The following is a 115343-nucleotide window of genomic DNA, read 5'->3' as shown; positions in this document are numbered from 1 at the left end:
CCGCCAGTGTATCCGTAACTACCGTCTCCCGAGCCTTAAATGGTTATGACGATGTTAACGAAGGTACCCGGCTCAAGATTAGAACTATTGCAGACCAATTAGGCTATAGCCCTAACATGGCTGCCAGATCGCTTATATCCAAAAAAACAAAAACGCTGGGTCTCCTACTCTCCAACGTTACAAGAGATAGCTCCAAAGACAATATAGCCTTTGAAGTATTATGCGGGATCAATGATCGTTCAGGAGAACTGGATTATGACCTTGTACTCTTCAGCACAACCCCGCAAAAGCAAAGAGTGAAATCCTATAAGACATTATGCCAAGAAAGAGGTGTAGATGGTGTCATTATTATGGGGATTCGACTGGATGATCCCTATCTCAAGGAAATCGTATCCTCTGATATTCCTTGCGTGCTCATTGATATTACACTTGAAGGGCCAAATGTCGGTTATGTCACCTCTGATAATACAAAAGGGGCGCTTCACGCAGTAACTCATCTGCTAGAGTCAGGACATCGCCATATTGCTATGATTAACGGACATACCCAAGCAGATGTAGCACTTCTTCGATTAGAAGGTTACCGTCTCGCCCTTGAGAATTACGGTATTCCCTTTGACGAATCCCTCGTTTTTAACGGATTATTTTCCGAACAAGGAGGAAAAGAAGCTGCTCAGCAGATGATGTCCAGCCATCCTGAGGTCACTGCTATTTTTTGTGCAAGTGATTTGATGGCACTTGGAGCTATGCAGGGTGTGAAGGAAGCCGGAAAATCGGTACCCGAGGATATTTCAATTATAGGTTACGATAATATTGATCTGACAGCGTATTGCACACCAGCTTTGACTACAGTGAATCAACATAAATACGAGTTAGGAACAAACGCTGCTCAGATCCTCATAGATCTACTAGAGAAACAACAAGCTATTCATCATGTTATGCTTCCTAGCGAGCTAATAAAAAGAGATAGCGTTCGAACCCTTTAACATTATGAGGAACTCATTAACAACAAAAAGGATGCCCTTGCATTAGGGACATCCTTTTTTTATTTTAAAACATGAATCTAAGCTAATTTATCACAGCGTCATAGCACGCCCATATCTAGCTAAATACTCTTCCTTCTCCTTATAATCGGGCATGAGGCTTCCAACCTTTCGCCAAAAAGAGCGGTCATGATTCATATGAAGTAAATGACACAGTTCATGGATGATTACATAATCGATAACTTCCACTGGAGCCATCGCCAGGCGATAGTTAAAGGTTAGCTTTTTATCCGAGCTACAGCTTCCCCACTTGGTTCTAGACTCAACAATGTCAATCGTCTTTGGCTTTACTCTAAGCTGTGTCTGATATTTATTGATCCGTTCAGCTACAACCTTCTTACAGCTAGCGAAATAGAATTTCTTCAGCTTAAGTTTAAGCTCTTCCTCATTTAAATCCCCTGTCTCTATTAACTCTTGCAGCGAATAATATTTGCCTAGATACAGGAACTTACCCTCGTCTTCATACTCTTTGAGCTTTGGCGTTTCTCGGTTCGCTTCAATACTTTGCAGCTTCTCCACTATTAATTTTCCATTACGCTCTACCACGCTTTTGATCGTCTCTTCACTTGTTTTCTTGGGAGCTTTGAGCGTTATACGCCCTGAAGAATCTATGTGAATGGAGATTTTCTTGCCGTTTCCATATTGAACATTAAACTCGATCACCTGATTGTCGTACTCAATCTTCATACCCACCATCGTTTCTATAAGGTTATTCGCAACAAGTATAAACGCCTTCGGCGTCCTTATAAGGACGGTAAGCGTTTAAGCGAGAAATATAAGACATAAAGTATAGGTCCAAACCTTATACTTTCTTATATTTAAAAAAGGAGAACGCGTTTAAGCGTTCCCCCTATTTTAACATGATTCATCAACTCACTGGATACTCCCTTACAATGCAACCATTTCCCAATCCGCTAACTTTTCTTTTTGCGAAATCGTAAATGCCTTGGTTAACAGATTCGCTTCCAATTTCGCTTCGTTCAGCAGATTTTTCCAAGTTATCACCACATTATTCTCATCCAACTGTTCAATCTGAATGTCTCCATCAAAGGCTGGATTACTATTTCTGAATTTCAAAATGTTAAAGAGCTTTTGCACAACCGGGCGCTTCACCTCAGCATCAACCTCATCTTGGGTATAATAATGCCGATTAATATTCCGTCCTTCTTTGGTCTTCTCCAGAAGCTCTATATCATTCACTCCAGCTAATAGTCCCACATAATAAATCTGCGGTATGCCTGGGGCAAAACATTGGATGGCTCTCGCCAGCAAGTAAGCCTGATCATCATTCCCAAGTGCTGAATAATAGGTACAGTTGATTTGGTAAATATCAAGGTTGTTATATGCTTCGGTGCTATATATTTTTTTGACATTAGCGCCTTGGCTATAGAGACTTTCTCTTGTCATTTCTGCTTCTTCATCGCTCAAAAGATCCTTTACATCCACCACGCCAATACCATCATGCGTGTCTAGTGTTGTAAACTGTTTTCTCGGGCAAATCTCCAGCCAATGAACCAACCGGTTTACTTTCCCACTAAACAAAGCATGCAGCACCAACATTGGTAACGCAAAATCATATACATAGTAATCCTGATCTGCGATTTTTAACTGGATGCTATAATGTTCATGAATTTCCGGCAATACGGTCACGCCATAAGGGGCAACGGTCTGCTCAGATTGATTCAGCATCTCCCAAATATCTGGCTCAACAAAGAAACAATTCGTACCGATTTTTTTGTTGGCATATGCGAAAGCATCTAGTCGAATAATTGAAGCCCCTTTTTCTGCCAAAAAGGTAAGATTGTCCGTTATGAATTTCTGCGTCGTTGCTGTGGTCACATCCAGATCAATCTGTTGTTCATCAAAGGTACACCATACTTTCTCCAAGCTGCCATCCTTAAAGGCAACCTCTACGTATGGGGCGCGCGGCTTACGCTTATAGATTAAATCCACATCTTGCGGAGTAGGCTCACCGTTTGGCCAAAAATCCTTGTAACGGATAAACAAGTCGGCATATTCTGATGCATCCTTTTTCTCAAGAAAGTCCTGAAAATAAGGAGATTGTCTGGAGATATGATTAATCATGAAATCAAACATCATATAATAATCTTTACTCATCACTTCGACGTCCAACCAATCTCCGAATGCAGGATCCACCTTGGTATAATCCATTGGTGCAAATCCTCTGTCACCCGAAGAAGGATAAAACGGTAGTAAATGAACACCTCCAACGATGCCTCGCAGATGCTTATCTAATACTTCATTTAATTCTTTTAAATTATGCCCGAGGCTATCTGCATAGGTAATCAACATAGCTTCATTCTTAATTTGCATTATAAATCCCCCTCGTTAGATTTCGGCTATATCTGCGCTCTTTTCCCCTTTGCATATCAAAGCCTCATAAGGCCTCAACAAACCATTACCATGTTTATTAATGTTAGACAGTACAACATGGCCTGCAAGAGGATCAGTTAACGGAATAGTTTGATCCGTAAAATTACAGATTACCGTCCAACACTCATTCCCGTAAGTTCGAACATATCCACCTAGCTCATTCGAGTCCACATAAATCTCATGATAATCACCATAAATTAACGCCTTATTGTCCCGTCTCAGCTTGATTAATTCCCGATAAAAATGAAGGATAGAATTATCGTCTTGGAGCTCTTCCTCCACATTAATCGATGAGTAATTCGGATTCACATTAATCCATGGCTCCCCATTCGTAAATCCGGCCATTGGTTCTGAACTCCATTGCATCGGTGTGCGGCCCTGATCCCTGCTTCTGATCGCTAAATAGTTCAGGATATCTGTCTCAGACCTACCCAGTGCAGTTTCATTACGGTGATAATTTAAGCTCTCAATATCTCTATACTCTTCAATTGAAGCCATGAAATAATTGCTCATTCCAATCTCTTGCCCTTGATAAATAAACGGTGTTCCTCGCATTAAGAAATAATAGGCAGCCAGCATTTTAGCTGAGTCTTTATGGTATATCCCGTCGTTACCGAATTTTGAAACCGAACGCACATGATCATGATTCTCCATAAAAAGTGCCATCCAGCCCTTATTGGCTGTCTCAATCTGCCATTTAGATAACGCGTGCTTAAATTCAGTCAGCTTCCAAGGATGATAGATTCCTTTAGCCATTGGCTTGGCATCCAGATCTACATGATCAAATTGAAATATCATATTAAAGACGCCGTTCTGCTCATCTACATATTCATGAATTTGCTCTATCGGAACTCCAGGGGCTTCCGCTACCGTCATCACATTGCGAGGTTCAAGAACCTCCTGTTTCATCTCGTGAAGAAAATCCAAAATTCCGGGTTGATTCAAACAAGCTTCTGCCAGAGGAACATAGCGGCGGTCGTCTTCAGACTTAAGGTGCGGAAATTGCTGGTTCTTTTTAATAAATGTGATCGCATCAATGCGAAATCCGGCTATTCCTCTGTCAATCCACCAATCCATCATGGAAAAGATGCTTTGGCGAACTTCGGGATTCTCCCAATTAAGATCCGGTTGTTTCTTAGAGAAACAATGTAAATAATATTCCTGTGAGGTCTCGTCATATTCCCAAGCTGAACCCCCAAAATTCGATTCCCAGTTGGTAGGCTCCTGGCCATCGTTCCCAGGCTTCCATATATACCAGTCACGCTTTGGATTGTCCTTAGAACTTCTGGACTCCATAAACCAAGCATGTTCATCCGAGGTGTGATTCGCTACCAGATCCATGATCATACGAATTCCGTACGCTTCCGCTTGTGTGATCAATTCGAGCATATCTTCCATACTTCCAAATTCATCCTGAATTTTATAGAAATTCCGAATGTCATACCCATTGTCATCATTAGGTGAATCGTAGACCGGACACAACCAAATAACATTGATGCCCAAATCCCTTAAATACCCGAGTCGGTTGATGATTCCACGCAAATCCCCTACTCCATCTCCATTTGAATCCTGAAAACTCCGGGGATAAATCTGATAAACCACACTTTCTTTCCACCAGTTGCTGTTTCTAATCTCCATAACTCCACACTTCCTCCAGCACCCGAGTTTAGGGCTTTCTTTATCTTATTTAATAGCGCCTTGGCTGACGCCTCTTATGATGTAACGTTGACCAAACAAATAAGCAATAAGAATCGGCAGGATCGTTAACAAAAGTGCTGGTATCAACAGTTCCCAGTTATTCATGTACGTTCCGTTAAAAACCTTCATCTTAATAGGCATAGTAAAATGGTTATCCTTAGTCAGTACCAGTGAAGGTAGCAGATAATCATTCCAAATCCATAACACATTCAGAATCGCAATTGTCACTGATGTTGGAGCCAACATAGGCAGTACAATCTTAAAGAATGTCTGTCTACGATTACATCCATCGAGCAGTGACGCTTCTTCCAATTCATAAGGAATTGACTTCACAAAACCATGGTACATAAATACCGATAACGCACTTCCGAAGCCAATGTAGAGAATAATCAATAATGGAATAGGCGCTGCGTCGATCCAGTGAAACTTTGCCCCGTAGATATAAATCAGGGGAATCATAATGGACTGAAACGGAATAATCATGGAAGCCACCATTAGAGCAAAGAAACCATTATTAAATTTAGTCGAATGTCTCACCATGTAATAGGCGGTCATTGCTGCAAAAACACCAATGAATAGGACACTGAAAAAGGTGACTACGACTGTATTTCTAAATGAGACAAAGAAATTCATTTTATCAATGACTTCAGCAAAATGCCCGAAGTTTAAGCTAGTTGGCAGTGAAAAAGGGCTTTCGAGAATTTGACCATTACTCTTGAAGGAATTGACGATCATAAGAAAGAATGGAAAAACAAAAATAATGAAAAACACAATTAAAAATAAATACGTCAGAATCACGGAAGTTTTTCGTCTAGCACTCATCATGCAGCAACCTCCAATTTCTTACTGAAATAAACCTGCAGGCCGGTAACAACTGCAACGATAGCAAACAATACAAAGGCTTCCGCTTGGCCAACGCCATAATTATTTTCGACAAAGGCCTTTTTCACCACATGCATCGATACCATGGTTGTACTATCATAGGGTCCGCCTGCCGTTAGAGAATAGTTAACGTCGTAAACCATAAAGGCATTCTTGAGAGTTAAAAAGATGGTCACTACAAAGGAAGGAACCATCAGCGGCAAAGTAACCTTTCTCAACCGTTGCCATCCATTGGCACCATCAATCGTAGCTGCTTCCATTACATCTTTTGGCACATTGACTAAGCCAGCGACAAAAATGATCATCATATAGCCCGCTGATTGCCAGATCGACACAATAACAATGGCCCAGAAAGCTAAATGTTCATCCCCTAGCCACCCTAAACGCAGCCATTCTATCCCAAACTTCTCACCAATAGAAGGCATGGTTTGTACGAATATAAACTGCCAGATGTAACCTAGAATCAAGCCACCAATCAAATTCGGTGTGAACAAGGAGGTTCGAAAGAAATTTTGCATCTTCACTCCGGAAGTCACTAAATAAGCCAATATAAAACCGAGAATATTGATGATAATAACGGTTGTCACGACAAACTTAACGGTCAATAAAAGAGAATCCCAAAACTTGGAGTCCGTAAATGCTGTCTTATAGTTAGCTAAACCTGAGAACTCTATTGGATTTAATGGAGAGGTCATATTGGTAAAGGTCAGATATAATCCATATGCAAAAGGAATCAGCACGGCAATCGTAAAGAAAATGATCGTGGGACCGGTGAAAAATAACTGGTTGCCCATTCGTTTGATCAGACGTTTTTCTGATATCATACGTTTAGCACACCCCTAATTGCTCTAAGGAGGAAACAGGCGAGAATCACCCCAACCCGCTTCCCCAATTCAGCAAATGATTAATTACTTTTGGCTTTTGTAATAGGTTTCAATAGCTTTGGCAAGATCAGCACGGGATTCTTTTTGGGCGATATATTTCTGAATATCCGGTGCAAGAATGTTACCCCAATCTTCGACCTTCACATAGTTTGAACTGAACGGCATCGTATTTCCGGCTACCACAGCATCCGCGATCGCTGATCCGAGCGGATTATTCACTTTCAAAGTGTTGTTCTTAAAGGCCGAGACGACTTGTGACTGGTTCACCAGAAAATCTTGACCTTTTTCATCATAAACGAGCCAGTTCAGGAACTTCTTAGCTGCTTCTTGCTCAGCCGGGGTTGCCGCTTTATTAATCACCAGAATATTAGTTGGACCTGCAGCAATCTTATTGTTCAGCGGATTGTCAGGATTGTTATCCACTGGGACAGGTATAAATCCGAAGGATTCTCCACTAACCGCCTGCAATGAATCATAAGCCCAGTTCCCGTTAAACAGGATAGCTGACTCCCCTTTACCCACACTTACATGCGCATCGTCATAGTATTTGCCCAGTGGACGTTCCCCGTATTTGTTGTATTCTTTGGATACCAGCAGATCCATCGTATCGTAGTAACCATTCCAAACATCATTACTTGCTAAATCAAATGTTCCGGCTTTTAGTTGTTCTACTATCGTGTTCGGATCTTCTGACTGATTCACAAACTGTGTACTGTAATGGTTCGCTACGGACCAGTTTTCGGTTTGATAGGCAACCGGATATTTCACTCCGGAAGCTTTAATTTGATCTAATAATTCTTTTAGTTTGTCACGAGTATTAATAGTGTGTGGATCGAAAGTACCGCCAACGGCTTTATCAAGTACACTCTTGTTGTACACGAGACCGAAGCCCTCTATTGAAAATGGAAAACCGGCAATTTTCCCCTCTGCGTCTTTAACGCCGTAAACCGTATCTTCATTCCACTTCTCACCTGAAAGATCTATACCAAAATCCTTATATTTGTTCACAATGGAATCGGGGGACATCATCGCCATAGTTACCGTTTTACCGGATGCCGTAAGTTTATCCAGCAAATTAACGGTTTCACCAACAGCTCCAGAGACAGCTTCAACCTTAATATTCGGATTCACTGCCATGAAATCTTTAGCCGCTTGTTCCCATTGGGAAGCGATTTCACCTTTACCGTTCGTAATAATTATGCTGACTTGCTCATCCTTCGAGTTCGCTTCCGGACTGGATCCCGCTCCGTTGGAACCACCACAAGCTGTCAATGAAACAGCAAGTAAAAGAACAAATAATAAAACTGATATCTTTTTCAAACAAAACCCCTCCATCTTGTGCTTTTTTATATGCTAGACCCCTATAAAAGTCTGAACATCAGATTGATACCGTTTTCATTAGTTAAAGAAATCCTTCAAAATTTCAACTAGCTTATATACTAGAAAGCTTTCTTGCCTGTATTGTAACATCGCTTGGTATCGGTTTCAATACAATTTAAAGCTAAGTTTATAAATTATTCGGAATAATCACTGAAAAATAAGGTTATTTCAGTTAATTATTTATACCTTATACATGGTATCGATACCAATCAAGATAAATAAATAAGCGAGTTTGCATTGCAAATTCGCTTATCAGTGTTACGTAGATTCTCGAACTACCAGTTCAACCGGAAGCTCATAAGTAACTGGCTCTACATTGGAATCATCCAGCATCTCCATAAGAACTTCCCCTGCCTTACGCCCCATCTGCTCTATAGGCTGCCGTATAGTCGTTAATGCGGGATCCAACATCTCAGCGAGGGGCTGGTCATCGAAACCAATGATCGCCAGATCTCGTGGGATACTTAACCCTTCCTTTTTCGCAGCCATCATCAAGCCACCAGCAATTTCATCACTGCCTGTAAACACAGCGGTTGGGCGATCCTTCATTTCAAGCAAGAGTTTCATTACTTTTTTCCCATCTTCAATGGTATGCTGGTTAACCAAAATCCAGTTAGGATTCACTTGAATCCCGGCCTCTTCCAATGCTTTTTGATAACCTAGGTTACGGTCTTTATCTTTCCCGGCCTCGGTAAACAGACCTCCCGTACAGTAAGCAATTTTACGGTGACCTTTTTCAATTAGGTGCTTGATTCCTAAGTATGTACCTTTAAATTGATCCAGCCGAATCATCGGAATTTTTGCATCACTCACATATTCATTACATAACACAATAGGTCCAAATTCAGTATACGGTTCAATGACTTTCCAATCATTCTCAATGGATGCCATGATGATGCCGTCCGCTTGTTTGGTCTTCAACAAATTTAAATAGGTTAATTCTCTCTCCTTATCCTCATTAGTCTGACAGATCAAGGTTTGGTAGCCGTTTTTGTAACCAACCTTCTCTATAGAATCAACTAAATAGGAGAAAAAAGGATTCACAATTCTAGGAACTACGACAGCTATCGTTGTTGTCACTTGTCCTCTTAATCTTCTTGCCGAGAGATTCGGGGTATATTCAAGTTCTTCCATTGCTTTTAATACCAGTTCTCTTTTATCTGCTGAAATATGAGGATAGTTATTTATTACTCGGGATACGGTCGTCTTAGACACTCCTGCTAAACGCGCCACATCTAAAATATTTGCCATTTCTACACTCACTCCAGATAGGGACAGTTTTTGAAACCAGTTTCAATCATTTTAGCTTAAAATATAAAAAAATGAAAGGGTCCTCAATACACTGGATATCCTGCCACAAACATCGCTAAATACAAAAGACTCCCCGCAACAAAAACTACAGTAAGGATAGCATCCTTTGATTTCTCTTCAGTGAGCGCGACAGCAGCAAAAGCTAGTGGAAATGCAACAAGCAAATACCGCGGGGCTGACAGCAGCCAGGTAGCTCCCACTACGAACGCAAAGTACACGATGAAATAGGCGGTATATGAAGGTCGGATCTTTTTTGCACCAATGAACATGATAATTAGTGCTGAGAATATAGCGATTAAATTGGGTAGCCATAAGCCGAGAAAAGAACGGCTATCTCCACTCTTAAAGGTGCCCACAGCGTATTCCATCTGATATCTTACCGTATCAAAAAAGAGATAAAACCGCTGAGACCAATGCTCTCTCTGGTAAATACTGAACTGAAACGCATTTCCCGTCACGTGATAATTAATAAACAGATAGGCCAGCAAGCCCGTTGATATGATAGCGAGAAAACATACAGCGCTGATGATTCTATGTATAAAGACTTTTTTACTTAATCGCTTATAGTTGCCCATCAGATCCCGTCCAAATTCAATCGCAACCGGTACAATCAGAAGTACTCCGGGAGAACGTGTATAAGCTGCAAGTGCACCGCATAAGCACCCGATCAGCCATTCCTTTTTTCTCACAAAATATAAACACATCAAAGATAATGCCAGAAATAGAGCCTCGGTCATCGGAATGAAGAAAAAGAACGCCGCAGGGAATATGAAAATGTATTTCACGACCCGCATGGCATTCTTTCGATGCATGTCTAATGCTGCCAGTTCATAAGCAACCAATGCAGCGACAATCGATGAGATATTGGAAACGATGAATCCAGCGACAAGATAATTGCCTACGAATACTTGAACTACTTTAATTAGATTTGGGAGAAAGGGAAAAAATACAATATGGAACTTTGGATCTCCCTCCGTTACGTACCAGTTCTCGGCAATCCCCAGATAACTAGAAGCATCGATTCCAGAGATATGCCAAGTCTCTGCCATTTTGCTAAGCAGACCACCTGAATAGCCATTCTGTATGATCAAAAATGAATACCCGATGAGCATAAGCAGGATACGACTCGCCAATATCCATCCAATAATATAAAGCCAAGCCTGTCTTCTATCCTGCTCCTTACTCTTCCAAGTCACTTCAGATGCTGGATTCGTCAAAACAAAATCCGTCAATACAGGTATAGTGCGGAGCCCCAATAGCACAAAAAGCCCGAAACAGACCACAGAAGCGAGGGTGCCCAACATGGTCCAGCTCTGAGTCGAAATGGTCCAGTAAATAGCCGTCACCATCATAACAAGTATGAAGATGAAGGAAATGATTTTGTCGTGCTTTTTCATTTGATCCTCCAGTTGTTTAGTCCGAACAATTGTTTAGGAAAAAAAGGATATAATTACCTATAGAAGTATAATAGTCTTTGTGTATTTTTTTGTAAATCAATAGCTGAAATAAAAGCTCAAAGGCAATTCATCATCACTTTGAAAACTGTTCGACATCCTGTAGGTTATATACAATGTATCCTCGCCCTTGCCGTATGACCATGATTCTTCGATAGAGCCTGTTAATGGTTTTAGCGGAAGAGTCATCCTGTCAATCGTTAGGACGGATTCTTCGACTTTGTCAGCCGCCTCCTCATCCGCAGGTTTGTATTGGTTCATAAAAGCACGTACCAGTTCTCTCGCATCTTGATAACCGCTTTCCGATCTGGGAAAGACCGTTCCTACCCGGTAACCAATGATTTTATTGCTCTTAACATCTACCACAATCTGCTGTATAAACTCCTTTTGATTCACGGATAAGATATCATCCTGCATAATTGTACCCAAGGTTGTATCGTATTCACCCACTGCATCCGCAATTTGCAAAGCAGCAAGCCCTTCTTCACGCGGCTGCATGAACACAGCCCGATGCTCTTCCACATGTGTGAAAAGCTCAGCATACTTGGGTCTTTCCTTACTGCATGCAGTGAATACCAGCAAAAGAATGACTATTCCACAAATGAGATTCAAATATGATTTTTTCAAACGAATACACCTCCTGGCCTGACGAAACCGGTTTGGTTGATCCCCCCTAAACCTTACCATATATTTAAAAAAAGACACGGATATTCAAATCTTATATTAGAAAATGAAGCCTGCCTACGGTAGTGGGCCCCAAAGAAAAAGCCCGAGCGTTTATGCTCGGACTTAATATCATTCAAATGGATAGATCCAGAAATGCTCTGATCCAAAACGATCTTGGATTTCTTTATCCTCTAGCGTTTTGCTGCCTAACAGTTCAGCGGCTTGGAATTGGGATTTATGCGCCTGAATGGATGCCATCTTTTGCTTCAGGAAATCTTTCACTTCAATGATTACCTGAGGCTCTCCAATCTCTTCAATATTATTGGCGAAAGCTATACAGTGAACAGGAGGTCTCTCTGCCTTGGGTATTCTTCCAACCGTTCGAACCACTGCAGCTCCGGTAGCATCATGATCGGGATGAACGCTGTACCCCGGATAAAATGTAATGATCAGTGAGGGGTTAAGCTCCTTCAGAAGCGCATCAATATGGCCCTCAAGCAGAGCTTGATCTTCAAATTCAATCGTCTTATCGTGGAAACCAAGCATTCTCAAATCCTGTATTCCAATCGCTCGGCAGGATTCTTCCAGCTCCTTTTTACGGATCTCTGGGAGGGTTACCCGATTTGCAAATGGCGGCACGCCCATATTCCGGCCCATCTCTCCAAGTGTCAGACAAGCGTAGGTGACTTGGGTACCGTTTTGCACATGTTTAGCTAGTGTTCCAGATATACCGAAGGCCTCGTCATCCGGATGCGGTAATATGACTAGAATATGTCTTTCCACTGAACTCCTCATCTCCTCTACCATTAGAACGGCTCCCGGCTTAATTGTAAAGATACGACCAGTTTGCCTTGACTGTCATGCCCGGCCAGAATCAATCTTTCGGTCTCACTCTCTTCATAGTGAGTTAATCCTTCCGAGTACACCCAGCCCTGTGACATTTTTAAGCCGACCCGATAAGGTCCATTGCCGGAAATCGAACCATGGGAATATCGGATCACAGCATTAGTAATGAAAGTAGCCGCCGGATGTTTAGAACTATCGAAATGGGCAGCGTATGCTCCCGTTGTCATCTCAAGATGGATATACAGATCCTGATCTTTAAGCAGGTCGATCCTATCTTGTATTTCGGATTGATTGATTAGCTGCAATGTCGCGCCTCCATATCTGAATGAATATATTCATACGAAAAATAAGATCCATACCTTATAAAGGACGGATCTGTTAAATGATAAGCGGGTCCGTATTTCTCATCAAAGTATAACTTCCAAAGCTTTGTAATTCAATGGTTACTCCTGATAAGGGGCCCTACGTCTTCACTAATAGAGCAGTATAGGAACTTGATCAAGCATCGAGATCTCAATATATGGTAAAATTAATGTGGATAAAAACTGTATAGAATTTGAATTACAGGAGAAAGGATGGAGCGACTTGGGATTTCATCAAACATCTTTTTCAATCAAATATCCAAACGTAATGAAAACATTAATTGCAATGTGTTTTTTCGAAGTTTCCTTGATAATTACTATGTATAATAGTACTAGCCGCACATCAGACTTTCTATTCTTCTTTCCAAGAATATGGTTCATCTTTATCTTCATTATTATCATATTTGTACTCTATCGATGGATTAGTTCTAAGAGTATTACAATCGGCGACAATTATATTATTTCTTTAAATAAGAAAAGATACGATGCGGATGAAATAAGCTCAGTATTTATCGATGGTGAACGAATTGGATTTAAGACTGTTGATAAAAAGTTAGTTCCAATACAGCTGTACTTTACTTTTAAGAAAGAGAATACGGTTAATGGCATGAACGAAATTAGGGAGTGGGCACAAAGAAACAACAAGCCCATAAGATATAAGTTCTTCTTTGGATGGATTTAAGCAAAGGGGTGTCCTATATCCATTTTATATGGGTTTTAGACAGCCCCTTATATATTTATGCATGCTGCTGTTCAGATTAAATTATTCTTTCAGCCTTTTATCCAGAATTGGGCGTATGAACCAGATGTAATAAACCAGACAGAGTAGCAATACTACAGATGTCAGAAAAAAGGGGGTTTCATAATCCTGTCCAATCAAAATCCATCCGGTAAGCAGAGCGGCGCCGGATGATCCGAGGCTCCGAAATACGGATCTCATCCCTGCGTAGAGATTCCTCTCCCGCTCCTTAAAGGCAGACATCAACTGACTGTCCAGCAAATTAGACAGCATCGTAAGCCCTCCCCCACGAACCAGAAACACAATTGTGAACATCCAGACCGGCATAGCCCAGGATAAAGAGGCGAACACGAGTATGTTAACCAAAAAGACAGATACGATGGCCACATTGTGGCCAAAACGCTCTAATACATAAGGCGTCATTAAAGAAGCTGCAAACAAAACAGCTCCACTTACCGCCAGCAGAATGGACACTTTATCATCCATCCAGTTCAGTCTATACTTCACAATTACATTAAGAAATGACCCAGTGATGGCTATCGCTGCTCCGAGCAGGGCCATGAATACCGAGAACAGCCAGAGTGTGCCGGAAGGCAGCTTTTTCCTCAAGCTAGAGACTTCACGGTTCACTTCCAGAACTTCAGAGGTTCTAACCGTTTCGCTTTCCCTCCCCTCAGAGGGAAGCCAGAGTCCTCTAATCATACTGTGAACAACGAAAACCAGTGCAGCAAGCAGCAGCGTAAGCCCATATCCATCCCCGCTATCAGCCGAATTCGGCAAGTATCCGGCAGCCAGGGTTCCTGCCCCTGTAAATGCCGTAAACACAGCAAACATCAGAGAGAAGGCACTGGCTTCTTCCTTGCGCGAGGCACAATAGTGAAATAGCAACTGCACCTCAGTCGTCTCCACAAGAGTAAGGCCAATTGAGACCAAAGTTTGAGCCAAATAGAATATGCCGGAATGATTGCCAATCGCATAAAGTGCACTTCCTGCCGCTATAAACATGATGCCGGATACTAGCAGCTTTTTACGACCTATACGGTTTGCCGATATGGATACAGGAATAGCCAATGCACCCATGATCAGTATACCTATGGACATGAGCAGCCCGATTTCATCCTCCTTCATTCCTTTGGACAGCAAATGCAAATTAAGAACTAGCGAATACATACCGATGCCGATGCCATACATGGCTTCGGTCATAAGAAACCGGCGGACGCCGACAGACAGGCGCAGCAAGTTCCTCATATACCCAGACATACCCATAACCCCTTTCTTTGGTGATACAGTCAAATAGGAAGGGCTCCAAACGGAGCCCCTCTACTTTCAAATGTATATTTTAATTGTAGGGGCCAAGCCCTATTCCGGCTGTGTCTTCTTTAGATAAGCCCGCCATGTAATACACCATTTTGCAGGATCATCAAGAGAAGATTCCACATTCCGGTGAACGGTGCTGTTGTGCGGAGCTAATTTGACGATATGCGGCTCCGTGTAAGCTTCATTCGAAATATGGGTCAGTGCCTCGATATATTCATCAAGATCTTCCTTCGAATAAGATTCAGTCGGCTCCAGGGTGAACGGCTGTGGAACGATGTAAGGATGATGGGATGTCCAATAATGCAGGCCGAAATCACACATCCGGCGGGTGATGTCTTCTGTCGTTACCCCAGTCTCATCCGTAAGCTGCTTCCAGCTGTACCTTACCTGTTCAAGACGTCGACCTTTGATGTAAGGAGCGCTGGCTCCGCGGATTTGCAGAATTTTGTGATACAGGTAGTTATTATTCAGTACAGCGATTTGGGCTACATTCTTAAGACCGTCTGGCCCCAGGCTCATAATCCAAGCGTAGGAACGAAGTACAGTCTGGGCCACGCCGTGGAAGCTGCGGACTTTGCCGATGCTATCACCGCTTTGCTCTACAAGGACATAACGACTACCGTCCCAGTCAACAAGCGGACCGGGCAGGAAACGCTTAAGGGAATCGGTTACCCCAAGAGCGCCTGTAGCCGGCCCTCCGCACATGTGAGGTGCAGCAAAGGTCTTATGCAGGTTGAAGAAACACATGTCAAACCCGGCTTCCTTAGCCCGGGTGATACCCAGCAGCCCATTCGCGTTCGCCTGATCGTAGAAGCAGATTCCTCCTGCTTCATGAACCACGTCCGTGAACTCGCGGATACGATGATTGTATATCCCTGTGTCTTCCGGATTAGCCACGACGAAACCCGCCGTGCGTTCAGAAGTGGCATTCTTCAGCTTCTCCAGATCCGGGAATCCGTCTTCGTCAGGATGCAGTGTAATAATCTTATATCCTTTAACAGCTGCGGTCGCCGCTTGGGAAGGATGTGAAAAGATCGTCGTAATGATCTCATCCCGCTGGTCTCCCTCGCCACGTGAATCATGATATGCGCGTACAATGGAAGCCATGGCCAGCAAGGCCTGGGTGCCGCTGCTTGGCTGGAACGAGAAAGCATTCATCCCTGATATTTCACGCATCGCCTGATCCAGCCTATAGTAGATTTCCAGAATTCCTTGAACGGATCCAGCATCCTGCAGAGGATGCAGTTCCATCAGATTTGGGGTACGTATAAGCATTTCATTGATACGGGGAATATATTTCATCGTACATGTCCCCTGTCCGATCTCTACATTAAGGTCGGAACCCAAAGTCTCTTGAGAGAGTCTTAAATAATGCCTAAGAACTTTGGCCTGACCGATCTCGGGCAGCGCCGGTGCTTCTTTTCGCCGCATCGTTGATGGAATTCGGGCGGAGCCTTGACCGACAACCTCGGCAATCCCAGCCTCGGTGCCCGGCGGAATCACTCCGCGCTCACCCGATCGGTGAAGCTCGAAGATCACCGGTTCATCCCATTTGGCCTGGTGAAAGCGGCGCACCTTATGATCTCTACGAATCCGTTTCATGGCTTTCCTCCTACTCTTCTGTACTATTAATTCTTGCAGACAATGTTCTCGATAGCTGAGGCAAGCCGGTCCAGATCTGCCTGCATATGAATTTCAGTTACGCAGTATAGAGCACATTGTCCCCACTGGGGATATGCGGAGGATAGATCTTTTCCTCCGAAAATCCCTACTTCCAAAAGACGCTTGTTAATCTCAGCAACAGATATTCCAGTCTCGTTGAAATCTAAGACAAATTCTTTGAAAAAGGCTGTATCTTTAAAGCGCAAAGAGATCCCGGGAATGGCACACAGCTTATTCGCCGCATATTGAGATTTCTGTATAATGGTCTCCCCAACTTCCTGCATCCCCACTGGTCCAAGCAGGGATAGATAGACTCCGGCGGTAATTCCCCACAGGGCTGTCTGTGTTCCCACCGACTCCTTCCCCTTCTCCCGTTGGGCAAAGGATGTACGCTCATAGGCTACATCACCGAAGCCATATTCACCTTCCACTTCAGTAGGAACAATACCGAACAGGCGGGACGGATATTCCATCACATAAGTATCTTCATCCCGGGTAGCGATGAATCCGGCTTGACCCCCACCATAGTTCATATGCATGCCCAGCGGCTGCAAATCCCCACAGACAATATCAGCGCCATAACGGCTTGGAGGTTCCAGTACGCCAAGGGAGATCGGATCAACGCCCACAATAGAGATAGCATTTACCGCGTGCACAAGCTCAGATATTTCAGCACCCTGATCCTCAATAATTCCGAGATAACCTGGATTCTCGAAGTAGAACGCCGCCGTTCCTTCCTCAAGCTTGCCCTGCAGATCATCCAAATCTATTTTTCCTGTCACCGGATCAATCTCCACATACCTAATCTCCATTACAGGTGTACAGTAATTGGTAATGATCTTGGCTTTATCCGGATCGACGGATCTGGAGAGCAGCGCAATCCTGCGGCCTGTAATCCGGCCCGCCATTCGGATGGCCGTGGAGGCTGCCTGTGCCCAGTCGAAGGTAGGGACATTAACTACGTCCATATCGACGAGTTCGGCCATCAGGCTCTGATACTCGAACAAGGACTGAAATCGGCCGTGGTCTTCGTAAGGCTCTCCTGCATAAGCCGTCACGAACTCCGAGCGCTGATTAATTTCGTCGCATACAGCCGGAACGAAATGCTGCCAGCAGCCAGCCCCGAGAAAGTTGATATAATCGGCGCCATGCTTGTTCTTCACAAGCAGAGCCTCGATATGTCGACGAAGCTCATATTCATTCATAGCTGGAGGAAGATTCATCTCCCGCTTAAGCTTCAGACTGTCTGGAATTGCATCATGCAGCTGGTCGGCGGAGCTCAGGCCGATTTCCTTCAGCATTGCCTCACGGACTTCCGGTGCTGTATTCGGGATATAGGGATGGGCATAAGTTCTGTGTTCAGACAAGGTTAACGCCTCCGTCCTTAAAAGGTTGATTTAAAGTATTTATTTCCTTAACCGTTAGGCAATGCCGCCGCCATCTACAACAAGTACGCTTCCGGTGACCCAGGAAGACAGATCGCTAGCTAGGAACAATACCGCATTTGCGATATCACGTGGTGTACCCAATCGCTCCAATGGACGTCCCCCAGCAGAGGCTACGAGGAAGGCAGCTTCGTCCTGTTGAAGCTGCTTGGCTTCATCGCGTAAAAGCGGCGTATCCGTGTCGCCTGGGGACACGCAGTTCACGCGAATGTTCGCGGGACCGTGGTCAATGGCCATGGCTCGGGTGAGATTGACCACTCCAGCCTTGGCTGCACAGTAGGAAGCGGCACGGTCCCCGCCTTTAAGGCCCCAGCCGGAGCCGGTATTAATGATGCTGCCACCGCCTCCGCGCTCCATCACCGGGATTATATATTTGGAGAGTAGATAAACTCCCTTAAGTGATACATCCATTACCAGATCCCAGTCGGCTTCCTCAAGCTCGACAACGGTCTTACGGCGGATAATCCCCGCATTGTTGAACAGAATATCGACTTTGCCGTACGCGTTCTCAATCTCTGAGGCAGCACGCTTGCAGTCCTCCGAAGAGGAGACATCGCAGCGGTGGAAGCTTGCTTCCCTTCCCCGCCCTTTCATCTCATGAACAGCCTGCTCCCCTTGCCTTACATTGATGTCCAGCACAGCCACATGTGCTCCGAAATCCGCAAGCAGTCCGGCCGTAGCAAGGCCAATACCTGAAGCACCTCCGGTAATAACAGCTATCTTTCCGCTTAAATTGAGTACATCCTGTGTGTGGAGCATGCTGTCCCCTCCTCTCATTGATGCGATTGTGGTAACCCGTACAGCATTTGTCTAGCAAGCCACTCTGGCGTGGTATCTTCTGATAAAAACGGAATGAGCAGAATACGGAATGTAAAAGCTTCCGATGTTACCTTATGATTCGGCATCTGGGCAGGTCCACAACTGTTGCTGCCCAGCCCATTCTGCCGGTAATCCAGATTCAGTGTGACAAAGTCACGCGGAACAAGCTCGCTTGCATGTTGTGCCTCTTCAAGATCCTTGTCCGTATAACGGCGCGCGCTGAATTCAAGCGTCGGAATACCCGCAGCAAGTAGACCAAGTCCGGATGCGTCTGTGACGGATATCCATCTGACATCCATCCGATTCCCATTCTCCTGCGGATATATATATGGAGTGAATAGTCCGTCAATTGAAGCTGTGAACACTCCAACACGGCCTGCCTCTTTGCTGTCCGAATAATTCTCACCAGGTCCCCGGCCATACCATTTCACTCGATCCATGTCGCCCGGAATCTCCATCTGGAGTCCAATCTTAGGCAGCATTTCTGGCGGTTTCCCCTCCGGTGTGCCCTGCACATCCATAGTGATTTGCCCTATACTGTTTACGGTATAGGTGAATACACACCGGAAACCCCAATCAAAAACTGGCGGAGCAATCCTTGAACTCACAGTGATGCGGATGTTCCCTTCATCAAGCCAGGCCCAGCTAACCTCATCAACACGTTCTGTTAGCCGGTCTAGGTGTGCTTTGCGCCAGTCCGGTAGCACATACATGTCATTGTCGATCGGTGCACGCCAGAAATTCAGCCGCGGTCCGGCTTTCATTAGTTCCTTGCCATTCAGACGAAGCGAATCGATCCGCCCTCTCCGCGTGTCAAAGATCATCCGGAAGTCCTCATTTGCGAGAATGATCTGTCCAGCAGCTTCTGTGCAGTGAAGATTCCGCCTGATCTGCTGACTTCTCATCCCAATAGCAGCATTGGAGTGGTCATCTGAATGCCCTGTATGATTATCGCCAACACGATTTTCCAACTCATCCTGCATTAGAAACTGAGCCCAAGCCACTTCATGCCCCTGCTCTGCCCAAAGACAGTCAGCGGCGATCGAGAAGCTGATGTTCAGCCACTGTTCCGCATCCTCACTGCGAAGGAGAGCATCAAGACTGTGGTCATAAGGAATCTCCACTTCTGCCTGTCCGCCCGCTTCAATCTCTGGCAGTGCAAGAACCCCGCTTTGAACGGTACGTCCATCCATGGTAATGCTCCAATCAGCATATAGGTGATCCAGTGTCAGGAAATCATAGCGGTTAATCACATTAACCTTGTTCCTGCTTATATACTCGACGCGAACCGGCTCGATAATTTTCTTATATTCAAGCAGGCCCGGTGATGGCGTTCGGTCCGGCCGGACTAGACCATCTATGACGAAGTTGCTGTTATTGGGCACATCCCCGAAGTCCCCGCCATAAGCATAATCAGCCTTCCCATCCGCCGTCTTCCAGCTCAGCCCGTGGTCAATCCATTCCCACACAAAGCCGCCCTGCAGTCTATCGTACTTGTCAAAAGTATCAAAATAAGGTCTTAATCCACCGGGTCCGTTGCCCATGGCATGCGCGAATTCACACAGAATATGCGGCTTCGGATGATCAGTCAACTGACCGAAGCCTTCCATCTTCTCAACGGAGGAGTACATCGTGCTTACCACATCACAGACCTCAGCTTCGCGATCTTCTTCGTAATGAATAAGCCGTGTTGGGTCAGCTTCTCTGCACCACTGCGCCATCGCCCGGAAATTGCAGCCGAAGCCGGACTCATTCCCAAGCGACCAGAAGATCACGGAAGGATGATTCTTGTCGCGCTCAACCATTCGCTGAATGCGCTCCACGTAGGCTTCCTGCCAGGCAGGATCATCGCTGAGTCTGGAAATGTTGCCTAGCAGTTCGAATCCGTGTGTCTCCAGATCGGTCTCTTCCATAACATATAAGCCGTACTCATCACACAGATCATAGAACCGGGGATCATTCGGGTAGTGCGCGGTTCTTACAGCGTTAATATTGTGCTGCTTCATCATCTTGATGTCCTGTAGCATGGTGGAGACGGTGACTGTGCGACCTGTATCCGGGTGATGATCGTGACGGTTGACTCCTTTGAGTTGAATCGCCTTTCCATTCACCAGGAATTGTCCGCCGCGCACCTCAACTGTGCGGAATCCAACCCGCTGAGCCGTCATCTCTACCGTATCTCCACTTTCATCCAACAAAGTGATCTTCAGATGGTACAAATTGGGGGATTCCGCACTCCACAGTTCCGGCTGTCCTACCGGCATTATAAGCTGCACATTCTTTCCTGCTGTAACCCGATCCTCAGCCCATGCAACAGATTCACCACTTCGTTTAAGCAGTTCAAGCCGCAGACTACCCTGTTCAGCAGCTTCCCCTTGTATGTTCACATGAACAGACAAGCTCCCATCATGGCTTGATTCATCCAGTTCCGTTATAATCCGATAATCGGCAATGCGGAGCGAAGACGGCTCGGAGAGCAGATACACATCTCTAAAAATTCCGCTCATCCACCACATATCCTGATCTTCCAGATAACTGCCGTCCGACCATTGGTACACTCTAACGGCTAAAGTATTGTGGCCCGGTTTCACATAAGGAGTGAGATCGAATTCTGAGGTTAGGCGGCTGCCCTGACTGTATCCGACCAGTTTGCCGTTTACCCAAATATGAAACGCACTATCCACCCCGTCGAACTTAATGGCGACATTCCGTCCGTTCCAGGATTCAGGCAGCATGAACTCTCTAACATAACTGCCTGTCGGATTCTCGTCAGGCACATGCGGGGGGTCTGCCGGAAACGGATAATATAGGTCCGTATAATGTGGAGTTCCGTATCCCTGTAGCTGCCAGTGCCCCGGAACCTGAATCTCATCCCAGCCGGAAGTATCATACGCCTCCTCGTAGAAATAATCGGGAGCCCACTTTGGTCCTTTTGCATAATTGAACTTCCATATGCCATTCAAGGATTTGAACCAGGGGGAGCTTCCCCTATTGTAAGTTAGTGCCCCTGACCAGTCAGAATAGGGGATGAAGTAGGCCCGGCTTTTGGCCCGCCCTCGCTGAAGGATGCCAAGATCATCCCAATCTCTCCTGATAGTTTGCTGTGACATGGTTCATTTCTCCTCTCTTTTCTCTACTCTACTCTGCGCTGTGTGCTGTTATTAGATTTCCGAACCCGCTGTGGCGAATCAACCTTTGATGCCCGTAGTCGCAATGCCGCCAACGATGTAGCGTTGAGCGAAAAAGAAGATTGCCAGTGGCGGAATCGAGATCAGAACTGTAATCGCCATAATGGACTGCATATCCACACCGTACATCCCTTTGAACTGTGAGAGCCCTAGGGTCAATGTGTATTTCGTCTGGTCGTTAAGGAAAATGAGCGGCCCGAGATAATCATTCCAACATCCCATTACCTGGAACACAGCGACCAGGATCAGCGAAGGCCCCATCAGCGGGACAATAATCCGTGTTAATACGGTCAGCTTATTGGCTCCGTCGATTGTAGCTGCTTCGTCTAGCTCACGCGGGATGGTGAGAATGAACTGCCGCAGCAGGAAAATGAAATAGGCGGACCCGAAGAAAGACGGTACAATAAGGGCTTTGAGCGTATTAATCCATCCCAGAACGTTGAACAGCATATACTGCGGGATCATAGTGACTTCCCAGGGAATCATCATTGTTGCTAACACAACCAGGAACAGAAAGTCCCTGCCCTTAAACTGAAATCTGGCGAATCCATAGGCTACAAGCGTGCATGAAATCAGTTGACCGAACGTCGACAGGATGGTAATAATCAGTGTATTTTTCAGAAACATATTGAAAGGTTGAATGTTCCACGCCTCTGCAAAATTACTGAACTTCCATACAGAAGGAATCCATTTAGGTGGAAAAAGATACAGCTCGGACTGTGACTTGAGCGCAGTCGTAACCGCCCAGAACAGCGGGGCCATGAACAACAGTGAAAAAAAGAGAAGCAGGACGTATACGAGTATTTTCTTCACAAAGAACGTCTCCTTCCTTGAGCCTTCAGCTTCTCCTGAGGATTCTTCTTCATTTCACCTTCGTAAAACACCCAGGCTTCCGAGGATTTGAACACCAGGAAGGTCAAGCCGAGCACGATCAGGAACATGAACCAGGCGTTAGCTGCCGAATATCCCATTTTGAAATACTTAAACGCATTCTCATACATGTACATGGCATAGAAATAGGTTGCTTTCATTGGACCGCCTCCGGTCAGCAATAAAGCCAGAGTCAGCTGCTGGAAGGCTGCAATGATGGAAGTAATTAAGTTGAATAAAATCGTCGGAGTGATCATCGGAATCGTCACACTGAAGAATTGTCTGATCTTACCAGCACCATCAATGGAAGCGGATTCATAAAGATCTCTCGGAATCCCTTTGAGGCCAGCCAGAAAGATCAGCATCATCGAGCCTTGTCCCCAGAGACTTGCGACCACCATCGCTACTAATGACCATTGCTTATCGTTGAGCCAATCAGGGCCCTGAATACCGATCAGGGACAGGAAGTAATTCAGAATCCCGTAATCACCGCTGTACACCCAAGACCAGATCATAGCCAGAGCGACACCAGATATAACGGAGGGAATATAAAAGGCGGTTCGAAATATGGCACTGCCCCTTGTCTTCTGATTCAAGAGAATCGCAAGCCCAAGCGCCACAATGATGTTCAATGGAACGAACAGAGCCGCAAATTTGAGGGTGACCCCGAGTGAGGTCCAGAACAACGGATCATCCGTAAACATTTCCGCATAATTGCCAAACCCGATAAAGTGCACTTCGCCGACAATCGGCCAATCAAAAAAAGAGATGATAAGGGAAAATAACAATGGCCCCAAGGTAAACACGAGGAATCCGAAGATCCAAGGAAAAATGAAGAGGTAGGGAACAGCCCTACCCCAACTACGTTTTCGTGTAGGCTTGAGCTGGGCCATAGGCTCCCCTGCTTGATGCAGAAAGGTCTGAGCCATCTCTTAACCTTCTTTCTGTAAATGTGTTATTTTAAATAACGTTCACTATCTTTAACAGCCTGATTCAGCACTTCCTGGGCGTTGCTGCCGTGCATAACCGCTTCCACCGCAGCAGAGAGCTGGCGGTTGACTTCATTCCATTTTGGATTGAGCAGGAACGCCGGTGTATTGCTGGAACGCTCCAGCATCGTGTAATACGGTTTATAGAGCGGGTCCTGATCTTTCTTCAGCTCGTTTACGACACTGACCCTTACAGGCAGATCCGCCACACGCATCTTGATCGAATCATTAGACACATAGAATTTCACGAATTCCCAGGCCAGATCTTTCTGCTTCGAATCCTTGGCGATGGACAAAGCGGACTCCGCAAGCACCCCTTTGACCGGTTTGCCCGGGAATGCCGGGATTTCGACCGTACCTACATTTATGCCTGCCGTCTTGAACGATTCCAGCGGCCAGATACCGCTCTCCCACATAGCGATTTTACCTGCTTTAAAAATGTCATCTCCGCTCTGCTGGCCTTTGCCTCCGGTCAGCACAGCCGAGCCGTTCTTAACCATGTCGCCGAGCATCTGGATGGACTCAGCTGTCTCTTTGCTGTTCATAAATCCTTCAATCGTTTTGCCGTCATCAGAGATGAATGAGCTTCCGTTGCTCCATACGAAGCTCTGAAGGTCATACGTATCGTTCTCAGCGCGAACCCCGAACCCGTACTGCTTCTTCGACTTATCGCTGAGCTTAGCCGCGATGTCCTGGAACTCCTTCCATGTCCATCCATCTTTCGGATAAGGGATCTTGGCATCGTCGAACAACTTCTTGTTGTAATAGACCACGCGTGTGGTGAACCCTGCCGGAATGCCATATAGCTTGCCGTCAATTTTGCCATAGTTGAACAATCCCGGATAGAAATCTTCGATGTTCAATTCTTTATCTTTGCTCGAATAGCTGTCCAGTGGTTCCAGAGATTGATGATAGGTTGGGAAATCCCACATATACATCACATCTGGCGGATTGGTTGCCCCGAATCCGGCGGCAAGCTTCTGGTCAAAACCGTCTGCATAAGCCTCTACCTGAACCTTCGTGCCCGGATGGGCTGCTTCGAATTTCTTGGCGATGTCTTGCTCAATCTTGAGCGCGTCTCCGGTATCCCATGTCGCAAAACGGAGCGTCTTCGTCTCCCCTGAGCCTGCAGCATCTGTGGATGTTGAAGGCTCACTGTTCCCCCCGCAAGCTGTGACCATAGTTGCCATTAACGTAGTGGCAAGTACAATAAGAGAAATTTTCTTTTTCACTGTGGCAGCCTCCCCTTTGAATGAGGTAATAATAATTGAACCGCTTTCATCTTAACTTTTATGAAAGCGGTTCAAAACTGATATCTATTCGAATGTTTGCGTACTTTTGTTCGATTTACAGGCCGGGGTGTCCATCTGTTCGAATCACGGCGTCTTTTTGTTGTATACGGTAATAACTAGGTGTCTGACCCGTGCAGCGCTTGAACCATTTGCTGAAATATTTGCTGTCGCCCAGCCCTGTCCGCTCCGCAATATCCTGCATCGTCAACTGCGTATCCCGCAGCAAGGCCTTGGCAAGCTTAAGCTTCCTTTTATATTGAAAAGCCACAAAGCTGTCGCCCACCGTCTTCTTAAACAGGATCGAGAAATGGCTTCGGCTAAGTCCCACCTGGCTCGCCAAATCGCTAACCGACCAATCCGCCACAGGGTTCTCATGCAGAAGCTTCACGGCCTTCCAGATCGGTTCAGGCCAGTCCTGAGACGTAATACCATGCAGCTTCTCCACTTCCGCTTCCTTGTGAAGGGCCATGAAGGCCTTGCTTAAATCTTCAGCGTTGCCCAGCGGTCCTCTCTTCACCCAGGTCAGCTTCTCGGTTTGGCTTTTCATCTGAACAAGCAGACTGTCCGCAGTCCCCAGCTCGTCACCAGGTACAATCCAGTAGCAAAGGTCCTCACCGTAAGGGATGATGACAGATGCGCTGTGGGGCATCCGGCTATTCTCATCCTCATTAAGCTTGACGAGATCCAGGTAAGTACAATCGCATCCACAGGTCTTGATCAGATAAATGTACAAGGGTTCCCTATTCAGCGGCAGCTTCTCCCTAATGAGCTTATCTATTTCGTCAACAAATTTGCTGCTGTGTCCACTCTGCCAGGCAAACAAGAGAGAGCCCAGCCGTTCTCCATAGATTTCGCTTGTTTCAGCATCCGCTACGGGAGCAGACGATGTAAGCTCCCTCTGGAACTTCTCCAGCATTCCTTCCAGCTCTTCATCTTCAAAGGCTGTCTTAAGCAGATATCCTGAAGCCCCAAGCTTAATTCCCTGCTGAGCAAATTCGAAGTCACGGTGACAGCTCAGCAGAATAATCCGGGTGTCTTTATCAACTTCTTTAACTTTGCGTAACAGTTCAATCCCATTCATCTCCGGCATGACGATGTCGGTAATCACTATTTGAGGCAGGTGAATCTGATAGAACTCCCAGGCTTTAAGGCCGTTCGGCGCATCCGCCACCACTTCCATCCCATACTTATGCCAAGGAATTGTAGAGCGAAGCCCTTTTCGCACGATACTCTCATCATCTGCAATTAACACTTTAATGGTCTTAGTTGTCTCCATGCGGACTCTCCTCCTTCTTGGGCCACCGAATTACGATAGTAGTGCCGTCACCTTTCGTGGATTGAACCGTCAAGCCATACTGCTGTCCGAAATGAAGCTTGAACTTCTGATTAGCATTCTGGACGCCGAGTCCTCCGCGTCCCTGCGGTTTGCTTTCCGGCTTAGCAAGCATAAGCGCCCTCAGCTTCTCTTCATTGATTCCTGCACCGTCATCAGACAATGTTAACAACAGATGCTCGCCTTCCTCCCGTACACTTAACGAAATGTTCCCCTTCCCGTCTTCAAATCCATGAAAAAAGATGTTCTCGAAAAGCGGCTGAAGAGTCATACGGGGAATCAGATACAGCTTAAGCTCTTCGTCACAGGTCTGTTCATAATTGAATGCGGACCCATAACGGATCTCTTGTATTTTCAGAAAATGCTCAATCATGCGGAGTTCACGGCCTAGCGTGATCAACTCCTGAGAGATATCCAGATTACCTTCGAGCACCATCGTCAGATGATAGAGCATCTGGCGGATATCCTCTGCCCCTTGAAGCCTTGCCTTCCACTGGATAGAATTCAGCGTATTGAAGAGCAGGTGTGGATTAATTTGGTAGTGGAATGCCTTAAGCTCGGCCTCCTTCTTCAGCCGCTCACTCTGCTCCACTTCCTGCACAAGGGATTGAATCCCCCCCACCATACGGTTGAAGCTGGTATCCAAGCTTCCGAGTTCATCCTTGCCTTCCACCAGGGTCCTCGTGTGTAGCTTGCCAAAGCTGACCTTCTGCATCGAGTCTTTCAGCCTGCGAATTCGAGCTGTGAATTTCGATGAGAATAGATAAGCTAACCCAAAGGCAAGCAGACAAGAAACAATGGCTACAAGTACTGTGTTGGAGCGGATCAGGCTTGAGGAAAAATAGAATGCTTTGGCCGACAACCTTGCTTCAATCTTCCATCCGTTGGCTGCCAGTGTCCTATTCCACACCACGTCACTACCGTCTGGAGTGAATGGAGAATCTGACTGGTAAATGGGTTGCCCTTCAGAATCAGTTATCGTCAAATGCGCTTTGGTATCTTCCTCAAACATATGGAACATATCTAGAAGAACCTGCGCATTCTCTTCAATTAAGATCGTGCTTCCATGCTGGGTTCCAGCCGGATTATTAATCCGTACAGCAAGCCCCAGTATAGGATCCCCCGTATCCGAAGCTTCCATGCCATGATTCATAGGATAGAAGCCCAGCCAATAGGGCCCTTTGGATGAATAAGTAAGGGCCCGCCAGGCGGGGATATCATTAAGCTTACTGACATCCAGATTATTCTCCCCATAGTAATAACCAGAGCGGGTAATCAGATAAATACCTCTTGTCAGATCCGTCTTAAGTGATTTAAGCAGCGCCTCGAAGTCATCTTTATCCATAATCTCCTGATACGTAGTTGGAACGTGATCACCTAGTCCCCCCCGCGCAGGATCAAGAAGATAAGAATAGATTGTTCCTGTCGTCTGATTCATCCGGTTCAAAGCGGAACTGATCTGCTGATCAAGTTGTGCCACGGTGTTCTCTCCGTATTTCCCGAATTGAGAGTTAATGACTATAGCGGATTGATAATAGTTCAAGGCTCCCAGTGACAGTAGTGGAATAATCGCGACAATAAGAAAGCAAAAGAGCAGCTTAGTCCGGATGCTGAAATAAGAGCGAATAGAGAAGCGATGATATAACTTCTTAAAGAAATGACTCCACATGACTTCTCATCCCCGCCTTATATATTTCATTTTTATAGTTGAAGTGTAGCACGGACTGGCACACTCGGGAATATCTCGGAAAATGGGAAAGCACTTCCCCTTACGCCGGTCTTGACCAGGAGGAAGTGCCCGTATGTTGTTAAGTTGTATACTCGTGCCCTAGGATTAAGAATACACTTGAGGTCCAAGTAAACGCCCTGTCGCGAAGCCCTTCACCCGTCAGGGCATCGAAGTTCTCGGCCATGCCACTCTTGTTCAGCATATTGCAGAATCGGCGGGCTACCTCGCTTGCCAGTTCAACATCCCCCGCCGCGGCCACACCTTCCACTAGCAACATGGTTGATGGCGCCCAAATCGGGCCCCGCCAATAGCCATCCGGCGTGTAGTAAGGGCTCTTCACACTCTCTGTAGCCCAGCCGTTCGGCGTCAAGAAGCGGCTCTCATCCCGCAGGCCATCCAGCAGTGCGCGCAGGATTGGCTCCGGCAGCCGCTTGCCAAGCAGAATGGGCACGAAGAGCAGCAGGCTGTCGCCGTCGGATGCTTCGTGAGTTCCAGAACGGCAAGCGGTGAACCTTCCATCCTTCCAGAAATGACGTAGCATTTTCTCCAGGGTCTCCTCGCCTAATCGTCTCCATGCGGTGCTTTCGCTGGTAAGCCCCAGAAGCCCAGCAATTTCGGCAAGCAGTTCAATCTGCAAGATTAAAAATGCTGCCAGATCCGGACTCTCCACCGGAATCCCGTTATTAAAGGCAGTACTGTTGTCCCAACCCGAATCGTTTCCATGATTGTACTGTGGTATACCGTCCTTGTCGTTATCCCGGTAATGGAACCACCAGTTCGTCCACTTGCTCAAGGGCCCATACACTTCACGAAGATGGGATTCCTTAATATAATCCGTCCGCTGCATCATCCAGGCCAGCGTCCAGCCATGAATAGGCGGTTTGTTGCAGTTCCAAAGCTCGTACTTGTCGTTGATAAAGTCCGGAATCAGGCCACTCTCATCCTGGCGGTCGAAGAAAATCATAAACTGGTCCCAGGCCAGCTCCGGGTGATGTCTGACCAGAGCCATCGCATTGAAGCAGTGATCCCAGCTCCAAATATTCGTCATCCAGTTCTTCGACATATACATTGCTGGCCGGGTCAAACATCCTTCCGCGGGAACCAGACAGGACCAGGTAATATAAGCCGCCAGTTCACGGCCGTCTTGCCAGCGTTCGGGAACGGTCAAGCTGGCACCCAGCCACTGGTCATATTCCTGTTGCACCGCTAGTACCGCTTCCTCCCATGGTGTCCAGGCATCACGCCGTTCCCATACCGTGCGGAATTCTTCCACCGCGAACTCGGCAATTTCCTTACCCGCTTCGGGGGTGAACTCCGCCACAATGCGGGAACTTTTAATTTTGTCCCAAGGTACCTCCATCCGGAGAGCCCCGGTTAACCGGGTGAGCATGAACCGGCATTCATGGGTGAAGCTGTTTACTTCAAAGCTGCCTGCGCTGTGCTCATAAGCATAATCGTAGGCCGAGGTACGGAAGGTGAGGCGAATGCCACATCCTCTGCTCTTGAAACGGACCGTACGACCATCTGTAATACAGATCTCCGCATAGATATTGTCGATATCCGTATTCAAACGAAGTAGTGCAGGCTCTGCCTTAGCCTCGTACGGAATATACTGATTACTCTCGTCCAGCAGTTCAATTTGAAAAGCTTCACCAAATTTATCATCCCCACCACGCACGGTCCGTAAGTAAAGTCCCTCCGCCCTGACATCCGATTCAGGTAGTTCAGAAATAGCCAGAAAGGTGCCTCTTCGGCTGAAGGGTACCGTGTTAAGATTAAAGTTCATATCGTTGGACTCCTTTCCAAAGGAAGTATGCGCTTTCAGTTTATCCAAGGCGTCAGAAATACGAAACAGACAGGTGTTAGCGATGGGGAGTCATATTGTTGGAGTGAGAAGTCTGAGGCGTACACGGGTGTCTTTTTGTTAGATGATCAGGGGTACAAATGTTAGCACGTCTTTGTAAACGAGCATATCGATAGGGAAACGGCATATGAGTTTGGTAGAAAAAAAGGTTATCCGTAATACCTTATGTAGGCATTAACGGGATAACCTTTTGCTGGTAATTTAATTTAATTTAATGGGATCGAATAAAATAGTCTGGATCCTTTGTTGTTGGTATACCATACAATTTTGTCGCCGCTAACAATAGGGCTGCTTTCTGATAGTACAAAGTTCTTAATCGTTTGGATACCCCCAGTGGTTGCACCCTCTCCATCTATAAGAACATATTTCACGTCACCCGGATGATTCTCTTTATCAAACTCCTGCCACAGCACCATCATTTTGTCGTCCGTGATTTTTACTAGTATAGGGATGGACGCGATTTGGTTCGTACCAACATATTTAGCCAAAGTGATGTGGTTCACTGCTGTGCTAGACAGGTTGGCTTTTGGCAGAACACTAAGAACGATATCTCTCTGATCCTTCTCTAGTCCCACCATCTCATAAGACGTATATTCTTTGACAAGCGAATGGTCAATCGTATTCATAGCGACAATATAGTTCGCCGAAGACATCTCAAACCCGCCTATAGAAACGCCTGTGGTGTTCGCTCCGATTTTGCCGGGAATATTAAACAGGTCTACCTCGTTATAACTGGTTCCATTTCCTTTATTCAGCACAATCGAACGAGGATAGGCATCACCATGATCCACTAGAACATGCGTAGCACCATCAAACAATACATATTGATCAAAAGAGTGGCTGACATGATTCTTCTGGAATCTTCCCAGATCATTCGTCACGGTCATAGTTTGGGTATTCACGATAATGGTCAGCTGGGATTGATGATTTAGTTTATCTTCTGTCGTGTATCTTGTACGTGAAGTGTGGAATACAAGCGTATCCCCAGCCTCGGCCATACTACCCGAGCCAGAATCAAAAGGGCTAACCGTATAACTCTCGCCACCCTTAATGGAGACACTATCTACTCTATTGAAGCTTTTATCATAACGGACAATACGAATCACTTCTTTGCTATCATTCTCTTCGCGATTCTCTTGTCCAAAAGCAATATAGTTATACTTCTCCCCACTATAGAAACCACCAAATATCGGAAGCTCAAAAGGGATACTCTTATTTCCAGTTAGTTCAAACTTCTCATTATATGATTCAATCGTAACTTCCTTATTCGCCTCAAGGACACTTACTGTCCCATCATTATTATTCACAAGATAGGAAGTGACCGTACTTTTCCATCTGGGAAAATAAGAAGATACAGCGTTACTCTCGGTCCCCACCGCCGTCTTCACCCGGTAAGCGTGATCTGGAACTTTTGAGAACAAGGATATGCGATCAGACTGAACGTCATATTCGATATCGAATGGAATTTTCCCCGCCAAATCCCGCAACTGAACATAGTTATTCTCGTCAATATTGTACGCCGTAATCGACTGCAGCTGTCCGTTCACTAGCACTTTAGAGGTCGACAGCGTAGCTGAATAATTTCTATTGCGACTATAATAGTTGCTGCTAGCTTTCTTTTCGGGAGTATAGGCTTGCCCGGTTATGATCTCTATCGCATTGTTTGCTTTATTCCAAGTGATATCAAATTGACTGGCTGTTCCCGAGAAATACTCCGCTACATCGCGCAGCCGGAAATAATTGTTGTTCGAGATATTGAATCCGTTCAGATCCCTTTGTTCTCCGTCAAAATATGTACTGCTCTCGGTTACCTTAGCCTTCACCGTGCTGCTCGCAAAGGTTGTAGCGCCGAGCGCAGGTATAACCAGTAATACAATTAGCAAAACACTAAAAATCCTCTTCATCCAACTTTTCCCCCATTTATATATAAATAAAAACACTATAATTTTTATCGGTATTTTATTCCTATTCCTCCACTACATAACTTACAAACGCCAAGCGCTTACTATCCGGAGACCACGAATTCACGTTAATCGTACCTTGTCCTCCAAACAATTGTACTAGTGTGCGATAATCTCCTCCCGTGCTTGCCATCAATCGAATCTCAACATCCTTATTCGCGGGGTGATCGCCAGGATCTACATCTCCTTTGCGGTAACTCAGGTAGGCAATCTTCTGACCATCTGGCGATACATGCGGGAACCAGTTATTACTCTCATCAAAAGTCATCTGTGTTTGCTCAGTGCCATCGGCATTCATTCGCCATATCTGCATCAGCCCTGTACGCACCGAGTTGAACCATATATATCCCCCATCTGGTGAATATTCAGGCCCATCATCCAGCCCAGGCGAATCTGTCAGTTGTACCTCTACTCCCCCGTCTACTGGAATGGTATAAATATCATACTGACCATTGCGCTCAGCACAGTAAGCTAACTCAGCACCGTTTGGAGACCAACCATGCAAATAACTTGGAGCATTCGGTGTAACTAGAACCGGTTCACCACCCTCCATGGGAAGAATATATATACGAGATTTACCATCTTCTTTCGTATGGTGACTAATTGCGATCTTAGTGTTGTCAAAAGACAGAACATGATCGTTATTACATTCCGCAGCAAACCCCGAGTCAATTTGAACAAGCTCACAGGATGTGATGTCGAACGAATAGAGACAACCTCGACTATTATAAATAAGACGCTTACCATCGCTGGTCCAATTGGGTGCCTCGATTAAATAATCAAATGAGCGGAGCGCAGTACGCTCCCCAGTCTGTACATCTACGATTTCTAATGTGCTAATCACTTTCATTGTCCTCTCTCCCATCGTTAAAATATGTACATAACCCACTTCGACAGCTATTCTAAATCCCCTTTCTAAAAAAAATCTGCCTCGAAGAGTTCACTCCTCAAGGCAGATCCATAATCATCTTATAAACGTCCAGCCGCTTTTACTTTTACCAGCAAGGCATTGCCCGGCAAGTATGCAATCGGAATATCCTCAGACAATACGATCTGAACGGTATCACGATCTGCACCGGCTAGAACAGCTTGCTCTATTGCATGGCTGCGGGCATCTTCCTTAGCTTCATCATAAGACATTTCGTCCAGGGAATAAATCCGCTCTGTCTCCCCGCTCACCTCACCTAACGCAGCGCCAATCGCATTCGCAGCATCATAGTGATCCGGTCTTACAATCCGTGATACACCTTCAAGCTTGTCTGCCACAAGAATACTTCCGCCACCGACCAAAATGACGTCAACAGGATCTGAGCTTGTCTTCATCCGATCAATCGCTTCCTCGATATCCCGCGTAATGATCTCATCTGCTCTTTTGCAGATCGATTCATCAAGTGCCTCAGTCTGCGCCTCTTTCCACTCGTATCGATTAAGCTTCACCGCCACATCGGTTGCTGTGAGCGTATCACCACCAAAGATGAGGCCGCGCTTCAATAGCTCGTACCCCACGCTATCCGGACCCACTGTTACCTGATCCAACGTTTCGTCTAAGCGAACGATTGTACCGCCGCCGATCCCGATCGATAAGATATCCGGCATGCGGAAGTTCGTGCGAATCCCGCCAATCTCAACCGCAGCGGAGGATTGACGCGGGAAGCCTTGCATCAGGACGCCGATATCTGTCGTGGTGCCACCGATATCAACAACAAGTGCATCATTCAGACCTGACAAGTGTGCCGCGCCACGAATGGAATTCGTCGGACCGCAAGCAATCGTCAGAATCGGGTAACGAAGCGCATATTCACTGTACATCAGTGTTCCATCGTTCTGACAGATGTATAGGCTCGCGTCAATTCCATAAGTGTGAAGCGCCTCTTCGAAGCCCTTTACGACTCCAGCAATGACGTTAAGTAATGCGCCGTTCAGCAACGACGCGTTCTCACGCTCGAGCAATCCGATACTTCCAATCTCATGAGACAACGTCACAGGCATATCTGCGCCAAGTACTTGCTTCGCTAGTTCTTCGACACGTTTCTCCTGCGAGGTATTCACTGGGGAGAACACACCACAGATCGCAACCGCTTCGACTTCACCCTTCATTTTCAAAAAGCAGTCTAGAATCTCTTCTTCATCCATTTCAACAATCGTGCGGCCATCATACTCATATCCACCATGAACAACATAAGCATGTGGGCAAACCGTTGCCTTAAGTGTATCGTCCCAATCCGCAAGTGGAGGAACCGCAGTTGTTGCCGGTGCCCCGATTCGAATCAAGCCGACTTTCCCCAAGTGCTTGCGCTCTACAATAGCATTCGTACAGTGCGTAGTTCCGAGCATTGCATAACGAATCTGCGCTGGATTCACACTACTCTCTGCTAACAAACGACGGATGGATTCAGTAATGCCTTCATTCACATCACGTGTGGTATGCACCTTTATCGTATGAATGGTGTTTAGCTTGGAGTCGAGCAAGGCTGCATCTGTATTTGTCCCGCCGACATCAATCCCAATGCGGTATATTTCTTCCATGTTGTCTACATTCGTATGAGACATTACTCTGCTCCCCCTTTCTCTGCTGCCAATTGTTCAATTGGAACATAAGGTGCATCATAGCCAAAATATTGTGGACCTACCGTCTCGAGGCCCTTTGGTGAACGCCATTTCGGATCACAAGGGAAACCAACCACACTCACCCGGGCACCGTATTTCAAATTCTCAGTCGTGATTGGCATACCGGTATCCTGGTCAAGCACGGAGATCAGGTCAGGAGTAATAGCAATTGAATGTCCATCTTCTGTGGCAAGAAGGAACTCATTCTGGAAGAACAAAGTCATCGTACGTCCCTTTTTAGCATCTGTGCCTTCAAATACCGCTTCACCGCGTGTAAATCCGCCTTCTGTACGACGGCGAATATCTACTGCCTTACCCTGGAACAACGCATATCCATTCAACTGCTTCAGCAGCATTTCGATTGGATTCTGTTTCAATTCCTTGGACTCGAACAATGTTTTTCCGATTTCATACGCAAGCGTCAAGGTATGCGGAATTGCACTTTGCTTTACCTGTGCTCCACTCACCGGATAATCACAAATCGAAGCCGATCCGCCCATTTGAATTGTAACTGCACGCGCCATCCGCTCTTCCCAAACACCGTCGATCGCATGCATCAGCACACCGTTGCCGCGTTCATCTGCCATCGTAATCGGACTGCAGTCAATACCGTCCAAGTAGAACGTCACCATCTGCGATTCTGGAAAAGCCCGTCCCATGGCATCCGCATCTACGATAGGAATATTGCGTTCCGCAGCCGTAATTACGGGAACCAGAGAGTTACCGCCACCAACCTCAATCGGCATAATGGCGCTCACCTTGCGTCCAAGCTCTTTCTCAATCATATCCAAAGGCTTGATCATTTGCTGAATCGAAGGAATCTTCTCATTCATAACTGTAGGTGCGCCAATCATGGATATAGGAACAACCAATGCATCGTCCTCCAGATCCTCAGGACTTACTAAACGAACAGGACCATATTTGCGAATGGCTTCCATCGCCATCAATTTACCAATATGCGGGTCACCGCCCCCGCCTGTTCCAAGAACGGCTGCACCAACAGCAATGTATTGCACCGCTTGTTCATTTAATTCTGTTAGTTTGTGATTTCTCATGTTGTTATCCCTTCTTTGTCATGATTTTGCCGACAATCCACTGCACGATAAAGGCGAACATAAACGCATCTAATGCCGGTACGCTCGTGATTTGGAACCATCCAAATCCATCTGGCGCTGCGGTTGTCATAAAAGCGAACAACGTAGCTGCAACCCATACCGCTAAGGAGCGAATCACCCAGTTTTTGTTGCGATCCAGACCTTCAAAAGTGAATTTCTTTCGATCCACAAGTAAAAATTCGGACGTGTAGATTCCCCCGATTGGAGAGACAAACACCGTAATAATATTTAGGAAAGATAAAAACTTATCATAGATGCCAAGTACGGCAAGCAACGTAGCAAAGATACCTGCCACAATAGTAATTAGCTTTTTCGGAACCTTTTGGAACACGACAGAGAACCCTAGCGAAGCAGAATATAAATTGTTCGTGTTTGTCGTCCATTGGGCAAGGGTTAAGACGATAATGGCTGGAAGCCCAAGTCCTAGCGCAATGAAAATATTCGTCAGATCATCTGTGTCCATAATTCGAGATAGGAAAATAGCTACAATCGTCATGAAGCTGTTACCCACAAAGAAGCCGATAAAGGCCGCGGTTATCGCATGCTTAGGTGTGCGCGCCCAACGAGCGATATCCGGTGAAAGCACCGTGCCGACAATAAAGATACCAATAACAAGCGAGATCGCTGTCCCCATCGGGATCGCTGCTCCGCTAATCGGTTCCCACACGGCTGAAGCTCCTTTGGTGTGGAACGCGGAATAAATAGCCACTCCAATAAACAAAATAAGCAATGGTACGGACCAGGTGCTTAATCGTTCAATAGATTGATATCCCCAAATAGCCGTCGACATCATCAAAAGCCCACCTATGAATGAAAGCACCCCTAAGGACAGATGAATATCCCATAATTGACTAAAAGCAGTCTGCATATTCGAAGCGAAGAACCCGACCTGCACCCCAAACCAACCGAGTGAGAAAATACCGAGGATAACTGCTACGACACGTGCACCCACATTTCCGAATAGAAACCGAGAGATCATCGATGTCGATAACCCTGTTTTCGCCCCTACATACGCACATAATGCTCCGATCACCCCTAGGATTAACGAACCGATTATTGTTGCTGTGAGTGAATCTGTCAGATTCATTCCATTGCCAAGCTGAGCACCCAAGAACATCGCTGATAGGTCAATCCCGATGGCGATCCAGACGAGCGACATAGATAGCCATTTTTTACGCAAATGCACTGGAACCGGCTCTCTCTCAAAATCCCCCGAGCTAAGCTCGTTCCCCTTTACTTCACTTACTTCTGCCATTCTCCCCATCCCCTTGTTGTTATCTTCTTCTGTAGCGCTATGAGGACGCACCCTTCCAATACATTTCAAACGCATGGTTCAGCTTACGCTCATAAATTCCCTTAGAAGTGTAATAGAAATACTGCATGCTTAATCCATCCATCAAGTTGAGAAAAGCATCTGCGAGAAGCTGAACGGATTGATCGCGAATTACTCCCTCTTCCATCCCTTTCGAGATGAATTGTTCAATGATCTTCGTCAACATCGCGTCGGACTCTAGAAATGCTTCCTCAATCGTTTCCTTTAAGAATGCCGGTGGGAAGACCACATACCTCAGTACAATTTTGCTTGCTTCAGGACTCTTCTGATAAAACTCATACTGTCTAGACAATATGCCTCGTAGACTTTCCTGCGCACTCAGTACTTTCTGCTCTTCCGATAGCTCTTGAATATAAGTGTTATAGGACTGCATAGCCTCACGAAAGACCGTCATAAACAAATCCTCTTTATTCTCAAAAAAGGCATAAATCGCCGGAGTCTTCACACCAACTTCCTTCGCAATTTCAGAGAGAGCCGTACCCTCGTAACCCTTCTCTCCGAATAGTCGCATCGCTACTTCTTTCAACTTGTTTTTGGTCAAGACATTCCACATCCCTTACTTAATTAACGTTAATTAAAAAACACTATACATCTTTATGCATAATAATTCAACAATTTTCATTAAAAAATAGCCATCAATACATACAAAAAAGCCGACCAACATCAGGATAATCCCTGAATTATGATCAGCTGAACGGTGAACTGGGTTTACTTTAGAAGCAAAGTTGTTAATGTAATCTTTCATCAAACATGAGTTGAATTTGAATACCAAAGGGATCTTCAATGATACCGTAGGCTTTACTAAACACATTACTAGATAAAGGAGCAATAATTTTCACGCGCTCATCCGTGATTAAGCTTTTATAGAAACCTTCAATTCCCTCTAGGTCAGCACTTTGAATACATAATGAAGTGTTATTACCCACTGTATATTTCTCATTCGTATTCATTGTATCTTCTGCTATCATTATTTTTGTTTTTCCGATTAAAAGGACAGAGTGAGTAATATAATCCTTATTTTCATCTGTAAGCTGTATGGAGCTGTCACGTTCTGCTAGTTGTTGATAGGTAACACGTAACAATTCCTCTGCATTAAAATGCTTTTTGTAAAATTCTATAGCTCCCTTGGCTCTTCCCTTCATTGATAAGAAAATAGCTACTTCTAGTGTTGTACTCATAGTGTAAATCTCCTTCGTATATTTGATATGTGATCTTAAACTTATTATCATATATAAAGGTATCAAAACATGACACCTTAATAAGGAGCTTTTTATATGAAGAAATCAGAACGCTTAAATGACATGATGAGATACTTAAACGGGCGAGAGTTTTTCAATCTAAGTGACCTTATGGAGAAATACAATATTTCGAAAAGCTCAGCGCTACGTGATGTTACTTCATTAGAACAATTAGGTATGCCTATTTTCGCGGAACATGGAAGACACGGACGTTATGGTATTTTGAAAAATAGATTGTTATCCCCTATTATTTTCACGATAGATGAAGTGTATGCACTGTACTTTGCCATGCTGACGTTAGAATCTTATCAATCCACTCCATTTCATTTAAGTGTTAACAAGCTAAACGAAAAGTTCGGGCACTGTCTATCGAGTACACAAATCAACCAGATTCATAAAATGAAAAAGGTTCTACAATTCGAAATGTATCAGCATAAGCATGTCAGTCGCTTTTTAGATAAAATTCTAGCAAGTATTCTAAGTGAATGTGCCTGTAACATTGAATACACAAAAAATAACCAGACAAAAAGCTACCCTGTACAATTCTTCAGAATTTCCGCGAAGTTTGGTCAATGGTATGCTACTGGAATAGAGTTAAATACGAATACATATAGAGTGTTTAGATGTGATCGAATAACCTACATTGAAGAAGAGGAAAGCTCAGCCCGCTATTCTATAGAAGAACTTCTTAGTCGTTCCTTAGAATTTTATCAATCCGAGAACAGTATTCACTTTGAAGTTGAGATTGCGGAGCAAGCCAAAGATATTTTTTATAAAGAGCATTATCCCTCTATGGAAATAGAAGCTGGACCGATAACCGTCATTAAGGGATTCTATAATCCAGGCGAAGAAGAATTTCTAGCTAATTATTTCATGCGTTATGGTCAGTATGTTAGAGCGGTGAAGCCTGAAGCCTTGAAACAAATGATTCAGGATAAAGTTGAGAATCTCTTAAATCACTATCAGAAACTATAAATTGGAAAAAGAAAAGAGGGGTCTACGCCCCTCTTTTTTGTATGGATTAAGATTTTATTTTTCCAATGGATAGACTCACTCGATAATTGCCATGCTTCAAAAGTTGTGCCAGAAATACCTCAAGCTCCTCATTCGTAGCAAAATGTCCAGTTAACACATAACATCCTTCTCCGCTAATTCGATGCACTTCGGAAATTGCTTCCTCCTCCATCACGAACTTCTGGAATAAAGGATGATTGGTTGATTCCACAAAAAATGTAATAAAGGCCGTGATAGAAAGACCTAGCTTTGCTTTATTAGTAACGATCGTATATTGTTCGATAACCCCTAAATCTTCTAAACGCCTTATGCGGTTTCCGACCGCTTGGCCAGTCATATGAATCTTTTGGCCAATGTCCTTCCACTGAATTCTGGAGTTTTCTTTTAGTAATGCTAGTATCGCAAAATCGATATGATCAAAAATAAAAATCAATCCTTTCGTCATGAAAGCAAATGGACATATAGCGTTTCGCCAACTTATTCAGCATTTAAGCATGAATATCTATACTTAGTTATATCCTGATTCACTAGTTAGTAGCCATTGAAACAGTGATAACTAAAACACTTTAAAGGAGGCCCAAGAATGCTATTACAAGAAATTTTGGAGTATAACGATCAGTTCGTAGAAGACAAGGAGTATCTACCTTATGAGGGAACGAAATTCCCTAAAAAAGGCATGGTTGTCGTAACGTGCATGGATGCGCGACTGATTGAACTGCTGCCTAAAGCCCTAAATATACACAATGGGGATGCCAAAGTCATCAAAACAGCAGGTGGAACGATTACCCATGCATTTGGAAGTATTATGCGCAGTATCGTAACGGCTGTCTACGAATTGAATGCGGAAGAAATTTATATCATCGGTCACCACAATTGTGGCATGAGTCAAAGCAACCCTGAAGGAACACTTCAAAAAATAATGGATCGCGGAGTCGCGACACCAGAAATTCTTGCTTCTCTTGAATATGCAGGAATCGATCTTCATAAATGGTTGTTCGGCTTTACGAATGTCGTGGATTCGATTAAAGGAAACATTGATCTAGTACGTAATCATCCGCTCATTCCGAAAGAGGTAGCAGTTCATGGTCTGGTGATTGCACCAGACACTGGTAAACTCGATCTGATTGTAAATGGATATGAACAAATAACAGGCCACGACAAGCACTAAGCGATACTCATTATACTAAACTAAAGGGAGCAATTAAAATGAATAGAAAAGAAGCGACACAACAGATATTGGACGCTAAATTTGCAAAAGGATTAACTTGGGGCGAAATCGCAAAGGAAAGCGAGCATTCAGAAAGCTGGGTTGTAACTGCATTGTTGGGCCAAGCGACAATGACGCGTAATGAAGCAGATAAAATGGGGAAATTGCTTGAACTCGACGAACAAGTGGTTCAAGCACTCACACAAATCCCACACCGTGGCGATGTCATCGATATGCCGCCTACAGATCCAGGACTGTATCGCCTATACGAAATGCTGCTTGTATACGGTCCAACGATTAGAGAACTTGTTTTGGAGAAGCTTGGCGAAGGTATCATGAGCGCGATCGATTTCCAATTCGACGTACAAAAGCAAGAAGATCCGAATGGTGACCGCATCATTCTGACGATGAACGGAAAGTTTTTGCCATATCGCAAATGGTAATAGATTAAGAAGCGAGCCAGCCACCTTTTAACGATTTCACATCGAAAGGTGGCTTTCATTTTCCGTATAGATTGTATAGTTAACAATAGTAAAGGTGAGTTGATATGGAGAACAAACGTGTTACCGATAGTCTCAGCACTGTACAATGGTTTATTTTTTTGCTAGCCAATGCAGTGGCTCTGCCCATTGTCATTGGAGGTATTTTTCAATTGTCGTTTGAACAAATTTCAACCTTAATGCAGCGGACATTTTTCGTTGTAGGAATCAGTTCATTTATTCAGGGATGGTTAGGACATAAATACCCTATTGCAGATGGTCCTGCGGGATCATGGGTAAGTATCTTTGTCATATTAGGCAACTTAGCCTTCATTCAAGGGCAAGATCAAATGTATACATTACAAATTCTAGAAGGAGGATTAATCGTAGCCGGGCTTGTTCTTTTTGTATTAGGAACTACAGGGCTAGTTTATAGGCTTCAATTTTTATTTACACCCTTAGTTTCGGGTTCATTTTTATTCATTCTCGCCTTGCAATTAAGCGGTGTATTAGTCAAGGGCATGCTTGGGTTACAGGGAACAAGCGCCGAACCAGATGTTATGGCAGCACTCATATCCTTTTTTATTTTTGGACTTGTTATTTTTCTCTCTATTAAAGGGAGAGGATGGATTAGTAGTTACGCCGTACTGATTGGAATCGGCTTGGGTTCGGCATTATTTGCAGCATGCGGGAAAGTGGGGCCAACATTTACAGATTCAACTTCCGTCTTGAAGTTCCCTCATATTTTTGCTTGGGGAGTACCTCAATTCGATCTAGGGATCGTGATTACCTCACTGTTGTTTACGTTTTTGTTAGTATCCAATACAATTTCTTCGATTTCCGCTGTAAAACAAGTAGTTCCGGTTTTACCGAAAGATGAAAAAACAGCATTAAGTCGAGGGATTTGGACGGGAGGGATCTCTCATATACTAGCCGCCCTATTCTCAACGATAGGAGTTGTTCCATTGCCAGCCTCGGCGGGCTTTATGAAATTAACAGGGCAAAAGCGAATCCGGCCATTTCTTATGGCCTGTATGTTACTAACGGTTATCGCGCTTATTCCGTCCGTTGTCAATGTGCTGGCGTTACTTCCAGCTCCTGTAGCCAGTGCAGCACTTCTAGCTACTTTTGTACAAATCGTAGGGATTGCATTCCAATCCTTGCTACAGGAACAGCTTGATCATCGCCGATTAACGATACTAGGAATAACGTTGTTGGTAAGCATTGGACTTATGTTTTTGCCTCCAGCGGTATTTCAGAGTCTTCCTTCCACACTTCGATATATTTGCAGTAATGGTCTGCTTGTCGGCACTATAGTGGCCATGCTTTTAGAGCAAATTTGGAAAGGTGAGAAGAAAATAAGCCACTATCAGAAATTATAAAGCTACTCAAAAGAGGTGAAAAACACGTCTTGGAGAATGGCTTTAGCTTTCTTAAGGTTGCGTGTATCCAGTTGGTTTAGCATGTTTACAATTTGACCTATTTCATCTTTTTCCATAGCGTCAATAGATTCTCCAGCATTTAATTCTTCTTCAGCAGCCGATTCCGAATGAACCCAGGATGCTTCTAAAGTATCCTCGAACGCTTGGTTCAGAAATAACAATTCATCTGTGTTATATCTCTGTAGAAACCGATTTATCCCTTTACTCATCTCCTTATGTAGTGCTTGATGCAAATCGAATATTTCTTTTCCAAGAGGTGTTGTAAGAAACAGCACTTCTTTTTTATTATCGGGGAGAAACTCCGTGCGAATAATTTGCTGCAGAACTAATTTTCTAGTAATTTTGGACACGCTACCTTTTGGAATTCCGAAATGCTTCGAAATGGTAGTGCCATTCACCGGCTCAAGCTCTCCAATCGCATCGATTACATGCAGCATCATGACTGTGGACTCTTGGAGGAAATCAATGATAAGGGGGTTACTACAGTTCTGAATCAGCCACGCCTTCTCTTCATCATCCTCCGATTGAAATCGCTTTTGTAATTGGGAATCATATCTATCAATTTTTTTATCATAATATCCTTATTAGGTAAGTTCTCGAAAGAATGCGTCACTGTTAATTCTCCTCGTAAATTCATCTTATGCTCATTTTAACAAGACACCGCTCAAAAATAAAGTTTCCCAGAAATAATATTGACAACAGGGAAACTTAAAACGTATTATTGTTTCCATAGTTAATATTTTATTTCTAGGAAACAATAAAACGAAGAGAAGGTATTTATATGAATGTCTTAATTATTTTTGATCATCCCTACGGCGCATTAGCGTCCGAGAATATCCCACATCAGCGAAGCTATTCCGCAGCCTTATTAGCCTCCGTAATGCGAGGTCTTAACACCAAAGGTCATACGATTGATCTTATCGATCTACATGCCGATGGATTTGATCCAGTCATGTCGCGCGAAGAACTTGCTGCTTGGCGACAAAAGAAAACCACCGACCCCCTAGTCGCCAATTATCAGCAGCGGCTTATGGCAGCAGATCATATCGTCTTCCTATTCCCCATTTGGTGGGAGGCCATGCCTGCTCTCACCAAAGGCTTTCTTGATAAGGTATTCGCAAAAGGTATTGTCTACGAGGAAATTAAACCTGGACGGCCCTTCAAATGCTTGCTCACGAATCTTCAAGGAGTGTCACTGCTGACCGTAATGAACACGCCCGACTTCTTTTATCGCTGGATTTTTGGCAACCCCATCACCAAAATTCTGTTTAGAGGGACCTTCCGCAAAATGGGAATACGGAAGAACCTCCATTGGTATAATTATGCCGGGATGTCAGATCGCAGCTTAGAAGAGCGGGTGAAGCATCTTAATAAAACAGAACAACGTTTTGCACGACTAGAGTAGATTAGATTACTGAAGCTGGGACTGATTTCGAGAGCTGAACCTCGGGTTTGTTCGCCTCCCTGAGCACCAGCGACCCGATGAATAAGGATACGACACCAATAATGATCAGCAGTGCTCCCAGCTCCTGACTGTAGGCTGTTAACGCCACATCCCGAAAAGCCATCCCGCGTATAAGGCGATTAAGCCAGTTCATGGGCAATGCCCAAGCGGAAATTTGAAAAAACTCCGGAAACGCTAATGGGCTCAATTGGATTCCAGTGGCAAGAAACGACGGATACAATACGAAATTAGTTCGTAAATTAACTTTGGATACGTCTTTGGCAGTATAACCAATCAACAGGCCCATCAGTGACAGAGCAAAGGCATACACAGACAGCGGAATAATAAAAAGATAAGGCTCTGCTTCAAAGCGCATTCCCCCTACCTGCTTTAATAAGCCATAACACAGAAGCAGCGAGATCGTTGATAAAACAGCGTAAGGTACACTACGAACCCAAATCTGCCAAGGAGACTTCCCGTTTGCAAAAAGTTTCCCCTCCTGCCGCAAGCGAGGGGCAATTGAACCTGCTGCGCTTGTTGTAATCATCAGCACCACAATATTCACAAATCCAATGACCATAAAGCTCACATAACTTGTGGTCGGATTAAACAACATCCGCTGCTGCAGGGACAACGGAGAAGCAAGTCCTTTAGAGGTTTCGGCATCCATCCCCTTTTGGAGGAGACGGGTCATAGAAAGAGTCATATTTTCCGTCTGGATGACTTCCTGAATCGCAGTTCGGATGCCGGTTAGACCTGATGGCATGGTGTTATCCATTAAGATGCCGAGATTCGTTGATATCCCCTGCTGCTGATGCAGCCCTAACGCTTTGGGAAGGGTGATGACCGCGACAGCCTGCTCATTTGCCAATAATGTTTTTGGATCTAAGGGGCTTGCATACACATTAGTTACTTTCATATATGGAGAAGCATTTATTTTAGAGATCAGCTGTCGTGAATACGAGCTGTGATCCTCATCAATGACTACAACATGCGATTCTCTGATTTGATTCTTCGAGAACATCAAGCCAAAAAATATAGCCGCGATAAGCGGACCAATAAAAATCAGGCGTAAATACTTACTGCCCGCCACGTACTTCCACTCGTCAATCAGTGATTTCATCGAGCTTCACCTCCGCTGTCATCCCCGGAAGCAAATCAGCATTCGCATCCATAGCTATACGGACAAGAAACATGCTTAAATCGGCTTGCCCTTTTTCACGTGACATGCGTAAGCTCGCAAATTGAGGGGCGGCTGCGATGGAAGTAACCACACCCGTCACCTCTGTTGGGTGCTCCAAATATGGAAAATGAACGCCAATACTTTGATCCACCTCTAGCTTTTGGATTTCACTTTCCTGTATGTAGAGGTCTGTATAAAAGTTGTTTTTTTGCAAAACCGCCATTGGCATTCCTAGCTGTATTGGATCTCCCGGCTTTACAACAATCCTGTTGACCGACCCGTCCTCCGGCGCGAGTACATCTGTTTCTCCTTCTTCAGCGGATTTAACCTTAAACAATACCTCTCCCTGTTTTATAGAATCACCTACAGCCACACTGACCTCTACAACTGACCCTGGACTGTTCTGATAAAATATAGTCTTTTGCTCTGCATCAAGAATCCCTTGTTTCCTGCTCTCAGCTTGACTGACAGCATCCTTTCCTTTTATAGCAAGTAGCGAACCTCCAACGATTAACGCAATCGCAATTCCTATATATAAACCTGCTTTTATCTTCATTTCCCACTCTCTCCCCTTACCATTTTTATAGCCGCATTTTCGGCAGCCTCCATAATCACTTCTCCCAATGTGGGATGAGGGTGAATGGTCATCGCCAAATCCTCTACAGTTGCTCCCATCTCAATGGCAAGGGCAAGCTCCGACACCAGTGTAGATGCTTCTACTCCAACAATTTGGGCACCCATAACGATTCCAGAGGTCGGTTCCGCTACAATTTTGACAAAACCTTCCGTTTCCCTCAAGGCCAATGCTCTCCCGTTAATCCCAAAAGAAGATTTGCCAATAACCAGCGGGATGCCTTTTGTCTTTGCTTCTGTTTCACTTAAGCCAACACTGGCCAGCTCTGGATCAGAAAAAACAACAAGCGGAATGGCTCTATAATCAACCTCGGAGGAAAGACCGGCAATGGCTTCTGCCGCAATTTTAGCTTCATAAGACGCTTTGTGAGCAAGGGCTGGACCCGACGTAATATCCCCAATTGCAAAAATATTCGGAATAGCCGTTCTGCACTGTTCATCTGTCTCAAGGAACCCCCTGCTCGTCACTGGCAAACCTATACGGTCCAGCCCTAAATCGCCGTCTGTATTTGGTTTTCTGCCGACAGTGACTAACACATATTCCGCTGTCACATGCAGCTGCTCCTGATTTTTCAAATAATGCAATGTGATGGCGTCTGCACTCTGCACTACGTTCACAGCTGTCGCTCCGGTGATCATCTTAATCCCATCAGCTTTCAGCTGCCTTCCAACAGGGCCCACAAGCTCCGCCTCAAATCCAGGCAGCACTTGATCTCCTCCCTCCAGAATCGTTACCGTTGTTCCAAATTTGGCATACATTTGCCCCAGTTCAACGCCTATATATCCACCGCCTATAACTACTAGGCTAGTTGGAACTTCACGGAGCGACAGAGCTTCTGTCGAAGATAAAACACGTCCGCCAACCGGAAAGGCTTGCAGCTCAATCGGACGTGATCCTGTGGCTAAGATGGCATTTTTAAAGGAAATGCTTTGCTCTTGTCCAGACTGACTGATAATAGCGGTATGCTCATCGACCAATCTGGCCTCCCCTTCCAAAATGCTCACACCTGCAGTCTTTAATAAATAGCCAACTCCACCTGCCTGCTTATTCACAATTCCTTGCTTGAAATCCTGAGCATTCTTAAATGACACTGCCGCATCCGCAGAGCTGAACGGTCTAAGCAACTCGTAACGATGGGATTCAGCAATTAATGCTTTGGAGGGAATACACCCCACATTAGTGCAGACCCCACCTAGCTGATTGCGTTCAACAATCGCCGTACTCATTCCAAGTTGTGAAGATCGCAGCGCCGCCACATACCCTCCCGGACCTGATCCAATGACCAACGTTTCTGCGAATTCAAGATTCCCCATCTCCTGATACCTCCTGTACCTGCTATTTTAAAATATGATGACCGTAATATATTATTACCATCATATTTTAAAACCGTCAACAACCGTGTTTATCCTTTCATAAGCAGACAGTGCTCTGATTCGTTAAATTGACAGGCTTTATTATGATGCATATAATATTTTAAAAGTAGAATCATGAAGCTATGGAGTGATTACGATGCCCTATCCCAAAGGCCATAAAATAAAAGTACGGAATACGATTGTTGAAAGTGCTGCCCAGGCTTTTCGCACCCATGGCATTCATGATGTAAGTGTTCCCTTCATTATGAAGGGAGCCGGATTGACTCACGGCGGATTTTATTCACATTTTGACAACAAAGAACAACTCGTCGCCGAAGCCTGCCGGTATGCCATTAGCGATACCATCGCACTTTTGCAGAAGGTCGCAGACCAGGAAGAGCAGAACCCCAAAATCAATGCGGTCATTGACTATTATTTAAGTCCGTATCACCGCGACAAAACGGAGATGGGCTGTATTATCCCTGCCCTTTCTGCCGAAATATCTCATTCTTCCGAAGAAGTTCGGCAAGTATTCACGCAGGAACTGGAGCGGATGATTACTTTTATCTCCGATTTGGCGGGAATTGAACCCTCCAAAGGTAGCGCACTGTTCAGCACCATGGTTGGCTCTCTAGTTCTTGCACGAACTGTAAATGACCCTGAACTGAGCGACAGCCTTCTTTCGTCAGGCAAACGGTATGCTAAAGAGCTGGTTACGATCTAAAAACAATAAACACCCCAAACAAATGAATCCAACTCAGAAATTTTTCGTAATATTATGAATTATAGATAACTGAGGGGTGTATCCAATGAACGAGCAGTATGCAGCAAGGGTTGAATTGTTCGCAGAGAACGCACAGCGGATCAAAAAGGCTTTTCCTTGGCATAATGCAATGGTTAGCCGTTTGGCGGGGTTACTGTACACAGCAGAGAATAAAAGTGCAGATGAGGATGCGATTCGTGCGAGCCACGAGCTTATTAAAGAAAATACCGGAATGTTTTCTTCGTTTAGGGGGAACTCGGCAATCAGTATTGCTACTATGCTCTCTCTTTCTGCTGACAAGGAACAACAGCTTGCAAACACACTGACCGTGTATGACTTATTGAAGGACGTCAAATTTAGAGCCTCTGATTATCTCGTCGTTGCCGCTTATCAAATTGCTGCTAATACGACAACAGATCAGTATCAGCGTACGGTAGAACGCGCAAAGATGTTTTACGATAGTATGAAAGCAAAGCACCGTTTCCTTACCGGACATGATGATTATATTTTCTCCGCCATGCTCGGCCTTTCCGATATCGACGTGGACAGCGGCATCGACCGGATGGAGGAGCTTTACACTACACTAAAGCCCGAATTTATGTCGGGGAATAGTGTGCAAGCTCTGACACAAGTACTCGTTCTTGGAAAAGAAGCTTCAGAAGCAGCGGATCGTGTACTGGCATTACGAGATGCATTTCGTGCACATGGCATCCGGTTAGATAAGGAATATACCCTTTCTTCGCTGGGCGTGCTAACTTTGCTCTCTTCCAACAATAAGGACATGGTTACGGAAGTCTCAGAGACCTTCGAATTACTGCGTACCAAAAAAGGCTTTGGCAGCTGGTCCATTGTAAAGCAGGAATTGCTACTGCTGTCAGCTGCACTGGTAGCCTTCAAATATGTAGAGGATGTGCAAAGCGGCATTGTAACCTCGATGCTTTCCACCAGCATCACTAATATTGTGATCGCACAGCAGGCTGCTCTTGCTGGGGCTGCGGCTGCTTCGGCTGCGGCTGCAGCTTCATCTTCTTCAAATTAAATGGAAATGCGAGGGAAGACATGGACTCGATACAACCAATCACCGCTAGAAATGAAGAATGTTTATACCGTCTACTGAATATTTGGGAATTATCTGTGCGGCATACCCATCTATTCCTGTCTGAACAGGACATTGATGCGTTGCGGCCACTGGTTATACAAGGGATGGAGCATATAAGTCATCTGTTTGCTTTTATAGATGACCATAACCAATCGCTTGGATTCATAGGGGTTCAGGATAACAAGATTGAAATGCTATTCGTAGAACCTGCTGCAATGGGAAAAGGCATCGGTAAATCGCTCGTAGCTTATGCTATAGAGTCACTGAATGTACACTACGTTGATGTAAATGAACAAAATCCGCAGGCCTTAGGTTTCTATGAGCATCTGGGCTTTCAAGTTTTTGAGCGTTCTGCACTGGATGAACAGGGGAATCCGTTTCCTATCTTGCATATGAAGTTACTGGTCGACTCACGTTAAACGTCGCCTCTCAAAGCCAAAGAGACCGCTTCGAGTAGCCATAACAATGGCTGTTCGAAGCGGTCCTTTGTGTTTAAGTAGGATCAATTTTTGTTTTTGGTGTGGAAGCTCCGCTTATTCTACCGATTTCAACGCTTCAATCATATGAATCCGTTTGAGCTTAATGTGCATGAAAGCCATGACTATGCCTGAGAACAGCAGTGTTAAGAGTGCAGCATACACATAGCTTGGCCACTTAATAATCGGAGCGAACATCGTCGCATCCAGCTCAGCTGTATTCAAGACGAAGCTGTGCAATATAATGCCAAGACCCGATCCGACTACAATGCCAAGTAGGCTTAGCAGCATATTCTCGCGGTAAATATACAACGTTACTTCCTTATCATAAAATCCCAATACCTTGATGGTTGATAGTTCCCTGATCCGCTCAGAGACATTAATATTGGTCAAATTGTAGAGGACGACAAAAGCCAAAGCGGCCGCTGACACAATGAGTACTAAGGTTACTACATCCATACTCTTCATGGTGTCATCAAAGGCAGTACCTACATTGCTGGAAAAGCTGACCGCAGCCACTCCCTCATTTTCCGTTAGCTTCTCGCCGAACTTGTCTTCCCACGCTTTATCGTGTGTGGTATAGTTCAGCAGTTCTGTATTGAACATCGGTTCATGTCCAAATACGGAAGAATAATACGCAGGTGTCATATACACATAGTGCATTACATAGTTCTCTGTAACCCCTATGACCTTAACCTTGAATGTCTCGTTATCCTTGTCCACCACATTCAACTGGTCGCCGGGCTCAAGCCCGTATAATTTAGCCAGCTTCTCCGAGATTATAGCGCCCTCGTCCGATAGCGTGCGTTTTTCTCCACTCACTCGATCCCGCAGCTCCACATAATCGGATATCGCATCAACAGATGCAGGGATGAACATATGTACATCCTGATCATTTACACCACTGCTGTGCGCTTTCATCGTTTCCTGTGCCACACTTAGTGATCCAGTTATAGTGGACTCGCCAGTGATCAATTGCTTGTAGGCATCCCGCGCATCAGCAGACGCATCTTCATGCAGCGCGACAAGTGCATCATATTTCATAATCGTGCCGAACTGCTGGGGGGCAATGCTGCCGATCGAGTCTTTAAGACCAAACCCGGTCAGAATCAGCGCCGTACAGCCGGCCACGCCGAACACAGTCATGAACATCCGCTGCTTGTAGCGGAATAAATTCCGTGCGGTAACCTTTTGAACAAAGCTCAGCCGTTTCCAGACAAACGTAACTCTCTCCAGTAGAATCCGCTGCCCGCTCTTTGGCGCCTTCGGACGCATTAACACAGAAGCATTGCTACGTAGCTCTACACGTGCGGCAATCCAAGCCGTCAATGTAGTGCAGATTAGCGCCACTATAATGGAAATGATGGAATATGACGGATAGAAGCTTTTGATAAGATCCGGCAGATTATAAAGCGAACTGTACGCATTATAGATAATGGTTGGAAACATGGTAAAACCGAGCGCAAGTCCCGCAACTGAAGCCGTCAAGCTGGCAAGTGTACCATAAACCAAGAATTTGGCCATAATGTCACGGTTACCGTACCCAAGCGCTTTAAGTGTCCCGATCTGCAAACGATGCTCCTCGACCATTCGAGTCATAGTCGTCAAGCTGACCAGCGCAGCAATCAGGAAAAAGAATACCGGGAAAGCACTTGCAATTGCCGACAATCGATCAGCGTTGTCTTTATATTCGGCATATCCCGGATTGGCACTACGGTCAGTGACATAGACCTTCGGAAGCCCTAGTTCTGCAAGCTTTTGCTCCCCTGCAGCTAGTTCCTCCTTGGCAGAGACCAGCCCATCAGCAATGGCTTTCATGTTTGCAGCTTGTCCCTGCTGCACCACTTCTGGCTGGCGCTTTAAATCGGCGAGCTGCTTCTCGGCGGCGGCCACTTTGCCTCGTCCACTGGACAGCTCTTTCTCACCTTCCGCGCGCATCTCCGCAAGCCGAGCTTCCGGCACACTGGACATCGCCTGCTCTACTGACTTGGTATGCTGTTCGATCAATCCCTCATACTCTGGTAAATAAGCCTTCACTCCGGTTGTATCCTTGAAGGATAGATAGGCTTCCGTATAGACCGGGAGCTGGAAATCTGACTCCGGGATCGCTGCGAATGCGTCCGCCGTCCCTTTACCAATTCCGCTGGTACCCCGGGTACTCTTCTCTATAAATTGAGGACTTCGCACAAAGCCCACTACGGTATAATTGAGTGTCTCGAAGTTCTTCGACAATTCCTCATCCGTTCCGGCTCCGCTAAACGTTATTTTGTCGCCCAGCGCATACTTTCCAGCCAGCTTGTCATCCAATACAATTTCTCCGGAATCCTCTGGAAGACGTCCTTCAATCATACTGTACTGGTTAAGCGGTTTATCTGAATGGTAAGAATGGACTTTGAGTATCAAAGCATTATCGCCGCTGAACACATCTGCGCTGTAACCCGGCTGGACTTCATCGATCCCAGGTACATCGCTCAGCAGTTCGATATTATCTTCGGTCAGACCATAGTTGGTCTGCACCTTCAGATCCATTAGTCTCGTCTCTTGGTAAAAGGTTCCGGCTGTATCCAGCATATCTGGACCGGCTGACTTGATGCCAGAAAAGAAACTAACGCCCAGCATAATGATTGCAAAAATCGAAATAAACCGGGCCTTAGTGTGCCTAATTTCACGAAAAATATCTTTCCATAACGCGCGCTTTTTCATAGATGCCTTCTCCTTACCATTCGATATCTTCAACGGATACTGGCGAAGGATTGGTTACCATCTTCCGTACCTTAGCATTGTTAATCTCAATAACCCGGTCTGCCATTGGCGCAATCGCCAAATTATGCGTGATTACAATGACCGTAGTGCCTGTGTTACGGCAGGTATCCTGAAGCAGCTTAAGTACTTGCTTACCAGTATTGTAGTCTAGCGCACCTGTTGGCTCATCGCAGAGGAGCAGCTTCGGCTGTTTAGCTAGCGCTCTGGCGATAGCGACACGTTGCTGCTCACCACCAGACAGCTGAGCCGGAAAGTTATCCAGCCGCGCTCCCAGTCCCACATCCTCCAGCACCTTACGCGCATCTAGTGCACGCGGGGAAATCTGAGAAGCAAGCTCAACATTCTCCAGTGTGGTAAGATTCGGCACTAAGTTATAGAACTGGAACACAAAACCCACGTCATTGCGGCGGTAGCCCGTCAACTCCTTGGCACTGAACTTGGCAATGTCCGTACCGTCCACAATGACCTGGCCTTCGTCCGCAGAATCCATCCCGCCAAGAATATTAAGCACCGTCGATTTGCCCGCACCGCTGGGGCCGACAATCACTGCAAACTCACCTTTATTTATCTCAAAATCAATTCCGTCGTTGGCAACGATCACACTTTCACCCATTTTGTAACGCTTGTACTCATTTTTGACAGCAACAAAGCTCATTTTCCATCCTCCTGTCTCTATCCAAACCAAGCCTAATCCCTTTACATTGTTTCAGTTTATCATAATTAGAACGCCCAAGCCCGAATGGCAAACCCTCATTACTCAAGGATAAATTCACATCATTAATAAGTTCATTTTTTTGTAACAATAATGTAACAAGGAAATTTTACCGTAAACGATACTTAGTCAATTGATAATGTTATAATCACTTTGTTTTATTCACTCTTTTCAGGCAAGAGTGAAAGAACAAGAACAATCAGAAACAGGTGATCAGATGTTCGAACTGAAATGGCTATGGCAGAACTTAGAGGGCAACCGGACACGGTACATTCTAGCGCTCTGCCTCTCAGTAGTGGGTTCAAGTCTTACGATTGTAAACCCTTACATCAGTCAGCGCATTGTCGATACGTTTATAGCAGGTGACAATGCGCTGCAGAATCTTACACAAGAACGGCAATTATTGATTATGCTCTGCCTCGGCATGATTGGATTTTCTCTACTGCGCACAGGACTTGCTTATTTTACAACGATGCAGTACGAACAGTCCTCGCAAAACATGATGTACAACATCCGGATTTTTTTGTACAACAAGATTCAGGGACAGGACAGAGAATATTACGACCGTAACCGAACCGGCGATCTCATGACCAAGATGACCGGGGATCTGGACATGGTTCGGCACTCAATGGCATGGATTTTCAAAACGATCATAGAATCGCTAACGATCTTCATTGCTGCTGTTATCTATTTTTTCACCATAGATGCTCAGCTAACGCTGTGGATGCTAATCCTGTCACCGCCCATTTTTATCGTGGCTTACATATTCGCTAAACGCGTCCGTCCTATGTATATTGACCTGCGTGAGCGGTTGTCCCAGCTTAACACGACTACTCAGGAGAATATTTCAGGCAACCGTGTGGTTAAGGCTTTTGCCCGCGAAGAGTTCGAAGTTCAAAAATTTACCGAGAAGAATGTCAATTATTCTACAGCGAACAAAAAGGCCGCCCTTGTATGGCTTGATTACTTTCCTTTTCTGGAGTCCTTCGCTCAGGGCTTCAACGTCATTCTAATGCTGGCAGGTGGTTTGTTCCTGATGAACGGCCGGATCACCTTCGGTGAATTTACAGCTTTCTCTTCACTGATCTGGGCTATATCCAACCCTATGCGCAACATTGGTATTATTATCAACGACATTCAGCGCTTTTTTGCGAGCTTGTCCAAGATCATTGATATCTATTACGCAAAGCCTAATATCGTAAACGAGCATAAGTCTACTGACAAACGCCGTTACGAAGGTCGTATTGCGTTCGATCATGTCCGCTTCAAATATGACAGCGCTATCGTACTTGACGATGTTAGCTTTACCGTTGAACCTGGTGAAACCATAGCAATCATGGGCTCGACGGGATCAGGCAAAACAACAATCATCAACCTGATTCCTCGCTTCTATGACGTAGCCGAAGGACGTGTACTTGTCGACGGCGTTGATGTCCGAAAGCTGGAGCTCGATGAACTGCGCGATAATATCGGCATGGCGACCCAAGATGTGCTCTTGTTCTCTGATACTATCGATGGAAACATCGCCTATGGTGATCCTGATCTTCCGGAAGAAGATGCGATAAGCTTTGCCGAGCTCGCAGCCGCACACGACTTCATTACCAAAATGCCTGAAGGTTATGATACCGTTGTCGGAGAACGAGGAGTCGGTTTATCTGGAGGTCAAAAACAGCGTATCGCTTTAGCACGTGCTTTGGCAGTTCGCCGTCCGATCCTCATTCTGGATGATACGACCTCTGCTGTCGATCTTGAGACGGAGGAGCATATTCAGAAAAGTCTACGCGAGCTAGATTATCCTTGCACGAAGATTATTATCGCGCAGCGTGTATCTACGACCGCGCAGGCTGACCGTATTCTCATTCTGGATAACGGGAAGCTGGTTGAGGAAGGCACCCACGCCGAACTGCTAGCGAAACGGGGCTACTACTACGATGTGTTTAAACTGCAGAACGAGGGTATTGGAAGGCAGGTGACCGCAAGTGGCAAGGAATAAATTCGACGTCGATGAGAATCTGGAATCGCCGTTTAATATAAAACACTTCCGGCGTGCGATGGTATACATCAAACGAAAGAAAACGCCAATGATTGTTGCATTTATACTCAGTGCACTTTCAGCGGCCATTTCACTATCAGCTCCACTGATCATGCAGCATGTGATCGACGTGACCATTCCGGCAAAAGCGAAGCTTGCGCTACTGGGCTGGGCTGGACTGATGCTTCTGACCATTGTAGTCAGCGTTTATCTGGCTACCATTCGTTCACGTATCATGACGAGTGTTGGGCAGGATATTATTTTTGATATCCGTACAGATTTGTTTAAGCATCTGCAAGAGCTGCCCTTCAAGTATTATGACGACCGTCCGCAGGGCAAGATTCTCATCCGGGTCGTAAACTACGTTAACGCCGTTTCAGATGTGTTATCTAACGGTATTATCAACTTTATTCTAGAAATCGTGAATTTGCTCTTTATCGCAGCCTTCATGTTCGCTGTTGACGTACGTCTATCATTTGTCATCCTTGCAGGGCTGCCCGTATTCTTTGTCATCATGATGCTGATCAAAACTCGGCAACGCCGGGCTTGGCAAGCAGTATCCAATAAAAGCTCCAACCTGAACGCCTATTTGCAAGAAAGTATCAGCGGTATTGGTGTGACGCAAATGTTCTCCCGGGAACAACGCAACGAAGGAATCTTCACACGTCTCGCGGGTAGTTTCCGTACAGAATGGATGAAGGCTCAACGTTACAACTTACTTATTCCGTTCTCCGTAGACAACTTGTCGACGATCGTTACTTCATTGATTTTCCTTGTAGGCCTACTAACACTGAGCCCACAAGACATGACCCTCGGTGTCATTCTGGCAATGAGCAGCTACGCTGCCCGCTTCTGGCAGCCGATTCTGAATCTTTCGAACCTCTACAATAACTTCATCAACGCCGTTGCCTATCTTGAGCGTATCTTCGAGACGTTGGATGAACCCGTTACCGTCAGTGATATTCCAGATGCGAAGACACTAAGACCTGTAGAGGGTCATGTCACTTTCGACGATGTGACCTTTGCCTATGACCCGGGACTCAATATTCTGGAGAATATCTCCTTTAAGATCAAAGCGGGAGAAAGCATCGCTCTAGTGGGACCAACAGGTGCAGGCAAAACTACGGTCGTCAATCTGATCTCGCGCTTCTATAATATTTCAAGCGGTAAGATTCTTATCGACGATCAGGATATCTCGCAGGTTACGCTGAAGTCCCTGCGCAGCCAGATGGGAATTATGCTGCAGGACAGCTTCATCTTCTCCGGTACGATCTTGGACAATATTCGTTACGGCAAACTCGATGCCACCGAGGAAGAAGTGATCGCTGCGGCGAAAGCCGTGTGCGCCGACGAATTCATCCGTGAATTCGATCAAGGCTACCTGACAGAGGTCAATGAGCGTGGCTCCAAGCTGTCTCAGGGACAGCGGCAGCTCATCTCGTTCGCAAGAACGCTTTTGGCTGATCCGAGAATTCTCATATTAGATGAAGCCACTTCATCGATCGATGCGAAGACTGAGCGTTTGCTGCAAAAAGGTCTGAATGAGCTCCTTAAAGGACGTACCTCATTCATTATCGCGCACCGCCTGTCCACCGTAAAAAACTGCGACCGCATTATGTATGTGTCTAACAATGGCATCGCAGAAAGCGGCTCACATGATGAGCTTATTGCACAAAAGGGTCTTTACCACCGCCTTTATACAGCACAGAAGATGGAAGCTTAATTGAATAAACACAAAAAAGCTCAGGCCGAATTGTAGCCTGAGCTTTTTTGCATAGGTACAATGTACTTTGATTTCAACGTTTAGAAAGTTACCCATTCCGGGATTTTAAGCCAAAAATCCGACGCCTGACCTCAGAGGTCTGCAAAATCTCACTTGTAATCTTAACCTAGTCCCCTCAATCTTGTTAAGGACAATATTAGCAAATTCATGGTAATATTAGGGTCTTAAGATGAATACTTTGGATAAGCGTTAATATTGCTTTTGGAAGCTATGTATAGTTCTTAAATCCAGATTATATATTCTATCTGCTTACCTTTCAGGTTCACTCCCAGATTACAATAGGTTATAATTATATAAAGCAAGAATAATTACAAGGGTGTGATAAAGATGCAATGGCAAGAGGTTCGGTCAATTTATCCCGATCAATATGTGCTGCTCGAAATTTTAGATTCTCATACCCAAGATAACATACAGTTCATAAATGATGTTGCTCTAGTGCGTGCCATTCAAGACCCCGATGAGGCTACCCGCCTATTATTAAACTGCAAGAATAACAATATTGTTTATCATACCGGACAAGAGAATATCACCGTCGAACTGAGAAATCATCCTCTGTATAGGAGTAGATAAGATGAAAATTGAGTTCATGCACGACTTAATTCAGACATCGATGACGATTGACTACAAAGGAAGTTCCTTAAGAATAGACAATTTAGTCATTGATACAGGTGCTGCTCACTCTCTACTGTCGTCAGACATTGTCTCTGAACTAGGCATCAGATTCGAAAATGGCGATAAACTTGTCCGTAGCTTTGGAATTGGCGGCGATGAATATACGTTTCAAAAAACTGTTGATCAAATCCAAATCGGTGAATTGATCATGAAGGATATCCCCATCGATTTTGGTGTTTTCCATGAAGGTATCAATTACATCAACGGTCTTATCGGACTGGATATTCTAAAAAGCGGAAAAATGGTTATTGATCTAAATCAGATGGAAATGTACCCTGCAGAATCCAGTCACAGATAGAATCGAGAAGGATCAAAAATACATTTGATCCATATCATTCTCCAAAATATCCTCAAAGCACTCTATCTTCTTACAAACAAGATTATTTAACCACCTTCAAGATTACCCGTAGTACTACTTACTCTAGTCATTCTTTTTTTGTATAAACACATACGTACTCTCATCCGATAGCTCATCAGCAAAGCTGAAATCAAACCCGTCGAAGCCTTTGATATCCTCCACACAGGTGATTTGCCGCTCAGCCATGAAGCGTACCATTTCACCTCTGGCCATCTTGACCAGGGTCGCTCTCTCAACGATCTTTCCGCCGATTTCCTGCCCGAATATACAGCTAATCATTCGAACGTTTCCGCCAACATACGGGGAGATGCACTTGCTGTATTCCTTAGAGGCCAGATTCAGAATGATATCAGTCTCCGAAAATAGCTGATCTGCAAGCTTCCTGTTCCAGAACTCATAGATAGACTTGAAACCTGGTCCGCTAAGCTTAGCCTGCATCTCCAGCCTGTAAGGAACAACACCGTCAAACGGCCGGACGATTCCATAGAACCCAGACAATATCCGTAAATGCTGCTGAAGATATTCCAACTCCTCCATTTGAAGTACCCCAGGTGCCATGTACTGGTACTGGATACCCTCATAAGAAAAGATAGCCGGTGTAAGATTCCGTGTTACATCCATATCCCGAATCCGCTCCACATTCAGCGTGGCGATGGCATCATTGCATTTCCATAGTGATTTGGCTTCTTCATAATTCAACTTTTGTAATAAGGCCAGAAGAGTCTGTGACTCGCTTATGAATTGCGGCATCTGGCGGCAATCCAAGAAATCCGTGTCCATCTTCATCTTCTTGGCAGGCGATATAATGATTCTCATGTTGCTCCCTTTTCTCTTTTCTTACCCCCGCGGGGAATTTAAATGTAATCTTATCCTATCACACTTAATCTTCGTAGGCTTGGGGCAAGTTCATGAAATTTGTTCACTGTCGCCCACTTTGCCCGCTAACTCCTCCATCTGTACCTTGGCTGCCGTTTCTTCTTGTCCCACCATTTATGCCGGGAGAGCTACCTCCATCTTTACCCCGACCACCGTTAAAGCCCTGTCCCCCGTTCGCCCTTGAACCAGAATCTGTACTTGATATCTTCTGAGCGGTGATGGCGTCACAGGAGATAAGCACCATGGAACAACTAAGCACTACTATGAGCAAAGTGAGATATCGCTTGATCCGCATCTTTGAACCCCCTCTTTCCGAGCAAACATGGTCAACGTGGAAAATATCTTTTTAACATATAATCATATACATCTTTAAAACCCATGTAGGATAACACGATCAGTAGCGGATATACCGGGTAAATATATCGAGACTTAATCTCCCATAGTAGATAAAATCCGATAAAGCCCAGCACCACAAGAATCAAAGAGGTCTCTTCAAATCTTTTGGCTCTTATTCCACTGATTAAGCGAACGAGTATAAAAACATACATCAGAAAATTCAGGACATACAGCAACCACAGTAGCCCGCTTCGGTAGCTCGAATCCCCCTTAAATAGATCCGTAGCAGCATTAGTGTAGCTATAACGGTCCATGACAAAGCCCATTCTTCCACCGTTACTGGATGATCCATCATTCCCAAGTCCATATCGTTCCATCTGGTATGTTCCTTCTGTCCAGGTCCAAACGATTTTTTTATAATACATTTTCACTACATCGCTTAGGCTCGCCTCGGAGAGTTTATGGCTGATTTCCTCTTTAAATAGCTGCGTACTTTCTGTCTTATTATAATTGGCATCCTGCTGATAGATCGTATAGCTCTGCCAGTTATCCCAGAATCCAAACGTCTCCAGATTGATCCCCATATTGAGCCACATATAGACCGGTGCGGAATTTTCGTTAATTGGTTCATCTACGACATTCGTCGCCTGCAGCACAGCATTTTGGGTCCAACCTGGAACATTAAACAATAAAGCCGTAATAAACAACGCGCTTAGAGCCTTTTTCACCCCGATCGCACGCAAGTTGAACAAAAGACTGACTACCACAGCAATCAAAAAAATAACACCGATACTTCGGAAATAGTTCCCGACTGCCAGGAAGATGGCTGCGAAGACAATATCCTTTAAGGACTTTCTTTTGATAAATTTCACGGCAAAATATAAAGCACTTGTCAGAAAGGCAGTCGCGATCACATCGTTATAAATTAAATTACTCATAAACAAAGAAGGGATATAGGTAGAGGCAAACACGAGAATGCCATAATCATGATCCTCAGACTTACCCTTGAGCTCTTTATACAGCAGGTAAATCATTAACGAGGTTAAGAGTGTAAATAGAATATTGAATACTTTGATTACTAAGTAATTATCCAGAAATAGCTGTAGCAATGTCTTTAAGTACACAACAATTGAGAAATTAAACGGGAACATATGCAGATAACCTGTCTTGTCAAAAGATGAATAATCATTCCTGTACAGCATATCAAGTGCCAATGAAAGCACCGTTTGCGAATCATCCGTCGGTAAGCGAGGAAACAGAAAAATGATCACGAGCTGAATGGCAAAAGAACATAGCAATATGGCTGGAATGACGATTTTCCAACTGCACTGATTAAGCTTCAGGCATATTTTATACAAAATAACGCTTAACGCCAGCACCACCACAATCCCTAGAATAAAAAGGCCGAGCTGTTGCTTCTCCAAAACTGGCGTGTCCCCATATACGAAATAATTATATTTCGCGCGGATAAAAAAGGAGGAAGCGATAAACAGTCCTATGAAGCATGCCAGTATGAGATACAATATTTTTTGAATTACCCTTACCATGGAAAACCTCCTTTTCACAGTCGAAGTCTATACAAGCACATCCCCCGATTCATAAAAAGCATTATAAACACCCAAACTGAATATTGAATGAAAGTAGCGAACAAACGTAAATAGACCGCCCTCCATGCAAAGGGTTGCGGTCTGTAATGTAATTCTTTTTAAGATGGAGTTCATTTAAACCCTTGGAAATCCAAATTTTTCAGGAATTGATTACTTCCTAGTATGCTCTTCACCCTCTTCGTTACATTAGGCCCTTTAGGTGTACTGCCTCGTCTATTCAGTAAGATCCATCTAAGACAAGCCCATGCTTCGAACACCTCAAGCTCTTCCTGCTCCATAAAATTCTCCAATAGATAAGCAGAACGGAACATATCAGCGTAACGGTCGGAGATGTGGATTTTCAGCAGAATAAGTGACCATGCAAAATCATATCTAGGGTCTCCCAACTGGCCGTTCGTCCAATCGATGACGGTAAATCGCTGTTGTTCCTCTACTATATTTCCTAAATGAAAATCTCCATGAATGATACGATCTTGTTTCATAGGAGTTTGTTCCACTAATGAAATAAGTGCATGATTAAGGTCTGCGTACTCTCTTGCTTCTGGAAAAAAGTAGTCGATGAAATCGTACTTAGGTAGTTGTATATGTTCCAGCTCAGCGATATCTATTTGATGAATTCTGGCTAAAATGCTCGCGAGCTCCTTCATTGTCTTATTATTCACTTTATGAATTGGCGTTCCGTCAAAGCTTGTTAACAACACCTTATTCCCGTCCGGATTGATTCCCCAACCCACTGGTTTAGAGACGGCTACCCCTCGTTCGGACAGGACATCCAATAAACGATATTGAAACTGAATATCTGGTTTGGAGCTCTTACTCCATGTTTTCAAGACATAGCTTTCCCGATCTAGATTGATCTTTAGAACCTCAGCTTCAAAGCCATCATCCATCGGATGCGTGGTTAAGCTGGCTTCATGATAGAGTAGCTCATCCATGATTTCATGGTGTTCAAGCCAGTTTACATTAGTTATAGGGGTTCTCAAAATTGTCCCTCCTTCCGCTCGGTTGTTTGTCAGATCCTATTCTTCCGGAATGCCCGCTACGATCTCAAGCAAATTGCCTTCGGGGTCAGCTACAACAGCTTCACGCAACCCATAGAGCTGCGAGATAGGTTCTTTTATAGGAGTTGCACCTGCCTTTATCAGACGCTCAAATTCCTTGTCTACCTCTTCAGGTGAGGGAACACCAAATGAGACTTCCATGGTCCCATTCAACCCATTAGGATAACCTAGCCCTGAAATACTCAGCGCATCCCGCTGACACAAATTAAAAAACACACCACTCTTTAGCTGGACCCCGGTAAATACGCCGCCATCCCATTCTATAGCTATATTCATGACGTCCCGATAGAATGTAACCATCTTTTCCATGTCTTTTACAATCAAAGTGATAGCACCGATTTCCATGAAATCCACCCACTCTTCTAAATTATTCCTTTTATGATCGTAGATATAGTAGCATAGGCGGTAAAATAATGAAATGAACTATACAATAATAAAAAGCTCTGTAGAAACTCTACAGAGCACTCTCAGCTTAATCTTAAATGTTCCACCTATGTCACTGAATAAAATGCTAATCCGATACTAGAAAAGATAAGCAAAAGTATGGTAATAAATACTGCAGATCCTATATACTTATTCTTTCTAGACTTACCCGTAATTGATATTCCTCTTTTTCCAATAAGAGAATATAAAATGAATCCCAATATGGGAGTCGTCGCAATCATTAAGAATACCCAAATCCAAGGATTTATTCCTCGATACAAACAATCGTTGTAGAGCCATAGACATGATAGCGTTATAGTCAATAAAGCAAATACAACCACTAATACAACTAATGGAATCATAACGTTCTCCCTCCTTTCCTATTTGATTTAGAATAACAATGATTTTCCAGATTCATATATGTCTATATCTAGCTCTATGTTTTGATACAAACCTTCACTATCCATAATAATCTTCTCTAACTTGGAACTATGTAATTGCTCGTCGTCACAAATACAGATTCTAATCATTCCTCTAAACTCCCTTTTTAAATAAACATATTATTTTGAAAATAATACCTTATTAGTAATAATTCAATAAAGAAGATCAGTAGACCTTGTAAATAAAAAAGACGACCGAAGTCGTCTAGTAAATGCTTATTAAACTATTTCATAGCCAACGGTAAATCTTGAACTGTACAATTCATAACCGATCTGAGTATATAGCCTAATAGCTTTCTTATTATCTCCATGCGTACCCAAAGTGGCCATTGTTTTTCCCTGCTGCTTTAGATAGTCCAGTGCAGTGCAGATGATTTTACGAGCAACACCCTTTTTCTGCCATTCAGGAATGACGAATACATTCTCCGTTGCACTCCTCTCGTCGGTGATTCTCCAGGTTGAGGTGTTGCCAATCAATTGATCGCCATGAAACGCGCAGAAATTAACGATTTCGGGCGATTCCTGCATCCATCCCAAATGGTTCAGACTCCACGCCACACCGTCAAAGGAAGCGAGTTCAGCTTGACGATATTGTCCCTGAGCTTCACTATTGTTCAGTGCAGTTGGCTTCACCAGAACCCCTTCTGGTAAAGGATACTCAGGAATCTCTCTACTTAGGTCAAATTTAAACACGACAATCGTATCGTAAATCGTAAATCCACGCGCTAGACAGAAGCTCAACTCTTCGAGATCATCTGTGTCGAGATAATGAGCCATGATAATGCGCTTCTCTTGATACCCAGCTTTAATTTCTCTGGCCCGTCCGATTAATGCTTCAATCAGTGCTGCTTTGATACCTTCATCCTCGGCGTTCTCTGCAAATATAATTTCGTAATTAAGATATCGTTTGAAGTTTGGGTCTTCATCATGTCCAACCGCATGAAAAGTATCATGCTCCATCAGATGAGCAACGGCCAGAACCTCTCCGTCGACACTCACTGCACAGAACATATTTCGCTTATCCAGATCTCTATGGTACAGATATAGCATTTTCAGAACAAAGTCCATGCTTTCAATTTGCTCCGCATCTTCATTCTTCGGATTTCGGATTACAAAGTCCCTCATGAATAAACATCGTCTCCAATCTTTTATGGCGCTGCAAATCATTTCTTAGTTAAATAATGGATGAGGCAGGCCATGCTCAGCAAGGGAGAGTTTAGTTATAGTCATTGTTGTGCTAATCCCCAATCGTTCTAATCATCGTGTCATACGGATCTAATTCAAAGGTTTGTTCTCCATAATCCGTATCAATCGTAGTTTTTTGAACCTGATCGCTATTGTTAATGACCACGAGGGTTTTACTTTCTGGATAATAAGCGCACTCTGTATATAAGTTGTTCGTAATGTACTTTGTCTCAGTGAACTCATTACCTGCAAAACGAATCAAATTCATCAGCAATCTTGTATTCTCAAAGCTGAAGGTGAAAGAAGGCAGGTAGATCCCCTTTCCTTTACCGAAAGCATGGGTGGACAGTGTTATTAGACCATCCGTTTCACTCACAACCGTCGCTGATCCATCGGTAAGATAAAGGTTATTTTTTGGTGTTATGCTAGCCCCAATAGGCATTAAACCAAGCTCATCCTTCACTTCATATATCCATTTTCTATGCGCTACTCTGGAGCCTGTATCCTCATCTACACCAAGCACATGTGCCATTCTGAAAAAGCTGTCATACCCTTCAAGCGCCGAAGGCTGATTCACACCTATAAAAGTACCGCCCCCATAAACCCACTCTGTCAGTAGATCCACACACTTGCTGTCACTCCAGTGTTCTCCACCACTCCATGCTGAACCAGCCGATCCGGCATTGATCACTACATCACAATCTTTTAAAATCCCCTGACGGATATCCTCAAAATCAATGAACTGTACTTCGATCGGTAATCCCGATAAAGCCTCGTTAATATGAATCAAATCATGCATATACGTTTCATGGAAGTGCCCTGACAAGGTCCAAGATCTCAATTTACCCCAAGCGTGTAGAATGGCTACCTTCGTCTTCATATGATACGGTTTGCCTTTATGATGCAGCTCTTTAATTACTCTGAACTCATCCGCAATCTTTTCGATATAATCACAAAAATCCGGATAAGGCTCTACAAGATGCAAATATCCACCCAATCCAATTCGATCTATAGGCTCTCTGAGTAGAGCACGCCGAATATTGATCCAATATTTTTTGGCATCTAGTGTAGGGTTCCCTCCCTCCATAAAGGTAGGCAGACCACCTAAACCAACCGGAAACAAGTAGGGATGCAGCCGAATCTCATGGGTATCTACTTTTACACCTGAACACATTCTTGCCTCGAACCCTGAGAACACACATTTAATCATCCCGTCAAAGCCAAACGCCTCGAAACGATCATTGTAAGGCTCCATGCCAACCCAACTGTCATCATAGAAGACATATGCCAGCTTGTCGTGCCCATGCACAATATCAATTAGTTTCTTACTAAATTCGATGACAAAATCATTGATAAATGCCATCCAGTCCAGCTTGCGCTGCTGCGGCGGGATATGACTGACACGATATTTTCCACCATTCACAAAATCCTCGGCCGTGAGCGAATACCCATATTTCCGAGCAAACAGATCAAGCGCTCTTGAGCTTACCGTAAAATCATAAGAACCCCAGTCCGAGAACAAATGGCGATTGCGCTCATTGCTGCCCCAGATCCAGGAAAAATTATAGAATAGGGACGTAAACCGAACCACCGTTGTTTCCTTATGCTTAAGACACCAGTCTTCCATCCAATGGAGCAAATATTTTTGCGTTTCTACATAGATGGGGTCAATCTGCATCAGATGCTCTTTTTCCCAGTGATTCGTGGTGTGATTGTACATGGAGATCTCTTCCCAAATCCGGTAGACCATGAAGCTGACCGTATATTTATGCCAAGGTGCAATACCAGTAATGACCACATTTCCTGATTCCCGTTCATAATTCCACTGTTCTCTTGGAACCTCTTCACCAGTAGTTCGGTCAAAAACCTGCCAGTACTTAAACGCCTCTTTGGAATCATTTACTCGGAATTGCTCAGCGAAAAAATCTTCCATCAAATAGATGGATAAATAATCTTCGACCGTTACCTTCGGATTAGTTATTAAAAAACTCTGCTGCAGTTTATCTGAATTCTGGGACGCCCATTCGTTATGATCTCTGATGATGCAGATTGTAGAATAAATGCCGTATCCTGCGTTGATAATCTCATCGGACAACTGTGTGCCGTCACTGTCACGGATGACATCGGCACCCCAACGTTCAGCTAATTCTAAGGTCAGTGCCTCATAACCGGATTCGCCCGGTAGTGTAAAGGCCCCCGTTGTTTGCTTAGACAACTTGGATCCCTCCTATTTAAGCATATCGGATAGAAAAGAGAGTGCTAAGCCTTGACCCCAGCCTTGAATCCAGTCTTTTGGAATATTGCGATAGCCTTCCCGGTCCTTCATGACCGCTGTTCCGCCCGATACTCCCAGTACTCGTCCATCCTCGCTGATATTGCTTAGGACACCATTCAGGGCCTTTTGCACATATTTGGTATGCAGCGGATTGCCGTTATTGATCATTGCAGCCGCTATCCCGCAAGAGGCAGATACTTCTTCATAAGACTCTTCGTCATCAAGCACTGTCCGCCACAGGCCGTTCTCCGTTTGTACAAGCTTGAGTGCTGCCAGTTGATCGCGCAGCGAACACTCCACGTCCATACACGCCGGATATAAATACCATTCTTTCAAAAGCTTTTTGACTTGCGACATGGTATATGCGCCCCAAGCATTTGCTCTGCCCCAATATAGTCCGGACATATGATCCTGCTTCACATTATTGTAGCCATGGTACCAGAGGCCGCTGCTAGGGTCTTGCAGGTATTTGATATGCCAGTAATATTGACTCAGGGCATCCTGGATCATTTCCTGATCGTTTAATTTACTTCCCACTCTGAGTAGAAAAAATGCCGCCATAAACAATGTATCCGCCCACGCTTGTTCTGGAAAATCATTAGAGACGGATACGGTATGCTGCAGCACCTGATCTCCGAATCTGAGCGCATGGTTCTGCAGATAATCCACCTTGCTCATTACAATATCCCAATATTTCTGGTTCCCTGTTTCTTCATACAAGGTAATCAGCATATGGCCCATGGCACAGGTGTTTACCGTCCAGTCTGGCAGGCCCAACTCGATATATTCATCTGCCCACTCGACAAGCATATCCAAATACTCTTTATTACCAGTCGTTTTATAGGCTCTGGCTACCCCATAATAAGCCACACCACAGGGCCAGTCCCATGTTAAATCCATCGTCATTGTTTTTCTAACCACTTTGTCGATAACGCTTAGAATCTCTTCTCTGTCATAAGTTAATTGAAGCATCTTGATTCTCCTCTCTTTCGCACACGCCCCTATTGGCGCTGAGAGCTGTCGTTCCTATGTAAACGCTTTACTAATTCTATTGTAAGGAGTAAAATGGTCTGATTCTAAGCATATTCATAACTAAACTGTGCAATTTCAACCATTAAGAGTACAGGGTCAGTCGCAATTCCGGGGAATGTTGGACTTCCGGCCGCTGTTGTCGTAAGAATTTCTTGATTTGTACCGCTATTAGCGGTTGAAATCCGGAGACTGTTTATGCTTCCGAAGTGAGCTTTCCTATGGAAAGCTTTCAGGCGGACGCTGACGCTCCTACAGTTCCAAAATTCCCCTCCACCGCTTCTTTCCCTTTCCTCAAGTTGTAAAGTACATCTATATTGTTGAACTTGAAATCACTTTCACCTATAATCTACTCAACCTACGTAACAAGAACGGGAGTATTGAGATTATGCCCAGAAAAAAGAAACCCGTCATCGAATACCGCCACTACAGCTTGCCGATAAACTTTCCTATTTTACTGTTAAGCGGTGAACGTTGGAAGATTTCCGATATTAAAAGCGAGCATCTCCATTTTCATAACCATTTAGAGATTGGTATCTGTCATTCGGATAGCGGCATCATGGAGATCAAGGGTGAATCTGTGCCTTTTAAAGCCGGAGATGTGACCTTCATCCCTAGATATCTTCCTCATACCACGTATAGTTCGCCAAATGAAGCTAGTCTTTGGTCATATATCTTTTTTTCGCCAGAGGAGCTCTTTCAGCATTCATTCAAAAGCGCTTATAGTGACTTCGAGCCAAATTTGTGGGCGATCGAGGGAATGAATTGTATTTTGAACAAGGAGGAACATCCCAAGGTTTATACACTTGCGACATCGATTGTAGAGGAATTGAAGCACAAAAATCCTTACTATCAGGAAAGCGCCTACGGCTTATTATTATCCCTTTATATAGAGCTGCTTAGAATTCATTCCCGGAATGCACCCTTAACAGAGCAAGAAATAGAGCATAATCTGAAAGGCGATTTTGTCATCTCTCCGGTTCTGGAGTACATCACCAAACACTATATGATGCCGATTACCATCAATGACCTGGCTGATCTGTGCCACCTAAGTACCACTCATTTTCGCAGAAAATTCCATGAGATCATGGGGACCGCACCTCTCGATTTCCTAAACAGCACCCGCATTGAAGAGGCCTGCAAGCAGTTAAAAAGCACGGATGCTTCCATCCTCTCCATCTCTGAACAAGTTGGCTTTCAGTCCATTTCCAGCTTCAACCGATGTTTCTCCAAGCTTATGGGTGAGTCTCCCAAACAATGGCGTAAAGACGCACATTCCGAAGCCCAATCTGCAAAAGCATCTATACTTACGTTTACGGGGTGGGTATAGGGACAGGAGAACATAAAGACGCTCCAAGAAACGATTCCTAGGCGTCTTCTTACGTTGCCGATTTACTTCACTTCACAAAATCTACTTAACACATGAATGATTTGTTCCTTGCTCATAGGGGCGTCGTGTCCTGGGATATACGTAGTGAATGAAAGAGTTGTTAAAAACTCAACATATTCCTTCATTTTTATGGGGTCAATCTTACCTTCTCCATGATAATAATCTCCACTATGTGCATCACCTGCAAGTAAAACTCCTGCTTCCTTTACATATACAACGCAAGAATCTGCTTCATGCGGGCCTCCTACCTTTAGAATTTGACAAGTGATGCCCCCTAAATCCAACGTTAAACAATCCTCGAAAATAATCGATCCTGTGCTGACCGAAATCTTATCGAACGTATCATATTCTTTTTTCATACAGTTATAGGCGAATTCTATTTCTTCTTTTGTCTCTAAGCGTTTTACAACCGATGCTTCATCCCAATCCCACGCCTTCAATCGCTTTAGTACCTCATTCGTTGCTGAAGATACTATGGCTTCCCCTTCAAAAGCATGCATACCAAAGGTATGATCCCAATGCCAATGCGTAATCAAAGCATATTTAGGACGTGGTAGATCGTTATCATCCAAGCACTTTATAAAGGTATCAAAATGCGATTTTGAATTGCCGCAATCAATCATAATTGAAAAGTTGTCACCTACAACATATCCCAAAACAGGTCTGTCTGTTTCTCTAACATTTTCTGAGTAATAAATAGATTCATTTATTTTTTTCAGTTCCATAAGTGTTTTCTCTCCTTTAGAACAATGGGTCATTTGGTAACTTAATAATGGATCCGGATAGCTTATTGAGCAAGGGAGAGTTTAGTTATAGGCGTTCTCACCAAGTACACAAGTCTATTCAACTCAAAAATCAAAAGAGAGTCCCACCGATAACCACTTTTCATGGCTACCGGGAGACTCCCTCACAATTAGGTTCTTGCTATTTGATTATTTAGATTTCTTTACAGTTGTCGATTTAACTTGGAATGCTCCGTTTTTGTAAGCAAGTACAGAGGTTTCTACGCCTTTAACTACGGAAGTAGCACTACCATGAATTGTTTTTGTGGCAACAATCTCGTAGACTCCGTTTTTATCTACATCCGAAGCCTTCATTGTATTGTAGAGCGAACGTTTGCCATTCACTTTCACGTACTCGTTAAGAAGAACTTTCACACCACTATCTTTGAAGGATACTACGTAAGCATTGGTGCTGCCGCTGTTACCGCCAGAGTATACAGTAATCATGACATCTTTTGATTTATCTCCGTTGAAATCGCCAACGAATTTGATTTTTGGCTGGTAACCTTCGAAGCCTTTGATATTACTGTTAATCACTTTTTTAGTTTTACCTTCTAGAACGACGATGTTGATATCTGTAATCAGATCACCATTAGCGGCATCCTTGTTACCAATCAGTAAGACGTTATCCGCAACTCCATTACCCGTTACATCCATTGTTTGTTTTGCTAGCAGAATTGTTTTTGCTGTTGTTGGAATTCCCTTAAGCTCAAAGCGTTTACCAACGGTGAAATCACTTGTTGTAGTTGTAGCTGGTGTAGTCGCTGGCTTGCTATCGGATTTAATGGTTTCTGTCTTAACAGCCTTGAAAGCACCATCTTTGAAAGTAAATGTTGTTTTTTCCTCACCTAGAACTATAGCTTCAGCATCACCGCGAATTTTTCTAGTACCTACTAGATCATACACACCATCTTTATTAGGATCTACTTGTTCTAAAGTGTTGAAAAATGCTGGTTTACCATCCACAACAGGCTTTACACTCAAAAGTGGTTGTACTTTATCACCTGCGAAAGACAATATGTAGGCATCTGTCGTACCGTTGTTACCACCGGAGAATGCTGTAAACATGACATCATTTGCTTTGTCCCCGTTGAAATCACCGATCCATTGAATGTCTGGTTTAAAGCCCTCGAAACCGCTGATTTTTGCATCTTTGACTGTGTTTGTTTTGCCATCGACAACAACCAGGTTGAGGTTGCTTACATAACCAAGCTCATCTGCTTTATCACCGAGCAGGTAGATTTTATCTTCGACACCGTCTTTATTAACATCGTTAACTTGTTTTCTGATAAGAACGGTTTTATCTGATGTCTTAACACCTTGCAATGCAAAAGGCTGTCCAACCGTCAGCTCACCTAGTGCAGGTTGCTTATAGGGGTCTTCTTTGGTAGTTTCTGTTTTGCTAACTTGGAATTCGCCGTTTTTGTAAGCGAACCATACTTTTTCATAACCTTTTACCTGGGCATTAGTATCGCCATAGAGGGTTCTGATTCCAAGTAGCTCACTTACACCATCATTCTCTAAGTCAACCGCTTCTAATGTTTTGAACAATGCCCGCTCACCTTTGATCTTCAAGTCCCCATCCAGAATAATGGAAGGTGTTTCGTTCTTAAAGGTTACGATTCTAGCATTAGTAGACCCTTTGTTACCACCTGAGTAAGCGGTAATCATCACATCAAGTGCATGGTCATTATTGAAATCACTCACATAGCTGATTTTCACGTTCAAACCACCAAAGTCTTTAATCCCTGCATTTAACACTTTGTTTGTTTTGCCGTTTAGAACGATGAGATTAATGTTGTCGAAATCAGGAGATTCATTTTTGTCACCGATGAGATATAAAGTGTCCTTCGTGCCATCCAAATCAAGATCAACCGAGCTTGTTGCTATCAATACTGTATTGGCGTTCGTTTTAACACCAGCTAGTGTAAATTTTTGTCCAACTTGATTAGTGGATGGTGCTACGGTTGAACTGGTTGGCGTTGCGACAGGATTGGCCATGGCTTGGGATGAGAAAGATGCGACTACTGCTACACATAATGCAACGGATAATGTTTTCTTCATTTTCATTGTATTTCCTCCGATGGTTTATAAAGGTTGGTGTCAAATACAGCCTCATCATTATAATCCGAGAAACATAGGACAGAGTGACGGTAAGGTAACATTATCCTATTGAAATAAGACAATAACTAAATAAAATATCCAATACAGAAGAGCACTAGGTGCTGAAAAATGAAAATTTATTTGAAGTAGAGTGGTTGGGACACTATAAGGAAACGCTTTCATCTTCTGTTCTCAAGGGTTTTGAATAATCCTACTTTTTTTTAATCCTTTGATAACAATTCTGTAAAACACTTTGATCCAAAAAAGTGATTCAACTATTCCTGCTGGTCAGCACCTTTTGTGAAATGCCCTGAATATTACGCTGTAATTCACACCGGATATCAATAAGCAAATGATCATAGCTTTCCACTTTCCGCCGATGATTTCTAGTGTTGCCTCTATCCCTAGATTATATTGTTTCATAGAATTACACCTCGTTCATGCTGATCTGGTACAGTTATCCGCCGCTATTGAAAAAATGGTTTGACGAAGTGTTGGCTTACGGATGAGCTTACGGATGAGCTTATGGATCGAACGGTGCCAAGCATGTAGGGGCAGAAGCCCTACCGTTTTTTGCTGTCTTTGGAGCTTCATTCCAAGCCAGCGATGAAGAAATTAATACTAGCGCAAAAGAATAGATCAACTATATCTTTAATCACCGTATTTGATACAAACAAGCTAAAATGCTTCAGCGTCTATTCAAGGACGATAAGTGTTTATGCGAGAATGATAAGGATAAAGTATATCGTGAAACTTACACTCTCTTATAATTTAAAAAACGGGCTATCCCTAGTCTTGTTCAAAGACTTCAAGGATAGCCCGCTATTAAAAGAGTCTAAAGCGTCTCTGTAGTAAGTGTGAACCCTTCGATCACGGCATCTTCGTCGACCTCGATCAAGATGCAGCGTCTCCCATGATAATTTACCTGTTTCACATATTTTAAATCCTGTGGGCTGACCGAAATCGTAGCTACCTTTGTTTCGATTTTTATCGATTTTGTGGTGAATTTCGGCATCACGCTACTTGCCTTCATCTCATAGTGCTTATCGTCGACGATGGTTTCAAACGCACGTTCCACTTTTTCCATCGTCACATCTTCAACGCCGCTTACCTTCAGTACGCGTTCCACATCTCTATAATCGAGCTTCGGAGGTTCTTCCTTATCATCGTTGGTTTCGATGACCTGGTGGATTTCCTCGTACAGCTGAGCAATGATGGTCGCGTCAAGTTGTTCGCCCGCCACTTCCTTCACGATGTCTTCAAATATAGCTCTCTCTTCCAGTGCCGTCACGGATCTTTCAGCATTCAAGACCTGCTCGATGAAATGCGGATCTGGAAAGTTCGATTTTCCCGTACAATACAGAATGCGGTTCACATCGGAATAATTGTCCGTCACGCTCGGGTAAAAGAAGCCCTGCTCCGGCGTACTTAACTTAACAATCGGATCAACAATGACGTTGTACTTGAATTCTCTTTCCACATAATCAAATAAGAGAGCTTTCCGTTGCTTCTCCGTGGAATTCACGCTGCATAGAATAAACGGATGCGCGAACATTTCGTTTTTCTCACTTTCTTCGGCTTCATCATTTCTATCTTTAGTCGGGCGATAATACTGTCCACGAACGAAAGTGATCACCGTATCGCGTTCATAATGGGTATCCGCCATCATTCTGTCCACGAGCAGCAGCATCAGGTCCTGCCATTCATCTGGATCCCCTGTCACCAAAGCTTGATGAAGCATCACCTGCGCTGGCTCCTCCACTTCCGCCTGAAACTTCAACTCAAACAACTTCTGGTCCATTTCGCCGGTCATGAGTTTTTTGAAATTGCCCATGTACAGCTCCTGCTTCTCTCTGTCCACCATTCCAAACGGCAGGCGCTCCCAATGATAGATCTCATTGCTTTCCTTCATAATATACACGTTGAGAATATCGTAAATACTCATCATATCGTGATCCAGCTTAAATTGCTTGCGTATATGCGCGACTTCTTTCTTTATCATGATTCGTTAGACAACTCCTAGGAAGATAAATTGGTCTTTTCAGTATAAAGGATAAAAAAAACCTTCGCTATATTAGTTGAACTTAAGATTTCCCTATGAAGGGAATTGCGTGACTAATCAATTAATCGCATGCTCTAATGCATAGTCTTCAAGCGGAATATCAACCTGTTGATTCATCGCCAGCTTGGCTAGCTGCTCACCAAGGAAGGGTCCCATCGTTAATCCGGATGAACCTAGTCCATTAGCAACAATTAGTTTGTTCCATCCTTGAACCCTGCCCAACACGGGAAGAAAATCTGCTGTAAATGGACGGAACCCTACTCTTATCTCATTTAGGCTACAATCTGCAAGACCGGAAGCCGTTTGAAGACCTTTATTTAAAATTTCTTGCATTCCACCTGCGGTTATAGAGGTATCATAACCTACGACATCATTTTCGTGAGTAGCACCTACTACGATATTTTGATCCGCAAATGCAAGGATATATTGATCTGTAGGCGGCATTACCACAGGCCATTGCTCTGTACTCGCTTGTTGAGCAAGCTTCAAGTGCATGATTTGAGCTTTTTGATAACGCACCTGGAGCATGATCCCAAGCGGATGAAGCAAAGCGTTAGACCAGGCCCCGGCGCACACAATCACTTCATCCGCTGTGAATGTCTGTTCTCCGACGCTAACCCCTTTAATTTCATGATCATCATGCTCAAGAACAGCATCTCCCTCAATCATCTGCGCACCGTTACGCTGTGCCGCTCTTAGCAATGCATCACGTAATTCACGTCCGTCCACTCTTGCTGCACCCGATACATGAAGCGCATGATAACCTTCCGATAATAATGGAAACTTCTCTTGTGCTTCAATATCCGTCAGCATCGTAAGCTCGCCTATTTCAGGGGCGTCCTCTCTGCGCAGTTCTGCTCTTTCTTTCATAGCGAGTAACTTTTTCAGATCATCATGAATACAGATCGCTCCTACTTTTGCGTATCCAGTCTCGGTTTCTCCAGCCTCTTGAAGCTCTTGAATAAGTGCTGGATAAAAGCTTGCTCCCGCCTTAGCAAGACGATACCATGCTTTGTTTCTGCGTTGAGACAACCACGGGCAAATAATCCCTGCTGCTGCATCCGTTGCTTGTCCAACATCTTTACGATCTATAATGATGACCTCAGCACCTAACTTACTGATCTGATATGCCGCTGAAGCTCCTAATATCCCTGCACCAATTACAATAACCTTGTTCATGTCCAAAGTCCCTTCAGTTATCACTTTTAATTCATACATTAACACATTCACTATATATCAATGTAACAACCCGAATGATAATTCAATCACTACTTACCCATTGTATCTTAAATTTGACATTTCTAATGAATTATCGTACTATAAATCTCACTCAGTTAAAAGTACTTTAATTAGAGTACTAGAATAAAAGTGTTATTCATAAGAAAGAAGGTATACAATTGAAGTTTTCACAGTTTTTGAAGTCTAAAGGGGCCATTGGTTCTATTTTTATGGGTGTGTTCTATGCCATTGCGATGCTTGGTATTTTCTTACCAGGGTATACAGCACTTCCAGGGAACATGGATGATTTAAAAATTGCTATCGTCAATGATGATGCAGGTCAATATGGGGCTCAGATTTCGAGTCAGTTTTCGGAGAGCTTACCATTCAAAACGATAAAAACCGATGTATCGAATAAAAAGGCGATGGATGAATTAGAACATAATAAGTTAGCTCTAGTTGTCCATATTCCAGAACAATTTTCCGCCAACGTTCAAAGCGGTAAGGTATCCGCAAGTATTGATTTCACAGTCAACGAAGCTTCTGCGACCATGGTATCTTCAGCCATGTCTTCCGTTGTAGGAGAAATTAACAAACAATTAAGCGCCAACTTCTCAGAGCAAACCGCAAAAGGTGTGTTAATGAACTTTAACGTACCAGAAGAACAAGCCACCACAATGGCTACACAAATTGAAAATAGTTATGTCGGGAATTATGTTGTCATCAATGATGTTCCGGACGGTATGCACAACAACATGCTACCTATGTTCTTAACTATGGCTGGTTATGTTGGGGCAATGATTGCCTCTATGCAATTAGTTGCTTCTTTTAAAGCGAACCGCGGGAAAGCAAGCAAGACAAAACTGTTTATGTTCGTTCAATTCACAGCCTTATTAATTGCTGTATTATCAACAGTTGCTGCTTTAGCCATTGCATTCTCTGTTGCAGATGTAGACCTATCCTTACTGTTACCAGTTGCTGCCCAGCAAATTCTAATGTATATGGCTGCATTTAACGTGTGTGCGATTATGGTCTTCCTAGTTGGCGAAGGCGGTATGGTCTTAAATATTCCAATCCTGCTCATGCAAACCATCGCCAATGGTGCTACCATGCCTCGTGATATGATGTATACACCATACGATTGGTTTGGCCGCATCACACCGATGTATTATTCTGTACAAGCTTATATGGTACAAATGTTTGGTTCCATTAGTCCAGCACCCTTCTTATGGGGATTAGCAGGCGTATTTGCCGGGGCTATGATGATTAACATTGTAATTGTCCGGTTTGTTCATAAACCTGTACCTCTGACTAAAGAAACTATACTGCCCGTTGAAGTTAAAAATACAGCTGAAATAACCGCCTAGGTTTGGTAAGATAGAGTTTAGCCAACAATTAGGAGTGGGTTCTGTGATGTCAATTCAAATTTATATCCTAAGTAAGTTAATGGATGAAAATAATTATCCTTATAAATTAAAAAAAGAACTATCCACCCCTATTCCATTTGATAAATTGCTAAATCTATCTGAAAGCAAACTATATTATCACTTTGAATCCCTAACGAAACAGGGCTTAGTTGAACAGGTAGAGATTATTAAGGAAGAACATCGCCCAGACAAACAGGTGTTTTCCATTACTGATAAAGGGCGCAAGCAGCTCCCGATCAAGATTTATCAGGTAATAGAAAATGCAGATTCTATTTCAGATATGATTGTCGCTCTTGTGAATCTTCGTTTTGTAGAGACGGACAAAGTGATCCCTATTATCGAGAAGAAAATTGAACAGTCACTGATAAAAAAGGATCATTTAAATCAAATTTACCATCGAATAGATGTACAGAGTTCCTCTCGTGAAGTCGTAGATTTCATGGAAAGCTACTACACTTCTCAACTTGAGCAATCTATTCACTGGTGGAAGGTTCTTTTAGAAAAGCTGAAAACGAACACGATATAAAGAAGACGCTCAGGGTATTCCCCCTAGCGTCTTCTTTATGTGTATCTATGGGCAATCTCTATCCTAAGTAGACCATCTTATTTGGAATCTACAACCGGAACCGAAGCTGGAGCTGCAACTACCCCTTCATTCTTCTGCAAGTTCTCCTTCACTTCTCCAGTCCCTAAGGACTGTACAGGAGCACCGATGCTGAAACTGTCGATGATCTTCCCAAGAGTGGCTTGGTCAAAGTCTTCTTGAGCATACAGTTCAACGGTGAAGCCTTCTTTTTCCCAAATCACAATTCCATTTGCAAAATATACTTTAGTCCCGTTAATTACTTCTGTCTTCACTTCTTCCGTAGTACTGATCCCATTGTCGCCGCCCTTGGAGATTAGGAAATTAACAGCTTTATCCCCGGAGTTATACTGCACTTCAACCATGCTGGTCCCCTGAAGAACAACATTCACAAACGCATAGTCTGCCATCCAGGTTGGTGCCGGGAAGTTCATTCCTAGCTCCGCACGTGCTTCATCCAGGGTCAACTTGGCTGCAACCGGCAATTCAATGGCAACATTCTCCCCGCCTTTAGTCTCTTCAGATGGTGTCATTGACTGTGCAGCCGAAGGGATTTCCTTATCGTATTGCGTGATTTCGAGATTTCCTACTTCAAACTTTGCCATGATCGATTGGAACATATCCTGTGCATAGGAGGTTGCAGAGAAGGCTCCACCTAGACAAATTACTGCACTACCAATCACTATTGCATTTCTCCAGCTACTTTTTTTCATCGTTACCCCGTCCTTTTTCTCTGATTTGAGTTCAAGAGCTCCATGGTCCAGCTTGTATACTAAACGGTTATAAATTCTTTCTTTGGCGGCAGTGTTATCCTGTTCGGTATTTTCAAGCAGCTCTATGGTTTTGCTGAATTTTGTGAGATCATTTTTCTTATTCATGGTTGAATCCTCCTGCTTTTAAGGAAATATGCAGTTTCTTCAGACTTCTATGCAACACGACACCAATATTGGACTCACTGACGCCCATGATCTGTGCGACTTCGGAATTTTTCAGCCCAGCCCCATATTTCATTGCAATGATATTACGTTCCTTCTCACGTAGCTTGGAGAGCGCCTTGAACAGTGCTTGATTATTATCCTCACGAATCGCCAGTTCCTCCGGAGACGGCTTGGGAAATATGAGCTCCAGCAAAGAATCTAGTGAGGTGTAGCTTCTTTTCTTCTGCCCCCGGAAGTAATCCGTCACAGCGTTCCTTACAATGGCAAACAGCCAAACCTCAAAATTCGATTTTTCTTCTGAAAAGCTGTAATACTTGCACATCACCGTCTCAAACACCTGACTGCAAATGTCCTCTGACACGTGGTGGTTATTAATACGATAACTAATATATTTGTAAACACGTTTGTAGTACGTATCGTACATCCGGGTAAATTCCTCTTTTGACATCATGGCACCACGTGATCTTTCGATATTCTTGTAACGGTCCGCAGTACCCTGGATAACTTCCATCTTCACCCTCCTTCCACCTCACCTTCATCGAAAAGCTAAACAAATTGCGCAATTTGTTGTGAAGAAACTTACATAAGTTAATACGTAGAAAAGCCCAAACCATTAACAAATGTTTTGCTGTAATCGTGGGATTAAGAAACCATCATACAACTTATAGTTCACCAAATGGAGACGAAGGACCTTTTTCAGCGATCGTTCATGAGGTTAATAATCACAACAAAAAAAACGCAACCCCGAAAGGCTGCGTTAATGTTAACCCCTAACTTCCTGTTCTCCCTAGTCTAATTAGTTATTTTTGCAGGTGCAAGCTTTAGTAATTCTACATTTAGGCGTTGCCCAGCTTCCTCATCAATACGATACCCATCTGCTTCTAGCCGTTCTATTTGCCGATCTAAGAAATAAACCGTATTAAAAATCTCAGTAGCACCCAGCACGGATAATACAGGTTTCATTGCATATTCAATTGCTAGAAGATGACCTAACGAACCCCCAATAGCATAGGTACAATTCGCTTATCAACCAGCGCTTTTTGCGGAAGGAGATCTAAATAGGTTTTTAAAATCCCCGTATAGGAAGCTTTATAGATAGGCGTTAATATGGCAACAATATCTGCTTCTTCCACTAGCATATTGGCCCCTAGAACCCCCTCGCTGACAAAATTGGCCGTAAGCAAATCAACTGCAGGTAGCTCCTGCACATAGATTGAATGGTGAACGATCCCCTCTTGCGTCAGAAATCTTCCAACCTGCTGATGGATAGCAGTCAACCGGGACTTTCTGTATTTCCTCCATTAATAATGACTGCTTTGCTCATTACACATTCCCTCCTGTGCTCGCACCGGTTAGTGCTTTTTCAAGTGTTGGAACAACAGGTAAAGAACCTATTATGAACTGGATGAATATACAGAAATTTTTCAGAAAAAACAAACAAAATGCCAGTCTCCATTAGGAGTGGCACTTATCTGTTCCATTTAATATTCCTTATTTGCCTGTCGCTTTTCGTTCGCCAAGCAAAGAGTTTAGTTGCTCCAACAAATCCCCGCCACCCGTAAAAGATATAGATCCGATTTTCTCGCATATTCTCTCGAGGAATTCCAGCTCTTTCAGTCGGAACAGCGTCTGATTCTCGTCCATTAGCTTTGCGGTGTTAAGCAAGCTTCGGGTTGAGGCCGTTTCTTCACGACGAGTAATTAGATTTGCCTGTGCTCTTTTCTCCGCAAGCAGAACGGTGTTAATTATATCTCTCATTTCCCCTGGCAAAATGACATCCTTAACCCCAGCACTCAGGAAATCTACTCCGAACTCTTCACCCTTCTCACGTAAACGGGATAGGACGAACGACGCAACGTCCTCTTTTCGTTTCAAAAGATCATCCAATTTGAGCGTTCCGACATATTCCCGCAGCATAAGCTGAAGCTGGATATGGATTTGCTCGTCAAATGACTTCATTTCCAGAGCACGTAATGGCGTTACGATCTTGTACTGACAAACGAAGTTAAGCCGCAGCGAAACTTTGTCTTCCGTCATGATCTCTTGGCCGATAAGATCCATTTGTTGTTGTCTTAAATCAATCGTCTTTACCACAGTCGAAACTGGACCTCTCCAGAAGTGGTACTTGCCAGGAGGAAGTTCTTGTTGTAATACGTGATCATAAAACAGAAATCCAGATTCGTAGCTCGCAATTTCGTAGGACTGCACACTAGATGTTAGCTTCGCTATAATTGCACGGTTTACCTCGACAGGCAATTCAGGTTGTCTGATATCTGCATGGAAAAAGGTGTGTTCTTTAAGTATATTCCAGAATGCGTAGACACCAGGCTTAAGTAATTGAACAAATTTTCCGTCCTCATAGTACAGAACATACTCGTGATCTTGTACACGTACGATATCGAGCTCACGCACGAGATCTTCATCATGAAGGAATAACTTCATATCTTTTCCTTCCACATTAAACGGTTTAGCGATATTCAACACCACAACGGTGGATTTTGACCACATTGAAAAGTGATAGCTCCCCGGCATCAGCTTTTTCACATAACTTCCTTTATGAAATAACAAACCACGTTCGTCAGCTTGAATCGTTACTTTGTTCAACATAATGTTTCCCCCTAATTAGTTCGACCATTGGTCTTAGAATCCCACTGAAGTTCTGGCGGAATCTCGTTTTAGCTAAGCGATTTATCTGTTGTTCTCATGGATATTCTCACACTTTAATCTAAGAGAACTTCCTGAAATTTCGCACAAGCGGTATCCACGGATTGCAAAGCCTTACTTCAGTGCACTAAAGCTAGCTGCAAGGGATTCTAGCCTTTGGTCTTTTCTTCAATTTTTCGCTCGATTTAAAGTCGAGTGCTCTACCAGAATCGCGTCCAAGGCGATTGGGGAATTGAACCCCTAATAAGGGATTCTTACCGATCCGATCGTACAGGATACCGTAACATAGTATGCACGGCACTGCGGGATACATCGATATCCGCGCCTCGTTACGACCGTCCAAATAAGAACCAATGTATGATGAAACGCCATTTGGCGTTTACCATCTTGCTAAATGCTGCCTTACAGGTTCTATAATCGCTCATTTCAGCCTTAACGAACATGGTGAAAGTATTACGACTGCATATAAACTTTTCCATTACACCCAAATCCCTCCCCTGTTACAATGGAAGAAGATGCTTCATTTGAACGGAGGATACCTTTGGCTAAGGAAAGCTTTGATAAAGAAATACAGTTTCTGCGAATGCTGGTGCTTACGAGCGGGGCATTCAGCAGACAACAGTTCGCAGACAGATTGGGGATTTCCGTTCACACCTTTGATAAAACGATCCGACGACTCAAACAAGTAGCTAGCTCCACGTACCAGCACTTGGCGGATGAACAGAGTAGGGAATTTTCCGAGACCTTTCGCCTCAGATATTATGACTCCACCGATCCATTACTCTTATTTCTATTCCGCGCCAAATCCGTAAAGGAATCTGAAAGCCAGCGAGTCTCGCTGCTTCTAGGTGCAATGAATGGACAAGCCTTGACTGCGAAGGATTTATTGGAGATGTGCTGCAGCAGTCTGCCTTCTGATCTACCTTTACCTGACGAAAAGACCATTCGCTCAGATCTCAAATACTTGGAGGAGGTCGGAGTCATTACAAGAGAGCCGGGATCTCGCCCGTACCGGTATCGAATCCAAGACGACTTGATTCGAAGCTTATTGGATGAAGAGCTTATCGATTTATATGATTTTGTAGATGTGATGGCGAACACTCAAGTCCCTTCCGTTCAAGGATATTTACTGCGGGATGGATTAAAAAAACATCTTCTCCGCAATCAAGTTGAGCGGCATGCCGTTGAACCATTTTTATATAAATATCACTATTACTCGAGGATTTTAGATGAGGCGCATCTGTTTACACTTCTTCATGCCATGCGTCATCGCCGCAAAGCCAGGTTTCTATATTTCTCACCAAAGTCTGAAAAAAGCTACGCATCCAAAAACACCAATCCCCTGTTTGAACGTGAACCAGAGGGCAAAGTTGAAAAGGTGGTTCCACTTAAAATTGTGTACGATCATCAATATGGAAGATGGTATTTGCTCTCCTATGATAGACAGGGTATTCGGAAATACCGAATGGAAGGAATTACGCAAATCGAAGAAGATGAAACTGTGGATGAGATCTGGTACGACAAAAAGAATAAAGAACTTGCCGAGAAGATTAGATACAGTTGGTTGATAGATACTGGCCGGCCGGTGACCGTACGTGTCCGGTTTTTTAATCCGGGAGGTTCGCAACCGAACTTCATCAAGGAACGGGTACTCTTGCAGGGACAGTGGGGGGAAATTGTATTTGAGGATGAACATTCATTTATTTATGAAATCATCGTAAACGGGGTGACTGAAATTAAGCCATGGCTGCGTAGCTTCGGTTCTAGCTGCGAGGTTCTGGAACCCGCTTCGTTTCGCCAGGAAATAATTGCAGAATGGAAGGAGATCCAAGCTTACTATGAATCTGTTTGAGAAAATATTCAATCACCAGATCATTTCCCGATTGGAGGATTCCGGTACTTTCATGATCACTACGCACGAACGGGCCTGGCTGAAGACGATGCTGGAGCATCCCTCGGCAGCTGATGCTTTCACTGCGGATACTATGGACAAGCTACGTACTGCCCTTGAGTCGGAACAGGGGATGGATATTTCCAATCATTTGATAGAAAAAGCCCGTACGCTAGAAAAACAGGTCTACCACCCTCTTCTGCGATCTTTGCGCCGGCATATCATGAATAAAACGGGGATTCTTATCACCTACGCGATTAAGGGCGACCGTATTAATAAGGATCATTTTGGGTTTCCGTATAAGCTGGAATACTCCATGGTCAAAAGAGAATGGTATTTGCTCTGGTATCACACTCGGCATCACTCCTTGATGAGTACCCGGCTAAAGAAGATCCAGTCCGTCACATCAGAATCAATGGAACCCTCCGCAGCAGAGAACATTCTAAAGAAGATCGGAAAAACGCTTGAATCGCGTAAAACCGAAGTCATCATTGAAATTGTACGCGTTTATAACGCAGAGCTATCCCGTATTCTATACGCCTTCTCCAGCTTTGAAAAAAATGTTGAGTATGATACGGAGAAGGATACCTATCGAGTCAGAGTTTCTCTGCTTGGGGATGAGCTCGAGTATTTACTTTCCAAGATACGTTTTCTGGGAAAGCGGGTTTGGGTGGTCGAAGGCGATTATTTGAAAAAGCGGATGCTCGAATCATCGTCAAAAACTTTAGAGCGTTATGGAATCATACCCACCGATGAAGAACTATCTTCGTAATCTGAGATAAATAAGAGTCATGTAGTTAGCAATCTATGCCTACATGACTCTTTTGAATTACCTATTAATATTTGCTCAATATAGATGTTAATACATCTCCATTAATGTTGCCTCCGCTTATGACAAGAGCGATGTTAGTTCATCATTTACTCCAATCTTTTTTATCTGTATTTTATTCTTCCGCACCATCAGTATTATGACTCAACCCGATCTACTACTACATTTTTCACAGCATTGCTCACCAACACAGCCACTCTACACAAGGGATGAATGTCCGGTGTGAACAACTTTATACGATGAATCTCCAACAAAGTTTGATATATTTCCGCTTACGAGATAGCGACTCATTTGAAGCTTATTTACCTGATGTATTTACCGATCTTGACTCTCCACAAACACTACCTTCTCACCCTTTATGAGTTCAGCGATAGAATAGTATCGTGCACCAGAGTTATTAATTAGTGGTTTAGGTAGATGCTTCAAATGAATTACATCTTTACTACAAAGATTATAAAACCGATACTCTTCTCCCGGATGATTAAATCCATACCCACCGTTTATACGATTTGATATGTATTCTTTAATTCTAGTAGCAAAATCTATCTGTACACCTTCTAATAAAACGTTGAGAGAAGGAGACAAAGGATCGAGAACAACAATCTCATCGATTTTATATAGAAACTCCATTTCTCCACCACCACTAGATCTGAAAGTTATATATATTGGAGTTTTATATGAAAAACCCTTCGCAGTATGTGGGCACGCATGAATAAAGTAATTCTTCGTTAACTCATACGTCTTACCCGCAGCAACCGACAGAACTTCAACCTCGTAGTACTTCATTCCTTTTCTCACCCCTTTAATAAAATCTATAAATTCTGTTGCAACTGTTACATCCTCACCTCTTCTTTTCTCTTGACTAATTACATCATTTATTAATTCTAAAATGTCTGTCCAAGTAAGACTGACAAATCCAGTTTCAGGTGGATGAAGAACTCTATACTTTGTTAAAGTTACACCTACCTTAGGCACATTAGCATCGAGCGGAAAATTTGTTGGATCAAGATACGACTCAAGTTGTCTTGATATATCCTTTTGTTGTACAGAAGCACTCACGCTCTTAGCTTCAATTATAATAACTAGTTTTTTAGTGTTCCCTTGAAACAAAGATAAGGTAATATCGCGTCTTATTTTCTTTACTCCAGCTGATAACATTTCTGCGTCTACTTGAACGAAATCGAAGCCCTGCTTAAATTCCGTGTACTTATTTGAAGTCAAACGAGTAACTTCTTTTAAAAATAACTGTATCAAGTTAGGATATCTTGAAAATAGGTACGATAGTCCTTTAGTCTGCTTCGTCTCTGTATCCCCATGTAACAAATCAAAAAAGGTTGAATGGTAATCCGTATTTCCCTCATGATAAAGACGTAGCATAGTTTTCATTATCGATTCTCCCATACATGATAAATAGGTTTCGTATCACTAGATGCTATCATCCATTCGATGAATAGTCTGTCAGAAATCTTTCATAGTATCCCTCAGTAGCCCAAATCCCCAAAACTATAATAGAATAGAACTATAAATGCAGAATTAATTGCATAAATACTAGACTGCATACCGGAGGGACTTATGAAAAAACATATCTACGTAGTTGGAGCTGTCATCATCGAGAATAATAAGATCCTCTGTGCACAGCGCGGAGCTACTAAAACACTAGCTTACAAGTGGGAATTTCCTGGTGGTAAAATTGAGGAAGGCGAAACTCCTCAGGCTGCGCTAAAGCGCGAGATTAACGAAGAAATGAACTGTTCAATTGAGATTGGCGAAGAAATTGAAACTACCGTGTATGAATATGATTTTGGCTTTGTGCATCTGACTACTTTCTATTGCCACCTACTAAGCGGGACGCCTACCTTAACTGAACATGTTGCAATCCAGTGGCTATCTGCGCATGAACTGATGTCACTAGATTGGGCGCCTGCTGATATTCCTGCTGTACACAATATTCAGAAGAAGCTGACAATATAACATGGACAACCCTATTCAGCATTTAAAAAGCACATTAAATTGGGCGTTTATTGACCATCAACAGGACTCTTTGGATCAATACAAGCCTAGGCTTCTAGTCAATAATAAAGAGACCAGCGATTTTGTTCTTACTCCTTTGCTCCAAGAACTCGATCGCTGTCAGTCCTTTATTTTTTCCGTTGCTTTTATTACTGAGAGTGGACTAGCCACTCTGAAGTCTCATTTAGCTGATCTAAAGATGCGCGGGATATCGGGCAAAATCCTTACCTCAAATTATCTGAACTTCAACCAACCCAAAATTTATAAAGAGCTTCTAAAAATCACAAATGTTAGCGTACGGTTGACGGATCTAAGTGGATTTCATGCCAAAGGATACGTTTTTGAGCATGAAGATCATTCCACTATCATTATGGGAAGCTCCAACCTAACCGCCGCTGCATTAAAAGCCAACTATGAATGGAATGTGAAGCTAACCTCTTTTAAACACGGAGGGCTCTTAGAACAATTTCATAATGAATTCGAGAAGGTATGGCAAAATGCTGTCCCACTAACGGATAAATGGATTGAATTGTATCAAATTCTCTATGACGAGGTTCAAAAGGCAAACCGTAACCATCCATTGACGCTACCCTTAGTTCCTGAAGCGATTCCGCAAACTGTTTTTAGTACAATTTCACCTAATAAAATGCAACAGAGTGCGCTGATGAATCTACAAGATCTTCGCAGCACTGGAGCGCAGCGAGGATTGGTCATTTCGGCAACAGGAACTGGAAAAACCTATCTCTCTGCTTTTGACACAAGGAACTTCGCACCTGGTCGAATGCTATTTATTGCACACCGAGAACAAATTTTGCACAAGGCAATGACTGATTATCAACGAATTCTTGGGGGCAACGATAGTGACTACGGTATTTTATCCGGTACTAGCAGAGCTATAGATGCCAAATACATTTTTGCTACCATCCAGACGATTTCTAAACTCTCAACACTAACTAATTTTGATCCCAAGGCATTTGACTACATACTGATTGACGAAGTCCACAAAGCTGGAGCTCATTCTTATCTTAAAGTTATTGAGCATTTTGAACCTAAATTTCTACTCGGTATGACCGCTACACCCGAACGTACGGATGACTTCAATATCTATGAGCTTTTTGACTATAACATTGCCTACGAGATTCGTCTGCAGGAAGCTTTGGAAGAGGATATGCTGTGTCCATTTCACTATTTTGGTGTCACTGATTTTGAATATAACGACCAAATGATCGACGATACAACGATGCTTTCTCAATTGGTTACGAACGAAAGAGTTTCTTACCTAATCGAAAAAATCGAGTACTATGGACATTTCGGCGAAACTGTAAAAGGTTTAATCTTTTGTAGTCGTAAAGAAGAGACCTTAGAACTATCCCGCATGTTAAATGAAAGGGGATATCGCACAAAGGCATTAACAGGAGATGACTCCCAGAAAGACCGTATGCAGTGTGTAACAGACCTTGAGTCCGGAAAACTGGATTATATCTTAACGGTGGATATTTTCAACGAAGGAATCGACATCCCTTGTATTAACCAAGTTGTGATGCTGCGCCAAACCCAGTCTAGCATTGTTTTTGTTCAGCAGCTAGGACGTGGTCTGCGTAAACACTCGGGTAAAGAGTTCGTCACCATCATCGACTTTATCGGTAACTATAAGAACAACTATATGATTCCGGTAGCCCTCTCTGGAGACAAGTCTCAGAACAAAGACAATATCCGCCGTCATATGAAAGACACTAGTTATATTAAAGGCGTCTCAACAATTAATTTCGAAGAGATTGCAAGGCAACAAATTTACCGCTCGATTAGCAACAGCAATTTAACAGCGCTTAAAATCCTTAGAGAAGAATATTTCCAACTCAAAAATAGGCTGAATCGAATCCCCCGGTTAATCGATTTTATAGACAACGATTCGATCGATCCACTGATCTTTACTGAGGAACACTTTAGCTATTATCATTTTTTGCAGAAAATCAATGAAACCGTGCCACATCTATCTGCACAAGAGAAAATGATTATAATGATGTTGTCCGCCGAGATTCTGAATGGAAAACGCAAACATGAAATCCTACTATTAAAGCTACTATTATCCAAAGATCAGGTTACTTATGAAGAGTACATTAATGGACTTAAAGAAACGGGTTGCTCAACAGATTCCAAAACGATCGATTCGGTAAAACGTAATCTAGACTTATCTTTTTTTACTGAAGCGGTGCAGAAGAAATATGGAAGCACTGCTATCGTTGAGTTCGCTCCAGATCAGTCTTTTAGATTGCACCCGACGATGGCCCTGTCCTTACAGAACAATGCTTATTTCAGAGAAATGATCACAGATATTGTTCAAACCGCAATTCATAAAAATGAGCAGTATGTCTGCAACCAGCCACTTACTCTGTATCAAAAGTACTCACGCAAAGACTCCTGTAAATTATTAAATTGGCATAGCGATGAAAGCTCCACCATGTATGGATACAAAACGAAGCACCAGACCTGCCCGATCTTTGTAACGTATCACAAACATGAAGAGGTGGAAGCGAGCACGAATTATCAGGAGGAGTTTGTAAGCCCGGAGATTCTGAAGTGGTCCACAAGAAGTAGACGAACCCTCGAGTCCGATGAGGTTAGAACGATTATTGAGGCAGACCAACGAAACATCGAACTGCATGTATTTGTGAAAAAAGACGATGCCGACGGAACAGAGTTTTATTATCTGGGCAAAGCACATCCGGATCAGAAAAGTGCTGTTCAGGCATCTATGGTCGATGATAAGGGCAAATCAATACCTGTTGTGCATATGGATTTGGTATTGGAGCATTCGGTGGAGAGTAAGCTGTATGGGTATTTGACTCGGAGTTAACCCGGAATGATTGCTCATAAAACTTAGTGAAATAGGGTGTCTTATAAGCATCGCTATTTCAACTTCGTTGACAAATCCGGGCTTTGTTATTTCAGTAGATACTCCAAAGTCGACGCTGGATATATAGCACGTTAGGCAGTACCGCAGGAATGGGCAACGCATTATCCCCAGTACCATAAAAGGACCTGCTTTATCAGGAAAGAAATGTCGTTCATTGAATACAGGAGAAGGTCCCATAACTTTGGTTATGGGACCTTCTCCTGTATTTATTGCTAGCCTCTAAATTCACATTGACTAATTAGCAATTCTTTTTCTTCTTCCGTAATAAGCTTTGGATTTAAAGTCTTATCCTTAATTGCTTCTAACTCATCAATCCCAGCTGCTTTTTTATTTTCAAAATAAGTATTTCCAGCATCATAAGATGTAATTCTCCCTATTAATTGTCTGTCAAAATCCAAAGGGATAGTTAAAATTTTTGAAAAGAATCTATTTCCAATAACGATAACCTCATCATTTTCTGCGCTACATCCTAAAGAGTGAATCTCTTTGTCATGCTGGCCTTTCAATAAGATTTTTTCTACATAAAAGTATGCCATAATATATCTTTTGTTGCCGATACGGGCATTAAAGAAAATATAGGACCCCGGACTAATGTGATTTTTAATAATATTACCATTCTTATTACTATTCCCATAAACTAAACGTGTAAAGTTCGGATCAATATGACCAGAATTGGCTTTTTCTGCACTATAAGTAACAATGAGATGTTCATGCATTAAGTTTTCCTCCCTTCATTGCGATGTCTCAATTAACTTCTCACCCTTCGAGAAGTTGATCACATCATTCAAAATATCCTCTTTAAGGTATATTAATTGGGAGATCATTACATTCTCATAATAACAATTATACTGAGCGGTGATGAACTGGATCACTAAGGTAAGTCGACAGGAATCAATTGAGGGGTTTATCTATAAAGACGGACTGTCGCATATGATGAATCACTTAGACAAGCTCGAATTAATTTACTGCTATCCCTCCTAATGTAGGGAGTAGCCTGAAATTACCAAAATAATCAAAAACAACTACAAGTGCCTTGAGCAATCCTTAACAAAACAGATCTTTATGAAGCCCTATCTAACAAAAAAGCGGATTCAGCCCTATGCTGAATCCGCTCTTCCATTACTCACAATTTAATCAATAAGCCCCGACTTCTGCAGCAAACGCTGAATCAGGACTGCCACTTCCGCACGGGTGACATTAGCCTTTGCCTCCAGCTTATTGTCGCCACGGCCGCTGATTAAGCCAGCCTTGGCGGCTAGTGCCAGACTGTCCTTGGCCCAGACGCCTATGTTACCTGCATCTGTAAAGGCAGCGAGTACACTTGTCGCATCCACTGTGCCAGTCTTGTCCGCAAGGCCAGTTAACTTCATCGCTTTGGCGATAATGTTCATAGCTTGCTCGCGTGTAATTGGAGCATTCGGCTGGAATGTCCCGTCCTCAAAACCGGTGATCAGACCGTACTCGGATGCAGTTTCAACCGCCCCTGCATACCAACTATTCGCTGGTACGTCCGCAAACGCGGTCTTTCCTTCCCCAAGCTTCAGTCCCAGACCTCGTACGATGATCGCTGCGAACTCAGCCCGGGTGATATCTGCATTCGGGTTAAACGTCGTTTTGTTCACTCCATTAATTACTAGACGAGATCCCATATCGTTCACTGCGTCCTTCGCCCAATGATTCTCCACATCCGCAAAAGTCAGTGGATGCCAGATCACCGAATACGAGCTATTCGTCACACTCTTAATAACTGCGTAGTATTTGCCGTCCTTCAGAACGAATCTGGTCGGTACATGGCGCACTGTGCCATTTGGCTCCACAACGACGCCAGTCGTAATCTGGTTTGGATCAGTACCACCTGGAAGTGCCACTATCCGCTCTACGTAAGCATTGAACTGACTCACTTCCACTGTCGATGTACCGTAAGTAGCGGTAACAGTGAAATCTAGTGACGGTGCAACGAGTGTAAAGCCACCTCTGCTTGCCGCATCCGCCACTACCTGGTTCATGGATACTGAGGATTCGCTGATCGTAATCTTCAGTGTGATATCTTCCAGCTTCAAGCCGCTTCCAAGTTTTTTAGCTAACGCATCAATATTGATTTCGTCGGCTGGCAAAGTATAAGTCCCTTTGCTTGTCTGAAACACTAGGGTAGCCGATGCGTTCTCCATGTTCTTAATGATTTGACCATTTAACTCAGCGACAATGACGTTGGAATCCAGCGTCACAGGAACGGTCACCACCGCCCCATTACCTTCCGCGTCCAGCTTTGCTTGGAGTTTAGCTGGGTCGACGACGATAATAGTTGTAGCCACGTTCCCTAAGGCCGTTGTTGTTGCTTTGCCTGCGTTCTCTTCCTTACCGTTAACAAGGACGATCACATCGGTAACGACTGTGTTCGCGTTACCGGGGGTTGTTCCGCTATTCGAGTTACTTCCGGATCCTGGGCTGACCGGATCAGTACCAGGTGTTACGGTATCAGCCACCACAGCTGCTGTTGCACTACCGTATTTCACCACTTTGCCGTCAGCATCTACCTCTGCAATCCCAATCGTATCCCCATTGGCCGCAGGAACCAATCCCTCACTGCCTACAAGCATGTATCCAGTCAGGACATCTCCCACATTTGGTACGACTACGCTACCAGCACCAAAGTTCTTATAAAAAAGCTTATGTCCTTCAGCCAGCGCAGGTATAACAGTGATTTGTGTATAGCCGTTATTTGCCGAGCCACTTGGATCGATGGCGTTCACGTTCAAGCCACCCGCAGGGTTAAGTATATTAATTGTAAAGGTAAGCGTGGTTGCCGGTCCTGCCGGAACGGACCCGCTAGCTACCACCCGTACCTTAACGATGTGCTCACCACTCAAGTCCGGCAAGTTGGTTCCGTCGAACCGTACATAAGTTCCGTCGTCCAATGAAAATTCCATACTTGTGTCCAGACCAACAATCGTATTGTTCTGATCATCAGCGGTGACTTCAGGCGCGGACGGAATGACCGCATTCGAGTCATGAACGATAACCTGAACAGCAATAGAAGCGAATGCTGTTGCCGTTGCCTTTTCCCGAACATAATACGTGTCCGGCGCAAGGTCAGTAATCATTGTGTCTGTAACTTCTGTCCAAAGACCCGTGCTGCCTATTTTGTATTCCATGTGGACTGTCAGATTCTGAATGGTGCCGTTATTAGCTCCATTGTAAGTCACATCCGTAACAGTCACTCCTACCGGAGCCGCTGCACGAGCTGGAATGCTTAACGTCTGTACCGCACTGTCCGTTGTTGTTGAACCGTCACCTTTCTTAAGGATGCTCAGTGACGTTCCCAACCAACTGCTTTCTATTTCCAGCTTTCCATCTACTGACACCGTAATCGCTGTATCGTTTACCATGTATGAGCCACTTGGCGTCAGGCCTGCCAACTGTTCAGTAGCATAGTCGATGACGGCCGCTGGTGTCGCTTCTGGCGTTTTGGTGAATGCCGATACCGTCACTTGCACCGAAGCCGAGGTAAATGAAGTCGCTTTTGCTTTCGTCCGCACATAATACGTGTCAGGAGTAAGTCCCGTCACGCTTGTACCCGGTACATCTGTCCATGCACCTGCTGTGCCTTTTTTGTATTCCATCGCAAGAGTAACATTGATGAGCATACCATCGTTTGTGTTCATTCCCGTTTCACCCGTTGCTGTCACACCAGTCGGCGCCACTAAACGGGACGGAATGCTTAGCGTCTGTGCCGCACTATCCGTTGTCGTCGAGCTGTTGCCCTTCTTCACGATGCTTAGCGATATTCCTATCCAACTACTATTAATGTCCAGCTTACCATCTGCTGTCGCCGTAACCGCTGAACCATTTACCGTGTACAAGCCACTTGGCGTCAAGCCTGTCAACTGCTCTGCCGCATAGTCAATGATGGCTGTCGGTGTTGCTTCCAGCGTTGGCACGAACGTAGCCACCGTCACGATCTTCGCTTCTGACGCAAATGCTGTCAAAGTCGCTTTCGTCCGCACATAGTATGTGTCCGGAATAAGTCCTGTTACGGTTGTGCCCGACACATCTATCCATGCCCCTGCTGTGCCCTTCTTGTATTCCAACGCGTTTGTTACGTTCGTCAATTTGCCATCGTTGGCATTTATCGCCGTTTCATCCATCGCCGTTACACCAGTAGGCACCCCTGAACGGGACGGAATGCTTAACGTCTGCGCCGCACTATCCGTTGTCGTCGAGCCATTGCCCTTCTTCACAAGACACAGCGAAGTTCCCAACCAACTGCTACCAATAGCTAATTTGCCATCTGCTGTCGCTGTTACCAAAGCTCCGTTTACTGTGTACGAGCTGTTTGGCGTGAGACCTGTCAATTGTTCGGCCGAATAATCAGTAACAGCTGTCGGCGCCACTTCCGGTGTTGCTACAAAAGCAACCACCGCCACTTGCACTGAAGCTGACGTAAATGCCGCCCCCGTCGCTTTCGTCCGCACATGGTACGTGTCTGGAGTTAGTTCCGTTACGGTTACACCCGTCACATCCTTCCATGCACCTGCCATACCCTTCTTGTATTCCATCTCGGTTGTCACGTTCGTCAGTGTACCATTGTTAGCATTTATTGCCGTTTCGTCCGTCGCCGTTATACCTATCGGCGCCACTGGACGGATCGGAATGCTCAGCGTCTGCGCTGCGCTATCCGTAGTCGTCGAACTGTTGCCCTTCTTCACGATGCTCAGTGACGTCCCCAACCAGCTACTCTCAATAGCTAACTTGCCATCAACTGACGCTGTTACCAAAGCGCCGTTTACCGTGTACGAGCCACTTCCCGTCAAACCTGTTAACTGCTCAGCCGCATAATCAATGACGGCTATCGGTGTCGCTTCCGGCGTTGGCACGAACGTAGCCACTGTTACGCTATGTGGTTCTGATGCAAATGCCGTCACCGTTGCTTTTGTCCGCACATAATACGTGTCCGGAACAAGTCCCGTTACGGTTACACCTGCTACATTCGTCCATGCACCTGCTGTACCCTTCTTGTATTCCATCGCGGTTGTCACGTTCGTCAATGTACCATCGTTAACACTGATCGCCGTTTCATCCGTCGCCATCACACCAGTCGGCGCCCCTGCACGAGGCGGAATGCTTAGCGTCTGCGCCGCGCTATCCAATGTCGTCGAGGCATTGCCTTTTTTCACGATGCTCAGCGACGTATCCAACCAACCACTGTTAATGGCCAGCTTACCATCTGTTGTCGCTGTTACTCCCGTACCGTTCACCGTATACGAGCCGTTTGGCACCAGACCGGTTAACTGCTCTGCCGTATAATCAATGATGGCTGCCGGTGTCACTTCCGGTGTTGCCACAAACGTAGCCACCGTCACGCTCTTCGCTTCTGACGCAAACGCCGTCACCGTCGCTTTTGTCCGGACATAGTAGATGTCCGGTTCAAGTCTCGTTACGGTTGCACCTAAAATATTCGTCCAAGTACCCGCCACACCCTTCTTGTACTCCATCGCAGTTGTTACGTTAGTCAATATACCATCGTTAGCACTTATCGCCGTTTCATTCGTCGCCGTTACACCAGTCGGTGCCCCTGGACGGAATGGAATAGTCAGCGTTTGTGCCGGGCTATCCGTTGTCGTCGAGCCATCACCTTTCTTAACGATGCTCACTGACGTCCCCAACCAGCTGCTGTCTATAGCCAGCTTACCATCTGCTGTCGCCGTTACCGCCGTACCGTTGTTAACCGAGTACGCGCTGTTTGGCGTCAGTCCGGTCAGTTGCTCAGCTGCATAGTCAATGATAGCCGCTGGTGCCGGAGCTCCCGTCTCAAATATTTTAGCGGTTATTCTATAATGATCAGCATCCGTATTATCGGTTGTCACCAAGACAAGCTTGTCACCAAAGGTGGGATACAATTTGAAGCTTGGATAATATTCCACAGCGTACATCCAAGTGGTTTCATTGAAACCCTGCATAGCCACCGGAGCGGAATCCACCGGCTGATCCGATGTAAAGACTAAGTTACCGTCATTGTCATAATAATTAAGGTTAGCATACTGCGTTCCCGACCATTCTTTAAAGTTGTTGTACGCATCATTGATGGCATTGGTAGAAGTGGGGTCCGTACTTACGGTTACAAAGCCCGGATTTGCACCATCCCTATAAATAGCAGCCGAAGATTCACCTAGAGAGCCGCTTACTGTAAAATCCCCCTTACTCGTACCGTTCTTATCATATAAAGAAACCGTTGATGAGTCGTTTCTATAGTTATATTGGCTGAACATGAAATTCCCGTTGTTCAACGTGGATAGAAACAGCTGTTTTTCATCCGTTCTTATTCCTTTATTAATCGTATTTAACAGAGTCCCACTATTACTGAATATCTTCAGATAAACAGTATCCGTCTGGGGTCCTACTCCTGAATTGTAAGCAACCATATATACACCGTCTCCAGCGGATACATTAGACATGCTCGCATTATGGGAAACCAGAAGTGTTTCTCCCGAAACTGGGTTGCCCTCAACAGTGAACACACGCGTAGCCGTGCTAATATTGTCGTTCCGTTGCCAGGAAAAAGCTATATTGCCGTCCGACAATTCCGTTATAGAGACAAAGCGCGTGAGTGCCGGGGTACTGGCGGCAGAGTATGTATTAATCTGTGTCTGACCGACCACCTTTTGTCCTGACTGGTTTAGCACCATGAAATAGGCATTGGGAGTACTCTCCCTAACGTTTCCCAATTGCAAATTGTTATCGCCGCTGTCGCTTTTATGGTAAGTAATCAGAATCCTTCCATCACTTAGCGCAAGCATATTCACATCAATCATTTGGTAATAGGTATCCATTAAGTTACTTAGAGGAACATCCGCTTTAGGAGCTCCCGCGCTGTCAAAAATCTTCAAAAAATAAGTATAAACGTAGGAATTGCCTTGATAAGCGAATGTGTTCAACACTACTGCGGTACTTCCGTCAGGAAGAACATCAACATCAGAAACATTCTTACCCGAGGCGTTTGTAACTGGAGGCTGAATGGGAAAGTCCACCGTTTTGGTGAATGAGGGTGTGGCAGCGTATGCCCGGAGTGAAATCATCGGCAGCAGCCCAATGACTAATATAAAAGCCAATCCAATCTTGCCTAACTTTTTTAACATTGCTTTCCTCCTTGTCGAATGACTATTCATATAATTGTTAACGCTTCCGTAATTGCAGTTAATACAGAAAAGCAGATTTCTATCCTATTATATCGACATTTCTTAGAAAATAGTTTATTTTTCGACAAAAAAAATACGTTAAATCACGAATTTAATATGACTTTAGTCATATATATTTGTGTCCAAAGGAAAAATCATAGATTTGCACATTAAAAAAGCCCTCTCTGTCTATTAAACAGATTAGGCCATCACGTTTTGAATTCCTCATCCTTATTACCGATCGAGAAGACAATCTATGATCATAGTAGTAACTCTAGTTGATACAAAAAAAACCGAGAAAGAACACTTTATTTAAAAGTGTCTATTTCTCGGCTACCATTTATATTCGTTATGTTAATTAGCTAGGTTGCTCTTCCATCGCTCTAATGGATTCATCCACCTTCACCATCATGGAACATTCGACTCTCTTGCGGAAGATGTCACAGCTGAAGTCATAGGTTCCGACCAAGGAACCCGTCGCGTGAAGCGCATTGGCAGGACAACCGCCGCTGCAGTAGAGCTTCGCCCAGCAGTCCTTACATTCCGGCTTCGAGTAGCAGTTGCTCTCTTTAAATTGACATTGCAGCTCAGGCTTTGTGATGCCATCCCAGAGGTTTCCCATGCTGTATTCTTCATCCCCGACGAACTGGTGACAAGGAAAAAGCTCACCCCAAGGGGTGACAGCAAGATATTCAGTTCCTGAACCACAGCCAGTGATTCTCTTCTGGATGCAAGGCCCTTCCGAGAGGTCAAGCATGTAATGATAAAAGGTAAATCCCTTGCCTTGCTCACCGCGCCCAATCATTTCCTTGGCGAGAATTTCGTATTGGTTGTATATCTCCGGGAGGTCCTCCTCGGTAAGTGCATAAGGTTCCCTTGGATCACAGATGACCGGTTCCATTGAGAGCTTGTCAAAACCAAGGTCAGCGATATGAAAAATATCGTTGGTAAAATCGACATTGTTGCGAGTGTAGGTTCCTCGTACATAGTACTCTTGGTCTCCGCGCTTACGAACGAATTCCTGGAACTTCGGAACAATATGATCGTAGCTGCCTTTGCCGTTAACCGTTTGACGAAGCCGGTCATGAACCTCTTTTCTTCCATCCAGGCTTAATACGACATTGTACATTTCCTGATTTAGAAACTCGGTGACCTCATCATTCAGCAGCATTCCGTTCGTCGTGAAGGTGAAGCGGAACTTCTTTTTGTACTCTTGTTCTTTGCTTCTTGCATAAGCTACGATCTGTTTAACCACTTTCCAGGCCAGCAGCGGTTCCCCGCCGAAAAAGTCGATGTCCAGGTTTCGATGATGACCCGAGTTTTCAAGCAGGTAATCAATAGCTTTTTGTCCAACCTCATAGCTCATGATTGCCCTATCTCCGTTGTATTTCCCTTGGCTAGCGAAGCAATAGTCGCATGATAGATTACAGGTATGTGCAACATTGAGGCAGAGTGCCTTGACATAAGTTTTTCGTTTTTTTAAATCGAGCGAGAGGTTCTCATACTCATCTTTCGTAAAAAGCTGACCATCATTTATAAGCACCTCGATATCCACGATGGTTTCTCGAATGTCGCTCTCAGAAATACTTGAATCATGCTTATATTTATCCAACATCAATGTCACGATTTGTTCGACAGAAGTTTCCTCATAAAGCGCTATAATTTCATATGCCAGGTCATCAACAACATGTACCGAACCACTGTAAGTGTCGAGCACGATGTTATATCCGTTTAGTTTATATTGATGAATCATACTTGCTAATCAAGCTCCTTTTACACACAAGTAGAAACGGCTTTGCCTTCCTTTAGAGTTAGCATCCGTTTCTTAAAAATAGCCGCCCATCAGCAGAGCAATGGGCGGTAACATGCCGAATCCTATCTGTTCATTGCATTTTCACACTTCTGGTTTGCAACTCCGCAGGAGGTTTTACAAGCGGACTGGCAAGAGGTCTGGCATGCGCCGCATCCGCCGTGTTTTGCCGTATCCATCAGTTTGCGTGTGCTTAGTGTTACGATTCTTTTCACGTTAAATAACTCCTTCTGTAATTTCTTGTGTTCACTTTCACTTAATTTCCATGGAACATCGTAGCAACATCACGTAAGTACGTCTATGATTCCCGTCACCTAGCAGAGCAGAGAGGGGTTAAACATAAGCATCAACGTTAATTTTCGTGCAGCCGTTCATGCTTGTGATCGTAGGATGCCGTAGAGGGAACCAGATTTAGAGCAATGCTAAAAAAGTGACCAAAGAAACAAAAAAGAGACGGCAATGATGCCATCTCTTCAATAACTTTTTTCTCATACTTGTCCGTAAAGTCCAATAAATATAAGGATCTCATAACACTGTATCCTTCCTTACCAGTAGAGCGACACTCTCCGATTCCATATACACTATATGCGAACATCCCTCTCATTATCATGGCTATTGTTATGGTGGGAAGAAGTCGCGTAGAATTAGGGATTTTTGTAGGGAGTGTTTCTTGAATATTCAATGAAGTTATTTATTTTCATAATGTACTACGCCGTAGTTCATAAAAATACTGCACAATAGGATGCTTTAACTTCATCTTCTCAGTCATGTTCAGCATTCGCTTTTTTCCAACTCGTCTGTCCACTAAGGCAAAAATATTCAATAAAATATCGTCGCTTTCTAAGCTCTCCTCTATGGAAATAGATAAATACTTAGTAGCTATAACAATAAAGTTCGATTTACTTAATGATGTCTGTGCTGACAAAAGCTCCTTTGCAACTTCTGATATTTTTCTGCTTCTTGCAATGACTATTAGCCGATCCTCCGGGATGATCCCCTTACTATCTTTTCTAACCGCTTCAATGTCTTCATGGTTGATAGGAATTTGAAGATCTGAATCATTCTTAATCTCCTGCTCCGTCTGATACCATCTAATTGAGCTAGTTCTATCATTCATATTAAGTACGTTCTTTTTATCTACCGAAATATAACAATTCCCTGATTTATCAGGTAAATAACGGTAACTGCTCGCGCGATATTCAACCCTGCCGTATAACGCAGGACAGAGAAAACTCTCCAGTTGTTGCTTCAATTTGCTCCAGGACATGTATCCTCCTATGTTTTATGTTATAAATACCTGTTAAGGCAGTCGTTCTATTATACAATACATAATACATTCCCACTAAAACCTGAATAATATCTTGATATAATCTAATCCTCTATTTGTTACGCCTTTATTCAATTTCAGGCACGGGTTTATTATGGAGCTATACCCATTAAGAAAGAAGAGATCCCTTCTTGTCATCACCTCTGTACATAGAAACAAGCCGATTAGGTATAGACCCCGTGGTCTGGCAACTAATCGGCTTGTTATGTTACGCCTCAAACGTTTTTACTTCGGTTATAAGTCTTCCTCGACAGATAATTCGATAACCGGTACAGGAAGTTTCAGCGCGGGTCGTATTGCTACTTGGATGGATTATTTCTCCATTACTTATCGTGACCTTTACCTGGGTTTTCTTTTGAGTATTCAAAGGTCACTTTTACAGGCTCGCTCATATAGCCAGTCGATAGATACGCCTCATTGGTTCCCTTTAAATTACCCGTAAGTTTGAATGTGAATTGGAAGCTTCCCGCGACTGTACTCTTCGTCTCATCTTCGAGTTGAACCTTGCCTTTCGGATCAAGCACCTTCAACTTCACATTTGTAAGGACGCCATTCATCAGCAATCCATCAATCGTTACTTTTTTCGCTTCCTCGTCAACCTTTACTTGTATGCCCTCAATGCCCTTCACGTCTACAGCGCCCGAGAGGTTATAGACACCAAACTCGTAGATGGAATATCCGTAATCGGTTGCTCTTTTTATGCCTTGTAACTTCATGTATCTTGCCTTGACCGGGTTGAACTGAATCGTTTCTTTGCCATCATGCGCGGTAATCATTCCGTCATTTGGCATGACATTGATCCAGTTCTGCTTATCGTTCGACACAAGAAGTTTGTATTTATCGGCACGAGCATATTCCCAATCGATTCGAACCGTATCCATTTCCTTCACTTCATCGAGATCGACCAGGAACCAAGTATTGTCCACGTATTCACTCGCCCATCTTGAAGCAGGGAATCCATCGACGGCTTTAGCCGGTGCATAATTCACATTATTGCCTTCGGTCGACGAAGCTTCTACCGTTTTATTCTGCGCCAAATTGCCTATCAGGTAATAGACGCTTTCCTTCAGCGTATTGTACGCCTCATCTTTTATCGTACCCGCCTTCTTGAATTCATCCAGCTTTGCGTTAAAGCCTTGGAGATACTTGGTGACTTGCGCTGCATCTTTCCCTTCATAGCGCTTCATCATTTCCAAATAGTTGTTCAAAGAACGCACCGTTGCAGAATTGGTAAATTGCTTCGCTTGTTCGAAGCGGTCGACTAACGCTTTCATACCAGATGCATTCGTCGTTGCTTCGATAACATATGACTTAGTCACCATATGCCCCGCCGTAACGGTAATGTTAAGCTCATGCTTGCCAAGCTTGCCTGCAAGCGGAATAACGGTACCTGCTGTATAAGGCTTGCCGTCATACGTCGCCGTCACTTTCGTCAGACCATCATCAGTTCTAAGCTTCCATGTAAAGGCTACGGATTCTGAATCGGGCAGCTTCATCCCGCTCTGGAACGGCTTGCCGTTCATCTGCACGTCTACCTCGGAAGGCGGAGCCTCGTTGATCTGATACGTTCCTTTAACAAATTGATACAGCCAGTCGTAAAGAACGCGTGTCGCTGGATCTTTACTTACCGCGGTGTTATAGACTGCATTGTTGCCTTGGTAATACGATTTGAAGCCATCCTTCATAAGCCCTGTCTTCGCACCGCTGTTCAAGTAATCGATATACCGCTCGCGGAACACGCCGTCCGTCAGCATCCGATCATCGAACTCGAGTTCATTGGACATGCCATACTGCTTCGCCAGATTCGCAGAATCCTCCAAGCGCTCGATATCCGTCGGCTCGAAGAAGTAGTTCGGTTGGATCGTCACCGCATCGAAGCCGACATCCTTCCACATGAACGCTTTATAAGCGAAGAAATGCGGAATCCAGAAGAACTTCAGGTCCTTGCCGCTAATTTGCATGTCATGCAGGGTGCTGCTCACCGAACGGATCAGATCCGGTCCGGATTGGCTTGTGCTGATTTGCTCTTCGAACCAGTACATACCTACAAGCTCGAGGTTAGCATAACCTTTTGCTTCCCATCTCGATTTGACTTGCTGCAGCCACCATTGAACTGCTTTTTCACGGTTCGCAAGGGCTTTCTCTTTGCCAACGGAATCATTGAAGTTCAGCGATTCTCCACCTTGTTCAATAGCTCCGAAATTAGTGATCGATTCACCTGGATCCGGAATCATGAGGACAACCTTTTCCTTCACGCCAGACTCGTTCAGCGCATCGGATACTTCCTTAGCCGCTGCGTTTAACGCATCCATATCACCGCCTACCGCATAGGTCTTATCCAGATACCATTGCCAATCTTCCAGATAAGCCCGCCCGCCGAAATCACGACCTGGATTTGGAGAGTTAATGCCAAGATACAGGACGCCGTCGAAGAGTCGATCCTTAATCTTGCCGTCCTTATCGACATAACTAATGTTCGGAATGATCCGTTCTTTCGTCCAGATGCCTAAGTCATTCGCATATTGCCCGTTATACAAAAGTCCAAGATGCTCTATACCCGCTGTCGCTTCGCCTGCCGCCAAGAATTTCGGCGTATGCGTTGGAACAGTTACAGCTCCGGCAACTTTGCCCTCTTCACCGAGGATTTCAATCTCATCCACGAAGGTCATTGCACGCGTATGCATTGTGAATGTTACTTTCACGTACCGAGCATACGCGATTCTCTCATCTGGGCCGATCGCTTTAATACCGTCCTTGCTGCCATCCCACACATAGGTCTCCGTGTATTTACCATCATTCCACAGCTTCTGCGTGGCATTGTCTTTGAGCAGTCCCCAGTTCACCTTGTCATCGGAGACGTACATCGATACCGTGAGTGGCACGAGTACATTGTTCGTTGGCCAATCTTCGAGGAAATTGGCTTTAATACCCGTGAGTGATTTCTTCGCCCCCAAATCAAACACAACTTCGCGTGTCTTACCCAAATGATGTCCAACCCATGCTACGTCGGATCTATTGCTTGCCCCATATATACCATCCGTAAGTTTGTTGCCTTCATCCGGATTTGAAGCTTCCGGCTCTTGCGACCACTCATAAGATAAGCCCGCTGCAAGATTGTGATATACCGCCCCATACACTGACGCAATAACACCCTCCGTACCCGCTCCGGGTAGGTCTGATGGATTCGTCACCTCGACCGGATCGGCTTCGCCCGGCGGGTTCGCTGGTGTCTGTTCCTCTGTCTGTGTAGGCGGCAGCGCCTCTTCCGCTTGCGCGATCGGCATCATCGTTACGATCATGATCGCAACCATGACGAGAGCTACCCATTTTCTACTCCTCTTCATATCGTACGAACTCCCTTCTGATTCTTGAGTCAAGAAACATCAATCTCCTAAATGGTATGCGCTTCCATTTCAGCTTACCTCGATGCTCTTTCCTCCCTTCCGAGATTCCGACACGCCATAGAAGCTTATAACATATGTCAATGTCCTTATAGTAACATTATGAAAAGTGGCCCTTCTTTCAAATAGATAATTAATGACATCGGGTATACACTTGTTGACATGAAGGCCTTCACGTCGCGTTTTTATAGGTATAAAGATAGCGCTTACCTCCTTAGGTCCTACCTATTTTCTAGCAATGTCCTCTAAGCAATCCTCCAAATAAAAAACGCAACCCTCTCGAGGTTGCGTCGTGTTTATATATGGTGGCGCCTAATTGCTGCGGCGTTCTACTAACTTGATGCCCTATCCATAACCGAACGGATGCTTTTTGTACTCTAAGGGGCTTGAGCCGACTCTATTTTTGAACACACGACTAAAATAGTACTGGCTCTTATACCCTACCTTCACGGCCAGATCCCCGATTTTGATATTCGGCATTACGTCATCCAGAATCTCCTTCGCCTTCGATATCCGAAGCTCGGTGACATAGTCAAGGAATGAAGCACCGATTTCTTGCTTCATACGCTTGCTAAGATAGGTTTGGTTGATATGAAATAGCGCTGCTACTCGAGTAATAGACAGCTCCGGATCCTGATAATGACTGTCAATATACTCGGTCACTTTTTGGATAAGCACTGTTCCATCCCCTGTATACCCGGGAAGCCCCAGCTCCTTATCCACCCTGCTTTCATGTGAATGCAAAGGATATTTTGCCTGAAGATGCTCATCGATCCGATGAAGCAGCTTGTTCAGATCACTCTTCGGCACAGGTTTCAATACATAATCGAATGCTTGCAGTTGCACGGCTTGACGCGCATATTCAAAGTTATCGTAGCCGCTGATGATGACAACCAGAACCGACGGACAGCGTTCGCGCAATATATTTATCAGATCGAGCCCATTCATATTCGGCATGTTGATGTCCACAAGACATACATGTGGTGGGGCTTCCTCCACCATATTCAATGCTTCGTTTGCACTTTTCGCTTCTCCTGCAACTTCAAAAAGATACGAACTCTCCTCAATGTATTGTCGCAAGCCTTTGCGAATGATCGTTTCATCATCGACGATGACAATCTTCCACATCTTCATTCCACTCCCCTTCCAAAGGTATTCGAATGACCATAACGGTAATGCCATCTTCGTTCTTCACTACAAGGCCATATGGCACCCCGTAAGCTAGTCGAATGCGATGGTTTACACTGTATAGCCCAAAGCCCGTGGCAGAACGATCATATTTATCATCAAGAAGGGCTTGATTCATCTGTTCAAGCTTCTCTTCAGGAATCATAACCCCATTATTTTCAACCTTAATGACCAAATAATCGACCTGTTTATATGCTGTAATCGAAATTTTGCACTTTTGATCCCCAAGTGGCTTAATCCCGTGATAAATCGCATTTTCCACCAAAGGCTGCAGCATGAAGCGAACGACTTGGCACTGAGCAAGCTTTTCATCATATCGAAGCTCGTAGTCCAGAATCTCCTCATATCGCACGCCTTGAATATGAAGATAACTCTCGACATGGTACAACTCCTGATCAAGCAGAATGTAGGGACTGCCTGTGCCAAGCCCTACTCGGAAATACGCGCTAAGCGCTTCCACCATCTCCACCACATTATCTGCTCCATGTTCCGTTGCCATCCACTGGATCGTATCCAATGTGTTGTATAAAAAGTGCGGCTTGATCTGCTCATGAATCAGTCTGAGTTCCATCTCCTTTCTGTCCTGCTCCACAGCGTATAATTGAACAAGCATGTCATTGAAGCTTCGCCCAAGATCGCCGATCTCATCCGAGCGCGTAACATCTGCTCGTATGGTTTGGTTGCCGTTCTGCACATTTTCCATTACCTGGCGAAGCGACTGAATTGGACGAATAATGGAAGAAGCAAGCAGCATCAGAAAGACGATAAACGCACTACCGATAAGAACGCCTACCAGCAATGCAGTCCGCTGTGTTTTGATCACCGCTAGCGATAGACTTGAATTCGGTACTTCGAGTACGAGCTTCCAGCCTTCCACATTTTGAATTGGAGCCTCAAATACACTCATGTTCTTCTTATCTGCTGCATCCTCCGCTCCATCTCCTTCCCCCAGCTCTCTGCAATCGATGATAAGCTGGCCTGACTGGTCATATAGCATTACATCTTGAGCAATCTCCTTCATCTTCTTAACGGAGACGGCTGCGGCAATATAAGCTACCTCATCATTCACTGATGGATTCACGCGATAGAGAATGACGACGATTTCGGCTGCATTCGCTTTGGATACGATCGGATTGCTCACCACATAATTGGAATCTGAATTCAGCAGTTTTCGATAGTAGGGTCGGTTTAGTATCGAAAAAGGCTTGTCCCTTGCTGACCAGGAATTTCCGTGAATATCCACCACGCGTATGGATTCGTACTCTACTTGCTTCTTCGCCTCGAACTTATCAATCTCTTGCAGCAATTCATCTCGTGTCCACTGATGGTCCGAAGCTAGAGAAGCAAGCATGTCTATCTCACCGATGCGCTGATTAAACCAATAATCGATCTGGTCGCTGCGTGCATTAACCACTTGCTGCGTTAAGTTCTTATTCAAAGGGACAACCGTATGGTTCATCTCCAAATATATTGTTACAAGTAATGCAATGAACAGCAGCAAGAAGCAGCTTCCTGCAATTAACGTAATTTTTAAGTGAATTGATCTCATTGTAATCATAGCCCTTCACAATATCCGTTTCTTACATGCCCGAAAAAGACAAAAAAACGCTAATCTGTGCAAATACATAATGCTGTACTAAATCTATAATAGGTCTTGTGCATATTTTCACATGAAATAACATTCATGTCTAGGCTAGAGACAAAGGATTTGCCTAGCAAATCTTTCTCTCCCTAGTGTATGTAACCAATTCACAACAGAATGAAGGAGATATTATGCGTACTCACACGAAAAAGCTGTTATCTATTCTACTAGTCCTCAGTCTTATGTTCACGCTTGCTGCCTGCGGCGGTAAAGATGCAGCACCCGCTGCAGATGCAAACGGAGTTCAAGTCTTTGAAGGGGTTGGGCAAGGTAAACATGGTGATATTAAAGTACAAGTTTCCTTATTAGATAACAAGATCACTGACATTAAAGTAACAGAGCATAAGGAAAATGAAGTACTTGCAGAACCTGTTTATACGCAGCTCAAGCAAGATGTCATGGCAACTAACAGCGCAAAAGTTGATGCCGTTAGCGGATCTACGGTTACAAGCAAAGGATATCTCGAAGCCATTCAAGATGCAATTACGAAATCTGGACTTACCCTTGTCGCTGGCGCTGCAGTCAGTAAAAGCAAAGACAAAGAAGAAGCCGAGCAAACCTATGATGTTGTCGTCATCGGTGCCGGGGGTGCTGGCTTTAGTGCGGCTATCGAAGCGAAGAGCGCTGGAGCAAATGTAGTTCTGCTCGAGAAAATGCCAGCTGTTGGCGGCAACACATTGATCTCCGGTGGTGAGATGAATGCGCCTGACAACTGGGTTGAACGTGCTCTAGGCATCACAGATGACACGACTGAATTGTTCTATAATGATACGATGAAAGGCGGAGACAACCTCGGGGATCCAAAGATGGTTCGTATTCTTGCCGACAATGCTCTATCATCTGCCGAATGGCTGCGCGATGATATCAAGGTAGAGTTCTTACCTGATCATCTGTTCCAATTTGGAGGCCATTCCAGAAAACGTGCGTTGATTCCTGTAGGTCATACAGGTGTTGAATTGATTACTAAGTTAAAAGCCAAAACAGACGCTGATCAAATCACGATCAAAACGAATATGAAAGCCGAAACCTTGCTGAAGGACGAAAGCGGCAAAGTAACAGGTGTAACTGCGACTTCGGGTACTGGCGACAAGATCACATTCCATGCAAACAAAGGCGTCATCATCGCTACCGGTGGTTTTGGATCCAATGTAGAGATGCGTAAAAAATATAATCCTAAAATGGATGAAAAATATATGTCTACCGATACACCAGGATCTACAGGTGACGGTATCGTTATGGCAGAAACGATTGGCGCCAAGCTGACAAACATGGAGAATATTCAAACGTATCCAATCTGTAACCCTGAGACAGGTGTTATTTCCCTGGTTGCAGACTCCCGCTTCGATGGTGCCATCCTGATTAACCAAGAAGGCAAGCGCTTCGTTGAGGAATTAGAACGTCGTGACGTTATTTCTAAAGCAATTCTTGCCCAAACGGGCGGATATACGTATCAATTATGGAATCAAGGCATTGAGGATATCGGTAAAACGATCGAAGTTCATCAAGACGAATACGATCAACTCGTTAAACAAGGCTTGCTCTTTAAAGCCGATACGATTGAAGAGGCGGCTGATTTCTTCAAAATTGACGTGAACACTTTGAAAGAAACGATTAATAAAGTAAATGATTATGCGAAAACAGGTAAAGACCTTGATTTCAAACATCGCGGTGGATTGAAATCTCTTGAAAAAGGTCCTTACTACATCGAAAAAGCTGTACCATCCGTTCACCATACAATGGGCGGCTTGGTGATCGACGAGAAGACTCGCGTATTGAATGAAAAAGGCGAAGCCATCCCTGGGCTGTTTGCTGCAGGTGAAGTAACAGGGGTCATTCATGGTGCAAACCGTCTTGGCGGTAATGCCATCGCTGATATCTTCACCTTCGGCCGAATTGCAGGCAAACAAGTTGTAGCAGAATAATTTAATGTTTGTGTAGAGTGAGGTTGACTGATAACTTTCAAGCTGCCCTCTAAGACATAGCAAACCGCCCTGTCAGCAACATTGCGAACAGGGCGGTTTATTTATGTATTCGGATCATCGTCATGAAGAAAATAAGCACTGTGAACAAAAGTTTCAGAACAGAAATATACCAAGACGATCACCTATATCAGGGAATATGGGGTCGAAATCAGGACTATCCACAATGTGTGCTACTAAAATAATTGAAATACAATTGAAACACTTTTTTATTCTGTTGTTGACTTGTTCGCCATTCTGAGGTTTCTGTGTAACGCTGGTTCACAATGATCCGAACGTCTAAACAAAAAGCTACCGAATTTCAAGCCGGTAGCTTTGAGGATCGAAGACAATCTATACATCACCAATCTCCGAGATACTTGTCTACTTTACTTTATTTAATAAGCTTGTCATCATTCTGCTCAATGTCCCTTGATCGACGAAAGGAGCAAGGCTTGCCAGCAGATCTGGGCTAAAATGTTCAGCTTCGACTCCACCAATCAACTTCTCGAGATTTTCCCTGTCCAGAAAAGGTGCGAGACCTATGATCTGATCCGCATCGATAGTGCCGTCTGCAACCCGGTCTACCAAGCGGCTTAACGTTTCTCTGCTAATAAAGGGGGCCAGCCCTTGAACGGAATCCCAGCTCAAGCTGCCCTCTTCTGCTTGCTGTACCAAACGATCTACATGTTGTCTTCCAAGAAATGGGGCAATTCCAACAAGATTGTGCACTTCTAAGGAACCGTCAACCGATTTATCTACCAGTCGGCTTAATGTGTCGCTGCTGACGAACGGAGCGAGTCCGGTGATGGTATTCCACACCATTTCGCCTTCTTCTGCCTGACGAACGAGTTCATCCAATGTACCTGTCCCAAGGAACGGAGCGAGCCGCATGATCACTTCTAAATTAAGGACGCTGCTGTCTAATCGTTCTGTAACCTTATGCAGAGCGCTTGCTTTTACAAACGGCGCTACTTCTACAAGCTCCTCCACCCCCGCCTCTCCGGTATTGACCATCTCTGCAACTTGTTCCGGCCTGCTCTCTGCGATCTCCTCAACGATCGTTCCTAGGTGCGGGTGCTCCCGATTTTCTACGTTATCTCCTGCGTTTAAAATGTCGTCAACCGTTTTGCCGAATAACCTCGCAAACTGCGGTAGCGTTCCGATATCCGGCAGCGAGTCGCCCCGTTCCCATTTCGATACCGCTTGATGACTTACATTCAGATGATCGGCAAGTTCCAATTGGGTCAAATCCTGGTCTTTGCGAAGCTTCGAAATATAAGCTCCAATTTTACGCAAGTCGAGCATTGTATACCTCCAATAAAGCAAAATGTACAGTGCGCACTGTCAAAAACAGCATAGCATTTCCGCAAACGCAATCCTATCAAGCGTTGGTTGAATTGTCACATGCGCTTTATTCAACTGCCGGTAGAATTGTCCCGATTGGAAATCTCCAGAGAGGGTAGTTATGCACCGACTCTACATAACTTAAGTACGTAGCATTGCGATTTTATCGTAGGCCTGCCTCCACCAGCTTCTCATCCAATCTCGCCTTTTGGCGCAAATGATGCCTGCTGTGCATACCAACCATCTCAAACCATTCGCGCGCATTTAGCCAACCAAACCAACCATGCTGCACCTTGCAAGCCGGGTTCGCCTCATTTGAGCGCCCCTCCATATAGGCCAGCTTCTCCAGCACCTGATCCAATCCGGCTATAATTTCATCCTTGCTTTCAGGGTTGCGTGTCGCGTTGAGCGACGCCTCAAGTTTCACTCGGATATCGGGCCATTCTTTTGCGGTAAGAGCCTTCATTCCAGGTTCTGTCTTGCCTTCGAGCTCTTCATGTGTCGCCTTAGCGCATGTTTCAATATGCCCGATGTACTCTTCCGCCACCTCGATAACATGGATATACATTTGCCCAACCGACCATACGTCTTCCTCGCATTTATATCGCAACTGCTCTATCGAATATCTATCCAGATTCTGTTTGTATTGCTTGATAATAGCCAAAGAATTGTTCAACATCCAGCCCTCCTCTTTACTCCCGATCCTTTACAGAACCTGTGCAGTTTCCCAAGCATGCCCGTCCGGATCGGCAAACTAAATGGTTTCGACTCGAACCAAACGGTCGGCCTTGTCAAAGCGATCTATATTCCGGTCCAGTTTGTGGCCATTGTAAAGGCTTCCAGGCCCGCTCGCCCGCTTCTCGGTAGAGCAAACGATCACATCTCCATTTCGAACCATTAATATGACCGATTCCACATCACTTGACTCTTGTTCACTACTTCGGAATTAGCTTTTACATGAATGCTAACCTTAACCCAAGTTACCAATAGAGCAGTCGTTAACTATTGACAACGGCATCTATTTGTTTTTTGATATCCCTCTCTGTTTCGCTCTGTATGACATATAGTTTAATACTATTTTTACTATTATGTTCCTCAATATGTTGCATAGCAGATTTTGTTAATGCATTATTTGTAACGAGTATTGTCTTCAGTTGTGTCAAGCCCCATCTTCACTCTATTCAATGAGAGAGCCAGTCACCAAGCGAGTGCAAACGTCCCGGCGCTCCTTCTGTTTATTCAATTATTTATTTGGAATGAGAAAACACCCGAGATGCTAGAAGTATTTCTATAGACCCAGCACAAACTCCTGCAAAATATTACAAATTAATCTTTCAATTGCAACGATGACGGAATTCGACCAGCCGACGAGTAAATGGCTTTTCAAGAAACGGAGTATTTCAAGAAGAAGGCAAAGAAAGTTACAAAATCGAAACGAAACACTGCGAACTCAGGCATCGGCACGGGTACGACATAGCGTCGTCCTCGGGTCTAATAGGAATGCAAATACAAGGGGCGATGGGCGATATTCGCGGTGAACTTGAAACGAATAATAAAGCTGGCAGACTATGGTCAAGGAAAAAATGCCTTAAAAAAAGCGGCACCTTCCGGAAAATCCGGATCAGGTACCGCTTTTTTATTCGCTTGATTCCTGGTCTCACCGAAAAATTGCTAGTTCTTCAGAGGCCTCTCACAAAGGATTGGTCTTTTAATATAGGTAAATGTGGCTCGGAGATATTACTTTTTAATAAGCAACGCGACAGACTCCACATGTGTCGTATGCGGAAACATGTCCACCGGAGTTACCTCCACTGTCTTATACCCGCCATCCTTCAGCACCCGCAAGTCCCTTGCCAGTGTCGATGGATTACACGATACATACACCACCCGTTCCGGCTTCATCGCCAGAATCGTCTCCAACAACCGCGGATCGCAGCCCTTACGCGGAGGATCGACCACGATAACATCCGCCGTAATCCCCTGCTCTTTCCAGTTAGGGATTACATCCTCAGATGCACCTACCTCAAACACTACATTACCCATACCATTCAAAGTGGCGTTCGCCCGTGCATCCTCAATTGCTTCACGTACGATCTCTACACCGTAGACCTGTTTAGCATGCTGTGCAAGGAACAATGAAATCGTCCCGATACCGCAATAAGCATCTATAACAGTCTCGTTTCCCGTAAGTCCTGCATACTCTACCGTCTTACCGTAAAGAACTTCAGTTTGAGCCGGGTTAACCTGATAAAAAGAACGGGCAGAAATCGCGAATTTCACATCGCCGATATAATCGTAAATAACATCGTTTCCCCAAAGGGTACGTGTTGTATCACCGAAGATTACGTTCGTCTGCTTAGTATTCACGTTCTGGCAGATGCTTGTAACAGCTGGGATTTCACGTTGGATCTCAGTGATCCATTCGTCCAGATGTGGGATGCGTTCGCCATTAGTGACGAGTACGACCATCATCTCACCAGTACGGAAGGCTTTCTTTACTACGACATGACGCAGTAAGCCTTTGCCGGACTCCTCGTCGTAAGCAGTAATGCCGCGCTTCCGTCCGATTTCTTTCACCTTGCGCACAACGTCATCGTTATCTTCATGCTGAATCAAGCATGTTTCCATATCGATGATCCGGTGGCTTCCTCTCGCGTAAAAGCCGCCCACAAGGCCGCCTTCTGTTACGCCGATCGGCACCTGAGCCTTGTTGCGATAACGCCAAGGCTCGTCCATGCCTAGTGTAGGGCGGACGAGAATGTCCTCTGTCGGATCCGTTCCAGCGTCTCCACCACCACTCACCTGGAGCTTCCCAATCCGCTCCAGGTTGTCCACCACCAGTTGCCGTTTCCACGCCAGCTGTGCGGCATAGTCCATATGCTGTAGCTGACAGCCGCCACACTTATCATAGATCTCGCAAGGCGCCGCGATGCGGGCGCTGCTCGCCTCTACTAAATTCAGCAGCTTGGCGTAGCCATACTGCTTCTTGGTCTTGAGCACCTTGGCCCGGACCTTCTCTCCGGGAAGAGCTCCCTGCACAAAAAGGGTAAAGCCTTCTACGCGGCCTACCCCTTCACCTTCATGGGTCATGCCGATAATATCGAGCATAACCTCATCATTTTTATTCACAGGCAGTCCGGCGACAGGCGCCTTGCCGACTGGGCGGCTGGTGCTGCGTCCACTGCGGTGTTTACTCATTATTTATTGTTCACTTCTTTCATTATCATCGCTGTATAAACCCACACTCTTACTTTCAATCAATCTCAGTTATTCTCAGCAAAAATCCGCAAATGCTGTGGCAAAATCCGGAATCGCCCTGGCAATTCTCCACCCAGTTCGCCATCCAAGTTCAATTGGACATGTCCTGGAGAGATTACATCCATCGCATCCGTACGGAAATAAATAACCTTCTTATCATTCAAATGCTCACCGCGAAGAGCCAATCTGACCAAACGGACAAACTCTGCCAGGTTGCATTTTTTAACCGCTATAACATCTAATAGACCGTCATCGATCCGAGCACCGGGAGCAAGCTTTTCGAAGCCGCCAACAGAATTCGTATTTGCAATCAGGAACAGCATGAACTCATCATGAATAACTTCCTGCCCATTGGCACGAATGATTAGCTCCTGAGGAGATAGGCTGACCATTTTTTCAATACCTTTTAAATAATACGCAAGCTGCCCTATCATGGTCTTCAGCTTACTAGGAACTTCATACGTCAGTTCGGTTAGACTACCGCCGCCTGCTATATTAATAAAATAACGGTCATTTGCCTTACCGATATCAATCGGACGTGTCTCTTGGCGAATGATCAGATCACAGGAATCTTCCCAGTTCTTCGGGATTCCCATTGCACGTGCAAAATCATTAGTAGTACCAAGCGGCAAAACGCCGAGCGGGGGAAGATTAGGCTTCTCCGCCATACCATTTATAACCTCATTTAAAGTGCCATCGCCACCGGCTGCTATGATCAAATCATAACCGCGTTCTACTGCATCTGCAGCAGCTAGCATAGCATCGCCTTCTCCGGTTGTTGCATGGCAGGTAGCTTCAATGCCACCAATATCCAGCCGGTCCAAAATATCGGCGAGCCGCTTCTTCATTTCTTCCCGTCCAGAAGTGGGATTATAAATCAATCTCGCAGTTTTCATTACCGGAACGCCACCTGTTTTTATAATAGAATAACCTAATTGATTATACCTAATTCGGACCACTACAATCAATGTTAAAGGCCCATTCATGCAAATATTCCATTATACAGCAATTAATGACACTAAGTTTAGAGAAAAACAACTATTTATATGTGTATGCAACAAATCCCGTATTATCCACGGATGTGGCCACTTTTTTTATGATTAAGTGTGCTCTGGTAAGTGCTTTATCGTTTCATTCGAATCTGTTCGAGGAGTGTCTCTACCTGTCTCTCAATCCAATGCGGAAGAAGGGGATGGGGCAGAAGCGTTTGACCAGAATATTTATAGTTTAACCCTTTAAGTCTGTTCGGAACCACATGCTTAGTAAAATAGCCTTCACTCAAAAAAAGCGGCGCCACCAGAACCTCGTGACCCTGCTCCTGCCAATACTCTACCTTGCTTCTTATACTATCCGGACTCAGCAGACCATAGTCGGCCGCCGCTACGCCACTTACCTCACGTACACGTCCCGCCAGCGAAGATATACCTTTCTGCCAGCGCTGCCGGAAGCCATCATATACACTGCCATGACCCACAAGCAAAATCGTCTCTCGCTTCGGTTCCGTAGACAGCTCACGTAGCTTGTCCCAGATCATTACAGCGATGTCCGGATCATCGTCGATAGGATAGCCGTAGTGAACATTAGCCTTCACTGAGAACAGCGCTAAATCCGTCTCACGTTCAGGCTCAGGTTTGGCGCCAAGTGCATATTCTATCTCATCGACATGTGTGCTTCCTGAGGAAACGAACAATGGGATCACAATAATATCTGTGATCCCTGCGTGTTCCAGCTCATTTATTCCATCTTGAATCAGACGGCCCTCTACCAGCTCTAAAAAAGAGACCACAACAGGAATCTCTTCACCTAGCGATAATCCGCTTACGGCTTCCTCTACGATTGACACCCAAGCCTTATCGCGAGAGCCATGACTGATAATAAGTACGCCCGGTACCATAAATTAGCGTCCCAAACGTTCCAGCGTTAATTTATATCCGTCATTGCCGTAGTTCAGGCAACGTTTTACACGGGAAATCGTGGCTGTGCTTGCGCCCGTCTCTGCTTCGATCTGGTTGTAGGTGGAGCCTTTGCCGAGCATACGCGCTACTTCCAGTCGCTGAGACAGCGATTGAATCTCGTTCACAGTGCACAAATCATCAAAGAACACGTAACATTCTTCCATATTTTTTAACGTTAAAATAGCTTCAAATAATTGGTCGATACTTTTATCATTCAACTTCTTAAGTTGCATCAGCTTTTCATCCCCTAAAAGTTCTATCAGCATTAGTTTCTCTAATTAAGCTCCGTACAAAACTAGCTCCGGAAACATAAACCTCATGCGACTATCCTGCCTTTACTATATTGCACTGGAGCGCATTTTTCAAGCATTAACGATTTCACGCTGTAAAGAGTGAAATCGATGGACAAACGTCCACCCGTGGCGCACACTCAATATGTATCAAACTACGTTTGTTTCTTCCTACATAAGAAATAGCACCTACACTATAGTACTACATAAGCGCCGAAAATCAAGCATGTACACGCTTTTTTCACTTCTTAAAGACGATTATAGGCATTCGCCCTTTTCCGCTCCTATCACGGGTAACCCGGGCATTCGTCTATACCGTATGTTCGCCCATGACATACAGTATAGCAAACCACTAACAAAGGAATGTGATATTATGCCTGATCATTACTATAATCATTCCCGCCGGAACCAGCGTTCACTGACCGATACTTATAATGCATCTGCTTACCCCGGGCTCAGTCCATATGCGCCTTCATCCTCCCCAGGAGAGAGCGGAATTCTTCCCGCTTTAGGAGCAGAAGCTGCCACTGAAACAGCTCTAGCGCTTCCTGCTGCTGAAGCTACAACAAAGGCAAGCGGCGGGCTTGCCGGATTGCTTAGCGGCTTAGGCGGTTTAGGCGGCGGGGGCGGAATCGGTGGGAATATGGAGCAAATCAAAGGTATCATCGACCGAATGGGCGGTATTGACGGGATCGTAAACTCCATGGGTAAGGTGCAGAAGGTGATGTCCGGCTTCCAGCAGATGGCTCCGATGGTTAAGCTCTTCATGGGTAGCTTCGGCAAAAACAAAGGCTCCTCAGGTGCACTAGCTGCCGAAGAGGATGCGGCGCTGTACAGCCCTAACAGACGCAAAAAAAGACGTTCCACCTCGACCCGCCGCAAATCCACTACAACCACACGCCGGCGCTCTACTCCCTCTACCGGAAAACGTCGCCGCAAATAGCGGTGACGTTTTATTTTTCACTTAAACCATCCACTACGCCGGAACCATCTGAACATACTAACACCCACCACCACCATAAATAGCAGAACGCCAAAATATCCATATTTCCATTCGAGTTCAGGCATCACCACGAAGTTCATCCCATAAATTCCGGCAATCAGCGTCAGCGGCATGAATACGGTAGTGATTACTGTTAGTGTTTTCATGATCGAATTCATCCGGTTGGAGTTAAGAGAAATGTAGCTATCACGCAGGTCCGCAGTCATTTCTCTATCCGCCTCAATCATATCCGACAGTTTTAACAAATGGTCATAGATATCGCCAAAATAAATCCGTTCCTCGCCGTTGCTCTGGACATGCTGCGAATTCAGAATCCGGTACATCAAATCGCGCATCGGCACAATCGTCCGCCGCATCTTGAGCAGCCTTCCGCGCACATTAAACACTTGGCTCATCAAATCCTCCACCGACTCACTGCCGCCACTGCTCTCCAGATCCGCAAGCTCGTCCTCTAAACTGTAGAGGCATGGAAAATACTTATCTACCAGCTTGTCCATTACAGTATATGCAGCCGCCATCGGACCACCCGACCAGCCTTTACGACTATGTATTTCACGCTTCACCTGCTCCCAAGCTTCATTCATCTCTGTTTTTTCCTGATGATGATAGGACACGAGGTAATTCGCGCTCAAAAAAAGGTCAATCTCTTCAGCATCCAGCGTCTCTACATTCAGCGCATGCAGCACAAAAAACTGCACTTCCTCATAATGATCCAGCTTCGGCCGCTGCAGTACATGCATACAATCCTCTATCGCCAAAGGGTGAAAATGAAAATAGTGATCCAGCAGCAGCGTCTCCTCTGCCGTAGGTGTAGCAAAATCTGCCCATATCCATGCATAATCCTCCCGCCGGATATCCTGCAGAGGTATGTCTGTCAGCACCTCACCTGTATGCGTCACCGCAAGTGTACGTATCATAAATGTTCCTCCGCTTCATCTTCTTCCACGCATCTATTGTACCGCAAGAAATGGAGTCTTCCAAAAATAACAAAAAAGAATCTCAGCCGAGAAGCCGTAGCTTTGAGGTTCCATTATTCAATAGCGTCCCATTCCGGAAAGGATGGAATACTCTTTAGTAAGTTTCGTTCATCCTCTTCTCCCTCTGATCATTCGGCTCAT

Annotated in this window: 93 protein-coding genes and 2 pseudogenes (1 of these 95 running past the window's edge); 23 read left to right on the top strand and 72 right to left on the bottom strand. The window is 44.4% G+C overall.

What is annotated here, in order from left to right:
- A protein-coding gene (locus tag ACWNM1_RS03090; RefSeq protein ID WP_405175657.1) for a LacI family DNA-binding transcriptional regulator crosses the window boundary here: on the top strand, positions 1-983 show its 3' portion. Its footprint begins 28 nt before the window's first position; only the last 983 of its 1011 coding nucleotides appear in the window; its start codon lies beyond the left edge, outside the window; the stop codon is at positions 981-983.
- A 90-nt stretch (positions 984-1073) separates the two neighbouring features.
- Here the strand turns inward: ACWNM1_RS03090 and ACWNM1_RS03085 are convergent, their stop codons facing one another.
- The 29 genes from ACWNM1_RS03085 to ACWNM1_RS02945 all read right to left on the bottom strand — a co-directional run bounded on the left by ACWNM1_RS03085 (position 1074) and on the right by ACWNM1_RS02945 (position 38358).
- Positions 1074-1727, bottom strand: coding sequence for a M48 family metallopeptidase (locus ACWNM1_RS03085; RefSeq protein ID WP_339271494.1), 654 nt, complete (start codon positions 1725-1727; stop codon positions 1074-1076).
- 201 nt (positions 1728-1928) lie between these two features.
- Positions 1929-3374, bottom strand: coding sequence for a sucrose phosphorylase (gene gtfA, locus ACWNM1_RS03080; protein ID WP_449599794.1), 1446 nt, complete (start codon positions 3372-3374; stop codon positions 1929-1931).
- Positions 3375-3389: 15 nt separating this feature from the next.
- Positions 3390-5072 carry a glycoside hydrolase family 13 protein gene (locus ACWNM1_RS03075; RefSeq protein WP_449599792.1) on the bottom strand — a complete coding sequence of 561 codons (1683 nt, stop codon included), beginning with the start codon at positions 5070-5072 and terminating at the stop codon, positions 3390-3392.
- Between the two features lie 45 nt (positions 5073-5117).
- Positions 5118-5954, bottom strand: a complete 837-nt coding sequence (locus tag ACWNM1_RS03070) for a carbohydrate ABC transporter permease (RefSeq protein WP_449599854.1) — start codon at positions 5952-5954, stop codon at positions 5118-5120.
- On the bottom strand, positions 5954-6838 hold the full coding sequence (locus tag ACWNM1_RS03065) for a carbohydrate ABC transporter permease (protein ID WP_339244926.1): 885 nt from the start codon (positions 6836-6838) through the stop codon (positions 5954-5956). Before ACWNM1_RS03065 ends, ACWNM1_RS03070 begins: the two co-directional genes overlap by 1 nt.
- 84 nt (positions 6839-6922) lie before the next feature.
- On the bottom strand, positions 6923-8218 hold the full coding sequence (locus ACWNM1_RS03060) for an ABC transporter substrate-binding protein (RefSeq protein ID WP_449599789.1): 1296 nt from the start codon (positions 8216-8218) through the stop codon (positions 6923-6925).
- Between the two features lie 318 nt (positions 8219-8536).
- Positions 8537-9529 carry a LacI family DNA-binding transcriptional regulator gene (locus ACWNM1_RS03055; RefSeq protein WP_449599787.1) on the bottom strand — a complete coding sequence of 331 codons (993 nt, stop codon included), beginning with the start codon at positions 9527-9529 and terminating at the stop codon, positions 8537-8539.
- Positions 9530-9612: 83 nt separating this feature from the next.
- Positions 9613-10986, bottom strand: a complete 1374-nt coding sequence (locus tag ACWNM1_RS03050; protein ID WP_449599786.1) for a hypothetical protein — start codon at positions 10984-10986, stop codon at positions 9613-9615.
- A gap of 96 nt (positions 10987-11082) precedes the next feature.
- On the bottom strand, positions 11083-11670 hold the full coding sequence (locus ACWNM1_RS03045; RefSeq protein WP_449599784.1) for a hypothetical protein: 588 nt from the start codon (positions 11668-11670) through the stop codon (positions 11083-11085).
- Between the two features lie 168 nt (positions 11671-11838).
- Positions 11839-12492: a bacillithiol biosynthesis deacetylase BshB2 gene (bshB2, locus tag ACWNM1_RS03040; RefSeq protein WP_449599782.1), complete on the bottom strand. Its 654-nt coding sequence runs from the start codon at positions 12490-12492 to the stop codon at positions 11839-11841.
- 23 nt (positions 12493-12515) lie between these two features.
- Positions 12516-12860 carry a YojF family protein gene (locus ACWNM1_RS03035; protein ID WP_440961410.1) on the bottom strand — a complete coding sequence of 115 codons (345 nt, stop codon included), beginning with the start codon at positions 12858-12860 and terminating at the stop codon, positions 12516-12518.
- Positions 12861-13680: 820 nt separating this feature from the next.
- The gene (locus ACWNM1_RS03030; protein ID WP_449599779.1) at positions 13681-14916 is read right to left on the bottom strand and encodes an MFS transporter; all 1236 of its coding nucleotides are present in this window, start codon (positions 14914-14916) and stop codon (positions 13681-13683) included.
- Between the two features lie 99 nt (positions 14917-15015).
- The gene (gcvPB, locus tag ACWNM1_RS03025; protein WP_449599777.1) at positions 15016-16575 is read right to left on the bottom strand and encodes an aminomethyl-transferring glycine dehydrogenase subunit GcvPB; all 1560 of its coding nucleotides are present in this window, start codon (positions 16573-16575) and stop codon (positions 15016-15018) included.
- Between the two features lie 26 nt (positions 16576-16601).
- Positions 16602-18002, bottom strand: coding sequence for an aminomethyl-transferring glycine dehydrogenase subunit GcvPA (gcvPA, locus tag ACWNM1_RS03020; RefSeq protein ID WP_449599775.1), 1401 nt, complete (start codon positions 18000-18002; stop codon positions 16602-16604).
- Between the two features lie 54 nt (positions 18003-18056).
- Positions 18057-18839 carry an SDR family NAD(P)-dependent oxidoreductase gene (locus tag ACWNM1_RS03015; protein ID WP_449599773.1) on the bottom strand — a complete coding sequence of 261 codons (783 nt, stop codon included), beginning with the start codon at positions 18837-18839 and terminating at the stop codon, positions 18057-18059.
- 14 nt (positions 18840-18853) lie between these two features.
- Positions 18854-22009 carry a glycoside hydrolase family 2 TIM barrel-domain containing protein gene (locus ACWNM1_RS03010; protein WP_449599771.1) on the bottom strand — a complete coding sequence of 1052 codons (3156 nt, stop codon included), beginning with the start codon at positions 22007-22009 and terminating at the stop codon, positions 18854-18856.
- Positions 22010-22087: 78 nt separating this feature from the next.
- Entirely contained in the window at positions 22088-22849 is a 762-nt protein-coding gene (locus ACWNM1_RS03005) for a carbohydrate ABC transporter permease (RefSeq protein WP_423803065.1), read from the bottom strand.
- Positions 22850-22896: 47 nt separating this feature from the next.
- Positions 22897-23850, bottom strand: coding sequence for a carbohydrate ABC transporter permease (locus tag ACWNM1_RS03000; protein WP_234538801.1), 954 nt, complete (start codon positions 23848-23850; stop codon positions 22897-22899).
- 62 nt (positions 23851-23912) lie between these two features.
- Entirely contained in the window at positions 23913-25136 is a 1224-nt protein-coding gene (locus tag ACWNM1_RS02995; protein WP_423803066.1) for an ABC transporter substrate-binding protein, read from the bottom strand.
- A 157-nt stretch (positions 25137-25293) separates the two neighbouring features.
- Positions 25294-26514 (bottom strand): response regulator transcription factor, encoded by a 1221-nt coding sequence (locus ACWNM1_RS02990; protein WP_449599769.1) that lies wholly within the window; start codon positions 26512-26514, stop codon positions 25294-25296.
- Complete coding sequence (locus ACWNM1_RS02985; RefSeq protein ID WP_449599767.1) at positions 26501-28240, bottom strand: sensor histidine kinase; 1740 nt, start codon at positions 28238-28240, stop codon at positions 26501-26503. The genes ACWNM1_RS02990 and ACWNM1_RS02985 overlap by 14 nt, the downstream gene beginning before the upstream one ends.
- A gap of 139 nt (positions 28241-28379) precedes the next feature.
- On the bottom strand, positions 28380-30086 hold the full coding sequence (locus ACWNM1_RS02980; protein ID WP_449599765.1) for an amylo-alpha-1,6-glucosidase: 1707 nt from the start codon (positions 30084-30086) through the stop codon (positions 28380-28382).
- Between the two features lie 284 nt (positions 30087-30370).
- Positions 30371-32068 carry a hypothetical protein gene (locus ACWNM1_RS02975; protein WP_449599763.1) on the bottom strand — a complete coding sequence of 566 codons (1698 nt, stop codon included), beginning with the start codon at positions 32066-32068 and terminating at the stop codon, positions 30371-30373.
- Between the two features lie 61 nt (positions 32069-32129).
- A complete protein-coding gene (locus ACWNM1_RS02970) occupies positions 32130-32975 on the bottom strand; it encodes a TolB family protein (RefSeq protein WP_341050282.1) in 846 nt (281 codons plus the stop codon).
- A 119-nt stretch (positions 32976-33094) separates the two neighbouring features.
- On the bottom strand, positions 33095-34675 hold the full coding sequence (locus ACWNM1_RS02965; RefSeq protein ID WP_449599761.1) for a hydantoinase/oxoprolinase N-terminal domain-containing protein: 1581 nt from the start codon (positions 34673-34675) through the stop codon (positions 33095-33097).
- Positions 34675-35787, bottom strand: coding sequence for a DUF917 domain-containing protein (locus ACWNM1_RS02960; protein WP_449599759.1), 1113 nt, complete (start codon positions 35785-35787; stop codon positions 34675-34677). The genes ACWNM1_RS02965 and ACWNM1_RS02960 overlap by 1 nt, the downstream gene beginning before the upstream one ends.
- Before the next feature lie 4 nt (positions 35788-35791).
- Positions 35792-37102, bottom strand: coding sequence for a cytosine permease (locus tag ACWNM1_RS02955; protein ID WP_449599757.1), 1311 nt, complete (start codon positions 37100-37102; stop codon positions 35792-35794).
- A gap of 37 nt (positions 37103-37139) precedes the next feature.
- Positions 37140-37721 (bottom strand): TetR/AcrR family transcriptional regulator, encoded by a 582-nt coding sequence (locus tag ACWNM1_RS02950; protein WP_038568754.1) that lies wholly within the window; start codon positions 37719-37721, stop codon positions 37140-37142.
- Between the two features lie 187 nt (positions 37722-37908).
- Positions 37909-38358, bottom strand: a complete 450-nt coding sequence (locus tag ACWNM1_RS02945; RefSeq protein WP_449599755.1) for a VOC family protein — start codon at positions 38356-38358, stop codon at positions 37909-37911.
- A gap of 96 nt (positions 38359-38454) precedes the next feature.
- Here ACWNM1_RS02945 and ACWNM1_RS02940 point away from each other — a divergent pair, with 96 nt between their 5' ends.
- On the top strand, positions 38455-39393 hold the full coding sequence (locus tag ACWNM1_RS02940; RefSeq protein ID WP_449599753.1) for a helix-turn-helix transcriptional regulator: 939 nt from the start codon (positions 38455-38457) through the stop codon (positions 39391-39393).
- A gap of 46 nt (positions 39394-39439) precedes the next feature.
- On the opposite strand, the gene ACWNM1_RS02935 is transcribed toward ACWNM1_RS02940, so the two are convergent.
- Positions 39440-39877, bottom strand: coding sequence for an Lrp/AsnC family transcriptional regulator (locus tag ACWNM1_RS02935; protein WP_449599751.1), 438 nt, complete (start codon positions 39875-39877; stop codon positions 39440-39442).
- Positions 39878-40015: 138 nt separating this feature from the next.
- Between ACWNM1_RS02935 and ACWNM1_RS02930 the strand changes: the two genes are divergently transcribed.
- From ACWNM1_RS02930 to ACWNM1_RS02920, 3 genes are all read left to right on the top strand, one after another.
- Entirely contained in the window at positions 40016-40600 is a 585-nt protein-coding gene (locus ACWNM1_RS02930) for a beta-class carbonic anhydrase (protein ID WP_449599749.1), read from the top strand.
- A 38-nt stretch (positions 40601-40638) separates the two neighbouring features.
- Positions 40639-41082, top strand: a complete 444-nt coding sequence (gene cynS / locus ACWNM1_RS02925) for a cyanase (RefSeq protein ID WP_283910234.1) — start codon at positions 40639-40641, stop codon at positions 41080-41082.
- A gap of 104 nt (positions 41083-41186) precedes the next feature.
- Entirely contained in the window at positions 41187-42500 is a 1314-nt protein-coding gene (locus tag ACWNM1_RS02920) for a purine/pyrimidine permease (protein WP_449599747.1), read from the top strand.
- A gap of 2 nt (positions 42501-42502) precedes the next feature.
- On the opposite strand, the gene ACWNM1_RS02915 is transcribed toward ACWNM1_RS02920, so the two are convergent.
- The gene (locus ACWNM1_RS02915) at positions 42503-43000 is read right to left on the bottom strand and encodes a hypothetical protein (RefSeq protein ID WP_449599745.1); all 498 of its coding nucleotides are present in this window, start codon (positions 42998-43000) and stop codon (positions 42503-42505) included.
- Positions 43001-43341: 341 nt separating this feature from the next.
- Here ACWNM1_RS02915 and ACWNM1_RS02910 point away from each other — a divergent pair, with 341 nt between their 5' ends.
- On the top strand, positions 43342-43965 hold the full coding sequence (locus ACWNM1_RS02910; RefSeq protein ID WP_449599743.1) for an NAD(P)H-dependent oxidoreductase: 624 nt from the start codon (positions 43342-43344) through the stop codon (positions 43963-43965).
- A 1-nt stretch (position 43966) separates the two neighbouring features.
- Here the strand turns inward: ACWNM1_RS02910 and ACWNM1_RS02905 are convergent, their stop codons facing one another.
- From ACWNM1_RS02905 to lpdA, 3 genes are read right to left on the bottom strand one after another with little or no spacing between them, the layout of a single operon-like run.
- Positions 43967-45127 (bottom strand): ABC transporter permease, encoded by a 1161-nt coding sequence (locus ACWNM1_RS02905; protein WP_449599741.1) that lies wholly within the window; start codon positions 45125-45127, stop codon positions 43967-43969.
- On the bottom strand, positions 45111-45743 hold the full coding sequence (locus ACWNM1_RS02900) for an HlyD family efflux transporter periplasmic adaptor subunit (RefSeq protein ID WP_449599739.1): 633 nt from the start codon (positions 45741-45743) through the stop codon (positions 45111-45113). Before ACWNM1_RS02900 ends, ACWNM1_RS02905 begins: the two co-directional genes overlap by 17 nt.
- Positions 45740-47134, bottom strand: a complete 1395-nt coding sequence (gene lpdA / locus ACWNM1_RS02895) for a dihydrolipoyl dehydrogenase (protein ID WP_449599737.1) — start codon at positions 47132-47134, stop codon at positions 45740-45742. Before lpdA ends, ACWNM1_RS02900 begins: the two co-directional genes overlap by 4 nt.
- Positions 47135-47330: 196 nt before the next feature.
- On the opposite strand from lpdA, the gene ACWNM1_RS02890 reads away from it, so the two are divergent.
- The 3 genes from ACWNM1_RS02890 to ACWNM1_RS02880 all read left to right on the top strand — a co-directional run bounded on the left by ACWNM1_RS02890 (position 47331) and on the right by ACWNM1_RS02880 (position 49454).
- The gene (locus ACWNM1_RS02890) at positions 47331-47897 is read left to right on the top strand and encodes a TetR/AcrR family transcriptional regulator (RefSeq protein WP_449599735.1); all 567 of its coding nucleotides are present in this window, start codon (positions 47331-47333) and stop codon (positions 47895-47897) included.
- Positions 47898-47982: 85 nt separating this feature from the next.
- Positions 47983-48975, top strand: a complete 993-nt coding sequence (locus ACWNM1_RS02885; protein ID WP_449599733.1) for a DUF4003 family protein — start codon at positions 47983-47985, stop codon at positions 48973-48975.
- 20 nt (positions 48976-48995) lie between these two features.
- The gene (locus tag ACWNM1_RS02880; protein WP_449599731.1) at positions 48996-49454 is read left to right on the top strand and encodes a GNAT family N-acetyltransferase; all 459 of its coding nucleotides are present in this window, start codon (positions 48996-48998) and stop codon (positions 49452-49454) included.
- 114 nt (positions 49455-49568) lie between these two features.
- On the opposite strand, the gene ACWNM1_RS02875 is transcribed toward ACWNM1_RS02880, so the two are convergent.
- Both ACWNM1_RS02875 and ACWNM1_RS02870 read right to left on the bottom strand, forming a co-directional pair.
- Positions 49569-52214: an FtsX-like permease family protein gene (locus ACWNM1_RS02875; protein WP_449599729.1), complete on the bottom strand. Its 2646-nt coding sequence runs from the start codon at positions 52212-52214 to the stop codon at positions 49569-49571.
- 13 nt (positions 52215-52227) lie between these two features.
- A complete protein-coding gene (locus ACWNM1_RS02870) occupies positions 52228-52929 on the bottom strand; it encodes an ABC transporter ATP-binding protein (RefSeq protein ID WP_042184895.1) in 702 nt (233 codons plus the stop codon).
- A gap of 274 nt (positions 52930-53203) precedes the next feature.
- Between ACWNM1_RS02870 and ACWNM1_RS02865 the strand changes: the two genes are divergently transcribed.
- The 4 genes from ACWNM1_RS02865 (at position 53204) to ACWNM1_RS02850 (ending at position 57771) form a co-directional block, all read left to right on the top strand.
- Positions 53204-54979 (top strand): ABC transporter ATP-binding protein, encoded by a 1776-nt coding sequence (locus ACWNM1_RS02865; protein ID WP_449599726.1) that lies wholly within the window; start codon positions 53204-53206, stop codon positions 54977-54979.
- Positions 54966-56741, top strand: coding sequence for an ABC transporter ATP-binding protein (locus ACWNM1_RS02860; RefSeq protein ID WP_449599725.1), 1776 nt, complete (start codon positions 54966-54968; stop codon positions 56739-56741). Before ACWNM1_RS02865 ends, ACWNM1_RS02860 begins: the two co-directional genes overlap by 14 nt.
- A 387-nt stretch (positions 56742-57128) precedes the next feature.
- Positions 57129-57371 carry a hypothetical protein gene (locus tag ACWNM1_RS02855; protein WP_449599723.1) on the top strand — a complete coding sequence of 81 codons (243 nt, stop codon included), beginning with the start codon at positions 57129-57131 and terminating at the stop codon, positions 57369-57371.
- Between the two features lies 1 nt (position 57372).
- On the top strand, positions 57373-57771 hold the full coding sequence (locus tag ACWNM1_RS02850) for a retropepsin-like aspartic protease (protein WP_405175633.1): 399 nt from the start codon (positions 57373-57375) through the stop codon (positions 57769-57771).
- A gap of 123 nt (positions 57772-57894) precedes the next feature.
- Here the strand turns inward: ACWNM1_RS02850 and yaaA are convergent, their stop codons facing one another.
- The 8 genes from yaaA to ACWNM1_RS02810 form a co-directional block, all read right to left on the bottom strand.
- Positions 57895-58647 (bottom strand): peroxide stress protein YaaA, encoded by a 753-nt coding sequence (gene yaaA / locus ACWNM1_RS02845; protein WP_449599720.1) that lies wholly within the window; start codon positions 58645-58647, stop codon positions 57895-57897.
- 103 nt (positions 58648-58750) lie between these two features.
- Positions 58751-59002 carry a hypothetical protein gene (locus ACWNM1_RS02840; protein WP_449599718.1) on the bottom strand — a complete coding sequence of 84 codons (252 nt, stop codon included), beginning with the start codon at positions 59000-59002 and terminating at the stop codon, positions 58751-58753.
- A gap of 31 nt (positions 59003-59033) precedes the next feature.
- Positions 59034-60590, bottom strand: a complete 1557-nt coding sequence (locus ACWNM1_RS02835) for a glycosyltransferase family 39 protein (RefSeq protein ID WP_449599717.1) — start codon at positions 60588-60590, stop codon at positions 59034-59036.
- 170 nt (positions 60591-60760) lie between these two features.
- Positions 60761-61633: an aminoglycoside phosphotransferase family protein gene (locus tag ACWNM1_RS02830; RefSeq protein WP_449599715.1), complete on the bottom strand. Its 873-nt coding sequence runs from the start codon at positions 61631-61633 to the stop codon at positions 60761-60763.
- 36 nt (positions 61634-61669) lie between these two features.
- Positions 61670-62056 carry a VOC family protein gene (locus ACWNM1_RS02825; RefSeq protein ID WP_449599713.1) on the bottom strand — a complete coding sequence of 129 codons (387 nt, stop codon included), beginning with the start codon at positions 62054-62056 and terminating at the stop codon, positions 61670-61672.
- 737 nt (positions 62057-62793) lie between these two features.
- A complete protein-coding gene (locus ACWNM1_RS02820; RefSeq protein WP_449599712.1) occupies positions 62794-63699 on the bottom strand; it encodes a GNAT family N-acetyltransferase in 906 nt (301 codons plus the stop codon).
- Between the two features lie 112 nt (positions 63700-63811).
- Positions 63812-65974, bottom strand: coding sequence for a 1,3-beta-galactosyl-N-acetylhexosamine phosphorylase (gene gnpA, locus ACWNM1_RS02815; protein ID WP_449599710.1), 2163 nt, complete (start codon positions 65972-65974; stop codon positions 63812-63814).
- Between the two features lie 12 nt (positions 65975-65986).
- On the bottom strand, positions 65987-67006 hold the full coding sequence (locus ACWNM1_RS02810; RefSeq protein WP_449599708.1) for a glycoside hydrolase family 88/105 protein: 1020 nt from the start codon (positions 67004-67006) through the stop codon (positions 65987-65989).
- A gap of 445 nt (positions 67007-67451) precedes the next feature.
- On the opposite strand from ACWNM1_RS02810, the gene ACWNM1_RS02805 reads away from it, so the two are divergent.
- Positions 67452-68393, top strand: coding sequence for an AraC family transcriptional regulator (locus ACWNM1_RS02805; protein ID WP_449599706.1), 942 nt, complete (start codon positions 67452-67454; stop codon positions 68391-68393).
- Positions 68394-68455: 62 nt separating this feature from the next.
- On the opposite strand, the gene ACWNM1_RS02800 is transcribed toward ACWNM1_RS02805, so the two are convergent.
- From ACWNM1_RS02800 to ACWNM1_RS02780, 5 genes and pseudogenes are all read right to left on the bottom strand, one after another.
- Positions 68456-69178: an MBL fold metallo-hydrolase gene (locus tag ACWNM1_RS02800; RefSeq protein WP_449599704.1), complete on the bottom strand. Its 723-nt coding sequence runs from the start codon at positions 69176-69178 to the stop codon at positions 68456-68458.
- A gap of 207 nt (positions 69179-69385) precedes the next feature.
- Positions 69386-71305: a hypothetical protein gene (locus ACWNM1_RS02795; RefSeq protein WP_449599702.1), complete on the bottom strand. Its 1920-nt coding sequence runs from the start codon at positions 71303-71305 to the stop codon at positions 69386-69388.
- 366 nt (positions 71306-71671) lie between these two features.
- A pseudogene (locus tag ACWNM1_RS02790) lies at positions 71672-71761 on the bottom strand (winged helix-turn-helix transcriptional regulator); the annotation flags it as partial.
- Between the two features lie 412 nt (positions 71762-72173).
- Complete coding sequence (locus ACWNM1_RS02785) at positions 72174-73340, bottom strand: DUF4317 domain-containing protein (protein WP_449599700.1); 1167 nt, start codon at positions 73338-73340, stop codon at positions 72174-72176.
- Positions 73341-73457: 117 nt separating this feature from the next.
- Complete coding sequence (locus ACWNM1_RS02780; RefSeq protein WP_449599699.1) at positions 73458-74618, bottom strand: NAD(P)/FAD-dependent oxidoreductase; 1161 nt, start codon at positions 74616-74618, stop codon at positions 73458-73460.
- A gap of 179 nt (positions 74619-74797) precedes the next feature.
- Between ACWNM1_RS02780 and ACWNM1_RS02775 the strand changes: the two genes are divergently transcribed.
- Entirely contained in the window at positions 74798-75985 is a 1188-nt protein-coding gene (locus ACWNM1_RS02775; RefSeq protein WP_449599697.1) for a YhgE/Pip domain-containing protein, read from the top strand.
- Positions 75986-76031: 46 nt separating this feature from the next.
- Positions 76032-76571, top strand: a complete 540-nt coding sequence (locus ACWNM1_RS02770; protein WP_449599695.1) for a PadR family transcriptional regulator — start codon at positions 76032-76034, stop codon at positions 76569-76571.
- 77 nt (positions 76572-76648) lie between these two features.
- On the opposite strand, the gene ACWNM1_RS02765 is transcribed toward ACWNM1_RS02770, so the two are convergent.
- The 6 genes from ACWNM1_RS02765 to ACWNM1_RS02740 form a co-directional block, all read right to left on the bottom strand.
- A complete protein-coding gene (locus ACWNM1_RS02765; protein ID WP_449599693.1) occupies positions 76649-77506 on the bottom strand; it encodes a hypothetical protein in 858 nt (285 codons plus the stop codon).
- Entirely contained in the window at positions 77499-78077 is a 579-nt protein-coding gene (locus tag ACWNM1_RS02760) for a sigma-70 family RNA polymerase sigma factor (RefSeq protein WP_052404147.1), read from the bottom strand. The genes ACWNM1_RS02765 and ACWNM1_RS02760 overlap by 8 nt, the downstream gene beginning before the upstream one ends.
- Positions 78078-78358: 281 nt before the next feature.
- The gene (locus tag ACWNM1_RS02755; protein ID WP_449599691.1) at positions 78359-78529 is read right to left on the bottom strand and encodes a hypothetical protein; all 171 of its coding nucleotides are present in this window, start codon (positions 78527-78529) and stop codon (positions 78359-78361) included.
- Positions 78530-78555: 26 nt separating this feature from the next.
- Positions 78556-78843: an NAD(P)H-dependent oxidoreductase gene (locus ACWNM1_RS02750; RefSeq protein ID WP_449599689.1), complete on the bottom strand. Its 288-nt coding sequence runs from the start codon at positions 78841-78843 to the stop codon at positions 78556-78558.
- A 214-nt stretch (positions 78844-79057) separates the two neighbouring features.
- Positions 79058-80173 carry a slipin family protein gene (locus ACWNM1_RS02745; protein WP_449599687.1) on the bottom strand — a complete coding sequence of 372 codons (1116 nt, stop codon included), beginning with the start codon at positions 80171-80173 and terminating at the stop codon, positions 79058-79060.
- Positions 80174-80559: 386 nt separating this feature from the next.
- Positions 80560-80709 carry a hypothetical protein gene (locus ACWNM1_RS02740; protein WP_339800334.1) on the bottom strand — a complete coding sequence of 50 codons (150 nt, stop codon included), beginning with the start codon at positions 80707-80709 and terminating at the stop codon, positions 80560-80562.
- A gap of 62 nt (positions 80710-80771) precedes the next feature.
- Between ACWNM1_RS02740 and ACWNM1_RS02735 the strand changes: the two genes are divergently transcribed.
- A complete protein-coding gene (locus ACWNM1_RS02735) occupies positions 80772-82082 on the top strand; it encodes a helix-turn-helix transcriptional regulator (RefSeq protein ID WP_449599684.1) in 1311 nt (436 codons plus the stop codon).
- A complete protein-coding gene (locus ACWNM1_RS02730) occupies positions 82069-82893 on the top strand; it encodes a WYL domain-containing protein (protein ID WP_449599682.1) in 825 nt (274 codons plus the stop codon). The genes ACWNM1_RS02735 and ACWNM1_RS02730 overlap by 14 nt, the downstream gene beginning before the upstream one ends.
- A 372-nt stretch (positions 82894-83265) precedes the next feature.
- On the opposite strand, the gene ACWNM1_RS02725 is transcribed toward ACWNM1_RS02730, so the two are convergent.
- Positions 83266-84336, bottom strand: a complete 1071-nt coding sequence (locus tag ACWNM1_RS02725) for a hypothetical protein (protein ID WP_449599680.1) — start codon at positions 84334-84336, stop codon at positions 83266-83268.
- A gap of 186 nt (positions 84337-84522) precedes the next feature.
- On the opposite strand from ACWNM1_RS02725, the gene ACWNM1_RS02720 reads away from it, so the two are divergent.
- Entirely contained in the window at positions 84523-84921 is a 399-nt protein-coding gene (locus ACWNM1_RS02720; protein ID WP_449599678.1) for a (deoxy)nucleoside triphosphate pyrophosphohydrolase, read from the top strand.
- A 1-nt stretch (position 84922) separates the two neighbouring features.
- Positions 84923-87814 (top strand): DUF3427 domain-containing protein, encoded by a 2892-nt coding sequence (locus ACWNM1_RS02715; RefSeq protein WP_449599676.1) that lies wholly within the window; start codon positions 84923-84925, stop codon positions 87812-87814.
- Between the two features lie 272 nt (positions 87815-88086).
- Here ACWNM1_RS02715 and ACWNM1_RS02710 read toward each other — a convergent pair whose 3' ends face one another.
- From ACWNM1_RS02710 to ACWNM1_RS02675, 8 genes are all read right to left on the bottom strand, one after another.
- The gene (locus ACWNM1_RS02710) at positions 88087-88590 is read right to left on the bottom strand and encodes a hypothetical protein (protein WP_449599675.1); all 504 of its coding nucleotides are present in this window, start codon (positions 88588-88590) and stop codon (positions 88087-88089) included.
- A 414-nt stretch (positions 88591-89004) separates the two neighbouring features.
- Complete coding sequence (locus tag ACWNM1_RS02705; protein ID WP_449599673.1) at positions 89005-95007, bottom strand: S-layer homology domain-containing protein; 6003 nt, start codon at positions 95005-95007, stop codon at positions 89005-89007.
- Between the two features lie 397 nt (positions 95008-95404).
- Positions 95405-96799, bottom strand: a complete 1395-nt coding sequence (gene scfB, locus ACWNM1_RS02700) for a thioether cross-link-forming SCIFF peptide maturase (protein ID WP_449599671.1) — start codon at positions 96797-96799, stop codon at positions 95405-95407.
- Between the two features lie 122 nt (positions 96800-96921).
- Positions 96922-97071: a six-cysteine ranthipeptide SCIFF gene (gene scfA, locus ACWNM1_RS02695; RefSeq protein ID WP_076098734.1), complete on the bottom strand. Its 150-nt coding sequence runs from the start codon at positions 97069-97071 to the stop codon at positions 96922-96924.
- 482 nt (positions 97072-97553) lie between these two features.
- Entirely contained in the window at positions 97554-98123 is a 570-nt protein-coding gene (locus ACWNM1_RS02690) for an SF0329 family protein (protein WP_449599668.1), read from the bottom strand.
- Positions 98124-98506: 383 nt separating this feature from the next.
- Positions 98507-101527, bottom strand: a complete 3021-nt coding sequence (locus tag ACWNM1_RS02685; RefSeq protein WP_449599666.1) for a DUF4855 domain-containing protein — start codon at positions 101525-101527, stop codon at positions 98507-98509.
- Positions 101528-101929: 402 nt separating this feature from the next.
- On the bottom strand, positions 101930-102718 hold the full coding sequence (locus ACWNM1_RS02680; RefSeq protein ID WP_175618971.1) for a response regulator transcription factor: 789 nt from the start codon (positions 102716-102718) through the stop codon (positions 101930-101932).
- On the bottom strand, positions 102687-104321 hold the full coding sequence (locus ACWNM1_RS02675; protein ID WP_449599664.1) for a histidine kinase: 1635 nt from the start codon (positions 104319-104321) through the stop codon (positions 102687-102689). Before ACWNM1_RS02675 ends, ACWNM1_RS02680 begins: the two co-directional genes overlap by 32 nt.
- Positions 104322-104545: 224 nt before the next feature.
- On the opposite strand from ACWNM1_RS02675, the gene ACWNM1_RS02670 reads away from it, so the two are divergent.
- Positions 104546-106336: a flavocytochrome c gene (locus ACWNM1_RS02670; RefSeq protein WP_449599662.1), complete on the top strand. Its 1791-nt coding sequence runs from the start codon at positions 104546-104548 to the stop codon at positions 106334-106336.
- 420 nt (positions 106337-106756) lie between these two features.
- On the opposite strand, the gene ACWNM1_RS02665 is transcribed toward ACWNM1_RS02670, so the two are convergent.
- The 3 genes from ACWNM1_RS02665 to ACWNM1_RS02655 form a co-directional block, all read right to left on the bottom strand.
- The gene (locus tag ACWNM1_RS02665) at positions 106757-107680 is read right to left on the bottom strand and encodes a helix-turn-helix transcriptional regulator (protein ID WP_449599660.1); all 924 of its coding nucleotides are present in this window, start codon (positions 107678-107680) and stop codon (positions 106757-106759) included.
- Between the two features lie 202 nt (positions 107681-107882).
- A complete protein-coding gene (locus ACWNM1_RS02660; RefSeq protein WP_449599658.1) occupies positions 107883-108398 on the bottom strand; it encodes a DinB family protein in 516 nt (171 codons plus the stop codon).
- Positions 108399-108473: 75 nt separating this feature from the next.
- On the bottom strand, positions 108474-108635 hold the full coding sequence (locus ACWNM1_RS02655; protein WP_449599656.1) for a hypothetical protein: 162 nt from the start codon (positions 108633-108635) through the stop codon (positions 108474-108476).
- A 482-nt stretch (positions 108636-109117) separates the two neighbouring features.
- Between ACWNM1_RS02655 and ACWNM1_RS02650 the strand changes: the two are divergent.
- Positions 109118-109280 (top strand): annotated as a pseudogene (locus tag ACWNM1_RS02650) (IS5/IS1182 family transposase); the annotation flags it as partial.
- 176 nt (positions 109281-109456) lie between these two features.
- Here the strand turns inward: ACWNM1_RS02650 and rlmD are convergent.
- From rlmD to ACWNM1_RS02630, 4 genes are all read right to left on the bottom strand, one after another.
- The gene (gene rlmD / locus ACWNM1_RS02645; protein ID WP_449599654.1) at positions 109457-110917 is read right to left on the bottom strand and encodes a 23S rRNA (uracil(1939)-C(5))-methyltransferase RlmD; all 1461 of its coding nucleotides are present in this window, start codon (positions 110915-110917) and stop codon (positions 109457-109459) included.
- A gap of 65 nt (positions 110918-110982) precedes the next feature.
- Complete coding sequence (locus ACWNM1_RS02640; protein ID WP_042184783.1) at positions 110983-111873, bottom strand: diacylglycerol kinase; 891 nt, start codon at positions 111871-111873, stop codon at positions 110983-110985.
- A 227-nt stretch (positions 111874-112100) separates the two neighbouring features.
- Positions 112101-112871, bottom strand: coding sequence for a sirohydrochlorin chelatase (locus ACWNM1_RS02635; RefSeq protein ID WP_449599652.1), 771 nt, complete (start codon positions 112869-112871; stop codon positions 112101-112103).
- 3 nt (positions 112872-112874) lie between these two features.
- Positions 112875-113165 carry a YerC/YecD family TrpR-related protein gene (locus ACWNM1_RS02630; protein ID WP_019913624.1) on the bottom strand — a complete coding sequence of 97 codons (291 nt, stop codon included), beginning with the start codon at positions 113163-113165 and terminating at the stop codon, positions 112875-112877.
- Positions 113166-113595: 430 nt separating this feature from the next.
- Here ACWNM1_RS02630 and ACWNM1_RS02625 point away from each other — a divergent pair, with 430 nt between their 5' ends.
- On the top strand, positions 113596-114165 hold the full coding sequence (locus ACWNM1_RS02625) for a tyrosine protein kinase (protein ID WP_449599647.1): 570 nt from the start codon (positions 113596-113598) through the stop codon (positions 114163-114165).
- A gap of 17 nt (positions 114166-114182) precedes the next feature.
- Here the strand turns inward: ACWNM1_RS02625 and corA are convergent, their stop codons facing one another.
- Entirely contained in the window at positions 114183-115142 is a 960-nt protein-coding gene (gene corA, locus ACWNM1_RS02620; protein WP_449599645.1) for a magnesium/cobalt transporter CorA, read from the bottom strand.
- Positions 115143-115343 lie beyond the last annotated feature (201 nt).

It is taken from the genome of Paenibacillus sp. Marseille-Q9583 (genome assembly GCF_976954365.1).
The sequence above is the reverse complement of the archived record's forward strand: the minus strand, read 5'-3'. Positions and strand labels throughout refer to the sequence as shown.

What these genes read in the sequence shown, in the direction of transcription:
- ACWNM1_RS03085 (WP_339271494.1), bottom strand. Translation starts at nt 1,727, where the DNA reads ATGAAGATTGAGTACGACAATCAGGTGATCGAGTTTAATGTTCAATAT.
- gtfA (WP_449599794.1), bottom strand. Translation starts at nt 3,374, where the DNA reads ATGCAAATTAAGAATGAAGCTATGTTGATTACCTATGCAGATAGCCTC.
- ACWNM1_RS03075 (WP_449599792.1), bottom strand. Translation starts at nt 5,072, where the DNA reads ATGGAGATTAGAAACAGCAACTGGTGGAAAGAAAGTGTGGTTTATCAG.
- ACWNM1_RS03070 (WP_449599854.1), bottom strand. Translation starts at nt 5,954, where the DNA reads ATGAGTGCTAGACGAAAAACTTCCGTGATTCTGACGTATTTATTTTTA.
- ACWNM1_RS03065 (WP_339244926.1), bottom strand. Translation starts at nt 6,838, where the DNA reads ATGATATCAGAAAAACGTCTGATCAAACGAATGGGCAACCAGTTATTT.
- ACWNM1_RS03055 (WP_449599787.1), bottom strand. Translation starts at nt 9,529, where the DNA reads ATGGCAAATATTTTAGATGTGGCGCGTTTAGCAGGAGTGTCTAAGACG.
- ACWNM1_RS03050 (WP_449599786.1), bottom strand. Translation starts at nt 10,986, where the DNA reads ATGAAAAAGCACGACAAAATCATTTCCTTCATCTTCATACTTGTTATG.
- ACWNM1_RS03030 (WP_449599779.1), bottom strand. Translation starts at nt 14,916, where the DNA reads ATGTCTGGGTATATGAGGAACTTGCTGCGCCTGTCTGTCGGCGTCCGC.
- gcvPB (WP_449599777.1), bottom strand. Translation starts at nt 16,575, where the DNA reads ATGAAACGGATTCGTAGAGATCATAAGGTGCGCCGCTTTCACCAGGCC.
- ACWNM1_RS03015 (WP_449599773.1), bottom strand. Translation starts at nt 18,839, where the DNA reads ATGCTCCACACACAGGATGTACTCAATTTAAGCGGAAAGATAGCTGTT.
- ACWNM1_RS03010 (WP_449599771.1), bottom strand. Translation starts at nt 22,009, where the DNA reads ATGTCACAGCAAACTATCAGGAGAGATTGGGATGATCTTGGCATCCTT.
- ACWNM1_RS03005 (WP_423803065.1), bottom strand. Translation starts at nt 22,849, where the DNA reads ATGGCCCCGCTGTTCTGGGCGGTTACGACTGCGCTCAAGTCACAGTCC.
- ACWNM1_RS03000 (WP_234538801.1), bottom strand. Translation starts at nt 23,850, where the DNA reads ATGGCCCAGCTCAAGCCTACACGAAAACGTAGTTGGGGTAGGGCTGTT.
- ACWNM1_RS02995 (WP_423803066.1), bottom strand. Translation starts at nt 25,136, where the DNA reads ATGGCAACTATGGTCACAGCTTGCGGGGGGAACAGTGAGCCTTCAACA.
- ACWNM1_RS02990 (WP_449599769.1), bottom strand. Translation starts at nt 26,514, where the DNA reads ATGGAGACAACTAAGACCATTAAAGTGTTAATTGCAGATGATGAGAGT.
- ACWNM1_RS02985 (WP_449599767.1), bottom strand. Translation starts at nt 28,240, where the DNA reads ATGTGGAGTCATTTCTTTAAGAAGTTATATCATCGCTTCTCTATTCGC.
- ACWNM1_RS02980 (WP_449599765.1), bottom strand. Translation starts at nt 30,086, where the DNA reads ATGAACTTTAATCTTAACACGGTACCCTTCAGCCGAAGAGGCACCTTT.
- ACWNM1_RS02975 (WP_449599763.1), bottom strand. Translation starts at nt 32,068, where the DNA reads ATGAAGAGGATTTTTAGTGTTTTGCTAATTGTATTACTGGTTATACCT.
- ACWNM1_RS02970 (WP_341050282.1), bottom strand. Translation starts at nt 32,975, where the DNA reads ATGAAAGTGATTAGCACATTAGAAATCGTAGATGTACAGACTGGGGAG.
- ACWNM1_RS02965 (WP_449599761.1), bottom strand. Translation starts at nt 34,675, where the DNA reads ATGTCTCATACGAATGTAGACAACATGGAAGAAATATACCGCATTGGG.
- ACWNM1_RS02960 (WP_449599759.1), bottom strand. Translation starts at nt 35,787, where the DNA reads ATGAGAAATCACAAACTAACAGAATTAAATGAACAAGCGGTGCAATAC.
- ACWNM1_RS02955 (WP_449599757.1), bottom strand. Translation starts at nt 37,102, where the DNA reads ATGGCAGAAGTAAGTGAAGTAAAGGGGAACGAGCTTAGCTCGGGGGAT.
- ACWNM1_RS02945 (WP_449599755.1), bottom strand. Translation starts at nt 38,358, where the DNA reads ATGAGTACAACACTAGAAGTAGCTATTTTCTTATCAATGAAGGGAAGA.
- ACWNM1_RS02940 (WP_449599753.1), top strand. Translation starts at nt 38,455, where the DNA reads ATGAAGAAATCAGAACGCTTAAATGACATGATGAGATACTTAAACGGG.
- ACWNM1_RS02935 (WP_449599751.1), bottom strand. Translation starts at nt 39,877, where the DNA reads ATGACGAAAGGATTGATTTTTATTTTTGATCATATCGATTTTGCGATA.
- ACWNM1_RS02930 (WP_449599749.1), top strand. Translation starts at nt 40,016, where the DNA reads ATGCTATTACAAGAAATTTTGGAGTATAACGATCAGTTCGTAGAAGAC.
- cynS (WP_283910234.1), top strand. Translation starts at nt 40,639, where the DNA reads ATGAATAGAAAAGAAGCGACACAACAGATATTGGACGCTAAATTTGCA.
- ACWNM1_RS02920 (WP_449599747.1), top strand. Translation starts at nt 41,187, where the DNA reads ATGGAGAACAAACGTGTTACCGATAGTCTCAGCACTGTACAATGGTTT.
- ACWNM1_RS02915 (WP_449599745.1), bottom strand. Translation starts at nt 43,000, where the DNA reads ATGATGCTGCATGTAATCGATGCGATTGGAGAGCTTGAGCCGGTGAAT.
- ACWNM1_RS02910 (WP_449599743.1), top strand. Translation starts at nt 43,342, where the DNA reads ATGAATGTCTTAATTATTTTTGATCATCCCTACGGCGCATTAGCGTCC.
- ACWNM1_RS02905 (WP_449599741.1), bottom strand. Translation starts at nt 45,127, where the DNA reads ATGAAATCACTGATTGACGAGTGGAAGTACGTGGCGGGCAGTAAGTAT.
- ACWNM1_RS02900 (WP_449599739.1), bottom strand. Translation starts at nt 45,743, where the DNA reads ATGAAGATAAAAGCAGGTTTATATATAGGAATTGCGATTGCGTTAATC.
- lpdA (WP_449599737.1), bottom strand. Translation starts at nt 47,134, where the DNA reads ATGGGGAATCTTGAATTCGCAGAAACGTTGGTCATTGGATCAGGTCCG.
- ACWNM1_RS02890 (WP_449599735.1), top strand. Translation starts at nt 47,331, where the DNA reads ATGCCCTATCCCAAAGGCCATAAAATAAAAGTACGGAATACGATTGTT.
- ACWNM1_RS02885 (WP_449599733.1), top strand. Translation starts at nt 47,983, where the DNA reads ATGAACGAGCAGTATGCAGCAAGGGTTGAATTGTTCGCAGAGAACGCA.
- ACWNM1_RS02880 (WP_449599731.1), top strand. Translation starts at nt 48,996, where the DNA reads ATGGACTCGATACAACCAATCACCGCTAGAAATGAAGAATGTTTATAC.
- ACWNM1_RS02875 (WP_449599729.1), bottom strand. Translation starts at nt 52,214, where the DNA reads ATGAAAAAGCGCGCGTTATGGAAAGATATTTTTCGTGAAATTAGGCAC.
- ACWNM1_RS02870 (WP_042184895.1), bottom strand. Translation starts at nt 52,929, where the DNA reads ATGAGCTTTGTTGCTGTCAAAAATGAGTACAAGCGTTACAAAATGGGT.
- ACWNM1_RS02865 (WP_449599726.1), top strand. Translation starts at nt 53,204, where the DNA reads ATGTTCGAACTGAAATGGCTATGGCAGAACTTAGAGGGCAACCGGACA.
- ACWNM1_RS02855 (WP_449599723.1), top strand. Translation starts at nt 57,129, where the DNA reads ATGCAATGGCAAGAGGTTCGGTCAATTTATCCCGATCAATATGTGCTG.
- ACWNM1_RS02850 (WP_405175633.1), top strand. Translation starts at nt 57,373, where the DNA reads ATGAAAATTGAGTTCATGCACGACTTAATTCAGACATCGATGACGATT.
- yaaA (WP_449599720.1), bottom strand. Translation starts at nt 58,647, where the DNA reads ATGAGAATCATTATATCGCCTGCCAAGAAGATGAAGATGGACACGGAT.
- ACWNM1_RS02840 (WP_449599718.1), bottom strand. Translation starts at nt 59,002, where the DNA reads ATGCGGATCAAGCGATATCTCACTTTGCTCATAGTAGTGCTTAGTTGT.
- ACWNM1_RS02835 (WP_449599717.1), bottom strand. Translation starts at nt 60,590, where the DNA reads ATGGTAAGGGTAATTCAAAAAATATTGTATCTCATACTGGCATGCTTC.
- ACWNM1_RS02825 (WP_449599713.1), bottom strand. Translation starts at nt 62,056, where the DNA reads ATGGAAATCGGTGCTATCACTTTGATTGTAAAAGACATGGAAAAGATG.
- ACWNM1_RS02820 (WP_449599712.1), bottom strand. Translation starts at nt 63,699, where the DNA reads ATGAGGGACTTTGTAATCCGAAATCCGAAGAATGAAGATGCGGAGCAA.
- ACWNM1_RS02810 (WP_449599708.1), bottom strand. Translation starts at nt 67,006, where the DNA reads ATGCTTCAATTAACTTATGACAGAGAAGAGATTCTAAGCGTTATCGAC.
- ACWNM1_RS02805 (WP_449599706.1), top strand. Translation starts at nt 67,452, where the DNA reads ATGCCCAGAAAAAAGAAACCCGTCATCGAATACCGCCACTACAGCTTG.
- ACWNM1_RS02800 (WP_449599704.1), bottom strand. Translation starts at nt 69,178, where the DNA reads ATGGAACTGAAAAAAATAAATGAATCTATTTATTACTCAGAAAATGTT.
- ACWNM1_RS02795 (WP_449599702.1), bottom strand. Translation starts at nt 71,305, where the DNA reads ATGAAAATGAAGAAAACATTATCCGTTGCATTATGTGTAGCAGTAGTC.
- ACWNM1_RS02785 (WP_449599700.1), bottom strand. Translation starts at nt 73,340, where the DNA reads ATGATAAAGAAAGAAGTCGCGCATATACGCAAGCAATTTAAGCTGGAT.
- ACWNM1_RS02780 (WP_449599699.1), bottom strand. Translation starts at nt 74,618, where the DNA reads ATGTATGAATTAAAAGTGATAACTGAAGGGACTTTGGACATGAACAAG.
- ACWNM1_RS02770 (WP_449599695.1), top strand. Translation starts at nt 76,032, where the DNA reads ATGTCAATTCAAATTTATATCCTAAGTAAGTTAATGGATGAAAATAAT.
- ACWNM1_RS02765 (WP_449599693.1), bottom strand. Translation starts at nt 77,506, where the DNA reads ATGAATAAGAAAAATGATCTCACAAAATTCAGCAAAACCATAGAGCTG.
- ACWNM1_RS02760 (WP_052404147.1), bottom strand. Translation starts at nt 78,077, where the DNA reads ATGGAAGTTATCCAGGGTACTGCGGACCGTTACAAGAATATCGAAAGA.
- ACWNM1_RS02755 (WP_449599691.1), bottom strand. Translation starts at nt 78,529, where the DNA reads ATGAAACCTGTATTATCCGTGCTGGGTGCTACTGAGATTTTTAATACG.
- ACWNM1_RS02745 (WP_449599687.1), bottom strand. Translation starts at nt 80,173, where the DNA reads ATGTTGAACAAAGTAACGATTCAAGCTGACGAACGTGGTTTGTTATTT.
- ACWNM1_RS02740 (WP_339800334.1), bottom strand. Translation starts at nt 80,709, where the DNA reads ATGGAAAAGTTTATATGCAGTCGTAATACTTTCACCATGTTCGTTAAG.
- ACWNM1_RS02730 (WP_449599682.1), top strand. Translation starts at nt 82,069, where the DNA reads ATGAATCTGTTTGAGAAAATATTCAATCACCAGATCATTTCCCGATTG.
- ACWNM1_RS02725 (WP_449599680.1), bottom strand. Translation starts at nt 84,336, where the DNA reads ATGAAAACTATGCTACGTCTTTATCATGAGGGAAATACGGATTACCAT.
- ACWNM1_RS02720 (WP_449599678.1), top strand. Translation starts at nt 84,523, where the DNA reads ATGAAAAAACATATCTACGTAGTTGGAGCTGTCATCATCGAGAATAAT.
- ACWNM1_RS02715 (WP_449599676.1), top strand. Translation starts at nt 84,923, where the DNA reads ATGGACAACCCTATTCAGCATTTAAAAAGCACATTAAATTGGGCGTTT.
- ACWNM1_RS02710 (WP_449599675.1), bottom strand. Translation starts at nt 88,590, where the DNA reads ATGCATGAACATCTCATTGTTACTTATAGTGCAGAAAAAGCCAATTCT.
- ACWNM1_RS02705 (WP_449599673.1), bottom strand. Translation starts at nt 95,007, where the DNA reads ATGTTAAAAAAGTTAGGCAAGATTGGATTGGCTTTTATATTAGTCATT.
- scfB (WP_449599671.1), bottom strand. Translation starts at nt 96,799, where the DNA reads ATGATTCATCAATATAAACTAAACGGATATAACATCGTGCTCGACACT.
- ACWNM1_RS02690 (WP_449599668.1), bottom strand. Translation starts at nt 98,123, where the DNA reads ATGTCCTGGAGCAAATTGAAGCAACAACTGGAGAGTTTTCTCTGTCCT.
- ACWNM1_RS02685 (WP_449599666.1), bottom strand. Translation starts at nt 101,527, where the DNA reads ATGAAGAGGAGTAGAAAATGGGTAGCTCTCGTCATGGTTGCGATCATG.
- ACWNM1_RS02680 (WP_175618971.1), bottom strand. Translation starts at nt 102,718, where the DNA reads ATGAAGATGTGGAAGATTGTCATCGTCGATGATGAAACGATCATTCGC.
- ACWNM1_RS02675 (WP_449599664.1), bottom strand. Translation starts at nt 104,321, where the DNA reads ATGAGATCAATTCACTTAAAAATTACGTTAATTGCAGGAAGCTGCTTC.
- ACWNM1_RS02670 (WP_449599662.1), top strand. Translation starts at nt 104,546, where the DNA reads ATGCGTACTCACACGAAAAAGCTGTTATCTATTCTACTAGTCCTCAGT.
- ACWNM1_RS02665 (WP_449599660.1), bottom strand. Translation starts at nt 107,680, where the DNA reads ATGCTCGACTTGCGTAAAATTGGAGCTTATATTTCGAAGCTTCGCAAA.
- ACWNM1_RS02660 (WP_449599658.1), bottom strand. Translation starts at nt 108,398, where the DNA reads ATGTTGAACAATTCTTTGGCTATTATCAAGCAATACAAACAGAATCTG.
- rlmD (WP_449599654.1), bottom strand. Translation starts at nt 110,917, where the DNA reads ATGAGTAAACACCGCAGTGGACGCAGCACCAGCCGCCCAGTCGGCAAG.
- ACWNM1_RS02640 (WP_042184783.1), bottom strand. Translation starts at nt 111,873, where the DNA reads ATGAAAACTGCGAGATTGATTTATAATCCCACTTCTGGACGGGAAGAA.
- ACWNM1_RS02635 (WP_449599652.1), bottom strand. Translation starts at nt 112,871, where the DNA reads ATGGTACCGGGCGTACTTATTATCAGTCATGGCTCTCGCGATAAGGCT.
- ACWNM1_RS02630 (WP_019913624.1), bottom strand. Translation starts at nt 113,165, where the DNA reads ATGCAACTTAAGAAGTTGAATGATAAAAGTATCGACCAATTATTTGAA.
- ACWNM1_RS02625 (WP_449599647.1), top strand. Translation starts at nt 113,596, where the DNA reads ATGCCTGATCATTACTATAATCATTCCCGCCGGAACCAGCGTTCACTG.
- corA (WP_449599645.1), bottom strand. Translation starts at nt 115,142, where the DNA reads ATGATACGTACACTTGCGGTGACGCATACAGGTGAGGTGCTGACAGAC.